A 115343-nucleotide genomic window follows, 5' to 3' on the forward strand; every position below is an offset into this window, starting at 1 on the left:
TATTTCTACGCCGAACAAGCCCATGACGGCCAACGCCGCCGCAGTGGCGAGGCGTATGTCACCCATCCTCTTGCGGTGGCAAACATTCTTGCCGACATGCACATGGACCATCAGAGCCTGATGGCCGCGATGCTGCATGACGTGATCGAAGACACCGGCATCGCCAAGGAAGCGCTCAGCGCGCAATTTGGCGAAACCGTGGCCGAACTGGTCGACGGGGTCAGCAAACTGACCCAGATGAACTTCGAGACCAAGGCCGAAGCCCAGGCGGAAAACTTCCAGAAGATGGCCATGGCCATGGCCCGCGACATCCGGGTGATCCTGGTCAAGCTGGCCGACCGGCTGCACAACATGCGCACGCTGGAAGTGCTGTCCGGCGAAAAACGCCGGCGCATCGCCAAGGAAACCCTGGAAATCTACGCGCCCATCGCCAACCGGCTGGGCATGCACGCCATTCGTATCGAATTCGAAGACCTCGGCTTCAAGGCCATGCACCCGATGCGTTCGGCGCGCATCTACCAGGCGGTCAAACGCGCCCGGGGCAACCGCAAGGAAATCGTCAACAAGATCGAAGAGTCCCTGAGCCATTGCCTGGCGATCGATGAGATCGAGGGCGAAGTCAGCGGCCGGCAGAAACACATCTACGGCATCTACAAGAAGATGCGCGGCAAGCGCCGGGCCTTCAACGAGATCATGGACGTGTATGCGTTCCGGATCATCGTCGACAAGGTCGACACCTGCTACCGCGTGCTGGGCGCTGTACATAATTTGTACAAGCCCCTGCCGGGCCGCTTCAAGGACTACATCGCGATTCCCAAGGCCAACGGCTATCAGTCGCTGCATACCACGCTGTTCGGTATGCATGGCGTGCCGATCGAGATCCAGATCCGCACCCGCGAAATGGAAGAGATGGCCAACAACGGCATTGCCGCCCACTGGCTGTACAAGTCCAGCGGCGACGAGCAGCCGAAGGGCACCCATGCCCGCGCGCGCCAGTGGGTCAAAGGCGTGCTGGAAATGCAGCAACGTGCCGGCAACTCCCTCGAATTCATCGAAAGCGTGAAGATCGACCTGTTCCCGGACGAGGTCTACGTGTTCACGCCCAAAGGCCGGATCATGGAGCTGCCCAAGGGCTCCACGGCGGTCGACTTTGCCTATGCCGTGCACACCGACGTGGGCAACAGCTGCATTGCCTGTCGGATCAATCGTCGTCTCGCACCGCTGTCCGAGCCACTGCAAAGCGGCTCCACGGTCGAGATCGTCAGCGCACCGGGCGCCCGCCCGAACCCGGCCTGGCTCAACTTCGTGGTCACCGGCAAGGCGCGCACCCACATCCGGCACGCCCTCAAGCTGCAACGTCGTTCCGAGTCCATCAGCCTCGGCGAGCGCCTGCTGAACAAGGTGCTCAACGGGTTCGACAGCGCCCTCGACAAGATCCCGGCCGAACGCGTGCAGGCGATGCTCCACGAGTACCGCCAGGAAACCATCGAAGACTTGCTGGAAGACATCGGCCTGGGCAACCGCATGGCCTATGTGGTCGCCCGCCGCCTGCTTGGCGAAGGCGAGCAACTGCCAAGCCCCGAAGGTCCGCTGGCGATTCGCGGCACCGAAGGCCTGGTGCTCAGCTACGCCAAGTGCTGCACGCCGATCCCGGGCGACCCGATTGTCGGGCACCTGTCGGCGGGCAAAGGCATGGTGGTGCACCTGGACAACTGCCGCAACATCACCGAGATCCGCCACAACCCGGAAAAATGCATCCAGCTGTCGTGGGCCAAGGATGTTACCGGCGAATTCAACGTCGAGCTGCGCGTCGAACTGGAACACCAGCGCGGCCTGATCGCCTTGCTGGCCAGCAGCGTCAATGCGGCCGATGGCAATATCGAGAAAATCAGCATGGACGAACGCGATGGTCGCATCAGCGTGGTCCAGCTGGTAGTCAGCGTGCACGACCGTGTGCACCTGGCCCGCGTGATCAAGAAACTGCGCGCCCTGACCGGAGTGATCCGCATCACCCGCATGCGTGCATAACCTGTCTCTTACAAGGAGTCACTCATGACCAAGACTGTTATCACCAGCGACAAGGCCCCAGCCGCCATCGGCACTTACTCCCAGGCCATCAAGGCGGGCAACACCGTCTACATGTCCGGCCAGATCCCGCTGGACCCAAAGACCATGGAACTGGTGGAAGGCTTCGAAGCACAGACCGTGCAGGTCTTCGAAAACCTCAAGTCCGTGGCTGAAGCGGCCGGCGGTTCGTTCAAGGACATCGTCAAGCTGAACATCTTCCTCACCGACCTGAGCCACTTCGCCAAGGTCAACGAGATCATGGGCAAATACTTCGAACAACCCTACCCAGCCCGCGCCGCCATCGGCGTAGCCGCCCTGCCAAAGGGTGCGCAGGTTGAGATGGACGCGATTCTGGTCATCGAGTAAAACACCCGGCGCAGCCTCACGGGCTGCGCCGACTTTGTTTCAGAAGGATTTCGTAATGCGCAAAGCGCTTGTAGCCTCTTCATTGCTCACCCTGCTGCTCGGCGGCTGCGCCAGCAACCCCGCCGACCTCGATGTGAGCGGCACCTGGATCAACCAGGTCGCCATCGATGCAGCGGCCAAGGGCGGCCCTTTGCGTGAAGCCCTGCAAAGCTTTGGCCCGAACCTCGAATGGGAGGTCAACACCAAGGCTGGCCAGGCACGCTACTACAACGGTTTTGAAGTAGCGGAAGGCAAGTTGCTGGGTGAACAATCCGGCATATGGCGCGTGGATTTCTACGGCAGCTCCGCCACCGAACTCAAGCGCAAAGGCAAGCAACTGCTGCAAGCGGCCAACGACAATGAGCCCGAGCAACTGTTCGCCCGCGCCAAAGACCCCGCCCCGGACGGTGCCCCACTGGGCGCCAACTTCGAACGGGCGCTATATGCCGCTTACCTGGGCGGCGACTGGAAGATCACCGACGGCTTCGGCAATGGCGCCATCGTGCAGTTCCAGGCCAACGGCAAGGTGGTCGGCCTGCCGAATGCGGACCAGTACTCGCTGTGCCTGGCGGGTGACTGCGCATCGATGAGCGGCGGCTACGACAGCATCTGGCTGCAACTGAACGGCCAGGGCAACCCGTGGATATTCGTGCGCAAGGGTGGGCAGCTGGAAATCTTCCAGGCGGTGAATACTGCGCAGGCCGATGAAGTGCCTCAGTTCACCCCGGGCCCGCGCCAATGGTTGCTTGAAAAGCAATAGCCAGCCTCACGCTAATATAAATGTGGGAGCGGGCTTGCTCGCGAATGCGGAGTGTCAGTCACTGAATGTGCTTCTGAAACACCCCATTCGCGAGCAAGCCCGCTCCCACATTTTTGACCGCATTTCAGCCCTTGAGAATCGCCGCATAACCTTCGCGATAGCTCGGATAAGTTGGCTTCCAGCCCAGAGCCCTCACCCGCGCATTGCTGCACTGCTTGCTCCCCGCCCGCCGCACGCTCGCATCGTCCGCCCACTCCGTCACACCCAGATACCCGCGCAACCAATCCACCACCTCGGCCAACGGCGCCGGCGCGTCATCGACGCCGATGTACACCTTGTCCAACTGCCCGCCCTGCTCCACATGCCGCAGCAAAAACGCCAGCAAGCCTGCGGCGTCGTCCGCATGAATACGGTTGCCATATAAAGGTGGGTCGATTGCCACGCGATAGCCTTGGCGCACCTGGGTCAGCAACCATTCACGCCCAGGGCCATAGATACCGGTCAGCCGCACGACGCTCGCCGGGATGCCGCTATTGAGCGCGACTTGCTCGGCTTCCAGCATCACCTGACCGGAATAGCCCTTGGCCTGGGTATCGGATGTTTCGTCGACCCACTCACCGTTCTGCTGCCCATACACACTGCTGCTGGATACAAACAGCAGGTGCTTCGGCGCCTGGCCGTAGTCGTCCAGCCACTCCAGCACATGCTTCAAGCCCTGCACGTAAGCCGCGCGATACCCGGCCTCGTCGTGGTCGGTCGCGGCTGCGCAATACACCAGGTAATCCACCCCGCCGATCGGCCAGGTGTCCGGACAGTCCTTGCTGAACAGGTCGCCGGCGATGCCAATGACGCCCTCGGGCAGGCGCGAAATATCGCGACGCAGGCCATGAACCTCCCATCCCGAGGCCAGCAATTGGCTAGCCAGCCGACTACCCACATCGCCGCAACCGGCAATCACAACAGAAGGCGCAGACATCACAAAACTCCGTACTGAAAGGTCTAGATTAGCCCTCGCAGCAGACCGGCGGCCAGAAAAAGCACAAATAAAGTTACTGTATTACTTCTGTTAACAAGAATTACTTGCAATAATAACCGCCCATTTGTCCTCGGCCCCCCCGGGTCTGGAAGGACGATCACCCACTTTTTCTTCTCAGGTCCGGCCAGCATGACACGTAATACAAACCCCGCTTCGCCAACCACGTCCCGCGCCTGGCGCGCGATTGCCGCGCTGATGCTCAGCGTCCTGCTGGCACCGACCGTAGCATTCGCCGATGCCACCGCGCCGGCCGCTCCAGCTGCTGCCGAGCACAGCACTGCGGCGCCTGCCGCCGCGCCGGCCGCCACCGATCCGGCCCTGGCTGCAGCACCTGCACCTGCACCCGCCGACGAAACCGGCGTGGTCCTGGAAGAAGACAACACCCTGGGCATGGCCCACGACCTGTCCCCATGGGGCATGTACCAGAACGCTGACGTAGTGGTGAAAGCCGTGATGATCGGCCTGGCCATCGCCTCGATCATCACCTGGACCATCTGGATCGCCAAAGGCTTCGAGCTGCTGGGCGCCAAGCGTCGTCTGCGCGCTGAAATCGTCCACCTGAAAAAAGCCACCACCCTAAAGGAAGCCAGCGAAAGCGCGACCAAGAAGGGCACCCTGGCCAACACTCTGGTGCACGACGCGCTGGAAGAAATGCGCCTGTCGGCCAACACCCGCGAAAAAGAAGGCATCAAGGAACGTGTGGCTTTCCGCCTCGAGCGCCTGGTTGCGGCCTGCGGCCGTAACATGAGCAGCGGCACCGGCGTGCTGGCAACCATCGGTTCCACCGCACCGTTCGTCGGCCTGTTCGGCACCGTGTGGGGCATCATGAACAGCTTCATCGGCATCGCCAAAACCCAGACCACCAACCTCGCCGTCGTTGCCCCGGGCATCGCCGAAGCCCTGCTGGCCACCGCCCTGGGCCTGGTTGCAGCGATTCCTGCGGTAGTGATCTACAACGTCTTCGCCCGTTCGATTGCCGGCTACAAGGCCCAGGTATCCGACGCGTCGGCAGAAGTCCTGCTGCTGGTCAGCCGCGACCTCGATCACCTGCCTACCGAGCGCAGCTCGCAACCGCACATGGTGAAAGTGGGGTAATCGGCCATGGGCCTGCATTTGAATCAAGGCGACGACGAACTCGTCGAGAACCACGAAATCAACGTCACGCCGTTTATCGACGTGATGCTGGTGCTGCTGATCATCTTCATGGTGGCGGCACCGTTGGCAACTGTGGACATCAAGGTCGACCTGCCCGCCTCCAGCGCCAAACCAGCGCCACGGCCAGAGAAACCGGTGTTCCTCAGCGTCAAGGCGGATCAGCGTCTGTTCCTGGGCGAAGAAGAAGTCAAATCCGAAACCCTCGGCCAGGTGCTCGACGCCAAGACCCAGGGCAAGAAAGACACGACGATCTTCTTCCAGGCCGACAAGGGCGTGGACTACGGCGACCTGATGAGCGTGATGGATGCCCTGCGGGCAGCCGGCTACCTCAAGGTAGGCCTGGTCGGACTTGAGACGGCAGCCAAGAAATGATCACGACGCGCCACAAACTGACGCGGTATGGCACAAGCCTCGCTGTCGTGCTGGGCGTGCATGCCGTCGCGATCATCATCGCGCTTCAATGGTCCGCGCCGCATACGGTCCAGTTGCCGCCGGCTGCCATGGTCATCGACCTGGCGCCGATGCCCGCGCCGCCACCGCCGGCTCCGCCGAAGGTGATCACGCCGCCGCAACCGCCAGCGCCGGTGGAAGAGCTGCCATTGCCGAAACTGGCCGAGGCACCCAAGCCGACAATCCAGGTGCCCAAGCCGGTCAAGCCCAAACCAAAACCGCAGCCGCCCAAGCCGGTGGAGAAAAAGGTCGAGCCGGTCAAGGAGAAGCCTTCCGAAGAGCCGCCGAGCGACGCTCCACCGACCCAGGCACCGGCTGAAAAATCGGCCCAGCCCGTGCCCGGCCCGTCGCCACAACAGATTGCCGCCAAGGCATCCTGGGAAGGCACCCTGCTGGCGCACCTGCAGAAGTACAAGAAGTACCCGCCCGGCGCCCAGGCCCGTGGCAAGGAAGGCCTGAACCGCCTGAAGTTCGTGGTGGATGCAGACGGCAACGTGCTGTCCTACGAGTTGGTAGGCCGCTCCGGCAACGCCGACCTGGACCGTGCGACCCTGGACATGATCCGTCGCGCTCAACCGTTGCCCAAGCCGCCAAGCGACATGCTCAAAGGTGGCACCATCGAGATCGTTGCACCGTTCGTGTACAACATCGAGAAGCGCCGCTAAATACCGCGCGCAAGCGCGGCCTATGTGGGAGCGGGCTTGCTCGCGAAAACGGAGTGTCAGTTGATACATTCATCACTGACACACCGTTTTCGCGAGCAAGCCCGCTCCCACATTTGATTTCATCGCTGCATAAAGTCTCTTTCCCACAAAATCCCCGGCATTCCCCGCTCAATCCCCAGCAAACTTCTGATAACGTGTGTCTATCGATTGCAGCCGGTATGCTTGGCCCGCAACCTCATGGACGCCCGCTATGACTCTTACAGAATTACGCTACATCGTGACCCTCGCCCAAGAGCAGCACTTTGGCCATGCGGCCGAGCGTTGCCATGTCAGCCAGCCGACGCTGTCGGTGGGCGTGAAAAAGCTTGAAGACGAACTCGGTGTGCTGATTTTCGAGCGCAGCAAAAGCGCCGTGCGCCTCACGCCCGTGGGCGAAGGCATCGTGGCCCAGGCGCAAAAAGTCCTGGAGCAGGCGCAAAGCATCCGCGAGCTGGCCCAAGCCGGTAAAAACCAGCTGACCGCCCCGCTCAAAGTCGGCGCCATCTACACCGTCGGCCCGTATCTGTTCCCGCACCTGATCCCGCAACTGCACCGCGTCGCGCCGCAGATGCCGCTGTATATCGAAGAAAATTTCACCCACGTGCTGCGCGACAAACTGCGCAACGGCGAGCTGGACGCGATCATCATCGCCCTGCCATTCAACGAGGCCGACGTGCTGACCCTGCCGCTCTACGACGAGCCATTCCAGGTGTTGATGCCCGCCGACCACCCCTGGACCAAAAAAGACACCATCGACGCCGCCCTGCTCAACGACAAGAGCCTGCTGCTGCTTGGTGAAGGCCACTGTTTCCGCGATCAAGTATTGGAAGCCTGCCCGACCCTGACCAAGGGCAACGACGGCGCCAAACACACCACCGTGGAATCCAGCTCCCTGGAAACCATCCGCCACATGGTCGCCTCCGGCCTGGGCATCTCGATCCTGCCGCTGTCGGCAGTCGACAGCCATCACTACGCCGCCGGCGTGATCGAAGTGCGCCCACTGACGCCGCCGGTGCCATTTCGCACCGTAGCGATTGCCTGGCGCGCCAGCTTCCCACGGCCAAAGGCCATTGAGATCCTCGCCGACTCGATCCGCCTGTGTTCGGTGGCCAAGCCGCCTGTTGCGAGCTAAGTAACCGTATGACTGAGCTGTCGCAGGTATCGGTGACGGCACTCAAGGGTGTCGGTGAAGCCATGGCCGAAAAACTGGCCAAGGTCGGCCTGGAGAATCTCCAGGACGTGCTCTTCCACCTGCCCCTGCGCTACCAGGACCGCACCCGCGTGGTGCCCATCGGCCATTTGCGCCCAGGGCAGGACGCGGTGGTCGAAGGCACCGTCAGCGGCGCCGACGTGGTGATGGGCAAGCGCCGCAGCCTGGTGGTGCGCTTGCAGGATGGCACCGGCGGCCTGAGCCTGCGCTTCTATCATTTCAGCAATGCGCAGAAGGAAGGTCTCAAGCGCGGCACCCGCGTGCGCTGCTACGGTGAAGCGCGGCCCGGTGCATCCGGCCTGGAGATCTACCACCCGGAGTACCGGGCCATCACCGGCGACGAGCCGCCTCCGGTGGACACCACCCTCACCCCGATCTACCCGCTCACCGAAGGCCTGACCCAACAGCGCCTGCGCCAGTTGTGCACGCAGACCCTGACCCTGCTCGGCCCGAAAAGCCTGCCCGACTGGCTGCCGCTGGAGCTGGCCCGCGACTATCAACTGGCGCCGCTGGACGATGCGATCCGCTATCTGCATCACCCGCCCGCCGACGCCGATGTCGATGAGCTGGCCCTTGGTCACCACTGGGCCCAGCACCGCCTGGCCTTCGAAGAACTGCTGACACACCAGCTGTCCCAGCAACGCCTGCGCGAAAGCATGCGCTCGCTGCGCGCACCGGCGATGCCCAAGGCCACCAGGTTGCCTGCGCAATACCTGGCCAACCTCGGCTTCACCCCGACCGGAGCCCAGCAGCGCGTCGGCAATGAAATCGCCTACGACCTCAGCCAGCAAGAACCGATGCTGCGCCTGATCCAGGGCGACGTCGGCGCGGGCAAGACCGTGGTCGCCGCCCTCGCGGCCTTGCAGGCGCTGGAAGCCGGCTACCAGGTCGCGTTGATGGCCCCTACCGAGATCCTCGCCGAGCAGCACTTCATCACCTTCAAGCGCTGGCTTGAACCCCTGGGCCTGGAAGTGGCATGGCTGGCCGGCAAGCTCAAGGGCAAGAACCGCGCCGCGGCGCTGGAGCAGATCGCCGGCGGCGCACCGATGGTGGTCGGCACCCACGCGCTGTTCCAGGACGAAGTGCAGTTCAAGAACCTCGCCCTGGTGATCATCGACGAACAGCACCGCTTCGGCGTGCAGCAACGCCTGGCCCTGCGTCAGAAAGGCGTGGGCGGGCGCATGAATCCGCACCAGTTGATCATGACCGCCACGCCAATCCCACGCACCCTGGCGATGAGCGCCTACGCCGACCTCGACACCTCGATCCTCGACGAACTGCCCCCCGGCCGTACCCCGGTCAACACCGTGCTGGTCACCGACACCCGCCGCGTCGAAGTGATCGAGCGCGTGCGCGGCGCCTGCGCCGAAGGCCGCCAGGCGTACTGGGTGTGCACGCTGATCGAAGAGTCCGAAGAGCTGACCTGCCAGGCCGCCGAAACCACCTATGAAGACCTCACCAGCGCCCTCGGCGAGCTCAAGGTCGGGCTGATCCATGGCCGCATGAAACCCGCGGAAAAAGCCGCGGTGATGGCCGAGTTCAAGGCCGGCAACCTGCAACTGCTGGTCGCCACCACGGTGATCGAAGTCGGGGTGGACGTGCCCAACGCCAGCCTGATGATCATCGAAAACCCCGAGCGCCTGGGCCTGGCCCAACTGCACCAACTGCGCGGCCGCGTCGGCCGGGGCAGCGCCGCCAGCCATTGCGTATTGCTGTACCACCCGCCGCTGTCACAGATCGGCCGCCAGCGCCTGGGCATCATGCGCGAGACCAACGACGGTTTTGTCATCGCCGAAAAAGACCTCGAACTGCGTGGCCCCGGGGAAATGCTCGGCACGCGCCAGACCGGCCTGCTGCAATTCAAGGTCGCCGACCTGATGCGCGACGCCGACCTGCTACCCGCCGTGCGTGATGCGGCGCAAGCCTTGCTGGAGCGTTGGCCGGAACATGTCAGCCCGTTGCTGGACCGCTGGCTCCGACATGGGCAGCAATACGGCCAAGTGTGACGCTGCGCGCACTTATACGACCCCCATGTGTATCAAGCTGGTTATACTCCAACGACTGTAAGAAATTGGATCAGGCCATGTCAGAAGTTGCCCACGCCACAGCCCCACTGACCACTCCGCCGGTCATTCAGGCGCTGCTCGCCAAACTCGCCATCCCCTACACGGAAGTCACCGAACACCTTGGCTTGAACCCTGCGCGCAAGGTCCAGGCGGTGTTGTTGGAAGATGCCGTGGGCGCTCTGATGGTGCTGTTCCCGCAGAACCAACTGCTCGACCTCAACCGCCTCGCCGAACTCACCGGCCGCCGCCTCACGGCCGTGGCGCCGGATCGCGTCGCGCGCATGCTCGGCAAGCACGACCTGAGCCTGTTGCCCGGCCTGCCGGCGCTGACCAGCTCGCCGTGCCTGTACGAAGGCAGCCTGCTCAACGAGCCGAACCTGCTGGTGCATTCGGGTGAAGCCGGGTTGCTGCTGGAGATCGCCAGCGAACACTTCAAGAGCATGCTCACCAAGGCCAGCGCCGCGCAGTTCGGCGAACCCCTGAGCAACATCCGGCCGAACCTCGACCGCCCCAATGATGACCGTGAGGAAATCACCCAGGCGATGCAGGCGTTCACCGCCCGCCGTATCCAGCAGCGCCTGGAAGCGACCCTTGAGATCCCGCCGCTGGCCGACACCGCGCAAAAGATCATCAAGCTGCGCGTCGACCCCAACGCCACCATCGATGACATCACGGGCGTAGTGGAAACCGACCCGGCCCTGGCCGCCCAGGTGGTGAGCTGGGCCGCGTCGCCGTACTACGCTTCGCCGGGCAAGATCCGCTCGGTGGAAGACGCCATCGTGCGCGTGCTGGGCTTCGACCTGGTGATCAACCTGGCACTGGGCCTGGCCCTGGGCAAGACCCTGAGCCTGCCCAAGGACCACCCGCACCAGGCCACGCCGTACTGGCACCAGTCGATCTACACCGCCGCCGTGATCGAAGGCCTGACCCGCGCCATGCCGCGCGCCCAGCGCCCGGAAGCCGGCCTGACCTACCTGGCCGGCTTGCTGCACAACTTCGGTTACCTGCTGCTGGCCCACGTGTTCCCGCCGCACTTCTCGTTGATCTGCCGGCACCTGGAGGTCAACCCGCACCTATGCCACAGCTACGTGGAACAGCACCTGCTGGGCATCAGCCGCGAGCAGATCGGCGCCTGGCTGATGCGCTACTGGGACATGCCGGACGAACTGTCCACCGCCCTGCGCTTCCAGCACGACCCGACCTATGACGGTCAGTACGCCGAGTATCCGAACCTGGTGTGCCTGGCCGTGCGCTTGCTGCGCAGCCGAGGCATCGGTTCCGGGCCGGACGAGGCCATTCCCGACGAACTGCTTGAGCGCCTGGGACTGACCCGGGACAAGGCGGAGGAAGTGGTGGGCAAGGTGTTGGATGCCGAGGTGCTGTTGCGCGAACTGGCCTCACAGTTCAGCCAGCCCTGACTCTGTAGCCTGTCAGACCGCTTTCGCGAGCAAGCCCGCTCCCACAGTTGACCGAGTTCCAACATGAGAATGCGGTCGAATGTGGGAGCGGGCTTGCTCGCGAAGAATCCACCTCGGTCTACCTGAAAACCCTACTTCTTTTTCTTCGGCTTCAGATACTTGGTCAACCCCTGGAACCAGATCACCAGCGCCGGGTTGCCCTTGATCTGGATCGACTTGTCCTGAATCCCCGTCATGAACGCCAATTGCTTGTTCTTCGCCTGCATCGTGGCGAAGCCGTAGGCAGCGTCCTTGAACGCGATGGCAAACGCCGGCGTCGGGTGGACGCCCGAACGGCTGGTGATGCGTTGGTCTTTGACGATGAAGTGACGGGCGACTTTGCCGTCGAGGGTCTGCAACTGGAAGGCCAGGTCTTTATCACCCAGTTGTTGCTGGAAGGCAGGGTTGGTGCGGCTGGCTTTGCCCATCATCAGGCCCAGCACCCACAGGAGAAGACGGAATTTCATAACGACGCAGCCTCGTTGAATTAAACAGCTGGCGCAGTTTAGCCATTCCTATATAGAACACCAACAAGGTTTGCTACACGCAAGAACCAAACGTTACTTGCAGATTTAATGACTAATGAGTCACGCTCAAATAATGGTTTGCCCGAAGGATAACCACCCTGCACGCCTACCCTGCCCAAGGCTTATTCCAAAAAAGAATTGATAACTGTCAACTTTGACAGTTATGAGCGCAGTACACACCCCTCAAACTAATTACACGGACCTTGGCTGAATCAATTTCTGGTTTACGCCATAACCCATGAATGAGGGCTTAACGATGTTAAAAAACCAAACGACACCTTCGTGGTTACGCAAGCCACGTCGGGCTGCACACAGCGAGGGCGAACTAACCATAAAGATTGCTATGGATCCGCTTCCTCCTTTTGACGAATTCCGAGCCACGAAAGAAGTGATGATGAGATTCAACGGCGAGCATCTTGAAGTTATTGCACGCGTCGACAATTACCCGCATTTGATTTTTTGGGTTTATATACATTTTGATGACCTGTACACCCCATCAATACTACCGATAGAGCCAACGGGCGACCCCGGTTCAGCTTATGCGGCATTCTTCGCCGATAAAACATACGCGGGAACTACAGGGCAACTTGAGTTCTCTTTTGATGAAAAATCGGAAACCCTCACCGCCACGCTAGAGTTTTTAGCCCCGCCTTACCGGTTTACCTGTGGCCAACTCCATATCAAAGGCCTGAACCCTCCGGTGAAGTAACTATCTCTGAGGCACAAGGGACACCCGTCATTTCAATTGACGGGTGTCCCTTGTATTAACCAGTCACTGGATTAAACGTTGGGGCAAGGAACCGGCGCCCAGTCGGCCAGGTTCGGATCGCGGCAGCTGCCTTCGAGCTGAGCTTTACCGGCGCTGGCGACCTTCTTGCTTTCATCCTGCTTGGTCTGGGCGGTCTGGAAGGTCTTCTCGGTGCTCACCGCTTCTGTTGGTACGGTTGGGAGCGGCGGCTTTTTCGGCGGTTTGGAGCCTGTGCCTTTCTTCTTGCCCGCGGCTACCACAGGTGTCGTTGTATCGGCCTTGGCCACGGTGACCACGTCGGTACGCTGTACGCCAACCTGTTGCAGGTCTTTCTCGTAGGCCTGGGTGTAGTTGTTCAGGTCTTCGGCCGCTTTACCGTTGACCGCAACGATCAGGTCATTGGATTCCTTCAGGCCCGCGACGATTTCCGCCAGGCGCTTGCGGCCTTCGGTGTCGTTGACGGTCTTGGCTTTGCGATCAGCCACCAGCTTGGTGAACGCGCTCTGGTAGCACTGCTGGGACGCCTTGGCGTACGCGGTGCTGCGGTCGATGTCGGAGGCGCTTTTGTTCACATCAGCCGCATATGAGGCAATACGCTGGTTGTCATCGGCGATCTGCTTCTGGCGCTCGGTGTAGTAACCCGCTGCGCCGCCCGCCAGGGCACCGCCCGCAGCACCGATGGCGGCGTTACGGCCACGTTTTTCCTTGTCGCCGGTCAGGACGCCGAGCAGGGCACCGCCGGCAGCGCCGATGGCCGCGCCGGTGACAACCGACTTGGTCATGTTCGAGTCGGTGGCGCGCAAGTGCTGCACCGGCTCGTAGCAGTTGGGGTAGTACTCGACCTTGGTGCTCGACGCGACCTTGGAGGCCGGCGACGTGGCGCAACCGGTCAGCACGGTGCTGAAGCCGGCTGCGATCAGCAGCAAGTGACGCTTGGAAACCGCCTTACGGGAAAAAAGCATAGGTGTGTTCTCTTTTAAGTTTGACTTGCCCAGCACGGCCACGGCCGCCTGAGTCCCTTCCAAGCTCGCTCTACAGCCAGCGCTCATCGCTGACCGCTCGCTGCGAGCAATTCCTTCAAGATCGTTGCCGGGTCGGCCCGCTGTTGCTTGCGGTAGTTGCCGACATGGCGAACGAACAGTGTCGCGCGCGTCACCAGGCTCTTGCCGAGCACCGGCTTGCGATCCAACTCTTCCTTGATCCGTTGAAACTGCGCCTGGATCACCGCATCGGTATAACGCGTGCCGGTGGCCAGGTTGTCGATATAGATCGCCACTGCGCCGTCGAGGGCACTGCGGCCATTGGCGATGGCCATGTCGAACAGTTGCGCGCTGGCCTCGTCCTTTTTGTCGAGCGCCTGCTGGCGGCTCTTCTGCAGGTTCGCCAGGCGGATGTTGTAGTTGGCGATGGTCTCGGCCACCAGCGCGGCCGACTGAATCAGGTTGCCCGCCGCTTCCTCGCGTTGCTGGGCGATCAGCGAGACGTTGCGCTTGAGCTCTTCGTTGACCAGCCCCAACTCGGCTTGCAGCTTGGGGTCGACGCTGGCGGCGATGATGCTGTCCAGGCGCTTGGTCGGGTCCTGGGCGTCGTCGATGGCGTCGGTCAGCGAGGCCAGGCGGCCCTCTTTCTGCCACTGGGCGAACAGCTCCTTGTAGCGCGAACGCGGTGCCGACAGCGCGCCGATCGCCACGCGGAAACCGGTGGTCTCGTTGCTCTGCTCGGTGCCATCGGCGCCAAACAGCGGGTATTCACGGCGCATGCCGGTGAACAGCGTGCCCTCACCTTCCAGGTAGTTGCCGCCCTTGACCACAAAACCGCCATAGGTGCCCTGGCGACGTCCGGCGTGCACCAGTTGGAAGGATTCCTGGACCATCTCGGCGGCGTTGCCGATCACGTCGAACATCCCAATGGGATTGGGCAGCTTGGTGCCGATGGGCATCAGGCGTGCAGCCTGGCCGGTGCCGCCGGCGACCTGGTTGAACACTGCGTAGTCGCCCAGCGGGCCGTCGCTGTCACTGCCTTCGGCGCGGCGCGGGAACAGGCGCCCTTCCAGGTCCTGACGGCTCACCGCCTGGCCACCGCGTGCAGCGAATTCCCATTCGACTTCGGTAGGCAAACGCACAAAACCGACGCCGCCATCCTCCGCCGACGAACCACGCCCGCTCACCGGCAGCAGGTCGCGGTGGTACTTCATCAGCCACGCGCTGTACACCGCCGAAAAGCGTTCGGCCTCAAAGCGCGACAGTTTCACCTTGGGCAAACGCCCGGCCATCCCGGTCGGCGCATCGCACGCCGGCGCAGGCTCGCCACTGGCCAGGGACTGCGCCTGGGACATGACCTGGGCGTACTGACGCGCAGTCACTTCGTACTTGCCGATGAAGTACAGCATGGGCTTGAGCGGGGTCTTGGCGTCGGTCTTGGGCATCAAGGGCGCGATGACTTTGTTCCAGTCCTTGGGCAGGTCCTTGAGGGTGAACTGGCCGTTGATGAAGTCGCGGCGGTAACCGGAAATAAACGATTGCTGGTAACCCGCCTCGCCTTCGGCAAAGGGGTAGCCGAGGCTGATCTCGCGGTCATCCAGGGTGCCCTGGGCCAACACGTAGGCGTAGCGGAACACCATGTTGCCTTCGCAGGGCAGCGGCAGGCTGACATCCCCTTCCAATGGCTTGGGGTTGTCGAGCTTGTCACTCGCCTCATCGGCCCAGGCCATCGAGGCCAGGGTCAGCGCCACACAGGCGCCCAGTAACTTATACATCTCTGATTCCTTCAGAAGCCTGGATACGCGCCACTCGCCAACCACCACAAGCCGCCGCCACGGCGCTGACGCCGAGGACTGCAACCAGGGCCAGGCCGTAATGGCGCGCCAGCAGGTGGCTGGCGTACTCGCCCGGCACCTGCACGAATAATTCATTCAAACCCGCCTCGGCCAGGCCATACAGACTGGCACTGAGTACGGCGGCAAAACCCGCGCTGTACAGCGCCTGCACCACCACGAACACCAGCAGCCCACCCGTGGAAAACCCCAGCAGGCGCAACACCGACAACTCCCGGCGCTTGCGCGCCACGGCGGCCAAGGCCCCGGCGAAGATCGCCGCAAACGCCCCTGCCAACGCCAACCCGCAGATCACCCAGAACACGATAGACAGGTTGCGGCTCAACGACTGCACCTGGGCGATGGTCTGCGCCTGGGTCGACACCAACAGGTTCTGCCCGGCGAAGTACACGCGCAGCGGTTCCACATCGGTGAGGTTGCGGGCGTACAGGCGGAATGCCGGGTACACACGCTGCTCACTCACACCCACCGCTTCACCGGCCCAACCCAACGCCGGCACTGCGCGGCCATCACGGTAGTCTTCCGCCGCTTCCAGCAAACCCAGGTCGGCAAACAGACCGTCACGGGCAAAGGCCTCCAGCGGCAACACCGCCAGCACCTGTACGCGCGTGCGCTGGGCTTCGACACGCCCGGCCACCTGCCGCGCAAAGCTGGTTTCCAGCCAATCGCCAGGCCGCGCCGCAAGCTTTTCGGCAGCGGTGTGGCTCAGCACGACCTGGTCCAGGCCCCGGGGCACCGGCAAGCCGGCCAGCAGCGGATCACCCGAGGCGCTCGGCAGCATTTCCAACGCCAGGCTGCCCACCTGCACCGTCGCCGCAATCTGCCGCGTACGCGGGATGGCGAAGGCTACCTCACTGCGCTCGCCCAGTTGCTCGATAAACGCACTGCTGAATCGACCACCGCCCAGCGGAATAATTTCACGGGTAGCGGGGTCGGTCTCCAAACGTTCGGTCAAACTGCTAACCAGTCCAAATTTCAGGCCGAATAACACCAACAACGGCGCGATAACCGCGACCAACGCCAGCACCGAACAGGCCGACAGCCACGCATCGTTGCGGTAATCCTGCCAGGCCAGCGACGCCACCAAGCCGATGCGCATCAGCACGCCTCCCCGAGGGTCGCGGTGACGCCGCCGTCGGTGTCGCGACGACAACTGATGCGCCGCACCTGCAAGCCGCTGGCGCGGGCCAGGGGCTCGTCATGGGTGGCGATCACACAGGCTGCCTGGTGCTGGCGAGCCTGCGCGAGCAGCGCCTGCATCACGCGCTCGGCGTTCAGGGGGTCGAGGGACGCCGTGGGTTCGTCCGCCAGCACCAGTTGCGGCGCATGGGCCAGGGCGCGGGCACAGCTGACGCGCTGGCGCTGGCCTACCGACAACGCCGCCGGCTTCTTGGCCAACTGGTCGCCGATCTCCAATTGCTCGGCCAGGCGCGTCACGCTGCCATCGTCCTTCAAGCCCAGCAGTTGCCGGGACAAGGCGATATTCCCACGCACATCGAGAAAGCCCAGCAGGCCGCCGGTTTGCAGCACATAGCCCAAGTGCTGGCTACGCAGCGCGGCCAACGCGGATTGCCGATCAGCGCGCCACAGCCCGGCAATGTCCTGCTGATAAAACTCAAACTGCCCGACCTGATCCGGCGCCAATACCAGCGCCAGCAGGTCCAGCAAAGTGCTTTTGCCGCAACCGCTGGGCCCGACAATCGCCACTTGCTCGCCGGCACGCAGCGCCAGCGCCGGAATCACCAGGCTGTAGCGCTGGCTGCCGACGCCCCGGCTCTTGTGCACCGCGCTCAGGTTCAGCATCACGGCAACGTCGACAACGGCACGCGGTACAACGCGTCGCCCGGCTCGGCATCACCGAAACGGACCCAGTTGGCCAGGTCGTTGTGGAAGGTTTCGTAGAGGCGGATTTTCGAATCCAGCTCGTCGATAAAATCTTCCTGCTCGGCCACGCTCAACGACAACCACAAATCCTGGGTCATGTTCAGCGACTTGCTGCGGTACGGCAGGCCCTCCAGGTATTCGCCGAGAATGCCGCCGTCGGCCAGGTTGCCGCCCTTGCGCAGGGCTTGCGGGTCGCGGCTCATGTAGGCCGAGGCGCTGGCGATTTCCTGGAAGAAATCCTTCGGCGAGGTCTGGGTCTTGCGCGCCGCATCGACGATCAGTTTCAGCGACTGCTGCAAGTCGTTGAGCTGCAACTTGGTCAGCATCACGCACACCTGGAACGCCGGCAGCGCCGGGTTGGTCAGGTCGCGGTCGGCGGTCCAGGCGCTGACCAGTTGCGGCGCCTGGCTCGCGGTTTTGCGCCCAAGGAAATCCATGTGCATGGCGTAGCCGACGGCGGCGGATTTGTCCGCCAGGCTCGGCGCGCTGCTCAGCAACGGCACCGGCTGCGGCGTGTTGCTGCGCACCTGATGCACAAGGTTGGCGAACACCGTGCCGATCTCATCCACCCGCTCGCCGAGCTTGCGCACATCGCCACCGGGCACCGGCGTGTACAGGTCGCCGATCTGCGGGTTGGCGTCGGCGGTAAGGATGCGGTATTGGCTCTCGGCACCGGCGTGGGTTTTTTTGCCAACGTCGGTGCGCAGGTGCAGGGCGTAGATCTTGATCTGCTTGCCCAGCGCGGCCTGGCGCACTTCGGCTTCGTTCATCTGGGTGGCGGCGAACGGGTCGTTCTTGCGCAGCGCACCGGCGTCGGTGACCAGCAGGATGATGCGCCCGCCATAGCCGGACCAGTCCATGCCGTCCACCGCCTGCATCACCCCGGCGAACGCGTCTTCGTTGAAGGAATGGCTGGACACCGTGGACGCCTTGACCTGCCGCGCCATGTCGAGGAAGCGCTGCGGGTCGCGGCCTTGATCCAGGCTGATCAGGGTCTTGGCCACGTATTCCAGGCCCGGCGTCTTCTTCACGCTGCTGCGAAAACCCACCATGCCAAAGCTGACGCTGTCCAACTCGCCACGTTCGGCGATGCGGGTTTGCAGCTCGTGCACCACGTCGCGGATCTGGTCGATATAGGGCTGCATCGACACCGTGGTGTCGACCACCAACACCACGGCGGTGCGAAAGGCGTCGGCGTTGGCGCTGATCACCGGCGTTGCGGGTTTTGCCACCGCGCTGCTGCCGGGATCGATGGACGCCACATTCAGCAACTGCACCGGCTGGCCGTTTTCGTCGAAGCTCTCTTTGGAGTCGAAGATCGGCAACAGGTAGAACTGGTTCTGCGGCACGGCACTGGCTGCGGGCTCCAACGCCAGGATCTGACTGTTGTCTTCGCTGTTTTTCTGCGCCTTGGCCAGCACGCCTTTGGCTGCGGAAGGATCAGCCAGCAGTTTTTCCACTTCGCCGGATTGGCGCAGGAACATCACCGGTGCCCGGCCCGAGCGCTCGGTAAATTTCAGCACCAGGCTTTGTTTCCAGTCGCTGACCTGTGCCGCCGGCAACCAGCCGTCGCTGCGCCCATCGGTGGCCGCACCGACACGTACCCACGGGCTGCCGTCGACGTCTTTGCGTTGGTAAACGTAGAGCACGGAGAACGCCGGCAGGGCCTTGCCTGGCGCGCCGCCGGCATCCGTTGAGAGTTTCGCGCCCGGCTTGCTGAGCACGCGCTGGAACAGGGTCTTCTTGCCCGCCATCAACAGCGGGCGTTGGCCACCATCGACTTCGGCGACCGCTGGCGGCGGTGGCGTGACTTTCGGCACCTCGGCGGCAGGTGGCTTGGCCACCGGCTCGTCGCTGCCGCTCAACCACCAGTAACTCGCGCCACCCATCGCCAGTGCAACCGCCACTGCCACCGCCGCCAGCGCCAACACCGGCCCACGGCGCTGCTCGCTGTGCTGGGTCGGTGGCACCACGGGTTGGCGCACCGGCTGGGGTTTCTCGGTGGGGATCTCGATCGACTCTGGGGTAATGCCCCCCAGGTCAAAACTCATCGGGATCGGCAACGGCCGCACCAGCGTGGCTTCCGGGGAGTCCGCCGGCAGGTTGTCCAAGGCCCGCAACAGCGCCGCCGCGTCCGGGAAACGCTCAGCCGGGTCCTTGGCCAACAGTTTGCGCAGCACGTCCTGATAACGGCCGTGATGCACCGGCAATTCCGGCAGCGGTTCGGTCAGGTGCGCCAGCGCCGTCGACAGCGCGTCGGTGCCGCTGTAGGGCAGCTTGCCGACGAGGATTTCATACAACACCACGCCCAGCGCATACAGGTCGGCACGGCCATCGATCTCCTGGCCCCGCGCCTGTTCCGGGCTCATGTAGCTCGGTGTGCCCACGGCAAAACCGGCCTGGGTGAACTGGGTGCGGTCGTCCAGGGATTTGGCGATGCCAAAATCCGACAACACCGCCGTGCCGTCGGCGCGAAACAGAATGTTCGCCGGCTTCACGTCGCGGTGCACCAGGCCCTGGGCGTGGGCATAGCCCAGCGCCGAGGCGATCTGGCGGATCAGCGTCACCCCCTGCTCCGGCGTCATGCCGGCGGCGATGCGCTCCTTGAGCGTGCCGTTGGGCAGGTACTCCATGGCCATGTAATACAGCTCACCGACGTTGCCGATGTCATGGATGGTCACCGTGTGCGGATGCGACAGGCGCGCCAGGGTCTTGCCCTCGCGCAGGAATCGCTCGCAGAAGGTCGGGTCGGCCGCCAGCGCCGCCGCCATCACCTTCAACGCCACCTTGCGCTCCAGCGAACGTTGGGTCGCCAGGTACACGCTGGCCATGGCGCCTTCGCCGATTTCGCCGTCGATGTCGTAGCCGGGGATCAGGATATTCATGCCAAGACCTTCACGACGATGGTGGTGATGTTGTCCGGCGCCCCCCGGTTGAGACCCAGGTGCACCAGGCTGCGGACGATTTCGTCCGGCGCGTCGTGGCTGAGGACTTCGCGGATTTCGTGGTCTTCGACGGTCTTGTTGAGGCCGTCGCTGCACAGCAGATAGCTGTCGCCGGGGGCGATCAGCAGGTCGACCACCGCCAGCTCCAGCTGCGCTTCGACGCCGATGGCGCGGGTGACAATGTTTGCGCGCGGGTGCACGCGGGCGTCGGCTTCGCTGAGCAGGCCGCTGTCTTGCAGGTCTTGCACGTAGCTGTGGTCGCGGGAAATGCGCTCCAGCACGCCGTCACGCAGGCGGTACAAGCGGCTGTCGCCGGCCCACACGCACACGCCGCGCAAACCGCGTGCGGCGAGCAACACCACGGTGCTGCCCATCAAGGTCACGCCACGGTTGACGGTTTCTTCACGCACAGCGGCGTTGATGCGTACCAGGTCGTTGCGCAGCGCCGCCGAATACTCCTCAAGGGAACGGCCCGGCGCCACACTGCGCAGGCTGTCGACGATCAGGCTGCTGACATAGTCCCCCGCCGCATGCCCGCCCATACCGTCGGCCACCACCCACAGGCGGTTTTCCGGCAGATCCAGGCAGGCGTCTTCGTTGACTTGGCGCACCATGCCCACATGGCTTTTGCTCGCGGATTTGTACGTCGCCCCCATCTACACCACACCTTCTTGTCCGAGCAAAAACTGCGCAAAATCGCCGGCGGCAGGCAGGCCCTGACACCGCAATAAACCGGGTGAAATACGTTGCGAACCTCGGCCCCACCACAGGCTCGCACCTTCGCAGGCCTGTTCGGCGAGCGCGGTCATGCGGCTATGGGGCTCAGTGGCGGACACCCGTTGCAGGCCGGCGAAGCGGCTGTCTACCGCACGCAGCTCAAGGGTCGGGGCGCCCAGTTGGTCGAGGCCAGCGTTGAAGCTTTCAAAGCTTGCACCGCTGTCCAGTGTGCTCAGCAGCAGCTCTTCGGCCTGCTCGAACCAGGTGTCCGGCCCGCCCACCAGGGACGCCGGATTGGTGTCGTGATCCAGCAGCGCAACCACCGCCAACGGGAAATAGCGCCCGACCCGATCAATGCTCGGCATCACCACCCCTGCCGCTGCGTCCGGCCCGCACACACCCGGCGCCAGGACGAAGCGCCACAGCGGGCTGACCAGATACACGTTGAGCCAATCGGCGCCGAGGCTGTTCTGACTGGCGAGCAAACCGGCCGCCAGCCAGCTGTCCCACGGGCCGACAAAGCTCTGGGGCAAGGCGCGGCTGACAAAGTCGCCACGGCTGGCCAACTTGCCGTAGAAACCCAGCGTCGTCATAGCCGCTCCGGCAGGCTGAAGCCACTGAGTACGCGGCTCTTGAACGGGTTGAAGGCGCTGTTGGCGCGCAATTCGTAGGCGATGCTCGCGCCATCCACACGCAGGCGCAGGTTGAAGCGGTCTGGCGAGTTGCCCGGGGTCAGGTCCGATTGCTCCAGCAGACGGAACCAGGCCCATGGCCCATCAAGGGTCACGCCGGAGCGGCCACTGGCGGCAGGGGGCATGATCGAGATGCGCACCACGCCGATGCTGCCGGGGTTCGGCCACTGCATGGCCACCGGGCGGCTCGGGCCGTGGTCGTAGCTCAGTTGCTGGCCGTCGAGGTCGAGCAGGAACTGGGTGATGGTCGGGTCCATCGACACCGGCTTGAGTTCGAAACGCACAATCGGCTGCGTACCGCCTGCGCGGAAGAACGCATCACGGATCGTCGCGGCGCGCTGGAAGGTTTGCAGCACGCCCGGCGCAATCCCGAGCTTCTGCGCCGCGCCCGGCTGCCAGCGCCAGGTCTGGGTGGAAGTGTCCACGTAAGGCTGCAGGTATTTGCGGAAGTAGTTATCCATCACCCCGCCCACGCCGAAGAACATGCCGAAGTCGTCCAGGGTCGCATCCCGCGCACTCCCCGGCGCCAGGGGATAACGCCCGGCCAGGGACTGGCGGTAGACGTTGACCACTTCGCTCATCCAGGCCGCGTTCAGTTGGTTGCGCACCCCGCCCATCATGCTGTTGGTGGTGGAGTTGACCACTGACTTGACCATGCCCTGCACCAACGGCGGCTGGCGTTCGGCATTCAGGCTGACCCGCGTGGCCGCAGCCGCCGCCTGGTTCTTCGCCTCGCCGAGCAACGCATCGCCGCTGGCGCCGACCATGGCGCTGACCTGCACGTACAGCGCGTTCATGTCCGCGAGCAAAGCGTCGATGGCCGCCGGTTCGCCTTCGTTTTTGCTGACGATGCTGTTGAGTTCGGCAAAGTGCGCCGTCACCGGATCATCCGTGGCTTGCGCAGCGTTGGCGCTCGGTTGTTCCTGGCCGAGCAGGCTGCCCAGGCGCTCCTTGAGCTTGTCGACGCCACCTTCCACCGGCACGCCTTTGGCCGCCAGTTGACGCTCCTCGGCTTGCAGATCGGTTTCCTTGGCCACCGCCACCAGCAGTTTTTTCAGCGGCGAGGTCGGGCCGGAAATCACCCGCAGTACGTCGGCGGCCTGGGCCACGCTGGTGATTGGCACAAAGTCGATGTCGGCGAGCAGTGCGTCCCACTGGCGCTGGTAGTCCTGGAAGTACAGGCGGCGCACGTCGGCAGCCAGGCTCACCACGTTTTGCTGGTCGGCCTGTTCATGGCCCAACACCCATTGCTCTTCGGCGAGGGTGCCGGTCTGGTTCAGGCTGCTCAGCAGGAACGCCTGGCGATACCCCTTGGCCGTGAAGAAGCCACTTAACGGCTCGCCCAGCGGCTTGCCGCTCTTGCGGCTGAACACCAGCGCGGCATCGCGGCCGGCGGCTTCGTTGAGGCGGAAATCCGCGATGCCTTCCGGCAGTTTCTGGCGCTTGACCCGGTCGTAGACGCGCTGCGCCACCGGCAGCTGTTGCAGTTGCCGACGCAGATCGTCGATCAAGCGTGGATCAAGACGCGCACTCGGCGGGTGACGATCGAACAGTGCCTGCAAATGCCCGCTCAACGCCTGGCGCTGCTCGGCCGGCAGATCACGCGGCAGGTTGCGGTCCCAGTCCAGGGCAATCCAGGCCTTGATGAAATCGGGATCGTAATGCTCGCTGTCAGCCAGCATCAGGTAGGCCTTGAGGCCTTCGTAGAGGAAGTCGGAATTGCCGCCCGCGTGCAGTTGTTCTTCGATGCGCGTCACCAGGCGCGGCGCGAGCACGGCGATCAACAGCTTGCGGTAGACGCTGGCGGACTCGGCTTCAAGCATGTCGCCCTGGTACAAGCCCAAGCCTTCTGACCAGCTCGGCGAATCCCCGGCAAGGTTCTTCACCGCATTGAGCAACGGCAGTACAGCGAGCACTTCGCGTTGTGCCGGGCTCAGGTTCTGCACGGTCTGGCCCAGCGGCGCGACCTTCTGGTCGACCTGGGCGATATACGCCTGGTTGGCGCGATAGCTCACCCACCACAGGCTGCTGACCACCAGCACCAACGCCACGGTGGCCGCCAGTACACCACGGGCAACCCACTTGCGCCGCCGCTCGACCTTGGGATTCACCCCCACCAGGCCGCGTTCGGCAAACGCCACGGCGGTGAAGAGTTTTTCGATGAAGTAACTGCGTCCGGTGCCGCTCTGGCGCGCCAGGTGCTGGCGGTCCAGGTTCATGCTCTGGGCCATCGCGCCGATCAGGCGGTCAATCGGGCTGCCTTCCTGGGTGCCGCTGGTGAAGTACACGCCGCGCAGCAATACGCGCTCTTCAAAGGCGTTGGGTTTGAACACACCTTCAAGGAAGCTTTGCAGGCAATCCTTCAACGCACCGAACTGCTGCGGGAAGCCGTAGATCAGGTCGCGCCGCCCCGGGTCGCGTTCCTGTTGCAGACGTTCCACCAGGCGTTCGTTGAGGCGCTGTTCGAGACCGGCGAATTCGCTTTGCAGGTGCGCCAGCGGGCTGTCGCTGTTCTTGCCGTCGTCCAGGGCAAAGGTCATGCCCCACACCTGGGCGCGTTCTTCCTTGCTCAGGTTGTCGAAGTACTCCATGAAGCCCGGCACCAGGTCGAGCTTGGTGAGCATCAGGTAGATCGGGAAACGCACGCCCAGCTGGGTGTACAGCTCCTGGATGCGCAGGCGGATCGCCGCAGCGTGGGCGGCGCGCTCGGCGTCGGTGCCGAGCAGCAGGTCCGACAGGCTGATGGCGATAAAGGCGCCATCGATGGGACGGCGCGAGCGCTGCTTCTTCAGCAGGCCGAGGAAGCCCAGCCACGCGGCTTTATCCACTGTGGAGTTGCTGTCCTGGGTGGTGTAGCGGCCAGCGGTGTCGAGCAATACCGCTTGGTCGGTGAACCACCAGTCGCAGTTGCGCGTACCGCCGACGCCACGTACCGCACCGGCGCCCAGTTGGGCGGCCAACGGGAAATGCAGGCCGGAATTGACCAGCGCGGTGGTCTTGCCCGAACCCGGCGGGCCGATGATCACGTACCACGGCAGTTCGTAGAGATTGCGTCGCTCATCGCCGCCGAGCTTGGCTTTCTTCAGCAGCGCCAGGGCTTCGTCCATGCGCTGGCGCAGGGTGCTGAGTTCCTCGGCGGTGGCGACCGAGTTTGGATCGACCGGAGTTTCAGCGGCGAGGCTGCGCATCACTTCGGCGGCCTGACGGCGTGCCTGGATGATGCGCCACACGCGGTAGGCCAGCCACACGCCGAACACCAGGATAATCAGCGCCCAACGACGGCCTTGCGGGACCAACACATCGAGCAATGGCCCGACAAACCAGATGATCAAACTCAGGGCAATCAGCCCGAGCACTGGGATCACCCAGCGAATCATGAAACTGAAAAACGCCTTCACTCGACGCCCTCCGCCAATACGGTGATTTCAACCCGACGATTGCGGGCGCGGCCTTCGGCTGTGTTGTTGGTAGCCACCGGCTCGGTGTCGCTGCGCCCTTCGGCGCTGAAGCGTTCGGCCTGGCCGGTCTTGGCCGCCAGGATCTCCAGCACCGACTTGGCCCGCGCCTCGGACAACGCCCAGTTGGACGGGAAACGCAGCGTGGCGATCGGACGGTTGTCGCTGTGCCCGGTGACACGCACCTGGCCCTTCACTTTGCGGATCGCATCGGCGATGCGCAGCATCAGTGGCTGGTAGTCATCGACAATGCTGGAGCTGGCCGACGCGAACAACTCATCGCCGCGAATGGTCACCACCGAACGGTCCACCGCATCCTCGACGGCGACGCGCCCGGCCTTGATGTCCTCGACCAGGAAGCCGGCCAGACGCGGCCGCTCGATCACTTTCGGCTGCGCCACCGGGCGGTCGATGGCCTGCACCGGGATCTCGCCCAGGGCATGAATATTCTTGAACACCGGCTCGGCATCCGCCGCCAGCTTGAGCCGCAGACCAAACAGCAACGCCAGCAGCAGCGCCACGCCGATGGCCACGGCGATCCACGGCGGCATGAATTGCGCCAGGCGATCACGCGCCACGGTCACCCCACGCCAGTGCGGCGACAGCTCGCGCTCGTGTTCGCCGCGGGCACTGCGGATGGCCGCTGCGGTGCGTTCGCGCAAGGCTTCCAACTGGCTGCGCCCGTCGTTCATCACACGGTAGCGGCCTTCAAAACCCAGGCACATGCACAGGTACAACAGCTCCAGCAGGTACAGGCGTTCCCGTGGGCTTTGCAGGCAATGGTCGAGCAACTGGAAGACTTTCTCGCCGCCCCAGGCTTCGTTGTGCACGGTGATCAGCAGGCTTTGCTTGCCCCAGTCGCTGGCGCTGCCCCACGGCGTGCTCAACACGGCTTCATCGAGGGCGGTGCACAGCGCGTAACGCGCCAGCAGCACCTCGTTGCGGGCAATGCCGGCGGCCTCGGCGCGCTCTTCGAACTGGCGCAGGTACGCCAGCAACTGCGCACGCAGGCTGGCCGGTGCCGGGTGAGCGATGGTGTTGCGCAGGCGCGTCAACAGCGCCAGCAGCGGGCCAGCGGCGCTTTCCAACGGGTTGAGGCCCTGGCTTTTGCCAGTGAGCATCGGCGCGGCCGGCATCGCCAGGGGCGAGGGTTCGGCACGCACAGGCTCCGGCGCACGGCCACCGGGGCGCGGCATGAACTGGGTGCGGTCGTCATCATTGGGGTGCATCGCGGATTATCCTCGGATCGCCCAGAAGGCCAGGTTCAAGCCCGGGAACTGCCCGGCGATGTGGAAGGCAAAACCGCCGGAATTCTGCAGCTGCTGCCAGTGCTCGCTGCCACGGTCCAGCTCGTAATAGGTACTGCCCGCGTGGTACGGCAGTTGACGCGGCGCCACCGGCAGCGGCAGCAGGCCGATGCCCGGCAGTTGCAGGTTGACCATGTCGCGGATGTGCTCCACCGAGCCGACCTTGCTTTGCTGGCCGAAGCGCGCGCGCAGGGTTTCGCCGGGCACATCGGCACGCACCACGAGGATGAAATTGGCGCTGTCGAGCAGGGTCTTGTCGGCCAGCATCGCCACGTGGATGCCGTAGGCTTTCTCGACAATCGGGATCGGCGTGGCCTTGCTGTCGATCAGCATCGACAGCGCTTCACGCAGTGCGGCCATGACCGGGGCGAAGCTCACGGCCAGGTCGTCGTGCTGGTATTGCGGGTATTCCTGGGGACGACGGCCTGAGGTGGAGAAGGTCGAAAACTCACCGGCCAGGCTCACCAGCTCGCTGAAAAACCGCTCCGGGTGCAGCGGGCTGAGTTGGCTGAAATGCTGGATCAGCGGCTGGGCGCGGTTGACCAGTTGCAGCAGCATGAAGTCGGCAATCTCCGACGCGCCACCGGCGCCCGATGCAACCACGCGCCCGGCCAGGGCTTCACCGCGCTGGTGCAGCAGGCCCAGCAGTTCGCTGCGAAAGGCCGCCAGCGGTTTGCTCGCAGCTACATCGAGAACCGGCGGGATGTAGGTGTCATCGAGGACCAAGGCGCGGTCGGCGCGTTTTTCCTTGATGCGCACCAGGCCGATGGCAGCGTAATCGCTGATGCCGTCCTGCGCGGTCAGCAGGCGCAGGGCGCGGGAGCCCACCGCCACCGGCGCACGGTTTTCGAACGGCGCGTTGTCGTCACGCACTTCGCGCACCTGGCTTACGTAACGGGCGGCTTCCAGGGCTTCGCCTTCGTCCACGGTGTCGCGGGCACCGGCACGCTTGAGCGGCAAGGCCAGGTACACCAGGCCGTCGCGCAGGTGGTCGTCGATGTTCAGCGGGCTCGGCGCCAGGTCATCCTGGGGGATGTTGAACGGCGTGCCGTCGGGCAACAGGCCGCGTGCCGAGATGATTGCCAGCTTGCCCTGGGCCAACAGGCCCTGGTCGATCAGCAGTTCGGAAAAGCCCCAGGCCCCTGCGGACAGCGGGCGGCTGCGGGCGTCGATCAGGTTTTCCAGGTAACGGTCATGCTGCTGGAAGTGCTGCGTTCCGATGAACATGCCTTCCGACCAGACCACGCGATTGTTCCAGGACATGGGGGCTCCGATTGCTTTTTATTGGGCAGGGCTGGATGGGGTGACCGCGATGTCGGCGCGCACGGCACGCACATCGAGGCTGATCTGGTATTCGGTGTATTGGCGCGCCGGCACGTTGATCACCGTGCGCCATTGCGCGCGGTCCAACTCGCGGTAACCCACCAGCAGGCCGATCTGGCGCGTGGACGGGTCGAGGTCGCGCTGGATGCTCAATTGCTGGCCGGGCTGCACCACCACTTCGTCCTGGTCCAGCAGGTCGAGGCCGAGGGTGGACTGGGCGCGGTCAGCCAGTGCGAAGTAATCGGAACGGGCGAAGGTAGCGGCGTTTTTCAGTTCGAAGATGCGCACCCGCACCGGGGCGGCCTGGCCGTTGGCGCCGGGGTTAAGGCCTTCGATGGCGTGGAAATGCAGCTCGATGGCCGCCGTGTTTGCCTCATCCTCGACGGGCGCTGCGGGTGCGGCGGCATCTTTGGCACACGCCGTCAGCAGCAGCATCGTGGCGACTGCGAGTAAAAACCTGGGAATCATCCTGCGTCCTCAATGACGTACTTAGCTTTCCGTTAATCCATGTACTGCGATGTTTAGCGACGCTGTCGTGCGCTGTGCTCTTCGTAGGCGCGGCTGAACTCGCGGCCGAACAGGTCCTGGAAATCTTCCTGGGCCTCGCGGGAAATATTGCTGTAGAGCTCGGTGAACTGCTGCCAGTACTGGGCCTGGCGTGAACCGTTGAAAATACTCGAGAGCCCGCCGGGCTTGCCCATACGCTCTTCCAACTGCGTCGGTTCAAAGCGCGTGAGCAGATGTTTGATCGCTGCTTCTACGCCAGCCATCACCGCCAGTTGGTGGGCACGCAGGTCGTTGAAACTGTCGCGCACGGCGGCATCCGGTGCCATAAACGCCTGGTTGCCGTGGCGCAGCAGAAGCAGTAACGCTTCGTCGGCGTTCGGCGCGAATTTCAACGGATTGTTTTCGGCAGGCTGGATCATCGTCTGCTGCATGCGGAACTCGCCCTTGAGGCTGGCGCGGGCGCGCAACACGTCGATCAGGCCGTCGACCATCAGGCGGTAGCTGCGGCCGATGTTTTCCATCTGCGCTTCAGCCTGGGCCTTGTCGAGGTTCAACTGCTCAAGGCCGGCGCCGCGCAGGAAGGCTTGCAGCAGGTCGGGTTGTGCCGGGTTGGCGACCGGCGCTTCGATCACGGGTGGCGGCTGCACGACTGGCGCAGGCGCTGGTGACGGCGGCGGCGGCGGTGGCGCGGGCGCGACCGGGGCGGGGGCGTCGCCAAACAGGTCCCAGTCTTCGGGAATCACCGCACCGGATACCACGGGCTTCTCCACGACAACCGGCGTCGGCGGACGGAAATCATGCTGCTCGGACGGCACATGATCGGCGACGGTCGGCGGCGGCACGGCGGTGGGGCTGAGGAAGTCGAACAGGTCCGGCAGGGTGTCCATCGACGAGGCGCCCTGGAACTGCGGCGCGATCACAGGCGCGGGCATCGGCGCAGGCTTGCTCGCCACCGCGCCCATCAGCGCTTCGAAACTGTTCGAGGAATCGCCGACAAACGGCTGACTGTCGACGGCCTGCACATTGAAGTCGATGCGGGCCTGGATCTCGTAATCGCCGATACGGATCAACTCACCATCTTGCAGCGGCTCGCTATTACCTCTGCGCAGACGGATGCCGGCGTTAACCAACTCCACACCATTTGTACTGTTATCGGTTAAATAATAACGGCCATCTTTGTATTGAATAACGCAATGCTGGGAAGACACCAGGCGCTCGGGGTCAGGCAATACCCAGTCATTATCCGCGCTGCGGCCAATAGCCATCACGCCCTGATGCATGGACTTTTCGGGGCATTGCCCAGGGGTAATCTTGTGATAACTAGTGATAGTCAAACACAGCGCCATCTTGCCTCCTTGCTGATACTTCCGCGCGCGGTCGATTCCCGGGGCAGCGGTTCCCGAGAAATCCCCTTCAGGTCGTGCAATCGACCATCAAAACCAGCCAATGCCAGCATGATCGCTGATCTTAACTGGGCTCCATGACAAAAATCCTATCCCGGTGCGCCGTTCGACCCATCAGTCGCGCAGGTTGTTAAACACCGCACATCTGTCACAGAGGGCGAATAGCTTACCTTGACAAGGCATAAGTACTACACCAAAAATGCACAACTTCTCGAATACCAGTGATGGCACAGTAGTGGCATCTTGCTTATATGACCGAGAAAACATGCAAAGTTCCCCGCGCAACTAATGCATGAATTGCCCGCCATCTAACGGGCTGATAGGGAGATCGAATTCAGTGGATGTGCCGTTGCTGCTCACCGCCGTTTCCGCGACTTCGCCGTGTGGTGAAGACATGGAATATGACGCAGACTTTCTTCAACTTGAGCGTGCCGCCAAGGGCCAACCCGAGCGCAGCATGGGCGACTCCATCCTGCCCGCTGAACCGCCGGAATGGCGCAGCATCCAGCAGCAAAGCCTGGACTTGCTGCAGCGCAGCAAAGACCTGCGCATCACCCATTTCCTGGTGCAAAGCAGCCTCGCCCTCCAGGGTGTGGCCGGGCTTGCCGAAGCCCTGTCGCTGATCAACGCACTGCTGCGTGACTACTGGGCCGACCTGCACCCGCGCCTGGATGCCGACGACGACAACGACCCCACCGTGCGCATCAACGCCCTCACCGGCCTGACCTGCGACACCAACATTCGCCTGCTGCGCGAAAGCATCCTCACGCGCTCGCGCACCTTCGGCCCGGTGAGCCTGCGCGCAGCGCTCAACGCCAGCGGCCTGCAAAACTTCGCCGATGAAACCCTCGGCACCCAGCAGCTCAACGCCGCCTTCCTCGACAGCGACCCCGAGCACCTGCAAGCTACCCGCGACGCCCTGAGTGCAGCGCGGGCGGCCTGCGAAGCCATCGAGCAGCAGGTCAACGAGCAGGTCGGTTCCGCCCAGGGCGTGGACCTCAGCGCCTTGAAGCAGCCGCTCAAGCAGGCGCTGCAAATACTCAATCAAGCGGTGCCCGGCACCGAAGGCAGCAGCGAGCCCGAGGCCGTCAGTGACGACAGTGCCCCCTCGGTCGAATACGCCGCCCCCGCAGCACCGCGCCCGGTGGGCGACATCGCCAGCCGCGATGATGTGCTGCGCAGCCTCGACAAGATCCTTGCGTACTACACCCGGCACGAGCCTTCGAGCCCGCTGCCGGTGCTGTTGAACCGGGCGAAGAATCTGGTGCACGCCGACTTCGCGGCCATCGTGCGCAATCTGATTCCCGACGGCATGTCCCAATTTGAAAACCTGCGTGGCCCGGACGGCGAGTAAACCGCCCGGCTGTGCAGTAACAACACCGTCGCTCAAGCGACCAGGAGCAGCAACGTGGCGAAGCAAAGTTCTCAGAAATTCATCGCGCGCAACCGCGCGCCTCGAGTGCAGATCGAGTACGACGTCGAGCTCTACGGCGCCGAGAAAAAGGTCCAGCTGCCCTTCGTGATGGGCGTGATGGCCGACCTCGCCGGCAAGCCCGCCGAGCCTCTGGCGCCCGTGGCCGACCGCAAGTTCCTTGAAGTGGACGTCGACAACTTCGACTCGCGCCTCAAGGCCATGCAACCGCGCGTGGCCTTCCACGTGCCGAATGAGCTGACCGGCGAAGGCAACCTGAGTCTGGACATCACCTTCGAAAGCATGGACGACTTCAGCCCGGCCGCCGTGGCCCGCAAGGTCGACTCGCTGAACCAACTGCTCGAAGCCCGCACCCAGCTGGCCAACCTGCTGACCTACATGGACGGCAAGACCGGCGCTGAAGAAATCATCATGAAGGCGATCAAGGACCCGGCACTGCTGCAAGCACTTGCCAGTGCGCCCAAGCCTGCAGGGGACCAGTAATCATGACTGACAATACCGCCCGCGAAGGCTCCCAGATCCTGGGCGCCACCGAAGAAGCCAGCGAGTTCGCGAACCTGCTGCTGCAAGAGTTCAAACCCAAGACCGAGCGTGCCCGCGAAGCCGTGGAAACCGCCGTGCGTACCCTGGCCGAACAGGCCCTGGCGCAGACTGACCTGGTGTCCAACGACGCGATCAAGTCGATTGAATCGATCATCGCCGCCATCGACGCCAAGCTCACCGCCCAGGTCAACCAGATCATCCACCACCAGGATTTCCAGCAGTTGGAAAGCGCCTGGCGTGGCCTGCACTATCTGGTCAACAACACCGAGAGCGATGAGCAGCTCAAGATCCGCGTGCTCAACATCTCCAAGCCGGACCTGCACAAGACCCTGAAGAAATTCAAGGGCACCGCGTGGGACCAGAGCCCGATCTTCAAGAAGATGTACGAAGAAGAATACGGCCAGTTCGGCGGCGAACCGTACGGCTGCCTGGTGGGCGACTACTACTTCGACCAGTCGCCGCCGGATGTCGAGCTGCTGGGCGAGCTGTCGAAAGTCTGCGCCGCCATGCACTCGCCGTTCATCGCTGCGGCTTCGCCGACCGTGATGGGCATGGGCTCGTGGCAGGAACTGTCGAACCCGCGCGACCTGACCAAGATCTTCACCACCCCGGAATACGCCGGCTGGCGCTCCCTGCGTGAATCGGAAGATGCGCGCTACATCGGCCTGACCATGCCGCGCTTCCTGGCGCGCCTGCCATACGGCGCCAAGACCGACCCGGTGGAAGCCTTCGCCTTCGAAGAAAACACCGACGGCGCCGACAGCTCCAAGTACACCTGGGCCAACGCCGCCTACGCGATGGCGGTGAACATCAACCGTTCGTTCAAGCACTACGGCTGGTGCTCGCGCATCCGTGGCGTGGAATCCGGCGGTGAAGTGGAAAACCTGCCAGCCCACACGTTCCCGACCGATGACGGTGGCGTGGACATGAAATGCCCGACCGAAATCGCCATCAGCGACCGCCGCGAAGCGGAACTGGCGAAGAACGGTTTCATGCCGCTGCTGCACAAGAAAAACACCGACTTTGCCGCCTTCATCGGCGCGCAATCGTTGCAGAAACCGGCCGAATACGACGACCCGGACGCCACCGCCAACGCCAACCTGGCCGCGCGCCTGCCGTACCTGTTCGCCACCTGCCGTTTCGCCCATTACTTGAAGTGCATCGTGCGCGACAAGATCGGCTCCTTCAAAGAGAAGGACGAGATGCAGCGTTGGTTGCAGGACTGGATCCTCAACTACGTGGACGGCGACCCGGCGCACTCCACCGAAACCACCAAGGCCCAGCATCCGTTGGCGGCTGCGGAAGTGATCGTGGAAGAAGTCGAAGGCAACCCGGGTTACTACAACTCGAAGTTTTACCTGCGCCCGCACTATCAGCTGGAAGGGCTGACCGTGTCGTTGCGCCTGGTTTCGAAGCTGCCGTCGGCAAAATCCGCCTAAGTAATTCGCTCGTCTGTGGGAGCGGGCTTATGTGGGAGCGGGCTTGCTCGCGAAGACGGTGGGTCAGTCGAAATATCTTTGGCTGATACACCGCTTTCGCGAGCAAGCCCGCTCCCACACAAAGCCACTTCCAAACAAAACAAATTTCGTGGCTTGGGCCACACAGGGAGAAAACATGGCTGTTGATATTTTCATCAAGATCGGCGACATCAAGGGCGAGTCCATGGACAAGGCCCACAAGGACGAAATCGACGTGCTGAACTGGAGCTGGGGCATGGCCCAGTCCGGCAACATGCACGTTGGCGGTGGCGGCGGCGCGGGCAAGGTGAATATCCAGGACCTGTCGCTGACCAAGTACGTCGACAAGGCTTCGCCGAACCTGATGATGCACTGCGCCAGCGGCAAGCACATCGACAAGGTCAAGCTGACCGTGCGCAAGGCCGGTGGTGAAAGCCAGGTCGAGTACATGGTGATCAACCTGGAAGAAGTGCTGGTCACGTCCCTGAGCACTGGCGGTTCGGGCTCCGATGATCGCCTGACCGAGAACGTCACCCTGAACTTCGCCCAAGTGATGGTCGACTACCAGCCGCAGAAAGCCGACGGCACCAAAGACGGCGGCGCGATCAAGTTTGGCTGGAACATCCGTTCCAACACCAAGCGCTGATAGTTCTGGTGGCCGTGGCTTGCCGCCACGGCCCCAGCATTTTTGTTCCTCTCGCAACCCGTCCGTGGAGCTGCTTTGGTGGTAACTGAAATCGCTTCCCGCGACCGTCTGCAACCGTCCCTGCTGGACAGGTTGACCGACGACGACCCAACCAACCCCAAGGAAAGCGCCGACAAACGCGTGCTGTCCCTGACCCAATTGAAAGCCTCGGTTTTGCGTGACCTGGCGTGGCTGCTCAACACCACGTCGTTGCTCGATGCCGATGCCACGCTGCACACCCCGGCCGGTACGTCGGTGGTCAACTACGGCCTGCCGGCATTGGCTGGCAACAGTGTTTCCGGCGTCGACATCAAGGCCCTGGAAGCCTTGATCTACCAGGCGATCGCCACCTTCGAGCCACGCATTCTGCGTCACACCCTGCGCGTCAAAGCCCGCGTCGGCCACGGCGAGATGAACCACAACGCCCTGAGTTTCGAGATCGAAGGCGACCTGTGGGCGCAGCCGGTGCCGTTGCGCCTGTTGCTGCAAACCGACCTCGACCTGGAATCCGGCCACGTGCGCGTGGTGAATGCCGACCAGCGGAGACGCCCATGAACCCGCGCCTGCTGGAGCTGTACAACCAGGAACTGCACCACGTGCGCGAAAGCGCCGCCGAGTTCGCCAAGGAATACCCGAAGATCGCCAGTCGGCTGACCCTGTCCGGCATGGACTGCGCCGACCCGTACGTCGAACGCTTGCTCGAAGGCTTTGCCTACCTGACTGCCCGCGTGCAGCTCAAGCTCGACGCCGAGTACCCGACCTTCACCCACAACCTGCTGGAAATCGCCTACCCGCACTACCTGGCGCCGACGCCGTCGATGACCGTGGTGCAATTGCAGACCGACCCGGACGAAGGCTCGCTGGCCAGCGGCTTCCTGCTGCCGCGCGACACCGTCCTGCGCGCCGCATTGGGCCGCGAAACCCAGACCTGCTGCGAGTACCGCACCGCGCACCCCGTGACGTTGTGGCCGTTGCAGGTGGCCAATGCCGAATACTTCGGCAACCCCGCCGCCGTGCTCGGGCGCCTGGCGGCCAGCGAGCCGAAAGCCAAGGCCGGCCTGCGCCTGACCTTGCGCACCGGCGCCGAATTGCTGTTCAACAGTCTCGACCTCGACACCTTGCCGCTGTACCTCAGTGGCGCCGATGAGCAACCGTTCCGCCTTTACGAGCAACTGCTGGGCAACGCCTGCGCGGTATTTGCGCGCAAGCCCGGCGGCGATTGGGTCGAACGCCTGCCGCAGGACGCGTTGCGCTCCCGGGGCTTTGACGACGCCGACGCCGCCATGCCGGTGGTGGCGCGCGCGTTCCAGGGCTATCGCCTGTTGCAGGAATACTTCGCCCTGCCCCACCGTTTCCTGTTCGTCGAATTCGCCGAGCTGGGCCGTGCGATCAAACGCTGCGACGGCCAGGAGCTGGAGTTGATCGTGCTGTTCGACCGCCACGAGCCGAGCCTGGAAGGCAGCGTCGGCGCGGCGCAGTTCCTGCCGTTCTGCACGCCGGCAATCAACCTGTTTCCCAAGCGCGTGGACCGTATCCACTTGTCCGACCGCGTCAACGAACACCATGTGATCGCCGACCGTACGCGGCCGATGGATTTCGAGATTCACTCGCTCAGCGGCCTGACGGGCCATGGCACCGGGCCGGAACAGCCGTTCTTGCCGTTCTACGCGGTGCGCGATCCGTCGCGTTACGGCCGCGACCAGGCGTATTACACGGTGCGCCGCGAGCCACGGGTGCTGTCCAGCGACCAGCGTCGCAACGGGCCGCGCTCGACCTATGTGGGCAGCGAAACCTTTGTCAGCCTGGTCGACAGCCGCCAAGCGCCGTACGGCCACGACCTGCGCCAACTCGGCGTGACCGCCCTGTGCACCAACCGCGACCTGCCGTTGTTCATGAGCGTGGGCAACGGCAAGACCGACTTCACCCTGGCCGACAGCGCCCCGGTGCTGGCCGTGCGCTGCGTCGCCGGCCCGAGCCGCCCACGGGCCAGCCATGCGCATGATGCCAAGGCCTGGCGCCTGATCAGCCAGCTTTCGCTCAATTACCTTTCCCTGAGCGAACAGGGCCAGGGGGCCGGTGCCTTGCGCGAACTGCTGCGCCTGTACGGCGACAGCAACGACGCCGCGCTGCAATTGCAGATCGAAGGCCTGCGCGAGGTCAGCAGCAAAGCCGTGACCCGGCGCCTGCCGATGCCCGGCCCGATTGTGTTTGGCCGCGGCCTGGAGATCACCCTGGAGTTCGACGAAAACGCGTTTCGCGGCACCGGCGTGTTCCTGCTTGGTGCGGTGCTGGAACGCTTCCTGGCGCGCTACGTGTCGATCAACAGCTTTACCGAGACGGTGATCCGCACCACGGAGCGCGGCGAGATCATGCGCTGGAAAGCCAAGCCCGGGCGGCGGCCAACCCTGTGAAGACCCTGGATGCGATGCATCAGGAACCCTGGGAATACGATTTTTTCCAGGCGCTGCGGCGTATCGAGTGCGAATCGCCAGAGTTGCCGCGCCTGGGCCATTCCCTGCGCCTGGCGGACGACCCGCTGCGCCTTGGCCAACGGGCCGATTGCACCTTCGCCCCGGCCACCCTGGCCTCGGTCGATCCGGGTGGCGACGGCAAACCGGCGCGCCTGGAGCAGTTCTTCTTTGGCCTTGGCGGCCCCAACGGCCCGCTGCCGCTGCACATCACCGAGTACGTGCGCGAGCGCCAGCGCAACAACGCCGACAGCACCAGCAAACAGTTTCTGGACGTGTTCCACCACCGCCTGCTCAGCCTGTTTTACCGGGCCTGGGCCGAGGCGCGGCCGACGGTCAGCCACGACCGCCCGCACGACGATTACTGGTCCGCCCGCCTCGCCGCCCTGAGCGGTCGCGGCATGCCGAGCCTGCTCGATCAGGGCCTGATCCCCGACACGGCGAAGCTGCACTACAGCGGCCACCTGTCGGCGCAAACCCGCTACCCGGACGGTTTGAAGGCGATCCTCGGCGAGTATTTCGGCCTGCCGGTGACGATCGAAGAGTACGTCGGCCAATGGCTGGAACTGCCCGAACGCAGCCGCGTCGGGGTCAGCGCCAACCGCCTGGGCGTGGATTTTTGCCTGGGCAGCCACGTGTGGGACCGCCAGCATAAATTCCGCATCCGCCTCGGCCCGCTCAGCCTCGACGACTACATGGGCATGCTGCCCGGCCAACAGCCGTTCAACGAGCTGGTGGCGTGGGTGGCCGAGTACCTGGGGCATGAATTGGACTGGGACTTGAACCTGGTCCTGCAACAACCCGAAGTCCCGGCGCTGCAACTCAATGGCCGGTTCCGCCTGGGCTTCAACACCTGGCTCGGCAAACCCGAGCAAGACGCCAACGACCTAATCCTGGCCCGGCATTACGCCGATCACGCCACCACCTCAAGGAATCCAGAGCATGGGTGAAATCAGTCGCGCCGCACTGTTCGGCAAACTCAACAGCGTGGCCTACAAGGCCATCGAAGCCGCCACGGTGTTCTGCAAATTACGCGGTAACCCGTATGTGGAACTGGCCCACTGGTTCCACCAGTTGCTGCAACTGCAGGACTCGGACCTGCACCGCATCATCCGCCAATTCAACGTCGAGCCGGCGCGCCTGGCCCGTGACCTCACCGAAGCGCTGGACCGCCTGCCCCGTGGCTCGACGTCGATCACCGACCTGTCGTCCCATGTGGAGGAAGCCGTTGAGCGCGGCTGGGTCTACGGCAGCCTGATGTTCGGCGAAAGCCAGGTGCGCACCGGCTACCTGGTGCTGGGCATCTTGAAGACGCCGAGCCTGCGCCATGCACTGCTGGGCCTGTCGTCGGAGTTCGACAAGATCAAGGCCGAAGCCCTGAGCGAACGTTTTGACGAATACGTCGGCGACTCGCCGGAAAATGCCTTGAGCGCCAGCGACGGTTTCAACGCCGGGGTTCCGGGCGAAGCAAGCGGCGCCATGGCGCCGAGTGCCATGGGCAAGCAGGAAGCCCTCAAGCGCTTCACCGTCGACCTCACCGAACAGGCGCGCAGCGGCAAGCTCGACCCGATCGTGGGTCGCGATGAAGAGATCCGCCAACTGGTGGACATCCTCATGCGTCGCCGCCAGAACAACCCGATCCTCACCGGCGAAGCGGGCGTGGGCAAGACCGCCGTGGTCGAAGGCTTCGCCCTGCGCATCGTCGCCGGTGACGTGCCGCCAGCGCTGAAAGACGTGGAACTGCGCAGCCTCGACGTCGGCCTGTTGCAAGCCGGTGCGAGCATGAAAGGTGAGTTCGAACAGCGCCTGCGCCAAGTCATCGAAGATGTGCAGGCGTCGCCCAAGCCGATCATCCTGTTTATCGACGAAGCCCACACCCTGGTGGGTGCCGGTGGCGCCGCCGGCACGGGTGACGCGGCCAACCTGCTCAAGCCAGCGCTGGCCCGTGGCACCTTGCGCACCGTGGCCGCGACCACCTGGGCCGAGTACAAAAAACACATCGAGAAAGACCCGGCCCTGACCCGTCGCTTCCAGGTGGTGCAAGTTGCCGAACCTTCGGAAGACAAGGCCCTGCTGATGATGCGCGGCGTGGCCTCGACCATGGAGAAGCACCATCAGGTGCAGATCCTCGACGAGGCGTTGGAAGCTTCGGTGAAGCTGTCCCACCGCTACATCCCCGCGCGCCAACTGCCGGACAAATCCGTCAGCCTGCTGGACACCGCCTGCGCCCGCGTCGCCATCAGCCTGCATGCGGTGCCAGCGGAAGTGGACGACAGCCGCCGGCGTATCGAAGCGCTGGAAACCGAGCTGCAGATCATCGCCCGCGAGCATGCCATCGGCATTGCGATTGGCGCGCGCCAGAGCAATACCGAAGCCCTGTTAAGCGCCGAGCGTGAGCGTCTCGCCACCCTGGAAAGCCGCTGGGCCGAAGAAAAGGCCCTGGTGGACGAACTGCTCGCCACCCGCGCGACCCTGCGCGAGACCGTCGGCGCGGTGGACAGCGGCAACGATGCGTTGCGCGCTCAACTGGTCGACCTGCAACAGCGCCTCAGCGCCCTGCAAGGCGAAACCCCGCTGATCCTGCCGACCGTGGATTACCAGGCCGTGGCCTCGGTGGTCGCTGACTGGACCGGCATCCCGGTGGGCCGCATGGCACGCAACGAACTGGAGACGGTGCTCAACCTCGACCAGCACCTGAAAAAACGCATCATCGGCCAGGACCATGCCTTGCAGATGATCGCCAAGCGCATCCAGACCTCCCGCGCCGGCCTCGACAACCCGAGCAAGCCGATTGGCGTGTTCATGCTGGCGGGCACCTCCGGCGTGGGCAAGACCGAAACCGCCCTGGCCCTGGCCGAAGCCATGTACGGCGGCGAGCAGAACGTGATCACCATCAACATGAGCGAGTTCCAGGAAGCCCACACGGTGTCGACCCTCAAGGGCGCACCGCCGGGTTACATCGGCTATGGCGAAGGCGGCGTGCTGACCGAAGCCGTGCGGCGCAAGCCCTACAGCGTGGTGCTGTTGGACGAGGTGGAAAAAGCCCACCCGGACGTGCATGAAATCTTCTTCCAGGTGTTCGACAAGGGCGTGATGGAAGACGGCGAAGGCCGCGTGATCGACTTCAAGAACACCCTGATCCTGCTCACCACCAACGCCGGCACCGAGCTGATTTCCCACGTGTGCAAAGACCCGGCGAACCTGCCGGAGCCGGAAGAGATCGCCAAAGCCCTGCGCCAGCCACTGCTGGAGATTTTCCCGCCGGCGCTGCTGGGGCGCCTGGTGACGATTCCGTACTACCCGCTCAGCGACGAGATGCTCAAGGCGATCACCCGCCTGCAACTGGGCCGCATCAAGAAGCGTGTGGAGAGTACGCACAAGGTGGCGTTCGATTACGACGACGCGGTGGTCGATCTGATCGTCTCGCGTTGCACCGAGACCGAAAGCGGCGGGCGCATGATCGATACGATCCTGACCAACAGCCTGCTGCCGGACATGAGCCGTGAATTCCTCACGCGCATGCTCGAAGGCAAGGCGTTGGCGGGTGTGCGGATCAGCAGCCGGGATAACGAATTGCACTACCAGTTCAACGATTGACCTGAAGAAATGCGGGAAAAACTGTGGGAGCGGGCTTGCTCGCGAAAGCGGTGTGTCAGTTGACACAACCGGCGACTGATTCACTGCCTTCGCGAGCAAGCCCGCTCCCACATTTTGATGCGGTTTCGTCAGACATAACGACATTTACGGGTTAACCGATGCTTTTTAACCAAGCCTCACGCCTGGCCAAAATCACCAGCCCCCTCGGGCCGGATGTGCTGCTGCTCAACGGAATGGGCGGCGGTGAGGAGTTGGGCCGGCTGTTCAACTATGAGCTGCAACTGACGTCCCTGGACGCCAACATCGACCTCAACCAGCTGCTCGGCAAGCCCATGAGCGTGGGCGTGCAATTGGCGGACGGCGGTGAGCGGCATTTCCACGGCATCGTTGCGCGGTGCAGCCAGGACATCGACCAGGGCCAGTTCGCCAGTTACCAAGTGGTGTTGCGCCCATGGTTCTGGCTGCTGACCCGCACCTCGGACTGCCGGATTTTCCAGAACCTGAGCATCCCGCAGATCATCAAGCAGGTGTTTCGCGACCTGGGTTTTTCCGATTTCGAAGACGCCCTGAGCCGGCCGTATCGCGAGTGGGAATACTGCGTGCAGTACCGCGAGACCAGCTTCGATTTCGTCAGCCGCCTGATGGAACAGGAAGGCATCTACTACTTCTTCCGCCACGAGCAGGACCGTCACGTGCTCGTGCTGGCCGACGCCTATGGCGCGCACACCACGGTGCCGGGCTACGCGTCGATTCCGTATTACCCCAAGGACGAGCAGCAGCGCGAACGCGACCATATGTACAACTGGCACCTGGCGCAGGAGGTGCAGCCCGGTTCGCTGGAGCTCAACGACTACGACTTCCAGCGCCCCAGCGCGAGCATCGAGGTGCGCTCGGCGATGCCGCGTCCGCACACTGCCGGTGATTACCCGCTGTACGACTACCCCGGCACCTACGTGCAAAGCCAGGACGGCGAACACTATGCGCGCACCCGCATCGAAGCCCTGCAAACCCTGCACGAGCAGATCGAATTCAGCGGCAATGCGCGGGGCCTGGGCTCCGGGCATTTGTTCAGCCTCACCGGCTTCAGCCGCCAGGACCAGAACCGCGAATACCTGATCGTCGGCGTCCGCTACCACATCACCCAGGAGAGCCTGGAAAGTGGCGGCGGCTCGGGCGAGGCGCAGTTCAGCAGCAGCCTGACCTGCATCGATGCCCAGCAAAGCTTCCGCCCACTGGCGAGCACCTACCGGCCCATCGTCAAAGGCCCGCAGACCGCGTTGGTGGTCGGGCCCAAGGGCGAAGAAATCTGGACCGACCAGTACGGCCGGGTGAAGGTGCACTTCTACTGGGACCGTCACGACCAATCCAACGAGAACAGCTCGTGCTGGATTCGCGTGTCGCAATCCTGGGCCGGCAAGAACTGGGGTTCGATGCAGATCCCGCGGATCGGCCAGGAAGTGATTGTGAGTTTTCTGGAAGGTGATCCCGACCGGCCGATCATCACCGGGCGGGTGTACAACGCTGAGCAGACGGTGCCTTACGACTTGCCGCAGAACGCCACGCAAAGCGGCATGAAAAGCCGCTCCAGCAAGGGTGGCACGCCGGCCAACTTCAATGAAATCCGCATGGAGGACAAGAAGGGGCTGGAGCAGTTGTACATCCACGCCGAGCGCAATCAGGACATCGTGGTGGAGGTGGATGAGAGCCACTCGGTGGGGCATGACCGTAACAAGAGCATCGGCCACAACGAGACGGTGACCATCGGCAACAACCGCCTGCGTATCGTCAAGCAGGAAGACATCCTCTCGGTGGGCCAGCGCAAGACCGACAGCATCAGCCAGAGCTACGTCATTGAAGTGGGCGAAAACCTGCGCCTGGTGTGCGGTGAAAGCATCCTGGAGTTGAACGCCAGCGGGCAGATCAACCTCACGGGCGTGCAGATCAGCTTCTACGCCAGCGGCGATGCCGAGTTCAACACCGGCGGCGTGCTGCACCTGAACAACGGCGGCGGCCCCGGCGCAACACCCGATGGCCAGGGCGTGAAAGCCAGCATCGACGCCAATATCAAAGCCGCGTTCCCAACGCCCAAAAGCTCCTGACGAGGCCTGTTTGCGATGACGTACCGAATCAACGAATTCCAGTTCCAACTACCGGCCGCCGAGTTGCAGGACGCCACGATCAATATCCTCAAGTTCCCTGAACTGGGCACTTCCCTGATCATCAGTCGCAGCCTCTTGGCCGAGGACGAAACCCTGCACAGCAACTTCGCCGACCAGCTCAAGCGCCTGGAACAACAGGTGCAGGATTTGCGCTGCCAGCCGAGCACAGTCGTGCGTTTGGGCGCGGCTCAAGAGATCGAAGGCATCGAGTTGCGCAGCCAGTTCAACAAGGGCAATGACAAGGTGTTCCAGTACCAATTGGCGCTGGTGTTGCCGGGCACGCGCAAGATGCTCGCGTTGAGCTATGTGAAAGCCGAAAAGCTCGGCGATGCCGAGGCCGCGCATTGGGCCTTGATCAAGCAATCGCTGTCGTTCGAGGCCCATTGATGAGCCGCCTGCATGGCTGACGCGCTATGGGCGGCCCGCATGGGCGACGCGCTTGCCCACACGTCGATGATGGCCGACATCCTCGGCGGTGTGCTGGAGGTGGCGGCCAATATTGCGATCACCGCCGTGGCGACCGCAGCGGTGGTGGCCGCCACCGGCATCACCGTGGCCACTGGCGGGCTTGGCTGCTTCCTGCTGGGCGCGGTGGTGGGCACGATTGTCGGGCTGGCCATGAGCAAGACGGGGGCGGACAAAGGCCTGTCGAATTTATGCGAGAGCTTTAGCAACGCCCTGTTTCCGCCCACGGTGCAGGCGAACATTCTCACCGGTTCCACCAACACCCTGACCAATAACATCCCCGCCGCCCGCGCTGCCGGGGCGATCAGCTCCCACGTCGCGCCGGCCGGTACCGAGCTGGAAGAACCCGCACCAGAGCCCGGTTACCTGGACATGGCCGAGAGTTTCTTCTCACAGATGTGGCGCCCGACGGTCGCTACGCCAGCGCCAGGCGCGGTGCCCAAACCGCTGGACCTGGTGGTGTGCATGAAGCACCCGCCGATGCCGCCGCAGTTTCTGGCCGAGGGCTCGGACAAGGTCACGGTCAACGGTCAGCCGGCGGTGCGCAGCGGTGATCGCAGTACGTGCGATGCGACGGTGGTGGGTTCGGGGCTGATCTCGTCCAACGTGACCATTGGCGGCGGTTCGGTGGTGGTGCGCGAGATTCGCAGCGGCAAGACGCCGGGCGTCGGGCTGGCGGTGACGGCGTTGTTGATGCTCAAAGGTGGCAAGGGCAAGTTCTTCAGCAAGCTGCCGTGCATGCTGATCAGCGGCGCGACGTCGATGGCCGTCAGCAGCGCGATGGGGGCGATGGCGAATGCGGCGATGGGTTCGTCGAACCCGGTGCATGCTGCCACGGGCGCGAAAGTGCTGGGTGATGTCGAGGAGCTGGATTTTGTGCTGCCCGGCATCCTGCCGATTGCCTGGCAACGGTTCTACAACAGCCGCGATGAACGCTCGGGCAGCTTGTTGGGTGCTGGCTGGAGCGTGGCTTACGAAGTGTGCGTCGACATTCGCCCCCATCCTGAGGGTGGCGAAACGCTGATCTACACCGACGAGCAGGGCCGAGCAATCGACATGGGCTCGATTGCTTTGGGCGGCGCGGTATTCAGCGCCGGTGAAGGGCTCGCGGTGCGCCGCCACCTCAATGGGCAGTTGCTGATTGAAAGCGACGATGGTTTGTACCGCTTGTTCGAGCCTACGGCCAACCCGTCGCGGCTGCGCCTGAGCCAACTGGGTGATCGTAACGACAACCGTATCTACATCGACTACGACGAAGCCGGGCGCTTGGTGCGGCTGCGCGATACGTTCGATCTGGTGCAGGTTGAGCTGGTTCGCGAGCAGGGCCAATTGGCGCGCATCGAGCGCTTGTATCCCGATCAGCGTCGTGAAGTGCTGGTCAGCTACGGCTATGACATGGCCGGGAGCCTGGCGCAAGTAAGCGACGCGACCGGCCAGGTGCAACGGCGTTTTGCCTACGACAACGGCCGCCGGATGGTCGAGCATCAACTGCCGACCGGGTTACGGTGTTTTTACGAATGGGCGTTGGTTGAAAACCTGGAATGGCGTGTGGTCCGGCATTGGACCGATGAAGGCGACACTTACCAGTTCGACTATGACTTGCAGGCCGGCCTCACGCGCATCACCGACGGTTTGCAGCGGGTCAGCACCCGCCTGTGGAACACGCAGCACCAGATCATCCAGTACAGCGACAACCTCGGCCAGACCTGGCTGTTCGAGTGGAACGACGAACGCCAATTGCTCAGCGCCACCGACCCGCAGGGCGGGCGTTATGAATACAGCTATGACGAAGCCGGTAATCTGATCGGCGAGAGTGACCCGTTGGGGCGCAGCGATTCGACGTTGTGGCTGGAGCATTGGGCCTTGCCGGTATCGGTGACCGACTGCGAGGGCAACACCTGGCGTTCACGTTACGACGCACGGGGTAACTGTACCGTCGAGACCGACCCGCTAGGGCATGTCACGAGGTATCGCTACGATAGTCACGGGCAACCGGTAGAGATCATCGACGCCACCGGCAAAAGCAAACGGCTACGCTGGAATCCGTTCGGCCAGCTCATTGAACACATTGACTGCTCCGGTTACCCGACGCGCTTCAGCTACGACGAGAGAGGTTATTTACAGGTCATCATTGATGCACTGGGTGAGCGCACCTCGTTTGTACACGACGCCCAAGGCCGAGTGCTGAGTACTCAACTTCCAGATGGGCGTACTGAATATTTCCAACGCGACGGCAGCGGCCAACTGGTTGCACATACCGACTTTGCCGGCCACTCCACACACTATCAGCGCAACCGTAAGGGGCAGGTCCGCGAGCGCGTCGATGCGCACGGCCGACAGGTCAGTTTTGCCTATGACAGCTATGGCCGCCTGCGTACGTTGACCAACGAAAACGGTGAACAATACCGTTTCGAATGGGACGCCAATGATCGTGTCTCCGAGCAACAGGATCTGGATGGCAGTATCCGCCGCTATGACTACGACGCACTGAACAACATTTCACGCATGGAGGCGGTTGCAGCACCAGTCGGCAGTGGCCTGGCAGTAGTAACGGCGGTGCCCGAACCATCCATCGTGCATGACTTTGAACGCGACGCGGCGGGACGAATGGTGGTCAAAGTCACCGATGACGGGCGTACGGAATACAGTTACGACTTACTGGACCAGCTCAAAGCTGTCACGTTTACCCATAAGACAGGCCAACAACACACCGTCAGCTTCACTTATGACGCCCTTGGGCAGACCGTCGAAGAAAAAACCAGGGCAGGTGTTTTACAACATTGCTACGACGAGTTGGGAAACCTCAACCAGACTCGCTTACCCGACGGGCGCTGGCTCAATCGGTTGTACTACGGCAGCGGTCACCTCCATCAGATAAACCTCGATGGACGGGTTATCAGCGACTTTGAGCGCGACCGCTTACACCGCGAAGTCCTGCGTACTCAGGGGCACCTGAGTACACGCCAGCGTTATGATCGCTGCGGCCGATTGCGCTCGCGCGAACGCGGCCATATCAGCCGGGCATCGGTACTCCCTGACGCAGTACTCAAACAGTTCGAGTATGACCCCGCCGATAACTTGGTGGGCAAGCTTGAGCAACGGCCCGGCGGTCAGCACAGCCAGTTGCTGCATTACGATGCAACCGACCGAATAATCGCCAGCCAGGACAATGTTGCAGCACGACACGAAACCTATTCCTATGACGCCGCTGCCAACCTGCTCGATGGCCCACAGGCTGGCGCCGGACTGGTTGTACACAACAAGCTCCTGACATACCAAGACAAACGCTATCGCTACGACGGTTTCGGCCGCATGGTCGAGAAGCGAAGTGCCCAACGCGGCGTCCAGCGATTCGCCTATGACGCTGAACATCGCTTGATTGAGGTACGAAATGAACAGGGCACGCAGCGATCAGTCGTCCGCATGTCCTACGACCCTCTTGGCCGACGAACATCCAAAACAACCCACGACGCAAATGGCCATTTACTGAGTGAAACTCGCTTCACATGGGATGGGCTGCGGTTGGTGCAAGAGCACAAACATGCGCAGACCAGTCTTTATATCTACGGTGACGAAGGTCACGAACCCCTGGCCAGGGTTGACGGGACAGGCGCCCAGCAAAAAGTGCGCTATTACCACAATGACATGAACGGGCTGCCCGAGTTGCTTTCGGAAGCAGAAGGCCAGACAGTCTGGCAAGCCAGCTATCAGGTCTGGGGAAACACCGTTCGAGAAACGCGTGAGCCTTACTACATTGAAGAGCAGAACCTGCGGTTCCAGGGGCAGTATCTGGATCGGGAAACTGGCCTGCATCACAACATTTTCCGCTTCTACGATCCGGATATCGGCCGCTTCACTACGCCTGACCCCATTGGCCTCGCCGGGGGGCTGAATCTTTATCTGTATTCAACGAATCCGCTGACGTGGATCGACCCCTACGGCCTGAACCCGAAGGATTTGGTACGGTACAAGCCCAAAGATTCCGTGACACCCAAGGCTGGTGGTCGTGGCACAGCCATCAATCGGGCTTGGGGAGAAGAGCGGGAGCTTGTGACCCGCGGTGGCGGCTCAAGAGACTGGGCGGACCATGAGCGTGAGTTGATCAAAAATACCAAGAGCAACGCACGCTTGAATTCTTTGATGTCCAAAGCAGGCTACACCGGCCACCACATCAACAGCGTCGAAGGTAACGGTGCATTGGGCAAAGCCTGGAAAGGTGACCCAAGGAACATTGTGTTCTTGCAAAACGCGAACCATCCAAGTGGCATTGACGAACACTTGAACAGCCCGCAAGGGCACAGGAAGAATTACGCCAACGCAGGCAAAGGCCGATTGATCGACCGAGCCAGAACACCCGCTACAAAACCCGGCTGCGGTAAATAGGTTTCCATTGGAGAAGAACATGAGCGCCCTCGATAACGCCTTTAAAGAATTGCGCCGCATCCACAAGAAATTTGACATCGAAGGGAGCTTCGAAAAAAACGGCCAGGCAAACGGCAAATGGCCACAAACCCTGCCTCGCTCCTCTGAGACGGACTACTTTTACGACTTTTGCGAGCCTGTCGATGTAGAAATCGAAACAGGTTTGACCCCCATCCGCTTTTTCAGCTTGGACGCATTGGAAGATGGTCAGGTCGGTTACAAGTGGGCAGGCGAATCCAGCAAGACTGAGTTGAATGGAAATTGGCCGGCACAACATCTGGTTTTCATGGATGACATCGGTGGTGGCAAGCCGGTTATCGCAGTTACCGATATTCCAGGCACACCCGTATTGGCGAGTTACGATGCCATGGCGCCTTTCAAGATTGCCGACTCTCTTGCGGATTTTCTGCTGGCCTTCGCCAAGACTGTCGAGATCGTCCATGGAAAATTCGACATTTTTGATATCTACAACGACGACGATGAGCTCTCCAGCAAATTCGTTAAGCTACTCAACAAGGAAGTCGGCCCGTTACTGGGCGAGGAAAATTACCAACGCTTTTTTGACTACTTCTACGGCTGAGTCAGGTCAGACCCCACAAAAAAGGCACAGCCCAGTCGGCGTGGGACAAGCGTCCTGACCGTCCATGGTCATTCGCGACATCAGATGTTGGCGGGGACGAAGTCGGGCCCACCCAGTTTGTCCCGAACCACCAGCGCAGTACGCATCAACGGCCCCCACAGGCCGTTCTGGCTATTCCAGCCAGCGCCCGCCCAGCGGGTATCGCCGACAAGGGCAGCCTTGTTGCGTTCCAGCTGCTTCTGCAGGGCCACTGCCACGGCACCCATGTCGACCTCGAACAGGTCGGCATACAGACCATCGGGGTTCGTGCGCTTTTTGCTCAGGCAAAAACGGTAGTACCACACCCACACTGCCGCCGCGTAAATCGCCCGATTTCGATCAGGGTAAGTCGCGAGGATTTTAAGCAAGGCCGCGACGAAGCCGCCTGGGAATTGCGGGTCGCGGGTCTCTTGCCAATAGCGCACCACCAACAGATCGAACGCTGCGACCACATTCTGTGGCTCGTCGTTGTCGCTCTTGGCTTCTTGAAAGTAGAACGGTTCGCCCACCAGGAACTTATCCAGGTCGTTATTCGCCAGGGCAAGCAGCAGCACATTATCTAAATTGGCACTCATTGGATTCTCACTACATCGGGGTTCGCGAGCAGGAAATTGATGTCGTTGCCGTGTGGAATGCCCACATTGTCCAGCACCGCCTCACGCATCCCGCCAGGATGGGTCACGCCACCGGGGCGCCAGAGTGAGTTGGCTCCGCGTTCATTACCGGTTGGCATGACGACCTTGGGATTGTTCAGGTCCATCATATAAATTTCTTTGCCGGTAAAGGTGCCAGGGTCATAACCCAGGGCCTTTTCCAGGACCGCAAGGTCGCCGGTCTTTTTGAATTCGCCGACAACGCCGTGCAGGTCCGACTTCGCCATGACGTACTTGGACGGACTGAATGTTGTGTACATCGGGTTGGCGATATCATCCGGCGTGAAGAGGAACGCCCCCCCTTCATCCTGAAACACCTTGAGGTGCTTGGAGATATAAGAACCCTCAAGATAGTCGGCAGGATTCGGTCGACTGTACTGGGGAATCGCCATGATGTCGTCTTGGGTATAACCCGGCTTGAACCGCACCTTGGGGGTCGTGCCGATTTTTGCCATTTTCGGCCCAAGCCCCAGAAGCGCCATGCCGGCAACCCCTTGCAGCAAGTCCCGATAGCCTGGGCCCAAACGATCCCCCAGGTCGCCCAGCAACGCCATACCGCCCATCACCGCGCCGCCGATTACCACGAACCCGGCCAGGGCAGCCAGCCCGGCCATCGCCGCCAGGATCGCAGCGCCACCCATGGCCAGGATGCCCAAGGCTTCAAACCCGGTATGCATCCAGCCCTCGATATCCAGCACAAAGGCGACCGAGACGGTTGGCCCACCGATAAAGGTATTGGGGCTGCCACTCTTGATATGGGCACCGCACACCATTTTGCTGTGCAGGCGTGCTGCCGGCTTGCCGTTGATAAACACGGTGGCACTGCCTTCGGCGATCAAAACCGGGAAGGGCCAAACCGGGTGATTCATCGGCAGCCCAGTGCAGGAGGAGGCAATATCCTCACCGGCGCGCATCGCATTGAGGCCGTTGATATAGACGTTGAAACTGCCCGCCACCAGTGCCCCTGTCGTGGGCTCGGGCAGGTTGAAAATGGTACTCAAGCCCTTGACGACCTGGAACATCGACAGCCCACCCGCCGCGACTGAGCCGGCCATGATTGCCACTGCCAGTCCACCCGTGGCAACTGTCGCTGCGATCACCGCGGCACCGATCAATGCACCTGCGACTGCGCCCGCCAGCATTGCAGCGACGCCGAATCCGTGGGCTATTTCATCACCCAAGCGGGCTGCTGCTTGCGCATCCATTGCGTGTATCTACCGTATGGGTTAAACCGCTGCCGTGTGCGAATCAGGCGCCAGACACAAGGGGCTTCAGGCTGCTCATGGCGATTTTCCAGGCCGTCTCGTGAGACGCCAGGTCACCCGGCGTGGTCGTCAGTGTGGTAATCAGCACGGCCGGTTTTCGCTCAATAAACATCTGGCGCAACATCAGCTCGCGCCCTTCCCGCTTCCAGGTGTAATCCACCAGTGTGGCGGCATGTCCATGCAGCACCGTGTCCCAGCGCTGGATCAACTTGAACTCCGGCAATTGCTGCTCGGCGCTTTGCACTTGCTTGTCGATGTAATCCGCGAAGGTCGCATCACCTTGGGAGGCATCACGACTGATGACAAAGCTGGCTTCCTTGGCGCTGCCAACAGCTGGCAGCTTGAAGATATTGATACTCTGGTCCTGCCAGGTATCAGGGATTTCGAGGTCTGCTTCTTGAATTCTGTAGAGGGTCACAGTGATCGCTTTCCATGGACATGAGTGACTCGGGAAGGCGCAAATAGTCGAGTAATGCTTCACAACAATCAAGCCGAGGGCGATACCCTGACCCGGTCCCACAAAAAATGGGCACCCAACCCAGTCGGCGTGCCCATCTTTTCTACCACCCCACCTCCCTTCGAGGCGCTACCGCTGTTACGGGTTGACGCTGTCTTTGAGCGACTTGCCCGGCTTGAACGCAACGGTGTTGCTCGCCTTGATCTTCACTGGCTCGCCGGTCTGTGGGTTCTTGCCGGTGCGGGCGCCGCGGTGACGTTGCAGGAAGGTGCCGAAGCCAACCAGGGTGACGCTGTCCTTGCGGTGCAGGGCGCCGGTGATTTCTTCGAGAACGGCGTTGAGGACGCGGTTGGCCTGTTCTTTGGTGAGATCCGCTTTTTCAGCGATGGCGGCTGCGAGTTCTGGTTTACGCATAAATGAAGCCTCTTTGACGGTTTTTTGTTGTTATGTCCGTGCTGCTCTCTAACGGAGCAGCGCCCAAAGCGCCGCAGGCTCTACTCTGCGGCAGACGGGAGTGAGGATGGCATGCCCTAGGACGCCGCGCCAGTCTCGCGGCGACCTTTCTGGGGATAGGAACGTGCTGATTCCGACAGAACGACTGGTATTTACGCCAACAATGGCGGGAGTTCTTTGTTGAGCGCCAGTTTTTCCATCACGGCGCCACCGGTCAGCGCGTAACCCAGCAGGCGACCGCTGGCGTCGCGGCACAGCGCCTTGATGTCGGCGCCCTGGCCTTCGACACTCCATACGCCTTCGCTGCCCCGTGGCGGCGGCGAGACCACCAGCGGGCAGATCGGGGTTTTCACGGTGATCGGCATCGGCCCGTAGCTGACCGCCGTGGCATTGCCGACCAGGGTCTGGGCCAGGGCGCGGGCGCAGCTCATCAGTGGCATCACGTACAGCAGGTTCAGGCCATCGACCTCGGCGCAGTCGCCCAGGGCATAGATATTGGCGTGGGAGGTCTTGAGGTGGCGGTCCACCGTGACGCCACGATTGGTCTGCAAACCGGCGGCAGCGGCCAGGTCTACCCGTGGGCGCAGGCCGATGGCAGAGACCACCAGGTCGCAGTGGATCACTTCACCGTCCGACAGGTGCGCTTCCAGCCCATCAGCACCGCGCTGCAGGCGGTTGAGCACCGGGCCCAGGTGGAAACGCGCACCGAGCCCTTCCAGCCCGGCCTGTACCGCAGCGGCCGCAGCCGGGTGCAGCAGGGTCGGCATGACTTGCTCGCACGGGGCCACCAGTTCGACTTCGTAGCCGCCAAGGATCAGGTCGTTGGCAAACTCACAGCCAATCAGACCTGCGCCAAGCAGCAACACCCGGCGCTTGCCGGCAGCGGCGGCACGAAAGCGTGCGTAGTCTTCAAGGTCGTTGATCGGGAATATCAGCTCGGCGGCGTCGCCTTCCACCGGCACACGCACGGTCTCGGCGCCCCAGGCCAGGATCAGGTCGCGATAGGCCACCGCTTCCTCGCCGATCCACAGGCGCTTGTGGCCCGGGTCGATACCGCTGACGCGGGTGTGGGTGCGCACTTCAGCCTTGAGTTGCTCGGCCATGGCGCCGGGTTCGGCCATGCTCAGGCCATCGGCTTCCTTGTTCTTGCCAAAGCCGGTGGAGAGCATGGGCTTGGAGTAGGAACGCCCGTCATCGGCGGTGATCAGCAGCAATGGGGTCTCGCTGTCGAGCTTGCGAAACTCCCGGGCCAGGTTGTAACCGGCCAACCCTGTGCCGATGATCACGACAGGTGCGTTCATTCCTTTCTCCTTGTAGTACGTTTCTTTGCTTAAAAATTAACCGATTTCGATCATTTCGAAATCCATCTTGCCCACGCCGCAGTCAGGGCACAGCCAGTCTTCCGGGACGTCTTGCCACAGGGTGCCCGGCGCGATGCCGTCATCCGGCCAGCCGTCCTTTTCGTCGTAGATCAGGCCGCAGACTACACATTGCCACTTCTTCATTACTTGCTTCCTCAGGGTCCAGGCATCTTGGCCGACGGTCGATAGATCCAGCATTGCCGCACGGCTCAGGGCGTTTTGTACTGATCGGGGCGTGCAGATGCAAGCATGATCGACGCAAACGGCAGGGCCGGCCCGGCAAAATCCCGGGATGCCATGGTAAGCTCGCCGCCTCTTTGGCTGCCAATACTGACTCACCGTGCCGCACTCAATCGCCCTGCCCGATGCTTGCCAATGGCTGACCCAGAGCCTTCTGTCCCCCATGCCTGCGCCCCTGACCGTCAACTGGCTGTTCAACGAAGACTCGCTGACGCGCCGGCTGACGTGGCTGTCCAACGACGGTTTCAGCGTGACACCGCTGTTCGAGGGCTGGCAGCCGCTGCGTGACGACGAATGCGCCGCCCTTGAACTGGCCCCTGCCAGCGTCGGCTGGGTGCGCGAAGTGTATTTACGCGGGCACGGCCAGCCGTGGGTGTTTGCCCGCAGCGTGGCGTCGCGCAGCGCATTGCAGGGCGACGGTTTGCACATGGATGAACTGGGCAGCCGCTCGCTGGGCGAATTGCTGTTTTGCGACCAGGCGTTCACCCGCCAAGCCATCGAGGTGTGCCACTACCCGCGCCAATGGCTGCCCACCGCGGATCAGGCCGACGGGCTGTGGGGCCGTCGCTCGCGCTTCGATCGCGGCGCGCTGAGCATTCTGGTCGCGGAAATCTTCCTGCCGAACTTCTGGCACGCGTTGCACGCCCATCCGGAGAACTGCTGATGTATCAACGCCTGCTCAAGTCCCTGAACCGCTTGAACCCCAGGGCCTGGGATTTCATTCAACTGACCCGCATGGACAAGCCCATCGGCATCTACCTGCTGCTGTGGCCGACGCTGTGGGCGTTGTGGATTGCCGGCAAGGGTTCGCCGTCCTTCATCAATATCGTGATTTTCGTACTCGGCGTGGTGCTGACCCGCGCCGGCGGTTGCGTGATCAATGACTGGGCCGACCGCAAGGTCGACGGCCATGTGAAACGCACCGAGCAACGCCCGCTGGTGAGCGGCAAGATCAGTTCGAAAGAGGCGCTGGTGTTTTTCGCGGTGCTGATGGGCATCAGTTTCCTGCTGGTGTTGCTGACCAACGCCACCACCATCCTGCTGTCCCTGGGCGGCCTGGCCCTGGCGGCGAGCTACCCGTTCATGAAGCGCTATACCTATTACCCGCAGGTGGTGCTGGGCGCGGCGTTTTCCTGGGGCATGCCGATGGCGTTCACCGCCGAGACCGGCAGCCTGCCTGCCACTGCCTGGCTGCTCTACATCGCGAACCTGCTGTGGACGGTGGGTTACGACACGTATTACGCAATGACCGACCGCGATGACGACTTGAAGATCGGCGTGAAATCCACCGCCATTCTGTTCGGCGATGCCGATCGCGTGATTATCCTGACCCTGCAAGGGCTGGCGCTGGCGTGCCTGTTGCTGGCCGGGGCGCGGTTTGAGCTGGGGGGCTGGTTCCACCTGGGGCTGCTGGCCGCGGCGGGCTGTTTTGCGTGGGAGTTCTGGTACACGCGGGACAGGGATCGGATGAAGTGCTTCAAGGCGTTTTTGCACAACCACTGGGCGGGGTTGGCGATTTTTGTCGGGATTGTGTTGGATTACGGGTTTCGCTAAGTGCCATTTTTTGTAGTGACTGAGCGATCGCCTTCGCGGGCAAGCCCGCTCCCACATTTTGATCGGTGAATACATTCAAAGTGTGGGAGCGGGCTTGCCCGCGATGCTTTTAGTGGCTCCGCTGGCTCAAGGCTTGATCACATGCCACGCCCCACCCTTGCCATCACCGGTCTTGTCCCCGGCCTTCTTGTCATCCTTGTAGGTGTACACCGGCTTGCCTTTGTAAGCCCACTGACTGGTCTGGTCATCACGGGTGATCACCGTCCAGTCGCCCATCGACTTGTCAGTGGATTCAGCCATCAGTGGCGGCCAGTTCATCGCGCATTGGTCCTTGCACACTGACTTGCCGTCGGCATCCTTGTCGAAGGTGTAGAGCGTCATCCCTTTGTGATCCACCAACATCCCGTCTTTAGTCATCGCCGGGTCCATCGCGAAGGCCAGGCTCGGCAGCGCCAACGCCGCCGTTACCAACAGGGCCTTCCAGGAAACAGTACTGTAAGTCATCGGAACCTTCCTTTTGTGGTTGTCAGGATTCGGACTCAAAGCGTAGCCCACAGAGACGCAGATTGCCCAAGCGACTAAATTACTGTCACACGACTGCAATAATTCCGTTATCTAATGCGGCGCAAGACAGTTAAATGACAAGAGGATTTAGGCATGGTTGGCAGGAGCATTCTGATCGTTGACGACGAAGCGCCCATCCGCGAGATGATCGCCGTTGCGTTGGAAATGGCCGGCTACGACTGCCTGGAGGCGGAAAACTCCCAGCAGGCCCATGCCATTATCGTCGACCGCAAGCCCGACCTGATCCTGCTCGACTGGATGCTGCCCGGCACCTCCGGCATCGAATTGGCCCGCCGTCTCAAGCGTGACGAACTGACCGGGGACATCCCGATCATCATGCTCACCGCCAAGGGCGAAGAGGACAACAAGATCCAGGGCCTGGAAGTCGGCGCCGATGACTACATCACCAAGCCGTTTTCCCCACGCGAGCTGGTAGCGCGCCTGAAAGCCGTCCTGCGTCGCGCCGGGCCTACCGATGGCGAAGCGCCGATTGAAGTAGGCGGCCTGATCCTCGACCCCATCAGCCACCGCGTGACCATCGATGGCACGCCGGCCGAGATGGGCCCCACCGAATACCGCCTGCTGCAATTCTTCATGACCCACCAGGAACGCGCCTACACCCGCGGCCAGCTGCTCGATCAGGTCTGGGGCGGCAACGTGTACGTGGAGGAACGCACCGTGGACGTGCATATCCGTCGCCTGCGCAAAGCCTTGGGCGATGCCTACGAGAATCTGGTACAAACCGTGCGCGGCACGGGCTACCGGTTTTCAACCAAAGGTTGAAAGCGGCTGCAAGCTGTCAGCTGCAAGCGGCAAGTGGAAGCTAATCTGCTCTGACTTGAAGCTTGCAGCTTGAAACTTTTCACTGTCCGAAGGACCGATCGTGAACCAAAACTGGCACGGCACCCTGATCCGCCACATGCTCCTGTTGGTCACCGGCTGCCTGCTGGTCGGCCTGATCAGCGGTTATTACGGCTGGAGCCTGGCCATCGGCATCGGCCTGTACCTGGGCTGGACGCTCAAGCAATTGCTGCGCTTGCATGAATGGCTGCGCCAGCACAAACCCGACGAAGCACCGCCCGACGGCTACGGCCTGTGGGGCGAGGTGTTCGACAGCATCTACCACCTGCAACGCCGCGACCAACGGGTGCGCGGGCGCCTGCAAGCGGTGATCGACCGGGTGCAGGAGTCCACCGCCGCGCTGAAAGACGCGGTGATCATGCTCGACAGCGACGGCAACCTGGAGTGGTGGAACCGCGCCGCCGAAACCCTGCTGGGCCTCAAGACGCCCCAGGACAGCGGCCAGCCGGTGACCAACCTGGTACGCCATCCGCGCTTCAAGGAATACTTCGAGCAGGACAACTACGAAGAAGCCCTGGAAATCCCCTCGCCCACCAATGACCGCGTGCGCATCCAGCTGTACCTGACGCGCTATGGCAACAATGAACACCTGATGCTGGTCCGCGACGTGACCCGCATCCACCAGCTCGAACAGATGCGCAAGGACTTCGTCGCCAACGTCTCCCACGAACTGCGCACACCGTTGACGGTGATCTGTGGCTACCTGGAGACGCTGCTGGACAATGTCGACGAGATCAACCCGCGCTGGAGCCGGGCGCTGCAACAGATGCAGCAGCAAGGCTCACGTATGCAGACCCTGCTCAATGACCTGTTGCTGTTGGCCAAGCTGGAGGCGACCGACTACCCGTCGGACAACCAGCCGGTGGCCGTACAAACCCTGTTGCAGACCATCAAGCACGACGCCCAGGCCCTCTCCGGCCAACGCGGCCAGCAGATCACCCTGGAAGCCGACCCGTCGGTGCTGCTCAAAGGCAGCGAAGGTGAGTTGCGCAGCGCGTTTTCCAACCTGGTGTTCAACGCCGTCAAGTACACCCAGGACAAGGGCACCATCCGCATCCGCTGGTGGGCCGATGAACAAGGCGCCCACTTGAGCGTGCAGGATTCCGGCATCGGCATCGACGCCAAGCACCTGCCGCGCCTGACCGAGCGTTTCTACCGCGTCGACTCCAGCCGCAACTCCAACACCGGCGGCACCGGGCTTGGCCTGGCAATCGTCAAGCATGTGCTGCTGCGCCACCGTGCGCGCCTGGAAATCAGCAGTGTACTGGGCCATGGCAGCACGTTTACCTGCCACTTTCCGCCGGCACAGGTGACCCGCTCGCGCGTCCTCGGCACCGACGAATAACCCGAATACGCCACTGGGCTGAATGTGGGAGCGGGCTTGCTCGCGAAAGCGGTGTATCAGTCAGCACATCCTTTTCTGACAAACCGCCTTCGCGAGCAAGCCCGCTCCCACACAAGCCAGCTCCCACAGTGGATTCGCATCGCTTTCAAAGACGCATTCCAGGCCCCACCTGGCAGCAGCCACTAGGCAAGCGCCCCTCCAGCCGCTACATTGGCCGACTTGCGTCCGCGTTTGCGGGCCACCTGTTAACCCTTATTGAACACACGGAACCTGCAAAACCCCATCATGGACCCTTCCCCTGGTATCACCCTCGCTACACTCTTCGCCGACTTCGGCATGATTCTTTTTGCACTGATCCTGGTACTGCTCAACGGTTTTTTCGTTGCGGCGGAATTTGCCATGGTCAAACTGCGCTCGACCCGCGTCGAGGCCATCGCCCACACCAACGGCTGGCGCGGGCAGATCCTGCGCACCGTGCATAGCCAGCTCGACGCCTACCTGTCGGCCTGCCAGCTGGGTATCACCCTCGCCTCCCTGGGCCTGGGCTGGGTCGGCGAACCGGCGTTTGCGCATATCCTCGAGCCGCTGCTGGGCGCCGTGGGCGTCGAGTCGCCGGAAGTGATCAAGGGCGTATCGTTCTTCGCCGCGTTCTTCGTGATTTCCTACCTGCACATCGTGGTCGGCGAACTGGCGCCCAAGTCCTGGGCGATCCGCAAACCGGAGTTGTTGTCGCTGTGGACGGCGGTGCCGCTGTACCTGTTCTATTGGGCGATGTACCCGGCGATCTACCTGCTCAACGCCAGTGCCAACGCGATCCTGCGTATCGCCGGCCAAGGCGAGCCCGGCCCGCACCATGAACACCATTACAGCCGCGAAGAACTCAAGCTGATCCTGCACTCCAGCCGTGGCCAGGACCCCAGCGACCAAGGCATGCGCGTACTGGCCTCCGCGGTGGAAATGGGCGAACTGGAAGTGGTGGACTGGGCCAACTCCCGGGAAGACCTGGTGACCCTGGACTTCAATGCCCCGCTCAAGGAAATCCTCGCGCTGTTCCGTCGCCACAAATTCAGCCGCTACCCGGTGTATGACGCGGTGCGCAACGAATTCGTGGGCCTGCTGCACATCAAGGATTTGCTGCTGGAGCTGGCAGCTTTGGACCACATCCCCGAGTCGTTCAACCTGGCCGAGCTGACCCGCCCGCTGGAGCGCGTGTCGCGGCATATGCCGTTGTCGCAGCTGCTGGAGCAGTTCCGCAAAGGCGGCGCGCATTTTGCCCTGGTGGAAGAAGCCGACGGCAAGATCATCGGCTACCTGACCATGGAAGACGTGCTGGAAGTGCTGGTGGGCGACATCCAGGATGAACACCGCAAGGCCGAGCGCGGCATCCTGGCCTATCAGCCGGGCAAGCTGTTGGTGCGTGGCGACACGCCGCTGTTCAAGATTGAGCGCCTGCTGGGCATCGATCTGGACCACATCGAAGCCGAAACCCTGGCCGGCCTGATCTACGAAACCCTCAAACGGGTGCCGGAAGAAGAAGAAGTGCTGGAAGTCGAAGGCTTGCGGATCATCATCAAGAAGATGAAAGGGCCAAAGATCGTATTGGCCAAGGTCCTGCTACTGGATTGAGCCTCAGTTGCCCAACGCAAAGTTGGGCAATGCGCCCACCGGCTGGTTGAACTCATACGGGATCGACACCAGCCCCGCCTCACTGGCGCGCTGCACCACAAAATGCAGATGCGGCCCGCTGCTGTTGCCGGTATTGCCCGACAGCGCCAGCGGGCTGCCCACCGCGACCCGTTGCCCCACCCGAACGCTGACCGAACCTTGCTTGAGGTGCAGGTACACGCCCTCGGTGCCGTCATCATGGCGCACCCGCACAAAATTCCCCGACGCATCGTTGCCACGTCCGGCCTGCTGGTTCTCGGTTTTCACCACCACGCCGCTGCGCGCCGCGATGATCGGCGTGCCTTCGGGCATGGCGATGTCCATGGCGTAGCGGCTTTTGGCGTCGGTATGGCTGAAGCTGCCGTTGGGCCCTTGGCTCAGACGGAACGGCCCACCGCGCCAGGGCAGCGGGTAGCGGTAGGCTTGCGACGAGTAAGTGGGCTTGGGTCTATCGAGCACGGGCCGCTCGGGCTTGCGCTCCTGGATCACGAACGCCTGCGCCCCGGGGGTTTGCCGGTCGCTGTAAACCACGTTGCCGTTGGCATCGACGGATTTGTAGACGGTCATGGCCTGGGCCGACATGGCAACCGTGGCCAGCCCGCAGCACAACAAGCAGCGCTTGAGCATGGAGTGAACCTGCCGAGATGAAACGGCAGGCTAGCAAGGGATCATGACAACTCTGTATGCGGCAAAGCAGATCAACCGTGGGTGCGGGCTTGGTGGGAGCGGGCTTGCTCGCGAATGCGGTGGGTCAGTCGGCACATGCATCAACTGGTACACCGCATTCGCGAGCAAGCCCGCTCCCACACAAGCCCGCTCCCACAATGTTCAGGTGTCGTGCCTAAGGTTACGCACCCGGCACAAAATGCTTCTGCGCGGTGCCGCGGGCGATCAGGCGGGAGATGTAATCGAGCTTCTGCGCGTCCTGGTCGATAAACCGGAAGGTCAGTTGCAGCCAGTCGCTGTCGGGCTTGGGCTCGTGAGCGACGATGGCGTGCAGGTAGCCGTTGAGGCGTGCGACTTCGGCGTTGTCGCCTTGCTCAAGGTCGAGCACGGCGCTTTCCAATACCTGGGGCAGGACCTCACCGCGACGCACCACCAACAGCGCCTCCTTGATGCTCAGGCCCTTGATCACGCATTGCTGGGTGCCACTGGACAGGCGCAACTGGCCCTGGCCGCGCCCAGCCGCCGGCGCGGCGGCCGCGGCAGGTGCCTGCACCGGCTGGCTGTTGAGCAGGCCTCGGTTCGCCGCAGGCGCGGGGGCGGCAGCCGCAACCGGCGCCGTGCGAGCGGCTTCGGGTTTGCCGCCGGTCAGGGCGCTCAGGGAGTCGTTGCCGAAAGCCGAGTTCATCTTGGTCGGTGCGCTGGCAACCAGGGCGTCGAGGCGGCCGACCTTGTGCAGGGCCTGCTTGACCTTGTTCAGCAACTGCTCGTTGGTGAACGGCTTGCTGACATAGCCGGAAACCCCGGCCTGGATCGCCTGGACCACGTTTTCCTTGTCGCCACGGCTGGTCACCATCACGAACGGCATGGCTTTGAGATGAGGCTGTTCGCGGCACCAGGTCAACAGCTCAAGGCCGGACATCTCGGGCATTTCCCAGTCGCACAGCACCAGGTCGAACGTCTCGCGCATCAGGATGGTCTGGGCCTTCTTGCCGTTCACCGCATCTTCAAGCTTGATCCCAGGGAAGTAGTTGCGCAGGCACTTCTTCACCAGATCGCGGATAAACGAGGCGTCATCCACCACCAATACACTGACTTTACTCATCGACCCTTCATCCTATAAAAACTTCGGCACGCAAGACGCCTGACTGGTGGCATTTTGCCAAAACTCGTTAGTCACAGCAGGACTTTATTACGCCTGCCGCGCAAAAAATTCAGAAGCCACAAACGAAAACGCCCGGCCAATGGCCGGGCGTTAATTTCTCGGGCAACCTTACTTATCGTCAGATTCGCCGGGAACATTAGGGATTTGATCGGTCGAGCCTTCAACTTCAGCCTTCATGCGCTTGAGCCCCATGTGCCGTACGTCGGTGCCGCGCACCAGGTAGATCACCAGCTCCGAAATGTTGCGTGCGTGGTCGCCGATCCGCTCCAGCGAACGCAATACCCAGATAATGCTCAAGACCCGCGAGATAGAGCGCGGGTCTTCCATCATGTAGGTCGCCAGTTCACGCAGGGCGGTCTTGTATTCGCGGTCGATGATCTTGTCGTACTGGGCGACAGACAGCGCCAGCTCGGCGTCGAAACGGGCGAACGCGTCCAGTGCATCACGCACCATGTTGCGTACTTGGTCGCCAATGTGGCGCACTTCCACATAACCACGCGGCGCTTCGCCTTCTTCGCACAGCTGGATGGCACGACGGGCAATCTTGGTGGCTTCGTCGCCGATGCGCTCCAGGTCGATCACCGACTTGGAGATGCTGATGATCAAACGCAGGTCGGACGCCGCCGGCTGGCGACGGGCCAGAATGCGCAGGCATTCTTCGTCGATATTGCGTTCCATCTGGTTGATCTGGTCGTCGATCTCACGCACTTGCTGGGCCAGGCCCGAGTCGGCCTCGATCAGCGCGGTCACGGCGTCGTTGACTTGCTTCTCCACCAGACCGCCCATCGCCAGGAGGTGGCTGCGCACTTCCTCAAGCTCGGCGTTGAACTGCGCGGAGATGTGGTGGGTAAGGCCTTCCTTCGAAATCATGGTTTTGCTCCGCAAAAGCTGTAAGCCGCAAGCTACAAGCTGCAAGCTGATGTGTGTCGTTAATCAAACTGCTTTTACTTGCCGCTTGAAACTTGCGGCTTGCAGCTGCCCCAACTAGCCGTAGCGACCGGTGATGTAGTCTTCGGTCTGCTTCTTCGCCGGATTGGTGAACAGGGTATCGGTATCGCCGAATTCCACCAACTTGCCCATGTACATGAATGCGGTGTAGTCGGAAACCCGCGCCGCCTGTTGCATGTTGTGGGTCACGATGACGATGGTGAACTTGGATTTGAGCTCGTAGATCAGCTCTTCGACTTTCAGCGTCGAGATCGGGTCGAGTGCCGAGCACGGTTCGTCGAGCAGCAGCACTTCCGGCTCCACGGCGATGGTCCGTGCGATCACCAGACGTTGCTGCTGGCCGCCAGACAGGCCGAGTGCCGAATCGTGCAGGCGGTCCTTGACCTCATCCCACAGCGCAGCGCCCTTGAGGGCCCACTCAACCGCTTCGTCGAGGATGCGTTTTTTGTTGATGCCCTGGATACGCAGGCCGTAGACCACGTTTTCGTAGATGGTCTTGGGGAACGGGTTGGGCTTCTGGAACACCATGCCCACGCGACGACGCAGCTCGGCCACATCCTCGCCCTTGCGATAGATGTTGCTGCCGTAGAGGTTGATGGCGCCGTCGACGCGGCAACCGTCCACCAGGTCGTTCATGCGGTTGAAGGTGCGCAGCAGCGTGGACTTGCCGCAGCCCGACGGGCCGATGAAGGCGGTCACGCGCTGCTTGGGGATGTTCATGCTGACGTCGAACAGCGCCTGCTTCTCACCGTAGTACAGGCTCAGGCCCGGTACTTCGATGGCCACGGTTTCCTGGGCCAGGCTCAGGCTCTGCTTGTCGCGACCCAGGGCAGACATGTTGATGCCGTGGGAATGGGTTTCGTGTTGCATGGGATGCTCCCTGTGCTACCAATTCGTTGTGTTGAGCCACCTGTGGCGGCCTACTCAAAAATCTGTGTGCTACGCGGTCCAGTGTGGGAGCGGGCTTGCTCGCGAATGCGGTGTGTCAGCCAGCACATGTGTTTCTGATACACCGCATTCGCGAGCAAGCCCGCTCCCACATTGGGTCCGCGTTCACTCCAATTAGCTATCCAACGCTTTGTATTTTTCGCGCAGGTGGTTACGAATCCACACCGCCGACAAGTTCAGCGTGGCGATCACCAGCACCAGCAGCAAGGCGGTGGCGTACACCAGTGGCCGTGCCGCTTCGACGTTGGGGCTCTGGAAGCCGACGTCGTAGATATGGAAACCCAGGTGCATGATCTTCTGGTCCAGGTGCAGGTACGGGTAGTTGCCATCCAGCGGCAGCGACGGCGCCAGTTTCACTACCCCTACCAGCATCAGCGGCGCCACTTCACCGGCGGCGCGGGCCACGGCGAGGATCATGCCGGTCATCATCGCCGGGCTGGCCATCGGCAGTACGATCTTCCACAGCGTTTCCGCCTTGGTCGCGCCGAGTGCCAGGGAACCTTCACGCACGGTGCGGGGAATCCGCGCCAGGCCTTCTTCGGTGGCCACGATCACCACCGGCACCGCCAGCAGTGCCAGGGTCAGCGAGGCCCACAACAGGCCCGGCGTACCAAAGGTCGGGGCCGGCAGGGCTTCGGCGAAGAACAGGCGGTCTACCGAACCACCCAGTACATACACGAAGAAGCCCAGGCCGAACACGCCGTAGACGATGGCCGGTACGCCGGCCAGGTTGTTCACGGCGATGCGGATGATGCGGGTCAGCGCGTTCTGCTTGGCGTATTCACGCAGGTAAACCGCCGCCAGTACGCCGAACGGCGTCACGATCATCGCCATGATCAGGGTCATCATCACGGTGCCGAAGATCGCCGGGAAGATCCCGCCTTCGGTGTTGGCTTCCCGCGGGTCATCGCTGAGGAATTCCCAGACCTTGCTGAAGTAGAAGCCGATCTTGGTAAAGGTGCCCATGGCGTTCGGCTGATAGGCATGCACCACTTTGCCGATGCCGATCTCGACTTCCTTGCCGTTGCCATCACGGGCGGTCAGCGCGTCACGGTTGAACTGGGTATGCAGGTCGGCCAGGCGCGCTTCGATGTCTTGGTAGCGGGCATTCAGCTCGGCGCGGTCGGCAGCCATGTCGGCCTGGGCGGCAGCATCAAGCTTGCCTTCCAGTTCCAGCTTGCGACCGTGCAGGCGGATGCGTTCCAGACCGGCGTTGATCGCGCCGATGTCGGTTTTTTCCAGGCTCTTGAGCTGGGCAGCCAACTTGTTCACGCGGTCAACGCGGGCTTGCAACTCCGGCCACGCAGCCTCGCCTTCGGCGATGATCTTGCCATCTTGCTTGACGTTGACCAGGGTGCCGTAGAAGTTACCCCACTCACGGCGCTCGATGGCCATCAGCTCGACCGGCTTGGTCTGGTCCTTGAGCCACTCGCCGACGATCCAGGTGAAGTCGTTGCCGTTCAAGTCCCGGTTGCCGACCTTGATCAGCTCGCGGGTCATGAATTCCGGGCCTTGTTCCGGCACGGGCAGGCCAGCGCTTTTGAGGCGCTCGCGCGGCACTTCTTCTTTCTGCACCACTTCGCCGATGACGATGTGGTTTGCCTGGCCCGGTACGCTGTAGTTGGCCTGGATCAGGTCAGCCGGCCAGAAGTGGCCCAAACCACGCACCGCAATCACAGCCAGCAAACCAATGGTCATGATGACCGCGATGGACACCGCGCCACCGCTGATCCAGACGCCTGGGGCGCCGCTCTTGAACCATCCATTCAGGGAGTTCTGTTTCACAGACTTCTACCTTTCTTAAAGCGACGAGTATTTCTTGCGCAGACGCTGACGGATCAGCTCGGCGAGGGTGTTCATGATGAAGGTGAATAGCAGCAGCACCAGCGCCGAGAGGAACAGCACGCGGTAGTGACTGCCGCCCACTTCCGACTCGGGCATTTCCACCGCGACGTTCGCCGCCAGCGTGCGCAGGCCTTCGAACAGGTTCATCTCCATCACCGGGGTGTTCCCGGTGGCCATCAGCACGATCATGGTCTCGCCGACGGCGCGGCCCATGCCGATCATCAGGGCCGAGAAGATGCCCGGGCTGGCGGTCAGGATCACTACGCGGGTCATGGTCTGCCACGGCGTGGCACCCAGGGCCAGCGAGCCCAGGGTCAGGCCACGCGGTACGCTGAACACGGCGTCTTCGGCGATGGAATAGATGTTCGGGATCACCGCGAAACCCATGGCCAGGCCGACTACCAGGGCGTTGCGCTGGTCGTAGGTGATGCCCAGGTCGTGGGAGATCCACATGCGCATGTCGCCGCCGAAGAACCAGGTTTCCAGGTACGGGCTCATGTACAGCGAGAGCCAGCCCACGAACAGGATCACCGGGATCAGGATCGCGCTTTCCCAGCCATCGGGAACGCGCAGGCGGATCGACTCAGGCAAGCGGCTGAAGATGAAGCCGGCCACCAGGATGCCAATCGGCAGCAGCATCAACAGGCTGAAAATCCCCGGCAGATGCCCTTCGACATACGGCGCCAGGAACAGGCCGGCGAAGAAGCCGAGGATCACCGTCGGCATCGCTTCCATCAGTTCGATCACCGGCTTGACCTTGCGGCGCAGGCTCGGGGCCATGAAGTAAGCGGTGTAGATCGCCGCGGCGACAGCCAGTGGCGCGGCCAGCAACATGGCGTAGAACGCCGCCTTCAGCGTACCGAAGGTCAGTGGCGCCAGGCTCATCTTGGGTTCGAAGTCGGTGTTGGCGGCGGTCGATTGCCAGACGTATTTAGGCTCGTCGTAGTTCTCGTACCAGACTTTGCTCCACAACGCGCTCCACGAAACTTCCGGGTGCGGGTTGTCCAGCGCCAGCGGTTGCAGCTTGCCACCGGCTTCCACGATCACGCGGTTGGCCCGTGGCGACAAGCCGAACACGCCCTGGGCGTCGACCACTTGATCCACCAGCAAGGTGCGGTGAGCGGTGCTGTGGAACACACCGAACTTGCCGGAAGCATCCAGGGCGGTGAAGCCTTTGCGACGTTCTTCGGCGGTGATTTCAACAACCGGCGCCGTGCCCATCTGGAAGGTGCGGATCTGCTTCAGACGCTGCTCGCCATCCGGGTCGCGGGCCATGAACCACTGGGCCAGGCCGCCCTTTGAGTTACCGACGATCAGCGAGATACCGCCAACCAGCTGGGTGCTGGCGGTGATTTCGGCGGTGCCATCTTCCAACAATTTGTAGCGACCGTTGAGGCTCTTGTCGCGCAGGCTGAACACATCGGCCAGGGCGCGACCGTTGATCACGTACAGCCACTGTTGCCGTGGGTCGATGAAGATCGCCTTCACCGGCTCGGTCATTTGCGGCAGCTCGATACGCTTCTGCTCGCTGGTGACTTCGCCGGTCATCATGTTTTCTTCGCGGCTCAGGGACAGCACGTTCAGGTGCGAACCGGCGGAACCGGCGACCACCAGGGACGAATCCGTAGCGTTGAGCGCAACGTGCTCCAGTGGGCGACCGGCGTCATCCAGGACGATCGGCGTTTCACCGTAGGGGTATTCAATCGCAGGCGTAATCGTCTTCTTGCCGTCCGGGTAGGACACCTTATAGGTGTGGCGGAATACCAGGGACTGGCCATTGGACAAACCAAGGATCACCAGTGGGCTGCCCGGTTGGTCTTCACCAATGGAAGCAACGCTTGTACCGGCTGGCAGCGGCAGGTCGACACGCTTGAGTTCGGCGCCGTTTTCGACATTGAAGAACAGTGCCTGGCCCTTGTCGGAAACCCGCATGGCGACCTGGTTCTGCTCTTCGAGGGAGATCATCAACGGTTTGCCGGCGTCCTGCATCCAGGCGGGCGTCAAGGCGTCTTCCTTGGTCAGCGAGGCGCCCTGGAACAACGGCGCGACCACGTAGGCGAGGAAGAAGAAGATCAGGGTGATAGCGCCGAGGACGGCGAGGCCGCCGATCAACACGTACCAACGGGTCAGGCGATCTTTGAGCGCGCGAATGCGGCGCTTGCGTTGCAGCTCAGGCGTATTGAAATCAATGCGCTTGGGAGGAGAAGTCGTCGTCATGGTGGAATTGGCCAGATCATTCATGCGCACACCCTAGCGATCCTGTATGACAGAAAGATGACAATGCAGTGACGCAAGAAATCCGCCGCGTAGCAGAGCTGGCAGCGGACTGAAAATTAGGAGGTGTAGACCGGTTTGCTTCTGTGGGAGCGGGCTTGCTCGCGAAGGCGGCGTGTCATTCAACACAGTGGCGACTGATACACCGCCTTCGCGAGCAAGCCCGCTCCCACAGGGCCCGCTGCTACACCAGGTATTGCAGGCTTACTTGGCGCCTTCTTTCAAACCCAGGTCAGCCAGGGCCTTGGCGGCAACTTTGGCTGGCAGTGGGATGTAGCCGTCTTTCACGACAACTTCCTGGCCCTGTTTGGACAGCACCAGTTTCACGAACTCGGCTTCCAGCGGAGCCAGAGGCTTGTTCGGGGCTTTGTTGACGTAAACGTAGAGGAAACGCGACAGCGGGTATTTGCCGTTCAGGGCGTTTTCTTCGCTGTCTTCGATGAAGTCAGTGCTGCCTTTTTTAGCCAGGGCAACGGTCTTCACGCTTGCAGTCTTGTAGCCGATGCCCGAGTAACCGATGCCGTTCAGCGAGGAGCTGATCGACTGCACGACCGAAGCCGAGCCTGGTTGTTCGTTCACGTTTGGCTTGTAGTCGCCTTTGCACAGGGCTTCTTCTTTGAAGTAGCCGTAAGTGCCGGATACCGAGTTACGACCGAACAGTTGCACTGGCTTGTTGGCCAGGTCGCCAGTCACACCCAGGTCGCCCCAGGTTTTTACGTCAGCTTTGCCGCCGCACAGACGAGTCGAGGAGAAGATCGCGTCGACTTGTTCCATGGTCAGGTGCTGAATCGGGTTGTCCTTGTGTACGAATACAGCCAGGGCGTCCACGGCAACCGGAATAGCGGTTGGCTTGTAGCCGTACTTCTGCTCGAAGGCAGCCAGTTCGGTGTCCTTCATCTTGCGGCTCATCGGGCCCAGGTTGGAGGTGCCTTCAGTCAACGCAGGTGGCGCGGTGGCGGAGCCAGCGGCCTGAATCTGGATGTTTACGTTCGGGTATTCTTTTTTGTAGGACTCAGCCCACAGGGTCATCAGGTTGGCCAGGGTGTCAGAACCAACGCTGGACAAGTTGCCCGACACACCGGTGGTCTTGGTGTAGCTCGGGATAGCTGGGTCAACAGCGGCGAATGCGTTAGCAGTCGCAACGCCAGCAGCGACAAATGTCATAGCCGCCATCAAACGCTTCAGTTTCATGCCTTACTCCTAGCAGATAGGGATAGTTGGATCGGGGCCAAGTATCGGTAGGCCGTGTGAACACTCTATGTCTGGAATATGACAATTAGATGAAAGGCCAGTATTGGCTTTAAACGCGGCTAAACGGGGAAAGGTCGAGAATACGGGGGGTTGGGCAACAACGGGGGTGGTTCAGAAATACTCTGTAATGTGATCGTTCCTACATTGCATAGGAACGATCACTCTCAAGCGCTTAGCGGGAACGCTTCCACAGATACCCACCCACCAACATCCCCATCACACACAGCACGGCGACATAGTAGGCAGGGCCCATCGGGCTTTCCTTCATCAGCAACGACACCGCCAGCGGCGTCAGGCCGCCAAAGATGGCGTAGGCGACGTTGTAGGAAAACGACAAGCCGCTGAAGCGCACCACGGGTGGGAAGGCTTTCACCATCACGTAAGGCACTACGCCGATGGTGCCGACGAACAAACCGGTCAGGGCGTACAGCGGGAACAGCCAGTCCGGATGCTGGAAGAGGCTGTGGTACAGGGTCCACGAGCTGCCCAGCAACAACAGGCAACCGGCGACCAGCACACGGCCAGCGCCGAAACGGTCGGCCAGGGCACCGGAGAGGATGCAGCCCAGGCTCAAGGTGACGATGGCCAGGCTGTTGGCTTGCAGGGCGACGGTCGGCGCGAAGTGGTAGACGGTCTGCAGCACGGTCGGGGTCATCAGGATGACCACGACGATACCGGCCGACAGCAGCCAGGTCAGCAGCATCGACAGCACGATGGCACCACGATGGTCACGCAAAACCGCCCGCAGCGGCAGTTCGGCGGCCAGGGTCTTGCGTTGCTGCATCTCGGCGAAGATCGGCGTTTCATGCAGCCAGCGACGCAGGTACACCGACAACAGGCCGAACACACCGCCAAGCAGGAACGGGATGCGCCAGGCGAAATCCGAAACCTCTACCGGGGTGTACAGGGTGTTGATGGCTGTCGCCACCAGCGAACCCAGCAGAATGCCGGCGGTGAGGCCGCTGGTCAGGGTGCCGCAGGCATAACCGACGTGGCGCGGCGGTACATGTTCGGAGACGAACACCCAGGCGCCCGGTACTTCGCCGCCAATCGCCGCGCCCTGGATCACGCGCATCAGCAGCAACAGGATCGGCGCCCACAGGCCGATCTGCGCGTAGGTCGGCAGCAGGCCCATGATCAGGGTCGGCACGGCCATCATGAAGATACTCAGGGTGAACATCTTCTTGCGACCCAGCAGGTCGCCGAAGTGCGCCATGATGATGCCGCCCAGTGGGCGTGCCAGGTAGCCGGCGGCAAAGATGCCGAAGGTCTGCATCATGCGCAGCCATTCAGGCATATCGACGGGGAAAAAGAGTTTTCCGACCACGGTGGCGAAAAACACGAAAATAATGAAATCATAAAATTCCAGCGCCCCGCCCAAGGCAGACAGCGACAGGGTTTTATAGTCGTTGCGGGTCAGCGGGCGCGAAGGTTGCGCACTGCTTGCGGGCACGGAGGACATGGCAAGGCTTCTCTTATTAGTCAGAACGGCAGATCCGAGGTGCTGGCTGAGCCAGGACGGTTGGGCACGATAGCAAATCGCTTGCAAAAGCACACCAGAAGCACAGTTGTCGGAAAAAGCCGCAATACAGCGGCGAATTGCCGACCAAATCAGCCATAGACGGTCGTCGCGGCGCGAGGCTCCCGATATACTCGGCCCTTGCACGCGCCAGACCCGCAGTCTTGAGAGGCATCCTCGGCATGATCGAACTCGAACAAGAAGACCCCATCCCGCAAGGCGATCTCGCCCTGCAAATCACCGCGCTTCCCCGTGAAACCAACGGCTTTGGCGATATTTTCGGCGGCTGGCTGGTCGCGCAGATGGACCTCGCCGGCACGGCGATGGCCAGCAAGGTCGCAGGTGGCCGTGTCGCCACCGTGGCCATCGACCGCATGGCGTTCCTGGTGCCGGTCGCCGTGGGCGCACAACTGTCCTTTTATACCCAGGCCCTGGAAATCGGTCGCAGCTCGATCCAGATGATGGTCGAAGTGTGGAGCGACGACCCGCTGTCCAGCGAATGGCGCAAGGTCACCGAGGCGGTATTCGTGTTCGTCGCCATCGACGGCAGTGGCCGCACGCGCTCGGTTCCATCGCGCGCCCGTTAAACCTCGCGGGGTTTTGACGGTCAATTGCCCCATTGCCTGCCATTTGAGAGCGCTGTTATGCCTACGCCCCACGTTGAAACCGTGAAACTGGATGAGCTGGACTGCTGGCGCATCCGCCACAACGGCGCTGAATTGATGGTGGCCCAACAGGGCGCGCATATCTTCAGTTACAAGCGTGATGGCGAGCAGCCGCTGATCTGGCCGAACCCGCAAGCGGTGTTCAAGCAAGGCAAAGGCATCCGCACCGGCGTGCCGGTGTGCTGGCCGTGGTTTGGCGTGTTTGAGCGCAACCCGCAGAGCGTCAAGGCGATGCGCCAGAGCGAGCAGCCGGCCGGCGCCCATGGTTTTGCGCGCACTGCGTTGTGGGAATTGGCCACGACCGAGCTTGAAGGCGACGCCCTGCGTATCGACCTGGTCTTGCCTGTGCCGGCGGGCGGCTTCCCCGGCTGGCCCCACCAGGTCGAGCTGACCTTGAGCCTGCTGCTGGACGAACAACTGCATATCCGCATGACCAGCCACAACCGTGGTACCGACACCGTGACCCTGAGCCAGGCGCTGCACACTTATTTCGCCGTGAGCGATGTGCGTAACGTGCACGTCGAAGGGTTGGACGCAACGGCCTATATCGACACCGCCGACGGCTGGACGACCAAACGACAGAGCGGGCTGCTGCACTTCAACGCCGAGACCGATCGCATCTATCTGGATACGCCGGCGCAGTTGAACATTGTCGACCAGGATTGGCAGCGCCGCATCCAGCTCACCAGCCAGGGCTCGAAATCCACCGTGATCTGGAACCCGTGGACCGAACGCGCCAAGGCGTTTGATGACATGGCCGATGACGGCTGGACGGGCATGTTGTGCATCGAGACGGCGAATGTGCTGGATGATGTGATTGAGTTGGCACCCGGCCAGAGCCACACCCTGGGCGTGAGCATCACAGGTCTCGACCTGTAAGCGCTGATCAAAATGTGGGAGCGGGCTTGTGTGGGAGCGGGCTTGCTCGCGAAGACGGTGTATCAGACACAAATATTTCGACTGAACCACCGCATTCGCGAGCAAGCCCGCTCCCACATTAGATCTTCGCCAGGCGTTAGAGATCCGACTCCTTTACCACCCTCACCTTGCCAGCATCCAGCGCATACGCTGCATCCGCCAGGTCATTGTTGACCTTCTCCACCTTCAACGTGCCCGTCACCCACAGCGGCGTGTAGATGTCATCCAGCTTCAGCCCCTTGGGATAACGCACCAGCACCAGTTGGTTCGGCGGCGGTGGCGGCACGTGGATGCAGGCGCCCGGGTACGGCACCAGGAAGAACAGCGTGCTGCGGCCCTTGGCGTCGGTTTCCAGCGGCACCGGGTAGCCGCCGATGCGGATGTTCTTGCCGTTCATGGCGGCCACGGTCTTGGTCGAATACATCACCGCCGGCAAGCCTTTGCTCTGCTTCAAGCCACCTTTGTCGGTAAAGGTGCCCTGGGCTTCGGGGGAGTTGTGGTCGATCTCGGGCATGGCTTCGAGGGCTTTCTGGTCCGACAGCGGCATCAGGTCGAGCCAATCGGTTTCCGGCAGTTCACCGGCGTGGGCCAGGCCGGAGCCGAGCAAGAGGAGAGTCAACAAAAGACGGCGCATGGAGAGGCTCGACAAGTACAGGTGGCGAGCATTCTAGCCCTCTGCGCCTGCGCAGCGCAGAGGGCTTTGTCGCTTAGATCATTTCTTTTTGATCAGACCGTAGATCACCAGCAGGATGATCGCGCCAACCAGTGCACCAATGAAGCCCGCGCCCTGGCCTGCCTGGTAGATACCCAGCGCCTGGCCACCATAGGTCGCGGCAAGGGAGCCGGCGATACCCAGCAGGATGGTCATGATCCAGCCCATGCTGTCGTCGCCAGGCTTGAGGAAACGCGCGAGCAGACCGACGATCAAGCCGATAAAGATGGTTCCGATGATACCCATGGCATTTCCCTCTGAATGTAGGTGAGCTATGCCAAAGCCTAGACAGGCTTTGGCATCCTGCAATCAGAGAGACGACGGTCAACAATGGTTCCCGTCGGACTTGGCTTATTGCTCGGCGATCAGCGCTTCAACCTTGAGGATCTGCGCTTCCAGCGTCGCGCGGTCCTTGCAGCGCAGGTTGGCATGGCCGACCTTGCGCCCGGCCTTGAAGGCCTTGCCGTAGTGATGCAAGTGGCAGTCGTCGATAGCGATGACTTTTTCCACCGGCGGTACCACGCCGATGAAGTTGAGCATTGCGCTCTCGCCAACCTTGGCCGTGGAACCCAACGGCAAGCCCGCCACCGCCCGCAGGTGGTTTTCGAACTGGCTGCACTCGGCGCCTTCGGTGGTCCAGTGCCCGGAGTTGTGCACCCGCGGCGCGATTTCGTTGGCCTTGAGGCCACCGTCGACTTCAAAGAACTCGAACGCCATCACCCCAACGTAATCCAGCTGCTTGAGCACGCGGCTGGAATAGTCTTCGGCCAGGGCCTGCAACGGGTGATCGGTGCTGGCCACGGACAGCTTGAGGATGCCGCTGTCGTGGGTGTTGTGCACCAACGGGTAGAAGCGGGTTTCGCCATCACGGGCACGCACGGCGATCAGCGAGACTTCGCCGGTGAACGGCACGAAGCCTTCCAGCAGGCAGGCGACGCTGCCCAGTTCGGCGAAGGTGTCGACCACATCAGCGGCAGTGCGCAGGACTTTCTGGCCCTTGCCGTCGTAACCCAGGGTGCGGGTTTTCAGCACGGCCGGCAGGCCGATGCTGGCGACGGCGGCGTCCAGGTCCGCCTGGGACTGGATGTCGGCGAAGGCCGGGGTCGGAATGCCCAGGTCCTTGAACATGCTTTTTTCGAACCAGCGGTCGCGAGCGATGCGCAAGGCTTCGGCGCTCGGGTACACCGGCACGAACTGCGACAGGAAGGCCACGGTCTCGGCCGGGACGCTTTCGAACTCGAAGGTCACCAGGTCGACTTCGTCGGCCAGTTGACGCAGGTGGTCCGGGTCGCTGTAGTCAGCGCGCAGGTGTTCACCCAGGGCCGCCGCACAAGCGTCCGGCGCCGGGTCCAGGAAAGCGAAGTTCATCCCCAGCGGGGTTCCCGCCAGGGCCAGCATGCGACCCAGTTGGCCGCCACCGATTACACCGATTTTCATCGTCAACAACCTCAGGCGATGCGTGGGTCTGGATTGTCCAGCACGCTGTCTGTCTGCTCAGCACGGAATTTTTTCAGCACCGCGTGGAACTGCGGGTGCTTGGCGCCCAGGATGCTGGCGGACAGCAACGCGGCGTTGATCGCACCGGCCTTGCCGATCGCCAGGGTCGCCACCGGGATGCCGGCCGGCATCTGCACGATGGACAACAGCGAATCCACGCCCGAGAGCATCGCCGACTGCACCGGCACGCCAAGAACCGGCAGGTGGGTCTTGGCCGCACACATGCCTGGCAGGTGCGCTGCACCGCCGGCACCGGCGATGATCACCTCGATGCCACGGGATTCTGCTTCATCGGCATACTGGAACAGCAAATCCGGGGTGCGGTGGGCAGAGACCACTTTCACTTCATACGGAATGCCGAGTTTTTCCAGCATATCGGCGGTGTGGCTAAGGGTGGACCAATCGGACTTGGAGCCCATGATCACGCCAACCAATGCACTCATCGTCGTGCCTCTTCTCTCTGGGCGCCCGCAGGCGCGTCAAAAAACAACAAGCCACGCGGGAAATCCGGCGTGGCTTGGTGTGCGAATTAAGGCCGGTTGGACCGGCCGAAGGCCGCGCAGTATACCGTAATAATCCAGATAAACAGCCCCTTGGATGACCATCTGTCTAGCGGGGCAAAGCGGCGGTTTTATTGACTTTCAGGTCAGCGAACACAACACACATTCCCCATGGGAACTGGGTCAATGTGGGAGCTGGCTTGCCTGCGATAGCAATGGTGAATTCACTACAGCTATCGCAGGCAAGCCAGCTCCCACATTGATCTTCAGCGCACTCAAGCGCCCTGCGCCGCCCCACCCTCCAACTTGCGCCACAACAACCGCACGTTGGCCTTGCGTACCAATGCACAGCGATACAAACGAATCTCCAGCGGCACATGCCATTGCGGGCCACCGCACACCACCAGCTCACCGCGCGCCAATTCGGCACGCACGCTCAGTTGCGGCACCCAGGCGATGCCCAGCCCTTCCAGCGCCATGCTCTTGAGGCTGTCGGCCATCGCCGTTTCGTACACCGTGGTAAAGCGCAACGCGCGCTGACGCAGCAGCAGATGTACCGAACGGCCAAGGAACGCACCGGCGCTGTAGGCCAGGAGCGGCACGCTGCCCTCACCTTCCAGGTCGAACAACGGCTTGCCATCGGCATCGGCCGCGCACACCGGGAGCATTTCGGTGTTGCCCAGGTGCAGTGAGGGGAAAATTTCCGCGTCCATCTGCATCGCCGCGTCCGGATCGTAGAACGCCAGCATCAAGTCGCAACCGCCTTCGCGCAGGGCGTGTACGGCATCGCCGACGTTGGTGGCGACCAGCCGCGTGGCGATGTTCAGGCCTTCGTTACGCAGCTGTGCGATCCAGCGCGGGAAAAAGCCCAGTGCCAGGGAGTGGGCTGCCGCCACTTGCATGACCTCGCCCTGCCCGCCTTCCAGGTGGTGCAAATGGCGCAGTACTTCACCGAGCTGTTCGACCACGGTGCGCGCGGTCACCAGGAACAACTGCCCCGCCGCCGTCAGTTCGACTGGCGTACGCGAGCGATTGACCAGGGTCAGGCCCAACGCCGCCTCAAGGCTGCGGATGCGTCGGCTGAACGCTGGCTGGGTAACAAAGCGCCGCTCCGCCGCCTGGGAAAAGCTGCGGGTGGCGGCCAGGGCGCTGAAGTCTTCCAGCCATTTGCTCTCAAGGTTCATCACTTACTCCCACGGGTACGCACCATTTTGGTACACACGCCCGCCATGATAGCCGGGTCACACCTGCATTATGCCGTTTATGCATAGCCCAGTGCTGAACAGCATTGGCCCAAAAACACACACAAGCCTAGCATTCGCAGCGTTCCGGCCAGTTCCGGGTCCATATCGAGATGATTTCCGTCATGTCCTCCGCTGCATCTTTCCGTACCGAAAAAGACCTGCTTGGCGTACTTGAAGTACCGGCTCAAGCGTATTACGGCATCCAGACCCTGCGAGCGGTGAACAACTTCCGCCTCTCGGGCGTTCCGATTTCGCATTACCCGAAATTGGTGGTCGGTCTGGCAATGGTCAAGCAAGCGGCGGCAGACGCCAACCGCGAGCTGGGTCAGCTCAGTGAAGCCAAGCACGCTGCCATCAGCGAAGCCTGTGCCCGTCTGATCCGCGGCGATTTCCACGAAGAGTTCGTGGTGGACATGATTCAAGGCGGCGCTGGCACTTCAACCAACATGAATGCCAACGAAGTCATCGCCAACATCGCGCTGGAGGCCATGGGTCACCAGAAGGGCGAATATCAATACCTGCACCCCAACAACGACGTGAACATGGCGCAGTCGACCAACGACGCCTACCCGACCGCGATCCGCCTGGGTCTGCTGCTGGGCCATGACGCGCTGCTGGCCAGCCTCGACAGCCTGATCCAGGCGTTCGCCGCCAAGGGCGTCGAATTCAGCCACGTGCTGAAAATGGGCCGCACCCAATTGCAAGACGCCGTGCCGATGACCCTCGGCCAGGAATTCCGCGCCTTCGCCACCACCCTCGGTGAAGACCTGGCCCGCCTGAAAACCCTGGCGCCAGAGCTGTTGACCGAAGTGAACCTGGGCGGCACCGCCATCGGTACCGGCATCAACGCCGACCCGCGCTATCAGGCCCTGGCCGTACAACGCCTGGCCGTGATCAGCGGCCAGCCGGTGGTACCGGCCGCCGACCTGATCGAAGCCACCTCCGACATGGGCGCTTTCGTGCTGTTCTCCGGCATGCTCAAGCGTACCGCGGTGAAACTGTCGAAGATCTGCAACGACCTGCGCCTGCTGTCCAGCGGCCCACGCACCGGGATCAACGAGATCAACCTGCCAGCGCGCCAGCCAGGCAGCTCGATCATGCCAGGCAAGGTCAACCCGGTAATTCCGGAAGCCGTCAACCAGGTGGCGTTCCAAGTGATCGGCAACGACCTGGCGCTGACCATGGCAGCCGAAGGCGGCCAACTGCAGCTGAACGTGATGGAGCCGCTGATCGCCTTCAAGATCTTCGACTCGATCCGCCTGCTGCAACGCGCCATGGACATGCTGCGCGAGCACTGCATCACCGGCATCACTGCCAACGAAGCCCGCTGCCGCGAACTGGTGGAGCACTCCATCGGCCTGGTTACCGCGCTGAACCCGTACATCGGCTATGAAAACGCCACCCGTATCGCCCGTATCGCCCTCGAAAGCGGCCGTGGCGTGCTGGAACTGGTGCGCGAAGAAGGCTTGCTCGACGACGCCATGCTCGACGACATCCTGCGCCCCGAAAACATGATTGCCCCACGCTTGGTCCCGCTGAAGGCCTAAGCGTTTGTTGCACCGCTCACCAGGTTGAGGGACTAGACACCTCTCACCTTTTGAGGGCCTGAAGGCTCGTTCTTCAGGCCCTTTTTTTTGCCTCAAGGTTGTGAAATGACGCCCATAAAAACTCCAATATCGCCCTGTAAGCCCACCGCCCCTGCAACAGCTTGGCTGAAACCTTTAATCAGCCCAAGCAGACGGATCACGTTCGCCTAGGTATAGTGCCGCCCCTCTCGCGTCTGCGGCCGTCGGTAACGAGGCCCTGAACACAGCGCGAAACCGCATGAATAACAACCCGCAAAAGGATTGGGGTCGAACTGTCGCGCACTGCCTGGTGCCAAGCGACGGCATCGAACCGTCCTGCGTTTGCCATTAGAAAAATCAGCGAGGAACACTCCATGCTCGAAGTCATCAACGACTTCCTCTCAGGGAAAGTACTGATCGTGCTCATTGTCGGGCTCGGCGGTTATTTCACGATCCGCTCGCGTTTCGTACAACTGCGTCACTTTTTCCACATGTTCTCGGTGTTTAAAGACAGCCTGAAGAACAGCTCCGACCAACTCAGCTCGTTCCAGGCGCTGATGCTCAGCCTGGCCGGCCGCGTGGGTGCCGGCAACATTGCCGGTGTCGGCATTGCGGTGACCCTGGGTGGCCCGGGGGCCGTGTTCTGGATGTGGGTCACCGCATTGGTGGGCATGTCTTCGAGCTTTATCGAATGTTCCCTCGGCCAGCTGTACAAGCGCACCGACGCAGAAGGCACCTACCGTGGCGGCCCGGCGTATTACATCCAGCACGGCCTGCAGAAGCGCTGGTTGGGCATGGTCATGGCGTTCCTGCTGCTGGTGACCTTCGGCTTCGCCTTCAACGGCCTGCAAGCCCACGCCGTGACCCACTCGCTGAACAACGCCTTCGGCCTCGACACCACCTACACCGGCCTGGCCCTGGCGGCCTTGTTGGGCCTGGTGTTCATCGGCGGGATCAAGCGCATCGCCTCGATCGCCGACCTGCTGGTGCCGGTCAAGACCCTGGTCTACATCGCCGTGACCCTGTACGTGATCGTGCTGCAGTTCGACCACGTACCGGCCATGCTGATGACCATCGTCAAGAGCGCCTTCGGTCTGGACCAAGCCTTCGGTGGCCTGGTCGGTAGCGCGATCATCATGGGTGTGAAGCGCGGCGTGTTCGCCAACGAAGCCGGTCTGGGCAGTGCGCCGAACGTGGCAGCCGTGGCCTCTGTAGAGCACCCGATTGCCCAGGGCGTGGTCCAGGCATTCAGTGTGTTCCTCGATACCTTCGTGATCTGCACCTGCACCGCCTTGCTGATCCTGCTCTCCGGTTTCTACACCCCGGGCTTTGAAGGCGACGGCATTGCCCTGACCCAGAACTCCCTGGCTGCCGTGGTCGGTGACTGGGGCCGCATGTTCATCTCCGTGGCCCTGGCGTTGTTCGTGTTCACCTCGATCATGTACAACTACTACCTCGGCGAGAGCAACCTGCGCTTTTTGGTGGGCAACAACCGCAAGGTACTGATGGGCTATCGCGCCCTGGTGCTGGTGCTGATCTTCTGGGGCTCCATCGAGAACCTGAGCACCGTGTTCGCGTTTGCCGACATCACCATGACCATGCTCGCCTTCGTCAACCTGTTCGCCCTGGCGTTCCTGTTCAAGATCGCCATGCGTATCCTGAACGACTACGACAACCAGCGCGCGGCAGGCATCAAGACCCCGGTGTTCGACTCCAGCCAGTTCCCTGACCTGGACCTGGACCGCAGCGCCTGGCCGGCCAACCCGGTAAAACCCGAGGCCGCTCCATCGGCTGAACTGAACGCCCAAGCCCAGCGCTGAGCGTAGAGAGATGACACGCCGTACGACCTTGGGCATGCTCGGGGCCGTGCGGCGTTTTTCGTTCAGGAGATTTTTCGATGCAACCAGCTAACAACGTCATGGTGCTCTATACCGGCGGCACCATCGGCATGCAGGCCAGTGCCAACGGCCTGGCCCCCGCTTCCGGCTTCGAAGCGCGCATGCGCGAACAGCTCGCCAACCAGCCTGTGCCCGCCTGGCGCTTCGAGGAAATGGCCCCGCTGATCGACAGCGCCAATATGACCCCCGCCTACTGGCAGCGCCTGCGCACCGCGGTGATCGATGCCGTGGACCAGGGCTGCGACGGCGTGCTGGTCCTGCATGGCACCGACACTCTGGCCTACAGTGCAGCAGCCATGGCTTTCCAACTGCTGGGCCTGCCGGTGCCGGTGGTGTTCACGGGTTCGATGCTGCCCGCCGGCGTACCCGACAGTGATGCCTGGGAAAACGTCAGCGGCGCGCTGCAAGCGCTGGGCGCGGGCGTGGTGCCGGGCGTGCACCTGCACTTTCACGGCGCGATGATGGCGCCGACCGCCTGCGCGAAGGTGCGCAGCTTTGGCCGCAACCCGTTCGCGGCGTTGAATCGCCAGGGCGGCGTGGCCCGTGCCGCGACCATTCCTCAAGCCCTAGACTATCGCCAGCCGAAGGCCTTGGCCAACGTCGGCGTACTGCCGCTGGTGCCGGGTATCGGCGCGGCACAGTTGGACGCCCTGATTGGCAGCGGCATTCAAGCCCTGATCCTGGAGTGCTTCGGCAGCGGCACCGGGCCCAGCGACAACCCCGAGTTCCTGGCCAGCCTCCAGCGTGCACAGGAGCGAGGCGTGGTCGTGGTCGCAGTCACGCAGTGCCATGAAGGTGGCGTGGAACTGGACGTCTACGAAGCCGGCAGCCGCCTGCGTGGGGTAGGCGTGCTGTCGGGTGGCGGCATGACCCGAGAAGCGGCATTCGGCAAGCTCAACGCGCTGCTCGGCGCAGGGCTGGACAACGCGCAGGTCCGTGGCCTGGTGGAAACCAACCTGTGCGGCGAACTGGGCTGAGCCCACCCCTTACATAATCACCCCCCTCCTGGCTGAGCGATTCCTAGCATGGCAACACCCGAGGCAAGCCCTCGGGTCGTTTCCATTCTCAGGCACGCCAGGAGTACGCAATGACCTCTACGCTCCCCCCCCGCCCCAACCTCAACCACACCTTGATCGCTCAATTGTCTGCCGGCCCGGCTTTTCGCGAAGTGGCTGCCGTGCTGCTGCGCCAGCAGTTGCAAGAGCGTTATCCGACGCTGGATATCGACCCCGAAACCACGATGGTCGGCACCCCCGTGTGGGAAATCGTTGAAGACCAGGTGGTCGCCGGCGCCCCGCACTATCAACCGCTGACCGAAGTACTGGCCAAGCAGGCCGTACTCGCCGTGCCGACGATCTACCTCGAAGGCGAACACTTCCTCACCCGTCAGCCCATCGCCAAACCCGCCGTCCATTTGCCGGTACGTATCGACGAAATCGCCGGGATCATCAACGTGCTGGCTCCGGCGATGATTCGCGGCTATCAGGACCAGCAAGTCGCCTACTGGAATGCCTCCAATGGCAGTAGCGACCCGCACTGGCAGCAGCTGTCGCGCACCCTGCGCGAGTTCTGGAATGTCGACCAGGTCCGCGGCTGGACAGAACAGGACTGCCTCATGGCCCGCCAACTGTTCCGCGCCCCGGACCTGAAGACGTTGCGCGCAGACGATGCCTACGCCACCCGCGCCTACCTGATCGACGTCGAAGAGATCGATGCCCAAGGCAAGGCCCGCCACCTCAACGAGCATCTGGTCACGGTATTGATCGGCCGCCAGCAGGGCCACGAGGTGATTCTCACCCACTCGCTGCTGCAGGGTTACGACAAATACAGCAGCCTGGACCAACTGGGCCACGCACTGCCCACCCTCGTCGACACGTCGATTGCCCACGGCAACCTGCAATGGCGGCTGGTGGAACCCGAGGGAAATTATTTTGATTACCTGGCGTGCGCATTGATCGCGGTGCAGATCCAAGCCATCGGCGAGATCGACTTTTCCGATCTCAGAGGCAGCGAAACCCAGCAGGCTGTGCTCGCAGTGCCACCGACGGCGTCGATGGCAGGCAAGCACGCTGACTGGCAGTGGTACGAGCAAGCACTGCCAGACTGGTTGAGCCAGGCCTCCACGTCCGACCTGAACGCCTGCTCACGCCATCTCAAAGACCTGGCCGCCGTGCACCGACTCAATGAGGGCAAGACCTACCTGGACGAGATAGAGCCCATCCAGGCCTACGCCCTGAGCCAGCTCAAGGCCCAGATGCTCAAGGACCACCCCGACGCCAGCCAGCTCATGCCGGAAAAGATCGAACTGGTGATCAAGAGCCTCGTGATCTGGGGCACGTTCGTCGTACCTGGCCAGATCGACACGACAACCTTCAACCTCGTCGACCTGGCCTTGGCAAACCTGATCGCCGTGCCCTTCGGTGACAAGACCCTGCGCTCTGCCAATGACCGCGACCTGCCGGCCTGGCTGACCGTCAGTTATGTCGAAAGCCTGGTCAGCCGCATCAATATCGGCGCCCGCTACCCGGCACTCATCCAGAGCAAACTGTTGCAGGACCCGCGCGAGTCGGCGCGGCGGCAGACGCTGTATACCCAGCACTTGCAGGTGCAACTGCCGCTACTGGCCCTGCAATACAAGATTCGCCGGCAATACGGTATCAACGAGCTCGGCTACCGCTACGTGGCCGCGCTGATGCAAGCCGATGCGGCTGACCGCCTGGTGGATGGCCAGCGTATTGTCATTCGGCCGCTGGCCTTTGTGCCTCAGCGTCGTACGGACGCTACCCGGGATGAAGTGGCCAACATGTATGTGATCGGCCCTCAAGAACCGGATGCCGGTCCATGCCTGCTGTACCGTCCCTTGCTCGACCCGCCGCTGGTGCAATACCCGTCACCGACGAACGTGCTGTATGCCATCCAGCAGTCTTCGCGGCTTCGCGAGTCGGTGCTCGCCTGGCTGCCTGACGACGTACGCGAGGACTACGCCCGCTACGTGTTCCCCAGCGCGCTGCCGTCACCTTGGGCCGCGGCCGATTTCCTCGTGGACCCGACCAAACTGTGGACCCTGAGCGGGCCAATGAGCTTGAGCAACCAAACACTGAACGGCGAGCTCTTTGCCACGCTGTTCAAGGCCAACGCGAACGCCCTGGTGTCACTGGCCGATCGCCAATCGGTATCAAATGCCGAATCTCGCTGGGAGACCTTCAAGCGGGCCGGCTGGCTGATCTTCAATGCCACATTGCCGTTCCTGGGCCGCACCGTTGGCGCAGCCGCGTGGGTCTGGCAGATCATGGACCAGCTTCAAGACGTGGTCGACGCCGAGTCGCACCCCGAGCGCCAATCGCCGTGGGTCGCGCTCAGTGACCTGCTGCTCAACCTCGGCATGGCCATCGCATTGCATGGTGTCGCCCGGACGGCTCCCCGGCCGCGGGCCCCAGAAGCCTCCAAGCCGCCGTCCCCCGCGCACCGACCTTCCAAGCCCAAGCCCCTCGAGATCAAGAAGCTACCGGACATCCGCGCCGATGAGCTGCCCACCACTCGCGCCCAGCCACTGAATACCAGCGGCGCAATCAGCCGTGGCCCCACCGAACTGGGCACGCTGCTGGACTCTTTCAAAGTCACCAAGCCCGAGCGCCTGGAAGGCCCCGTCAGCGCCCCGGGCGACTATCAACACCTTTACACCAGCGCGGGGAAATTCTACGTCCCGGTCGGCACGCGCTGGTTCGAGGTGGAATTGGATGAGAACGACACCGTGCAAATTATCGATCCGACCAACCCAGAACGCACAGGCCCACCGCTGATTCACAACCGACAAGGCCAATGGTTCATCGACCTGCGCCTGCGCCTGCGCGGCGGCGGGCCCAAAATAGCGATCCGCAAGGCCAAGACCCTGGCGCAAAAGCGCGCAGAGGAGCTACGCAAGGAGCTCAGCGATTTCGAAGGCGACAAGAAAAATGCCCAGAGTGCCCTGCAACAGGCCCAGGCGGCGATGGCGGCTGGGCCATCGACCTCCGTCGAAGCGCGTCGCGAGACCTACCTGCGCACCCTGGAGTCCCAGCGCGACGATTACGAAACAGCCTTGCAAAAACTCAAGGAGCTGAACGTACACGCCCCGACGCCGGACTATTCGCAAAAGGCGCTCAATTACATCAAGGCCCAGACCGAGTTCGCCAGCGCGGACATCCGCGAGGCCCTGCCCCAATTCACCCCGAAACTGCGCACCGTGCTCGATCAGATCGAACGCCAGGCCTCGATGCCACTGGAGCGCAACATCAAGGATGCACGCGAACTGAGCATCCTGAACCAGCAGATGATCCAGCGGCTGGACTACATGCAAGGGCGCTTCCAAGAGCTGCGCAAACTGCAGCGCGACGGCATGCGGCTGATCACCACCATCAAGGCCACATTGCCGGCCTACAGTAGCGAAGACCTCACCGCGCTGCAGGTCACGCTAAGCCGTAACCTGTGCCTGGAAGAAGCAAGCCAGGCCAGTGCACCTGAAGCCTGGAAAGACATCGACTCCATAGTCGACAACGCCGACATCGCAATCCAGTGCTTGCGCGACACCCTGAGCGAGCTCAGCGAAAGCCGCCTGGATGAACGCATCGACACGCTGAGCAGCCTGATTGAACAGTTCCGCTTGTTGGACGAACGCTTGGGTGATCTGCACACGCAGTATCCACAGCACGTCATCACCGAGCCGTTTCAACACCTGCGGCGCATCCTGGGGGATTTCAATAACCGCGCCATCAGCAACCTGGCGCTGCTGAGTGCAGAAAGGGACACCTTCCGCAGCCGCCCAAGCCCACCGCCAACGCCACCGCGCCCGCAGAAAAAATTCATCCGTACTCGCTACAACGGCCAGTTGATTGGTGAGCCGCGCTTGACCCCATTGGGCCTGGAAACCGGCTTGGTAGACATCCACTCACCACTCACCCGCAACGTGGTTGCCACCTATCATGAAAAAACCCCGGGAGTCTGGGTCGAACGGATCAAGACGCCACCTCGCACCCCAAGCCCGGTGGAGCCGGTGGACCTGCAAACCAGCCTTCTCGCCGGGCAGGCCTTGCTCGATAAATTGCCTGGGTTTGTCCAGCACGCTGCGACCTTGGCCGATCAGACCGAACGCAACCCCATCGGCATCGAGTACTTGTTCCATCGCCAGGCCCGACGCCTGGAACAGGCGATCGGCGCAATCGAAACCGCGCTCATCCAAAGCAATACCAGCGAAGGTGAAAAGCTGCCGGCCAGCTGGGTCAAAAAGGCTCTTACCGTGGCCGTGGAGGACCTGTACCGCCGTAGCAACGAACATGTGCTCAAGATGATCAAACAACACCCCCCGACGATACCGAACCTGGAGTGGCTCAAACTCCACAACGCGATCACCATCAAAAAAACCATCAGCCGACGCCGCCTGAAAAGCCCGACGCCCGACTTCCTGGACGAGTACACCATCACTGACCGCAGCAACCACCAGGCCTTGTGGTACGCGCATTTTCACTACAGCACGAACTGGACGCCGGCCCGCACTTACCTCTCGGCACGCTTGAAAACCGTAGAAGAACACCGCCTGGGGGCTGCCGCCGATACCACCAAGGGGTTGAGCGATTCACAAAAGATCGCGTTCTTTCGCAGTGAGATCAGCCTCGAACAGGCCCGCCGCCTGTTTTTCGAGTGACGGCACATAACTTGCTCCCTCAAGGGCAGACCCCTTGGGCAGAGCGACCATGCTGCACTCACACCTGACGACTCTCAACGCCGTCTCCCTGCTGCTGGCCACCTTCGAGGGCCAGGCTACCGAGGCCCTGTTGGCCGGCAGCGGCATCTGCGTCGCAGACCTGAGCCACGCCGACACCTGCATCACCACCCACCAGGAGATGCAGGTGTGCGCCAATGCCGTGGCCCTGCGCCGGGACATTGGCCTGGATGTGGGCCAGCGCATGCATGTGTCGTCCTACGGGTTGCTCGGCTACGCGCTGCTCACCAGTGCCACTTTCGGTGACGCTTTACGCCTGGCACTGCGCTACCCGGCGCTGCTGGGAACACTCTTCGAGTTGAGCCTTGAAGAAGACGAAGAGCGCATCTGGTTCACCGCCAGCGATTACCGGGAAGCCCCGGCGCTGGCACAGTTCAATATCGAGTTCTGCCTGGTATCGCTGAAAGTGATCTGCGATGACTTGCTCGGCAAGCCGCTGCCCTTGCTGGGCGCGCGATTTGCCTACCCGGCGCCGGACTACCAGGCGCGCTATGCCGCACGCTTCGATTGCCCGCTGCAGTTTGCGGCGCCCTCCAATGCGTTCGCGTTCGACAAACACTGGCTGCAACAACCGTTGCCCCTGGCCGATGCCGTCACCCACCGAGCCATGGCCGAGCGCTGCCGCAAACAGAACACCGAGTTCACCGGGCGCCAGGCCTGGCTCAACCGCGTGCGCCAGCTGCTCGCCGTGCAGTTGCACGCAGCCCCCGGGCTCGACTGCCTGGCGGAGCAGATGAACTGCTCGCCACGCACCCTGCGCCGCCACTTGCACGGGCTGGGCAGCAGCTACCAGGAATTGCTCGACGAACTGCGCTTCGAGCAGGCCAAGCAATGGCTGGTGCAGGATCGGGTGCCGATCCACCGCATTGCCGAACAATTGGGATTCAGCGAAACCGCGAGTTTCCGCCACGCCTTTGTGCGCTGGAGTGGGGTGGCGCCCAGTCAGTTTCGGCCCTGATGCTCCATCAAGGGGCGAATAGCGGTCAGATTCTTTGGCCATATCTATCCCCTTTTGGCCGCTCCTGCCGTTCTCTTGCAACGCCTGCGACGCAACACTGGTGGGCACTACAAGACGCCTGGAGAACAACAAAATGCTGACGATCTATTCGGACGATCACCATCTGCACCACGGCCGCTGCGAGTTGATGGACGGGCAACTGATGCCCTGTTTCGAAATGCCCTCCCGCGCCGACCACGTGCTGCAACGGGTCAAGGACCGCGAGCTGGGCCCGGTACTGGCGCCGCATGACTTTGGCCTGGCGCCCCTGCAACGCATACACAGCCGCGACTACCTGGATTTTTTCAAAGGTGCCTGGGCACGCTGGAGCGAATCTGGCCAGGACGGCGACCTGCTGCCCTACACCTGGCCCGCCCGCACCCTGCGCCGGGTGTTGCCCACCAGCCTGCATGGGCAACTGGGGTATTACAGCTTCGACGGCGGCGCCCCCATCACCGTCGGCACCTGGCAAGCGGCCTATAGCGCGGCCCAGGTCGCGTTGACCGCGCAACAGGCGATCCAGCAAGGCGCCCACAGCGCCTTCGCCCTTTGCCGACCACCGGGGCACCACGCCGCCAGTGACTTGATGGGGGGTTATTGCTACCTGAACAATGCCGCGATTGCCGCCCAGGCATTTCTCGACCAGGGCCGGCAGAAGGTCGCGATCCTGGATGTGGATTACCACCACGGCAACGGTACCCAGTCGATTTTCTATGAGCGCAGCGATGTGCTCTTCACCTCGATCCATGGCCACCCCGAGGCGGAGTTTCCGTTTTTCCTGGGGTATGCCGATGAGCGGGGAGAGGGTGCCGGTGAAGGCTTCAACTTCAATTACCCGTTGCCGGCCGGCTCGGGCTGGGACACCTGGAGCGCGGCACTGGACGCGGCCTGCGATGAGATCGAGGGCTACAGCGCCGACATCATCGTGGTGTCTCTGGGCGTCGACACGTTCAAGCACGACCCCATCTCCCAATTCAAGCTCGACAGCCCGGACTACCTGGCCATGGGCCGCCGCATCGCACGCCTGGGCAAGCCCACGCTGTTCGTGATGGAAGGTGGCTACGCAGTGGCAGAAATCGGCATCAACGCCGTCAACGTCCTCGAAGGTTTCGAACAACAAGGAGCTACCCGATGAAGATGCTCACCTCCCTGGCCCTGTGCATCGCCGTGTTGAGCGGCACGGTGCATGGCGAAGAAAAAACCCTCAAGGTCTACAACTGGTTCGACTACATCACCCCCAAGGCGCTGGAAGACTTCAAGGCGCAGAACACCGGCGTCAAGCTGGTGTATGACATCTTCGACACCAACGAAGCCCTGGAGGCCAAGCTGCTCACCGGCAACTCCGGCTATGACGTGGTGGTGCCGTCCAACGTGTTCCTGGCCAAGCAGATCGAGGCCGGCGTGTTCCAGCCCCTGGACCGCAGCCAACTGCCCAACTGGAACCACCTGGACCCCAAACTGATGAAGTTGATCGAGGCCAACGACCCCGGCAACAAGTTCGCCGTGCCCTACATGTACGGCACCATCCTGATCGGCTTCAACCCGGCCAAGGTCAAGGCCGCGCTGGGGGATAACGCGCCGGTGGACAGCTGGGACCTGATCTTCAAGCAAGAGAACATCAGCAAGCTCAAGCAGTGCGGCGTGGCCCTGCTGGACTCGCCGTCGGAGATCCTGCCCCTGGCCCTGCAACACCTGGGCCTGGACCCCAACAGCAACAACCCCAAGGACTATGAAAAAGCCGAGGCGCTGTTGCTGAAGATCCGCCCCTACATCACCTACTTCCATTCCTCCAAGTACATGGCCGACATCGCCAACGGCGACATCTGCGTGGCCGTGGGTTACTCGGGCAGCTTCTCCCAAGCCGCCAACCGTGCCAAGGACGCCAAGAACGGCGTGACCGTGGACATGCGCCTGCCTAAAGAAGGCGCGCCGATCTGGTTCGACATGCTCGCCATCCCCAAAGGCGCTCAGAACCCGCAGGACGCCTACACCTTCATCAACTACTTGTTGCAGCCCCAAGTCATTGCGCCCATCAGTTATTTTGTCGGCTACCCCAACCCCAACAAGGACGCCACCCTGCAAGTCGACCCAGCGATCCGCAACAACCCCAACCTGTACCCCACCGATGCGGCCATGGCCACGCTCTATACCTTGAAGCCACTGGACAGCAAAGCCGAGCGGGCAAGGACGCGGGCCTGGACCAGGATCAAGTCCGGTACCTGATCTCAACGCCCGCTCCCGCCGGGGAGCGGGCCCCGGTACTTATCTACCGACTGCGCAGCACCCTCAGCGATTACTTTGCGGCTCCACAGCCCGAACAGGCTGGTGACCGACAAGGAACTGAAAGTGCCCAACGACGCCTCCAACCACAGCAATAACAACCGCCCCTCAACCGCCTATGGCCTGCTGACCCAGTTGACCACTGGTCCGACCACCCGAGAGGTCGCCAGCACCCTGTTGAAGACGGCGCTCAGCGAGCAATACCCGACGCTCAACCTCAACCCAGACCTGGCGATGCTCGTAACGCCACGCTGGCGAGTCGACAAGGAGGTGATCGAGCCGCTTGAACCGCTGGTCGAATCCCTCACCAGCATCCTGGCCCGCCAGGCGCTCGGACGTGAACCGGTGACCTACCTGGAGGGCGAGCACTTCCTGACCCTACAGCCCGACGCCACACCCTCCATACACCTGCCCGTAAAGATCGACACCATTGGCCGCCTGATCAACGAGCTCGCGTTACTGTTGTACAGCGCGTTCCAGGAGCAACAACTGGATTACTGGAACGCGTCCTACAACAGCGCCGGCCTTCGCTGGCAAGTGTTTTCCAGTGCCTTGCGCAAAATCTGGAACGTGACCCACGTGCAAGGCTGGGATGAAGATGACTGCGCCATGGCCCGCACGCTGTACCACGCCCCCGACCTGGCCATGCGGGCGGACAAAGACCCCTATCAGAGCCACGCCTACCTGATGGATGTAGACGTGCAAAGGCCAACCCACCAGGAACACGTCGGCCTGCTGGATACGGCCATATTGGTGGGCACCCATAAGCAGCGCACGATCATCCTCACCTACTCGCTGATCGCCGGATACGAGCGCTTCGACTCCATGGAGCAACTGTCGGACAACCTGCTCTACAAGCTGAGCAACGTGCACCCGGGTGCCGAGGTGAAGTGGCGGCTGTACGAGCCGCGCGGCAACTTCTTCGACAGCCAGGCGTGCGCCCTGATCGCCCTGCAAATCGACGCCATCGGCGCGCTGGGCAAGGACGCAGCCGACAACCGGGCCGAACTGGCTCGACGTCGCCCGACTGTCGCCCGGATCATGCCCAGTATCGAAGACCTGAGCGACCATCGGTTGTCGAACATCCGGGAGATCCACCAACGCTTGCCTGCCTGGATGATCGCTGCCTCGGACCTGGAGATGGCCGCCTACGGCCGCCTCATGATCGACCTGGCCCAATTACATACCCATTATCGCGGGCGCTCCTTCAACGACGACATTGCACCGATCCGCGATTACGCTCGTGAGCAACTGCAGGGCCGGATCAAGACGCACCCTCAGGGCGCGAAGCTGAATGTGGAAAAGATCCAGATCGTGATTCAGAGCCCAGTGATCTGGGGCACCTTCGTCGTCCCCGGAGGCAAGGACATCACTCGTCGCGGCCTGATAGACCTGGCCCTGGAAAACCTCACAGGCCTACCGACCGGCGTGTCGAGCGTGGTCTACAACGATAACGACGCTCCCGACTGGCTGACGTTCGACTACTTGAAAGGCGTGATCGAAAGCCTGGATATCGGTGCAAGCTACCCAGCCCTGATCCGCCAGAAACTGCTGGATGACCCCCTGGAGTCCAAGCGCCGCCAGACGCTGTACACCTCGCACCTGCGCCTGCAGCTCCCCTTGTTGGCGCTGCAAATGAAAATGCAGCATCGCAACGGGCTGGATGAGCGCGGTTTTTTGTATGTCGCTGCGGCAGTGCAGGCCGAAGCGTATGAGCGCCACGTCGACGGGCAACCCGCCGTGATCCGTCCCCTCGCCTTCTCCCCCGCCCTGCGACCCGGCCACCGCCAGGACGTAGTCGCCAATATGTTCGTCATCGGCCCCCGGGACCACACCGTGGGTCCCTGCGTGCTCTATCGACCTTTGCTGCAGCCGATGCTGATGCAGTTCCCCTCCCGGCAAAACCTGCTCTATGCCATCAAGCATGATCGTGCCTTGCGTGAGTCCGTGCTGGCCTGGCTCCCCGAAGCGGACCGTTTCAATTATGGCCAGTACGTGTTCCCCGATACCCTGCCATCGCCATGGACCGCCGTGCGCGCACTGGTCGAACCGGTGACCCTGGTGTACATGAGCGGGCCGATTGACCTCGGTGACGAAGCCCTGCTCGGCGATCCATTGGCTACATTGTTCACCAGCAATGCCAACGCGCTGATCGAACTGGCGACCCGGCAATCGGTGTCCAACGTGCAAAAGCGCTGGGACACCCTTCGCCACGCCGGCTGGCAGATTTTCAATGGGGCCCTGCCATTCCTCGGGCGCACTGCCGGTATCGCCGTGTGGATCTGGCAGATCATGGACGACCTCCAGGAAGCCGAGGTGCTGGTCGACACCCCCGAAGCCCCTGCACCCTGGGCAGCACTGGTGGATATGTTCCTCAACCTGGGCATGGCGCTGGCACTGCATGTCGCGTTGCGTCATCCCACCCGCGAAGTCATTGTCGAGTCCCTTGAGCCGCTGGCAGAGCCCGAGCTCGACCTGAGTGAGGTGACCAAGGAAACACCGATTGCGCCGATCAAGGAGATTTCAATCACCCGCCAACCCGACGTTGCGGATCGCGAACTACCGCCCGCGCATCAAGGACCGTTGCATGTCAGTGGTGCCCTCAAGCGTGCGCCGAGCAGCCTGGGTGAGTTATTGGACACCTTCGCCGTTGCCAAACCCGAGGGGCTGGGTGACCCCATCAAGACGGCCAACGAGTACCAGCATCTGCGTTTCCAGGCCGATAAATGGTACGTAGCCGTTGGGCAGCGCTGGTTCGAGGTCATAGTGGATGAAAATGACAGTGTGTTGATCGTCGACCCGAAAAACCCCTCCCGCACTGGCCCATTGCTCATCCACAACATGGCCGGGCAGTGGTTCGTCGATACTCGCCTGCGCCTGCGCGGCGGCGGGTTCAGGAACCGTCGGCGCGCCGCCCAGGAGCAGAAGCCCTCGCGCATCCAGGCGTTGCGCCGCGAACTCACTGCCTTCAACGCCGACGAAAAGCGGGCCCAGGCGCAACTGTCCTCCGCACTGTCATCGATAGGCACCGAGCCGGGCCCCTCCACGGAGCTGCGCCGCGAAGCGTTCATTACCCAGGTGGATCAACGCCTGGAAGCCTATGACGTACCGATCCGCCAGCTCAGGGCCCTGAGCGTCATCGATAGCGTGCCCAATTACCAGAGCGTGATGGTGGACTACCTGAACAAGCAACTGGTGCTGACACGTACGGCGGTAGAGGAGCGACTTGGCCCGTTTCGCGACCTGCTGACCACAACCGTGGACACACTGGAGTCCGAACCACCCGCCGACCCGCAAACCCAGGCCGGCCATGCACAAACCATGTCGGACATGAATGTGGAGATGATGCGCCGCATGGAATACGTCGAATCGCGCTTTCGCGAGCTCGACGGCCTGGGGGCGGCAGGAGCCCGCGTGATTCAGGAGACGATGCGCGTCTTGCCGAACATCCGCGTGACTGACCTCAAGGCGTTGCAGATCACCATTGCGCGCTATCTGTGCAGCGCCACCACCGAGGGCGGGGGGCAAGACACCGCTCGTGGCCGGCTTCACGACATCGTCGACGCCGTGGACCTCAGCGTACAGAGCTTCATCGAGGTGCTCGACAAGATCAACGGCAGCCCGCTGGACCAGCGCATTGAAGTCTTGAACAGCCTGGTCGAGCAGTTCACGCTCGGCGACCAGCGCCTGCTCGATCTGCATGCCGACTACCCGCAGCACCTGCTGCGCGAGCCACTGGAAACCCTGCGCCAGCATATCGACGACTTCCATCAGCGGGCCATCCAAGACCTGGTAAAACTGCTGCGCGAAAGAAGGTCCCAGGAGCCCAAGCCCGGGCCATCCAAGCCGCCAACCACGCCACAGCGCAAAATCATCAAGACCCGCTTCCAAGGTGTCGTGGTGGGCCAACCCCGCGAATCCGACAGTAGCCTGGTGGACGTCAAGGCGCCGATGACCGGGAAGATCATCGCCACCTTCCACGAGAAAACGCCAGGGGTGTGGGTTGAACGCGAAGCCCCGGTCGAGCACGCGCCAACGCCGAAAAAGGTCGACCTGGACACCAGCGTCAACGCCGGCCAGAGCCTGTTGGACGAAGAGGCTACGACGACCCGGCGCATCCTTGGGCACTCCCGCAAAGCCGGACGGCTGCCGGTGGAAATCGAAGAAATGTTCAGCCAGTACGCCACGCGCCTGGCACGCGCCGCCAGCGAAATTGAAACGGCACTGACCCAACTCAACCTGACCGGGATCGACCGCCCCCTTGCCGCCACCCTCAACAAAAACCTCACCGACGCATCAACACGGGTGTTTGAACTCGGCAAAGACACCCGCATCAGCATGATCAAGCAGCAACCCCCTACCGCTACACGCCTGGAGTGGCTGCACAACGACGGACAGGTGACCATCAAACAAGTCGGCGCCCGTCGCCGCCTCAAGGGCCCGGGCAAGGACTACCTCGACGAATACGAGATACGCGATACCCAGGACAATGCAGTGCTGTGGTACGCACACTTTCACTACCCTTCGCCCCAGGCAGCCGTTGAAGCGTTCAGCGCCGCGCACCTCAAGACCCGGGACCAACAGAAACTCGGCGGCGCCTTTGAGCGCAAGGGAGCCAGTGACCGTGAACAGATTGCGATTTATCGCAGTGAGATCAGCCCGGCATTGGCCAGGTCACTGTTTTTCCGAGGTTGAAGCCTGCCAGGCCAGCGTCAGGCGCGCCAAGGCCTGGGCGATGGCTGGCTCGGGCACGGCAGCAAACCCCAACACCAGGCCTGCGCGCTGGTCCACGGGGGTCGTGGATTGCGCCAGCCAGTAAGTGCTCAAGCCGTTGACTTCGACCTCTACGGCCCGGGCCTGCTCCAGCAATTGCTGCTCGCGCGCCAGGCTGTCCACCCGCACCGTCAGGTGCAGCCCGGCCGCGACACCCGGTAACTGACCGACACCCGCCAGGCCGCTCGGCCAACCGGCGAGCAAGGCGTTGCGTCGGCTCAAGGCCGCACGCCGCATGCGCCGGATATGCCGCTGGAAATGCCCGGCGGCCATGAATTCGGCCATCACTGCCTGGGTACTCACCTCTGAGTGACGCATATCCACCGCACGGCGGCGGGAGAAGGCATCCACCAGCCCCGGCGGCAATACCAGATAGCCCAGGCGCAACGCGGGGAACGCGACTTTGCCGAAGGTGCCGACATAAAGCACGCGGCCGCTGCGGTCCAGGGCCGCCAAGGGTGACAGGGGCGCACCGCTGTAGCGGTACTCACCGTCGTAGTCGTCTTCGATGATCCAGCCTCCCGCGCGCTCGGCCCAGGCCAGCAACTCCAGGCGTCGCGCCAGGCTCATGACCACGCCCAGCGGGTATTGGTGGGACGGCGTGACATACGCCACACGGCAGTCATCCAGGCTATTGAGTACCTGGCAGTCGATCCCCTCAGCGTCGACCTGCACGCCGTGCAAGCGCCCGCCCGCCAGCGCGAACGCATGGCCTGCGGCGCGGTAACCAGGGTTTTCCACCGCAACCCCGTCGCCGGGCTCCACCAGCAACTGTGCACAAAGGCTAATCGCCTGCTGCGCACCACTGGTGATCACAATTTGTTCAGCACTGCACTGCATACCGCGGGAGCTGAGCAGGTAAGCGGCGATCAAACCACGCAGGCGTGCATCACCCGCCGGGTCGCCGTAGCACAGTTGCTCCAGGTCCGGTTTGCGCCAGAAAGCCCCATTCAGCTTGGCCCATACGTCAAACGGAAACAGATCGAACGCCGGTACACCCACGCGAAAAGCCCGTGGCGGACCCACCGGAGGTTGCGGCAAATGGTTGTTTTCCACGCGCCCCAGCGCAGCTCTGTGGATAACTTCCGTGGAAGAATTGACCGGAAGATCCAGCCAATTTGTGGATAAGGCTGGGGATAAGCCTGTGCGTAACCCTGTGGATACTTTTGTGGATAATTTTCCCGCGCCTGGCAGTTGCGCCACATAAGTGCCATCGCCGACCCGGCTTTCGATAAACCCTTCGGCGTACAGCTGATCGTAGGCACGCACCACGCTGTTGCGCGAGATCGACAGCGCCGCCGCCAAATCACGACTGGCGGGCAAGCGTGTGCCACTGACCAGACGCCCGTCCAACACCCGCTGGCGCAGGGTTTCGTAGAGTTGGCGGGCCAGCCCCTGGCGACGATCCAGTTCGATACCGGCGGGATTGAACGACATTGGCGGCATATTGGACCTATGAAATTGGCCTTAGATGGCTCTTACAACGAACCATTAGCCTGCCTAGGATGGGCGCATTCGCCAAGGAAATTTTCCATGTACACACCCCGCGCCTTTGCCCTCGACGATTTGCCCGAACTGCATCAGTTGATCCAGCACACACGCCTGGCGCAGTTGGTGACGTTTGGCGAACAAGGCCTGCTGGCCAGCCATTTACCGCTGCTGCTCAACCCCGATGAAGGCCCGAACGGCACGCTCTACGGGCACTTGGCCAAGGCCAATCCCCAGTGGCGGGACTTGCAGAACGGCCGCCAAGCGTTGCTGATCTTTGCCGGCGCCGAGGCCTATGTCAGCCCGGCGTTTTACCCGTCCAAGGCCGAGCACGGCAAAGTCGTGCCCACCTGGAACTACATCGCCGTGCACGCCTACGGTACAGCCGACGTGTTCAGCGATGCCGAGCGGCTGCTTGGGGTGGTCAGTGCGCTGACTGATCGCCATGAAGCCGGTCGCACCCAGCCGTGGAAAGTCAGCGATGCCCCGGCCGACTACATTGACGGCATGCTCAAGGCCATCGTCGGCTTCGCCCTGCCCATCGAGCGCCTGATCGGCAAGCGCAAACTCAGCCAGAACCGCAGCCCGGCCGACGTCGCCGGGGTCCGCGAAGGCCTGGCTGCCAGCACCGATGTGCGCGACCAGAGCCTCGCCCGCTATATTCCCCAAGGAGTTGCAGAATGAGTTCGATCGAGATCCGCCAGGTGACCGCCGCCGACCACACCGCCTGGCTGCCGCTGTGGCAGGCGTACCTGAAGTTCTACAACACCGAACTGCCGGACGCCGTCAGCCAAAGTACCTGGCAACGCCTGATCGACCCAAGCGAGCCGACCCATTCGGCGCTGGCCTGGCAGGATGGCAAGGCGGTGGGCATGGTCAATTTCATCTACCACCGTTCCAACTGGAGCATCGAGAACGCCTGCTACCTGCAAGACCTGCTGGTGGACCCGGCCCAACGCGGCACCGGTGTCGGCCGCAAGCTGATCGAATTCGTCTACACCACCGCCAGGGCCGATGGCTGTTGCAAGGTGCACTGGCTGACTCACGAGACCAACGCCACGGCGATCCAGTTGTACGAACGCATCGCCGAACGCCCCGGTTTCATCCAATTTCGCAAAGGTCTTTAAGGAGCGCAGCATGTCCACTTCCCTCGCCGACTGGAAAGGCGCCCCCGCCCCCACCGTGCAACTGCTTGAAGGGCGCTTTATCCGCCTGGAAAAACTCAACCCGGCGCGCCATGCCGAGCAATTGTGGCAAGCCCTCGAAGGCCCCGGCGCCGATCCCAAGCTGTGGGACTACCTGCCTTACGGCCCTTTCCCGGAGCGCAGCGCGTTCAACGCCTGGCTCAACAACCACGCGACCCACAGCGACCCGTACTTTTTCAGCGTGGTCGACCGCGCGACCGGCCAGGTGCAAGGGATTCTCAGCCTGATGTCCATCGTGCCGGCCCAGGGCCGCATCGAGATCGGCCACGTCACCTTTGGCGCGCCGATGCAGCGCTCGCCAAAAAGCACCGAGGCGGTGTATTTGCTGGCCAAATATGCGTTCGAGCAGGGTTATCGTCGCTTGGAGTGGAAGTGCAACAACGGCAATGCCCGCTCCAAATATGCGGCTGAGCGCTTGGGCTTCAGCTTTGAGGGGGTGTTCCGCCAGCATATGGTGGTCAAGGGGCAGAACCGGGACACGGCGTGGTATTCGATCATTGACTCGGAATGGCCGCAGATTAGGGCGGGGTTCGAGCAGTGGTTGTCGGAAGAAAACCAGTCAGGCTCGGGCCAACTGAAGTCCCTGGCTGAATGCCGACGCCCAGGCAGCGCATAACCCCTGTAGGAGATTCTATGGTTGAGGGGCAGCATATCCGCCAGCAGTGCCGCCGCCTTCGAAGCCTCGCTAAAGCTCGACAACTCCCACAAGGGATTGGCAGTGCCTGGGCGATCTCCAGCCAAACACTGACAGCCCAGCAACCCCAATCAACTGTGGGAGCGGGCTTGCCCGCGAAAGCGGTAGTTCAGCCAACTCCTCTACCAGCAGTGCCACCGCCTTCGCAGCCTCGCTAAAGCTCGACAGCTCCCACAAGGGATTGGCAGTGCCTGGGCAATCTCCAGCCAAACACTGACAGCCCAGCAACCCCAATCAACTGTGGGAGCGGGCTTGCCCGCGAAAGCGGTAGTTCAGCCAACACCTCTACCAGCAGTACCGCCGCCTTCGCAGCCTCGCTAGGGCTCGACAGCTCCCACAAGGGATTGGCAGTGCCTGGGCAATCTCCAGCCAAACACTGACAGCCCAGCAACCCCAATCACCTGTGGGAGCGGGCTTGCCCGCGAAAGCGGTAGTTCAGCCAACACCTCTACCAGCAGTACCGCCGCCTTCGCAGCCTCGCTAGGGCTCGACAGCTCCCACAGGGGATGGGCAGTGCCTGGGCGATCTCCAGCCGAGCACTGACAGCCCAGCAACCCCAATCAACTGTGGGAGCGGGCTTGCCCGCGAAAGCGGTAGTTCAGCCAACACCTCTACCAGCAGTACCGCCGCCTTCGCAGCCTCGCTAGGGCTCGACAGCTCCCACAGGGGATTGGCAGTGTCTGGTCTATCTCCAGCCAAACACTGACAGCCCAGCAACCCCAATCAACTGTGGGAGCGGGCTTGCCCGCGAAAGCGGTAGTTCAGCCAACTCCTCTACCAGCAGTGCCACCGCCTTCGCAGCCTCGCTAAAGCTCGACAACTCCCACAGGGGATTGGCAGTGCCCGGGCGATCTCCAGCCGAACGCCTACTGCCCATCAACATCGCTCCCACACAAGCCTGCTCCCACCGGTTGACGTGTGTGGGTTCTATTACCCCAGCTTCTGCGCCAACACCGCAATATGCTCCGGCCCAATCCCGCAGCAACCACCCAGGTGGCTGGCACCGCGGGCCTGCCAATCGGTCGCCCAGTGCAAGTAACCCGGTGGATCAAGGTCTTCGCGCAGCGGGTCCAGGCCATCATTGGCCGTGGCCTCTTTCGGCTGCGGCGGAAAGGCGTTGGCGTAGGCCCCCACCTGAATCTGCACGCCCAGGCGTGCGAAAGTCTGGCGAGCGGCGTCGATGGCGTCGCCAATCACTTCCGGCTGGCTGCAGTTGAACAGCAGCACCTCAACCCCCAACTGCGCAGCGGCCTCTGCGGCTTGCGTCACCGGCTCGCCGGAGCGCAGGCGCGGCACGTCGTCGGTGTCTTCATCCTTCAAGGTAAACGACAGCCAGAACGGTTTGCCGTCCTTTGGCAGCCCGGCCTGGATGGCGCGTGCTTCGGCGATCGAGCTTTGGGTTTCCGCCAGCCACAGGTCGACAAACGGCGCGAGGCCCTGCACCAGTGGCGTCAGCAATTCAGACACGCGCTGCGGTTCGAACAGGTCGGGACGATATGAACCAAACAGCGGCGGCAGCGAGCCGGCCACACGCACAGCCTTGCCGGATGCCTCCACGGCACGTCGTGCCAATTCACCCGCCAGCGCCGCCAGGGCCTGGCCCTCGGCGGCGAAGCGCGCCTCGCCGATATGGAACGGCACCACCGCGTAGCTGTTGCTGGTGATGACGTTGGCGCCGCTCTGGATATAAGCCGCATGCACCGCCTCAACCGCTTGTGGCGCCTCGCTCAAGGCCAAGGCTGACCACTCCGGCTGCCGGAACGGCGCGCCACGGCGTTGCAGTTCACGGCCCATGCCGCCATCGAGTATTACTGTTGTTGTGGCCATATGCTTTTTACTCATAAGCTTATGAAAATAACTCACTATGAGAGTCGTTCTTATAACTATTTAATACGTTCAATTCCGCTCATAACAACTCTTTTTTACTCAGGTGTCCTCCGTGAAACTAAAACCGCTGCTGGCCTTGGGCCTGACGATTCTGGCTGCTTCCACCCAAGCCTTCGGCGGCGTCACGCTGGATCGGGTCGAGAAAAACAAAGAGCTGGTCGGCGTGCTGATGGAAAGCTACCCGCCGTTCTCGTTTCTGAACGAGCAAAACCAGCTCGATGGCTTCGACGTCGACGTCGCCAAAGCCGTGGCACAAAAGCTCGGCGTGAAGCTGCGCCTGGAAACTCCGTCCTGGGACGTGATCGCCGCCGGCCGCTGGAGCGGGCGCTACGACATCTGCATCTGCTCCATGACCCCGAGCAAGGCCCGCGCCGAAGTGTTCGACTTCCCGGTGGAGTACTACGCGTCGCCAGCGGTGATCGTGGTCAACGCCACGGATAATCGCATCCACAGCGCCAAGGACTTGAGCGGCAAGAAAGTCGGCCTCACCAGCGCCTCCAGCTACGAGAGCTACCTGAACAAGAACCTGGTGATCGAAGGGGCCGAGGATACCCAGTTGCAGTACCCGTTCGACAACGTCGAAATCGCCCCCTACGACACCGACAACGTGGCCTTCCAGGACCTCGGCCTGGGCGCCGGCAAGCGTCTGGATGCGATCCTCACCAACCTGGTCACCGCCCAGCCGCGCCTGACCGAAGACAAGCGCTTCAAGCTGGCCGGCGAGCCGCTGTATTCGGAGCCCAACTCGGTGGCCATCGAAAAAGGCGACCCGCAGTGGGACAGCAAGGTGCGTGAGGTCTTCGCCCAGTTGAAACAGGACGGCACCCTGAGCAAGCTCTCGCAAAAATGGATCGGCGCCGATATCAGCCAATGACTGCGTTCCCGACACCTCCCAAGCCACCGGTGAGTGCATCGCGGGTGCAGCGGCTGCTGGGCTTTCGCACGCGGCTGTACCTGACCTGGGCTGCGCTGCTGTGCCTGTTTGCCAGCTTCTTCCTGAGCTTTGATCTGAAGTTCTCGATCATCCTCGACAAGCTGCCCAACCTTGTCGGTGTGCACCTGGCGCCCAACGGCTTCCTGCAAGGTGCGGCGTTGACGCTGTTTTTATGCCTGTGCTCGATCGGAATTTCGTCGGTGCTGGGCTTTGTCACCGCACTGGGGCGCTTGTCGAAAAGCGCCGTGGCCTTCGGTATCGCGAGCTTCTACGCCTCGTTTTTTCGCGGCACGCCGCTGCTGATCCAGATCCTGCTGATCTACCTCGGCCTGCCCCAACTGGGCCTGGTGCCAGGCGCGATCGTCGCCGGGATCATCGCGTTGTCGCTGAACTACGGCGCTTACCTGAGCGAAATCTTCCGCGCCGGCATCCTCGGCGTCGCCCACGGCCAACGCGAAGCCGCCCTGGCCCTGGGCATGCGCGACAGTGCGATCTTCTGGCACGTGACCCTGCCCCAGGCCATGCGCACCATCATCCCGCCGGCGACCAACCAGTTCATCTCGATGCTCAAGGACTCGTCGCTGATCTCGGTGATGGGTGTATGGGAAGTGATGTTCCTGGCGCAATCCTACGGCCGTTCGAGCTACCGCTATATCGAGATGCTGACCACCGCGGCGATCATTTACTGGGTGCTGTCCCTGGGCCTGGAACTGATCCAGGCGCGGCTGGAGCGGCATTACGGCAAAGGGTATGTGCGCCGCAGTTGAAGCTCAACGCAACTCGCGGCGCAGCTTGACCACACCCATTTGCAGGCCGAACGGCCTGAACACGGCGTTCAACGACTTGAGGGTTTGATTGCCCTCACCGTGTTCGATATGCACCAGGGTGCGCACGGAGATTTTGCACATCCTGGCGAACTGGCTCTGGTGCAGCCCCGTGACTTCGGTGCGCAGGCGGCGTACGGCGTCGCCTATCTGAAGCGAGCCATCCGCCAAACCGTGCTCAATGCTTTCGATCAGCAGCGCACGGGTATCAATGCTGACAGTCATCTCAGCCCCCACTCTTGCAGCCGCAGGTCAAGTTTCCCCAACGGAATGTGAGCGTGATTCATCGTGACCGACGGTATGCCGCCAGCAACCAAAATGTCTGGCAGCGCACGCAGGTGATCGGCGTCATTGCGTAACCGTTCGAAGGCCTCCTGCGGGTCGACAATCCCGGCAAGGGCATCACACACTCCGCGCCAATCGATTTTGCCGCCGTGTTCCAGCAGGCCGGGCCAGCGTGTTGTCCGCACAATGCCTTCGGCGTCCATCACCATGGGCGCCAAATCATAGATTGGCGCAAGACGCAAAGCGGCGTGCTCGCGGATCACTGAAGTATTGCGACCGTGGTTATCCGAATTACCCAAGACCTTGTTGAGCAAATCGCGGCGTAAATACTCGGCAACGAGGTCGGCGAGCTGGTCCTTCTGGCCCACACGGGTCCATTGGTCGACTAACAGTCGGACCACGTCCATGTGCGACATTTCAGCCCCCGAAATGACTACGTTGGCCAGGGAGTAGATGGACTCGACAGCCAATCGCTCGACACCTTGCGCCGTCACCCGGCGGTCAAACCGGTGCATCCACAGGCTGGGCTTTTCGGCTTCTTCCAGCGCGAGCCCTTCGGCAGCAACCGTGTCGACCCCGAGGTACTGGAGCGCCTTGTAGTAGTGGAACTCACTTCTCAGGATGTCTTGATCGGTCTGCGTTGCCTTGTTGCGAGCAAACTTGATGAACCAATGCCGGGCAACGCTGGCGTCATCCAATATGGCATCCGGATACAGCAGTCCGGCGGCATCTTCAGCCATCAACAACTTCGGCGCCTCGCCTCCGGCGCCCGTTGCCCCACCGATTGCGGCACCTTGCTCGTAGGCATAGTCCAGGAATGCATGGTCCCGAATGACCACTTCCTGACGCGGAAAACCTATGGGGGCTCCCTCGCTCAACCTCTCAACCGACTCTTTGATGCGCAGGTTGCCTATAGGTGCTGGCGTGCTGTGCCCGAGTAAAAACAGATCGGTGTCGACATCATCCGGCTTTTTGCGCCCAATGCGCGCCATAAGAAAACGCTTCGCTGCACCGGCGGGGGCGATATCGTGCAAGAAAGCCGGTGCGGCCTTGAGCACATTGACGTCCCAATCCAGCGGGTAGCGTGCACTCACCGCGCTGGCAAAAGGCAATTGGATATCGTCGAGGTGTTCAACGAGATACTCGCTTTTGTAGGCAAACCTGCAAGCCCCCTTGAGCCCCTCTTGCGGCTCAGGAAACTCCAGACGCATAGCGTCCTGCCAGTGCCCATCGACGAAAATCTGAAGCGTGATTCGATAGGTTGTATTCATCTGCAATTTAATGCACCTGGGTGAGTGTTTTTTCGATCATATACGCAATATAGTGCATCCAAGGGCCCGTCAGCGAGCAAACTTATGCATTAAAATGCATTTCAACCCGTATATAAGCCGAAACCCACGGCGACCGAACAAGACCGACACGCTTTTAACCTCACCCCAGTAAAGACAACTCCCGCAAGACAGGGGGCGACGACCTGACATTCCTGCGCCAGCCACCCCGCTAAATTCCCGGCCTCATCCATAAGAGGTTGGGAATTCATGCCCTTTACACACCCGCAATTCGTCGCCGTCATCGCCCTCGTCATGGGTGCGCTAAGTCTTCAGTACGCCCATGCGCAGGGCCCATCGCACGGCTCGGCAGCGCCCATCGACACCTACCTCACCCGGCAAGCCGCCACCCACAATGGAATGCAGGTGGCGAAGGTATTGGAGCCGTATCTCTCGCACCTGCTGGCGTCCGGCCAACTGACCGCGGAGCAGATCAAGGCAATGGAAAAATTCGGCTACGCACTCTCGCAGCAACCGGGTGCGTTCGGCGCGGCCCTTGAACAACTGGCCGGTAGCCAGAATGCCAACCTGGCGGCTGCAACGCAGAGCACCACCCAGCAGCTCAGCAACCGCGTGCTCTCGTCCCTGCGCGAACTGCCCACCGACACCGACGGTCACTTCTGGGTCAAGAACCTCGGTAGTGAAGGCGGCCTCGATAGCCAGCGCGGCAGTGCCGGTCTGAACACGGCCAACGGGGGCGTACTCATGGGCGCAGACTGGGCAGTCGATCATGCATGGCGAGTCGGGGTGCTGGGGGCCAAGTCCAGTAGTCGCTTTGACACCCAACGCTTCACCGCCGATCTGGACAGCTGGCACCTGGGCGGCTACGCCGTGCGCCAGGACGGCCCATTGGCGCTGCGCCTGGGGGCGATCTACAGCAGCCATAACGGGCAGAACCGGCGCGGCGTCGAGATCCTCAGCTACAAGGACACACTCAAGGGCAACTACAACGCCACCAGCCAAAATGTGTTCGGTGAAGTGGGTTACCAACTGGGCACTGGCAGCCTGAGCATCGAGCCGTTTGCCGGGCTTGGTTACCAGCGCTACAGCCGTGACAGTTTCAGGGAGCAAGGCGGGCCGGCCGCGCTGAACGTCGATGCGCAAACCCAGCAAAACCTGAGCAGCACCTTTGGCCTACGCCTGACCAAGCAGATTCGGTTCGATAACCAGATGAGCCTCACACCCCACCTGAGTGCAGGCTGGAAACACCTCTACGGTGACGTTGATAGCCAAGTGCGCCAATCCTTTCGCCAGAGCGGCATTGATGCGTTCACCATTCAGGGCTCCTCCCTGGATCGCAACAGCCTCAGCCTGCAAGCCGGCCTGGACCTGGCACTGTCGAAAAACCACACCGTCGGCCTGGCCTACGTCGGCGAAAACGGCACCCATAGCAGCAACCAGGGTTTGATGGGCCAGTGGCGCATGCGTTTCTAAGCAAATTTCAGGCGAAAAAAAAGGGGGGCACCTGCCCCCCCGAGGATTAAGCGGTCGTGTCGAAGGCTGGATCAGCCTTCGATTTCAATCAGGATTTCGCCAGGGTTGACCCGGTCGCCCTTGGCCACGTGAACGGCAGTCACCTTGCCGGCAATCGCTGCCTGCACTTCGGTTTCCATCTTCATCGCTTCGGTGATCAGCACGGCCTGGCCGGCCTTGACCACGTCGCCGGCCTTGACCAGTACGTCGACGATATTGCCCGGCATCGCGGTGCTGACATGGCCCGGCTCGGTGGCTTGCTTGCGCTTGCTGCTGCCGCCGCCGACAAACTCGTTGAGCGGTTCGAACACCACTTCTTCCGGCATGCCGTCGATGGACAGGTAGAAGTGCCGCTTGCCTTCGGCCTTCACGCCGACACCGGTGATGTCCACGCGGTAGCTCTCGCCGTGGACGTCGATGACGAACTCGGTCGGCACCCCTTCGCCACCGGCACGCGCCACGCCGCCGGCTTCAGGGATTGGCAGCAACACTTCTGGAACCAGGGTACCGGCGTCGCGTTCTTCGAGGAACTTGCGGCCAATGTCCGGGAACATGGCGTAGGTCAGCACGTCTTCTTCAGACTTGGCCAACGCACCGATTTCGCCGCGCAGCTTGGTCATTTCCGGCTTGAGCAGGTCGGCCGGGCGTACGTCGATCACTTCTTCGCTGCCGATGGCCTGGCGCCGCAGTTGTTCGTTCACGGTGCCCGGCGCCTTGCCATAGCCGCCTTGCAGGTACAGCTTCACTTCGTTGGTGATGGTCTTGTAGCGCTCGCCGGCCAGCACGTTGAAGAACGCCTGGGTGCCGACGATCTGCGAGGTCGGCGTGACCAGCGGCGGGAAGCCGAGGTCTTCACGCACGCGCGGGATTTCGGCCAGCACTTCGCCCATGCGATTGAGGGCGCCCTGCTCTTTCAACTGGTTGGCGAGGTTGGAAATCATCCCGCCCGGCACTTGGTTGACCTGCACACGCGTGTCGACGGCGGTGAATTCGCTTTCGAACTGGTGATACTTCTTACGCACGGCATAGAAGTACAGGCCGATCTCTTGCAGCAGCTCCAGGTCGAGGCCGGTGTCGAATTCGCTGCCTTTGAGGGCGGCGACCATCGACTCGGTGCCCGGGTGACTGGTGCCCCAGGCGAAGCTGGAGATGGCGGTGTCGATGTGATCGGCACCGTTTTCGATGGCCTTGAGTTGGCACATCGCGGCCAGACCCGCAGTGTCATGGGAATGGATAAAGATCGGCAGGGTCTGCTCGGCTTTCAGCGCCTTGACCAGTTCGCCGGTGGCGTACGGGGTCAGCAGGCCAGCCATGTCCTTGATCGCGATGGAGTCGCAACCCATGGCTTCCAACTGCTTGGCCTGGGCCACGAATGCCTCGACGGTGTGCACCGGGCTGGTGGTGTAGGCGATGGTGCCCTGGGCGTGTTTGCCGGCGGCTTTCACGGCCTCGATGGCAACGCGCAGGTTACGCACGTCGTTCATCGCGTCGAAGATGCGGAACACGTCGATGCCATTCACGGCGGCCTTGGCGACGAAGGCTTTGACCACGTCGTCGCTGTAGTGGCGGTAGCCCAGCAGGTTCTGGCCACGCAGCAGCATTTGCAGGCGCGTGTTGGGCAGTGCGGCGCGCAGTTTGCGCAGGCGCTCCCACGGGTCTTCCTTGAGGAAGCGCACGCATGCATCGAAGGTCGCGCCGCCCCAGACTTCCAGGGACCAGTAGCCGACTTTGTCGAGCTTGTCGCAGATCGGCAGCATGTCGTCGGTGCGCATGCGGGTGGCCAGCAACGATTGATGGGCGTCGCGCAGGATGGTGTCGGTAACGAAGATCTTTTTAGTCATTGGTATCTCCTCATAGCGACAAGTTTCAAGCTACAAGCTGCAAGAAAAAGCCAATCCGCTTTTACTTGTAGCTTGCCGCTGACAACTTGCAGCTGCTTATTTATAAGCCTGCGTGGGCGGCGATGGCGGCGGCGATGGCCAGGGCCAGCTCTTCGGGTTTGCGCTTGATCGAGTAGTTGGTCAGCTCAGGGTGGCTTTCAACGAAACTGGTGTTGAACTGGCCGCTGCGGAATTCCGGATTGCGCAGGATTTCCTGGTAGTAGGCGGCGGTGGTCTTCACGCCTTGCAGGCGCATGTCATCCAGGGCACGCAGGCCGCGGTCCATGGCTTCTTCCCAGGTCAACGCCCACACCACCAGTTTCAGGCACATGGAGTCGTAGAACGGCGGGATGGTGTAGCCGGTGTAGATCGCCGTGTCGGTGCGCACGCCGGGGCCGCCGGGGGCGTAGTAACGGGTGATCTTGCCGAAACTGGGCAGGAAGTTGTTTTTCGGGTCTTCGGCGTTGATCCGGAACTGCAACGCGAAACCACGGTGCTGGATGTCTTCCTGTTTCACCGACAGCGGCAGGCCCGAGGCGATGCGGATCTGCTCACGGACGATGTCGATCCCGGTGATTTCTTCGGTGATGGTGTGTTCCACCTGCACCCGGGTGTTCATCTCCATGAAGTACACCTCGCCCTCGGCGAGCAGGAACTCCACGGTACCGGCGTTCTCGTAGCCCACGGCCTTGGCGGCACGCACCGACAGGTCGCCGATGTAGGCACGCTGTTCCGGAGTCAGCTGAGGGCTGGGGGCGATTTCGATGAGCTTCTGGTTACGACGCTGGATCGAGCAATCGCGCTCGAACAAATGCACCACGTTGCCAAAGCTATCACCCAGGATCTGCGCCTCGATGTGCTTGGGATTGACGATGCATTTTTCCAGGAACACTTCCGCCGAACCGAACGCCTTGGTGGCTTCGGAAATCACGCGGGGGAAGGCTTGTTCGAGTTCTTCGCGGCTGTTGCAGCGACGGATACCGCGACCGCCACCACCGGAGGTGGCCTTGAGCATCACCGGGTAACCAATGCGGTCGCCTTCGGTGAGTGCCTCAGCGATGTCGGCGACGTTGCCTTCGGTACCGGGAGTGACCGGCACACCGGCCTTGATCATGCTGCGGCGCGCTTCAGTCTTGTCGCCCATGCGGCGGATCACTTCAGCGGCCGGGCCGATGAACTTGATTCCACGTTCGGCGCAGATGTCCGCCAGTTCGGCGTTTTCCGACAGGAAGCCATAGCCGGGGTGCAGCGCGTCACAACCGGTTTCCACAGCCAGGTTCACCAGCTTGCGCGGGTTCAGGTAACCGGCCAGGGGCTCGGCACCGATGCTGTGGGCTTCATCCGCACGTTTGACGTGCAACGCGTGGCGGTCGGCGTCGGAGTAGACCGCGACCGAGCGAATGCCCATCTCGGCGCAGGCACGCACGATTCGTACGGCAATTTCACCACGGTTGGCGATCAGGATCTTTTTTATCACTTGGAAATTCCCTTGAGCCGATTGCTGCGTTCTTCGACCCGCTAGACCCGGGTCGACGCGTGACCAAATGTTTCATGACAGTCGCGAGACACACACTAAGCCCGCGGAGGGATTAACAAAAATCAATAATTATTGGGTCGTGCATAAGTAAAGACTTATAGTTGGCCGGACGGCCTCGGGCGAAAGGACTATAAAAATGCGTAAGTCATTGATGCGTATGACATTGCGTCAATTGCAGATCTTCAATGAGGTGTGCGATTTGCGCTCCTATAGCCGCGCTGCCGAGGAAATGTCCCTCACGCAACCGGCCGTCAGCCTGCAAATTCGTCAGCTGGAAGAGCTGATCGGCCAGCCGTTGTTTGATTACGTCGGCAAAAAACTCTACATGACCGAGGCCGCCGAAGCCTTGCAGCGCGCCAGCCGGGATATTTTCGGGCGCCTGGAAAACCTCGATATGCAGCTCTCGGACATGCAGGGTTCGCTGCAAGGCCAGTTGAAGCTGGCGATTGAGTCCAGCGCCAAATACTTCGTGCCGCACCTGTTTGCCGCGTTCAAGCGCCAGCATCCCGAAGTGCAACTGCACCTCACGGTGGTCAACCGCGCCCAGGTGATCCGCAGGCTGTCGGATAACCGGGACGATCTGGTGATCATGTCCATGGTGCCCCAGGACATGGGCCTGGAATTCCTGCCGTTCCTGAACAACCCGATTGTCGCCGTGGCGCGCCTTGACCATCCCTTGAGCCTGCAAGGTCCGCTGCGCCTGCAGGATCTGGAGCCGTACACGCTGCTGGTACGCGAGCAGGGTTCCGGCACGCGGATGGCTTGCGAGGAGTACTTCAAGGAGAAGCGCGTGCACTTCACCCAGACGGTGGAAGTGTCGTCCGCCGAGGCCCAGCGCGAATGTGTGAGCGCAGGTTTGGGCGTGGCCTTGCTGACGCGCCACGCGGTCAACCTGGAACTGGCCACCGGCGGGCTCAAGGAGCTGCCGGTGGAAGAACTGCCGCTGTACCGCAGCTGGTGCCTGGTGCAGGCCAAGGCCAAGCGCCTGTCACCCGTGGCCCACGCGTTCCTGGGCTTTATCCGCAGCGAACGGGTGCAGATCAGCGCGCTGGCTGAGCGTTTCGCTGGGCAGCTACGGGTACCTGCCAATGCAGTTCCGGGTAGTCACTGATGCTTTTGAGCAATTGGCGTTCTTCACAACGGTCTTCGATTGCACGACGGAACGCCATGCGGCGTTGGTCTTCCTGCTGACGGCGGGTTTTTACGGCGCTGTTGCTGTCTTCGTAGGGACGGGCCATTTCGAGTCTCCCAATGCGAGTACGGGAGTTCAGGATGGGCTCTGGCGGTTACGGTTTGGCGGCGGGGGGATGACAGGACGATGAATCTGCTGGAAATACAGGAGATCAAAATGTGGGAGCGGGCTTGCTCGCGAAGGCGGTGGATCAGTTAAAACATCTTTGACTGACACGCCGCCTTCGCGAGCAAGCCCGCTCCCACACAAGCCCAACCCCACATGGCTCCGCGTCCGACCTATCAGTCGTCGAGGGCTTTGACGGACTTGGGCGACAACCGCAGGCTGCGCAAGCTGCGCTTCACGCTCTTGAGGTGGTTGACCAGGCTTGGCCCGCGCGCCATGGCCACGCCCATCGCCAGCACGTCGATCACCACCAGGTGGGCAATCCGCGAGGTCAGCGGCGTATAGATCTCGGTGTCTTCGTGCACATCGATCGCCAGGTTGACCGTGGACAGCTCCGCCAATGGCGTCTGGCTCGGGCACAGGGTGATCAGGGTCGCGCCGCTTTCACGCACCAGGTTGGCGGTGATCAGCAGGTCTTTGGAACGGCCGGACTGGGAAATGCAGATCGCCACGTCGGTGGGCTTCAACGTCACCGCCGACATCGCCTGCATGTGCGGATCGCTGTAGGCCGCCGCCGTCAGCAGCAGTCGGAAGAATTTGTGCTGAGCGTCAGCCGCCACCGCGCCCGAAGCGCCGAAACCATAGAACTCGACACGCTGGGCCTGGGACATGGCCGTCACGGCTTTTTGCAGCTCGATCGGGTCGAGTTTCTCGCGCACTTCCATAAGGGTGTGCAGCGTGGTGTCGAAGATTTTCAGGCTGTAGTCGGCGACGGAATCGTCTTCGTGAATCGCAAACTGCCCGAAGCTCGCACCGGCGGCCAGGCTCTGGGCCAGCTTGAGTTTCAAGTCCTGGAAACCCGAGCAACCGATGGCGCGGCAGAAGCGCACGATGGTCGGCTCGCTGATGCCCACGCTGTGGGCGAGGTCGGCCATGGAACTGTGCATCACGGCCGCAGGATCAAGCAGCACGTGGTCGGCAACCTTGAGTTCCGATTTGCGTAACAGGTGGCGCGACTGGGCGATATGTTGCAACAGGTTCAAAGGGCAGGACTCTTGTTATTGGCAGGTGCCAGGGATGTAGCAAGCTTGTAGTTATACTACAAGAATTGTCGTTTTGCCCGTCTGATGCATCACTAAATCGCCCTGCTGCCCTCTGATTCAAAGGGCAGGCGCTTTGTAGCCCGCAGGGCGGCCTTGGTGCGATCAGGGAAAACCTGCATTTTTCCGTAACAAATCTGCCAGCCCTTGTGCCTGCATCGGCCGGCTGATCAGGTAGCCCTGCACTTCGTCACAACGCTCCAGCCGCAGGAAGTCCAACTGCTGCTGATCTTCCACGCCTTCGGCCACCACTTTCAGCGCCAGGCCATGGGCCATGGCAATGATTGCGCGGGTGATCGCCGCATCTTCGCGGCCCTGGCCGAGGCCACGGATGAAGGTCTGGTCGATCTTCACGTAGTCCACCGGGATGCGCTTGAGGTAGCTGAGGGAGGAATAACCAGTGCCGAAATCGTCGATGGCCAGCTTCACGCCCAGGTCGCGCAACTGCTGGAAGGTCGAGATGATGTGTTCGACGCTGTCGAGCAACTGGCTTTCCGTCAACTCCAGCTCAAGGTATTGCGGGTCCAGCCCGGTTTCTTCGAGGACCTGGCGCACCAGGCTGACCAGCTTGCCCTGGCGCAACTGATGCACCGACAGGTTCACCGACACGCGAATCGGCGCCAGCCCCTGGCGTTGCCACTCACACGCCTGCCAGCAGGCCTGGCGCAGCACGAACTCGCCCAACGGTGCGATCAGGCCGGTCTCTTCGGCCAGGCCGATAAACTCGCCCGGCGGCACCATGCCCCACTGCGGATGCTCCCATCGCACCAGCGCCTCGGCGGCATTCAGCTTGCCGCTGGCCAGGCACAGCTTGGGTTGGTAGAACACCGTGAGCTGGCGCTCGTCGATGGCCTTGCGCAGCTGGTTTTCCAGCTGCAAACGCTCCAGCGTGCTGGCTTGCAGGCTGTCGGTGTAGAACTGGAAGTTATTGCCGCCCAGGTGTTTGGCATGCTGCATGGCCATGTTCGATTGGCTGACCAACGCGGAAATTTCACGCGCATTATCCGGCAGCAGGCTGACGCCCATCGAGGCGCTGACCACCAACTCATGCCCGTCCACCGTCACCGGCACCCGCAGCTTGGCCAGCAGCCGGGTGGCCACGCGTGCCAGGCTCGACAGGCTGCCGTATGCGTCGAACAGCACGGCGAATTCATCGCCGGACAAGCGCGCAATGGTGTCCGCCTCGGGCAAGGCGTTGATCAGGCGCCGTGACATTTTTTGCAGCAATTGGTCGGCGACTTCATGGCCGAGGCTGTCATTGAGCAGCTTGAAACGGTCCAGGTTGATGTGCAGCAACGCCAGGCTACGCCCGCCCAGACGCACCCGTGAGTGAGCTTCGCGCAGGCGTTCGCGGAACAGCGAGCGGTTGGCCAGGCCGGTCAGCTCGTCATAGTGGGTGAGGTAGCGCATGCGCTCTTCGGACTCGCGGCGCGCGGATAGATCGGCGAAAAAGCCCACGATATGGCTGACTTTTCCCCGAACATCGCGCACCACATTCAATTGCAGCCACTGCGGGTACAGCTCGCCATTCTTGCGCGTTTCCACCAGCTCGCCCTGCCAGGTGCCGTGGCTGAGCAACGCCTGGCGGATCACCGGGAAGTGCCGGCGCGCATCGCGGCTGCTGGGCAGCTCGACGACGTTGCGCCCGAGCATGTCGTCGATCTCAAACCCGGTGACGCGGCTGAACGCCTGGTTGACCGCGATCAACTTGTAGTCCGGGTCCAGAATCACGATGCCTTCGCTGGCCGCCTCGAATACCGTCGACGCAAGCCGCTGCTGTTCTTCCAGGACCTTGCCGGCACTGATGTCGCGGCGTGTACCGAGCATGCGCGTGACCCGGCCACTGGGCGCACGCTCGACGGCGCGGCCACGGTCTTCGATCCAGACCCAGTGGCCGGCACCGTGACGCACGCGGTACTCGACTTGATAGTCCTCGCTGCGGCCCTTGAGGTGCTCGACCAGCGCGCGCTTGAGCAACGGCAAGTCATCGGGGTGCAGGCGCGGCTTGAGGTGGCTGAGCATCGCCGTGACGTACTCGGGCTCCAGGCCAAACAGTTCCTTGAGTTGAGTGTGGTGGACTTCGTCGGTTTGCAGATTCCAGTCCCACAGGCCCAGTTCGCTGGCTTGCAACGCCATGGCCAGGCGCGCTTCGCTTTTATTCAGGGCGAGGCTGGCGGCGTCGAGTTCCTGGCTGCGTTGCGCCACCCGGTCTTGCAGGCCGGTCTGGGCGTTGCGCAGTTCCTGTTCGATCTGGCGACGCTGTTCGACTTCGCGCACCAGGTCTTGATTCAACTGCTCGCTGCGCTGCTGCGCCTGCTGCAGATGTTCGATCAGCGCCTGGTTCTGGAAGCGCCGCAGCAGCCCGCGCTGGATCAGGCGGTTGACTTGCCACGCCACCACGCTCAAGGAGGCCAGCAGGATCAGGCCGAGCACGCCCCAGCCTTGCTGCTGCGGGGCGCCGTTCCAGAACAGATAGACAATCGCCGGCACCAGGCACGGCACGGCAAACGACAAGAACGCCGGCAGGCTCACGGCGTAGGCCACGCTGGCCGACAGCGTTGCGGCGCCGATCAGGCCGAATACCCACGCCTGCTGCATAAAGCTGTCCGCTGGCACCAGGGCGATGGCGGCGATGGCCAGGGTCAGGCCGCTGACCGCCGAGCCGAGCATGAACATGCGTCGCCACACCGGCTGCGCCTGGCGGCTGGGCATCGCCGAATCAAACGCCGCCACCTGGATCACCCGCATCGCGACCAGCGCCAGCAGCCAGACCAGCCAGATGCTGTCCAGCAGGTATTGCTTGGGGTTCCACAGCAACCAGGCGCAGACCAGGCCATTGATCAGCATCAACAAGGTGGGCAGCAACGAGCCCTGATACAGCAGGCGCGTGCGTTCGACCGCCATCTCGGTGGCGTACTGCTTGCGGATAACCTGCGCCGGCGCCACCGAGGGGCTGAGCAGGTCGGTACTGAGGGTCATAGGCAGTGTTCTTATAATGGTGAGCCCGAAACGTCGACGGAGCATACACAAGCAAAGGTCTGCGCCAAACTGCTCCACGTCATAAAATCCCCCAGGATTTACCTGCAAACCATGGGGCCAGACCCCTCGAGCGAGGCGTGGCGGGGCCTGGACCCTATGACCGACCGGTCATCCGCCCCGGCAGAATTATCGACCATCCGGCATTGGGGTTTGCCCCACTCCGCCGAGGGCCATAGAATGCGCCGATGCGCGATGATCTCTCCCTTTTGCTGAACTCCCTCAACGATGCCCAACGCCAGGCCGTAGCGGCCCCCGTTGGCCGTCAGTTGGTCCTGGCCGGTGCCGGCTCCGGTAAAACCCGAGTGCTGGTGCACCGTATCGCCTGGTTGATCCAGGTCGAAAACGCGTCGCCCCATTCGATCCTGTCGGTGACCTTCACCAACAAGGCCGCTGCCGAGATGCGCCATCGCATCGAGCAGTTGATGGGCATCAGCCCGGCCGGCATGTGGGTCGGCACCTTCCACGGCCTGGCACACCGCCTGTTGCGGGCGCACTGGCAGGAAGCGGGCCTGGCCCAGACCTTCCAGATCCTGGACAGCGATGACCAGCAACGCCTGGTCAAGCGGGTGATCCGCGAGCTGGGCCTCGACGAACAGCGCTGGCCGGCGCGCCAGGCACAGTGGTTCATCAACGGCCAGAAAGACGAAGGCCTGCGCCCGCAGCACATCCAGGCCAGCGGCGACATGTTCCTGGCCACCATGCGCAGCATCTATGAAGCATACGAAGCGGCCTGCGCGCGCGCCGGGGTGATCGACTTCTCCGAGCTGCTGCTGCGCGCCCTCGACCTGTGGCGCGACAACCCGGGCTTGCTGGCCCATTACCAGAAGCGCTTCCGGCACATCCTGGTGGACGAGTTCCAGGACACCAACGCCGTGCAATACGCCTGGTTGCGCCTGCTGGCCAAGGGCGGCGACAGCCTGATGGTGGTGGGCGACGACGACCAGTCGATCTACGGCTGGCGTGGCGCGAAAATCGAGAACATCTACCAGTATTCCGAAGATTTCCCGGACGCCGTCACCATCCGCCTGGAGCAGAACTACCGCTCCACCGCCGGTATCCTCAAGGCCGCCAACGCCTTGATCGCCAACAACACCGGGCGCCTGGGCAAAGAGCTGTGGACCGACGGCGGCGAAGGCGAGGCGATCAACCTGTACGCCGCATTCAACGAGCACGATGAAGCACGCTATGTGGTGGAAACCATCGAGAGCGCACTGAAAACCGGCCTCGCCCGCAGCGACATCGCCATCCTTTACCGCTCCAACGCCCAATCGCGGGTGCTGGAAGAAGCCTTGCTGCGCGAACGCATCCCGTACCGCATCTATGGCGGCCAGCGCTTCTTCGAGCGCGCCGAAATCAAGAACGCCATGGCCTACCTGCGCTTGCTGGAAGGGCGTGGCAACGATGCGGCGCTGGAGCGGGTGATCAATATCCCGGCGCGTGGCATCGGCGAGAAAACCGTCGAAGCGATCCGCGACCACGCGCGCCACGCCGATGTGTCGATGTGGGAAGCCATGCGCTTGCTCATCGCCAATAAAGGCCTGACCGGGCGCGCAGCCGGAGCGCTGGGGGTGTTTGTCGAGCTGATCGAGAACCTCGCCGCCAAATGCGCCGAAATGCCGCTGCATTTAATGACGCAGACGGTGATCGAACAGTCCGGGCTGATCGCCTATCACGAAGCGGAAAAAGGCGAGAAAGGCCAGGCTCGGGTAGAAAACCTTGAGGAACTGGTCAGCGCCGCCCGTGCGTTCGAAAACACCGAGAATGAAGAAGACCTCACGCCGCTCGCCGCCTTCCTTGGCCATGCTTCGCTTGAAGCCGGGGATGCTCAGGCCGACGAGCATGAGGACAGCATCCAGCTGATGACCTTGCACAGCGCCAAGGGCCTGGAATTCCCGTATGTGTTCCTGGTGGGCATGGAAGAAGGCCTGTTCCCCCACAAGATGAGCCTGGAAGAACCCGGCCGCCTTGAGGAAGAGCGCCGCCTGGCCTACGTGGGCATTACCCGGGCGATGCAGAACCTGGTGATGACCTACGCCGAGACACGACGCCTGTACGGCAGCGAGACCTACAACAAGGTGTCACGCTTCGTACGCGAGGTGCCGAAGGGGCTGATCCAGGAAGTACGCCTGTCCAACAGCGTCAGCCGCCCGTTCGGTGGCGGCCAGCAGCAGAGCGCAAGCAGCTTGTTCGCCGGTTCCGCGATCCCGGAAACCGCGTTCAGCCTGGGCCAGCAGGTCAAGCATGCGATCTTTGGCGAAGGCGTGATCCTCAACTTCGAAGGCGCCGGTGCGCAGGCACGGGTGCAGGTCAACTTCGCCGAAGGCAGCAAGTGGCTGATGATGGGCTACGCGAAGCTCGAAGCAATCTGACACATATCCCTAGGATGAAGGTTATTGGCCCGCCCTTGTAATTCACGAGCGCGGGCCAATATCTGTAATAAGTCCTACGGACACTTCCGAATCCGTCCTACGCAAAAGCCCGAAACATTATGTCGCTAGCCACTGTCACGACACCTGTGCAACATGGCGCGCGTGCAATCCACAAATGGGAATTCCCTTTATGAAACGTTTTCTTAGCATCGCCATGGCGTTGTGCATCGGCCTGACGATGAGCCTCGACGCCAACGCCAAGCGCTTCGGTGGCGGCAAAAGTTCGGGCGCAGCACCGACTCACCAGACCAGCCAAATGGCTCCATCCGCCGGTGGCATGGGCGGTGCAGCCGCGACCGCAGGCGCAGCCGGTGCCGCTGGCGCCGCTGCCAAGGCTGGCGGTGCTTCGCGCTGGCTGGGCCCTCTGGCCGGCATCGCGGCCGGTGGCCTGCTCGCTTCCATGTTCATGGGCGGCGGCTTCCAGGGCATGCAGATCTTCGACATTCTGATCCTGGCGGTCATCGCCTTTGTGATCTTCCGCTTTATCGCCGCCCGTCGCCGCAAGCAGCAGGAGCACATGGCTCCAGCCGGTGCGCCGATGCAGCGTGAAGTGTTCGAGCAAAAGCCTGCCATGGGCTCGATCTTCGGCGGCGGTTCGCCAGCCGCTGCTGCCCGTCCGGTGATCAACGCACCGGCGTGGTTCAACGAAGAGCGTTTCGTCGAAGCAGCCCGCAGTCACTTCCAGTCCCTGCAACAGCACTGGGACGCCAACGAAATGGACAAGATCGCCGAGTTCGTGACCCCGCAATTGCTGGAGTTCCTCAAGCGCGAACGCGCTGAGCTGGGCGATGCGTTCCAGTCGACCTACATCGACGACCTGCGCGTGCAACTGGACGGTGTGGATGACCGCGCCGACAAGACCATCGCCACCCTGACATTCAGCGGCGTGTCGAAAAACTCGCGCTTTGACCAGGGCGAAGTGTTCAGCGAAAGCTGGAACATGGAACGCCCACAAGGTGAAAACCAGCCTTGGCTGGTCGCCGGTATCCGCCAGAACGGCTGATCACCTGGCGCCTTGAGCGCGCAGTAAACGACCCCGGCGGTGTATGCAAATACACCGCCGGGGTCTTTTTTTGCCGGGCGGAAATGCGTTGCGGTTTTTACTGGATTAATGAGAAACATTCTCATTATACTCGTGCCCTCTCCCGGTTCTGCCCGAGCATAGGAACGTGCCGCCGTGCTGGAAAAACTCTTCAATCAACACGCATCCGCGCTGCATCGCTACCTGTTGCGCAAAAAATGCACACCCAGCCTGGCCTCGGACCTGGTGCAGGACACCTTCCTGCGCATCGCCCAGCTGGAGAACGTGGAACGCATCCTGTGTGCGCCGTCCTACCTGTTTCGCGTCGCGCACAACCTCATGATCGACCACCATCGCCGCTACGGTGAAAAGCGCTTCGACAACGATGCCGCCGCCTATTTCGATACGTTGGTGGATGAGGCCAGCGGCCCGGAAGAACAGGCCCTCGACGCCCTTGCCCTGGAACAACTGGAAAGCCTGCTGGAGCGCATGCCAGAACGTACCCGTGACATCTTCCTGCTGTGCCGGGTCGAGGGCATGACGCACAAAGAGACCGCCCGCTATTTACGGATTTCCACAAGCTCTGTACAAAAACACATGGCGATGGCGCTGGCCAGGATTGGCAAGGCGCTTGACCCAGACCAGGAGGGCTAAGCCTTGGGTCTCTTGCAAAGCGATAAGGTAAACAGTCAGAACCGTGAATGCTTCCCCACAAACGACCGACCCGTTGGAGCGCAAAGCTGCCGATTGGGTGATGCGTCATCGACAAGGCCAGCTGTCGGCGCGTGAGCTAGAAGCTTTTCAGCGTTGGCAGGAAGCCGACCCCAGGCATGCCGCCGCTGCCGGTCGGGCGGATCGCGCCTGGCGCGCCACCGCCGCGCTCAAACGCCGCCCAGGCTATGTCAAACCGCAGCGCCCGCCACGCAGCCTCTGGACACGCGGGACAGCCACCAGTGCTGTCGGCGCCCTCGCGCTGGGGTGCTGGATGCTGCTTGCACCGCCCTTCTGGCTGCAAGCGTTGAACAGCGACTATCACACCGGTTTCGGCGAGGTTCGCCACATCACCCTGGCGGATGGCAGCCAGGTTGAACTGGGCAGCCACAGCATCCTGAACATCGCCTATGACGATCAGACCCGCCTGGTGAACCTGAGCCAGGGCGAAGCGGTGTTCACCCCATCGCCAATCAATGATCAGGAACGCCGCCCGTTTACCGTGCGCGCCCCCGGCGCCGACATCACCGCACGCGGCACGCGCTATCTGGTCGGTATCGGCCAGGAGCGTGAAGGCTGGGTTGGGGTGTTGCAGCATAAGGTCGAGGTCAATCTCACCCCTGCCCAGCGCGATGACGTGGCCGGGTCCGCGCTGCTGGAGCAAGGCAACAGCCTGCGCTTCAGCCCGAAAGCCGGGTTGGTGCCGCTCACCACGCACCCGGATGAACTGGCCAGCTGGCAGGAAGGTCGCCTGGTGTTCCAGCGCGAAGCGTTGGGCGATGCCGTGGCGCGCATCAACCGCTATCGGCCGGGGCTGATCGTAGTCAAAGGCGACACATTGCGCGCCGTGCCAATCAGTGCGGTGATGCGCCTGGACA

The 115343-nt window shown here is 62.2% G+C and carries 91 protein-coding genes (2 of these 91 only partly in view); 48 read left to right on the plus strand and 43 right to left on the minus strand.

Translation table 11 applies throughout. The annotated features are described in order from the left end of the window. The 3 genes in view from spoT to IB241_RS08660 are tightly spaced (at most 55 nt apart) and all read left to right on the plus strand, a layout consistent with a single transcriptional unit that may run on beyond the window. A protein-coding gene (gene spoT / locus IB241_RS08650; RefSeq protein ID WP_056860838.1) for a bifunctional GTP diphosphokinase/guanosine-3',5'-bis pyrophosphate 3'-pyrophosphohydrolase crosses the window boundary here: on the plus strand, positions 1-2028 show its 3' portion. Its footprint begins 78 nt before the window's first position; 2028 of the gene's 2106 nt are visible here — the last part of the coding sequence; its start codon lies beyond the left edge, outside the window; the stop codon is at positions 2026-2028. 24 nt (positions 2029-2052) lie between these two features. Further along, entirely contained in the window at positions 2053-2433 is a 381-nt protein-coding gene (locus tag IB241_RS08655) for a RidA family protein (RefSeq protein ID WP_003176922.1), read from the plus strand. 55 nt (positions 2434-2488) lie between these two features. Next, entirely contained in the window at positions 2489-3232 is a 744-nt protein-coding gene (locus IB241_RS08660) for a hypothetical protein (protein WP_192298014.1), read from the plus strand. Between the two features lie 124 nt (positions 3233-3356). Here IB241_RS08660 and IB241_RS08665 read toward each other — a convergent pair whose 3' ends face one another. Beyond that, the gene (locus IB241_RS08665; RefSeq protein WP_192298015.1) at positions 3357-4208 is read right to left on the minus strand and encodes an SDR family oxidoreductase; all 852 of its coding nucleotides are present in this window, start codon (positions 4206-4208) and stop codon (positions 3357-3359) included. A gap of 189 nt (positions 4209-4397) precedes the next feature. Here IB241_RS08665 and exbB point away from each other — a divergent pair, with 189 nt between their 5' ends. From exbB to IB241_RS08695, 6 genes are all read left to right on the plus strand, one after another. Then, on the plus strand, positions 4398-5363 hold the full coding sequence (gene exbB / locus IB241_RS08670; RefSeq protein WP_192298016.1) for a tonB-system energizer ExbB: 966 nt from the start codon (positions 4398-4400) through the stop codon (positions 5361-5363). A 6-nt stretch (positions 5364-5369) separates the two neighbouring features. Continuing rightward, positions 5370-5795, plus strand: coding sequence for a TonB system transport protein ExbD (gene exbD, locus IB241_RS08675; protein ID WP_017735752.1), 426 nt, complete (start codon positions 5370-5372; stop codon positions 5793-5795). Then, positions 5792-6538 (plus strand): TonB family protein, encoded by a 747-nt coding sequence (locus tag IB241_RS08680; protein ID WP_192298017.1) that lies wholly within the window; start codon positions 5792-5794, stop codon positions 6536-6538. Before exbD ends, IB241_RS08680 begins: the two co-directional genes overlap by 4 nt. 250 nt (positions 6539-6788) lie before the next feature. Continuing rightward, a complete protein-coding gene (locus IB241_RS08685) occupies positions 6789-7709 on the plus strand; it encodes a hydrogen peroxide-inducible genes activator (RefSeq protein ID WP_192298018.1) in 921 nt (306 codons plus the stop codon). Positions 7710-7717: 8 nt separating this feature from the next. After that, the gene (gene recG, locus IB241_RS08690) at positions 7718-9793 is read left to right on the plus strand and encodes an ATP-dependent DNA helicase RecG (protein ID WP_192298019.1); all 2076 of its coding nucleotides are present in this window, start codon (positions 7718-7720) and stop codon (positions 9791-9793) included. 77 nt (positions 9794-9870) lie between these two features. After that, on the plus strand, positions 9871-11271 hold the full coding sequence (locus tag IB241_RS08695) for an aminoacyl-tRNA deacylase and HDOD domain-containing protein (protein WP_192298020.1): 1401 nt from the start codon (positions 9871-9873) through the stop codon (positions 11269-11271). A gap of 131 nt (positions 11272-11402) precedes the next feature. On the opposite strand, the gene IB241_RS08700 is transcribed toward IB241_RS08695, so the two are convergent. Next, a complete protein-coding gene (locus IB241_RS08700) occupies positions 11403-11777 on the minus strand; it encodes a hypothetical protein (protein ID WP_058424462.1) in 375 nt (124 codons plus the stop codon). A gap of 316 nt (positions 11778-12093) precedes the next feature. Here IB241_RS08700 and IB241_RS08705 point away from each other — a divergent pair, with 316 nt between their 5' ends. After that, positions 12094-12546, plus strand: coding sequence for a hypothetical protein (locus IB241_RS08705; RefSeq protein ID WP_192298021.1), 453 nt, complete (start codon positions 12094-12096; stop codon positions 12544-12546). Positions 12547-12617: 71 nt separating this feature from the next. On the opposite strand, the gene tagQ is transcribed toward IB241_RS08705, so the two are convergent. The 12 genes from tagQ to tagH form a co-directional block, all read right to left on the minus strand. Beyond that, positions 12618-13547: a type VI secretion system-associated lipoprotein TagQ gene (gene tagQ, locus IB241_RS08710; RefSeq protein WP_192298022.1), complete on the minus strand. Its 930-nt coding sequence runs from the start codon at positions 13545-13547 to the stop codon at positions 12618-12620. Between the two features lie 83 nt (positions 13548-13630). After that, positions 13631-15340 carry a formylglycine-generating enzyme family protein gene (locus IB241_RS08715; RefSeq protein ID WP_192298023.1) on the minus strand — a complete coding sequence of 570 codons (1710 nt, stop codon included), beginning with the start codon at positions 15338-15340 and terminating at the stop codon, positions 13631-13633. Then, entirely contained in the window at positions 15333-16517 is a 1185-nt protein-coding gene (locus tag IB241_RS08720) for an ABC transporter permease (RefSeq protein WP_192298024.1), read from the minus strand. The genes IB241_RS08715 and IB241_RS08720 overlap by 8 nt, the downstream gene beginning before the upstream one ends. Next, a complete protein-coding gene (locus IB241_RS08725; RefSeq protein WP_192298245.1) occupies positions 16517-17221 on the minus strand; it encodes an ABC transporter ATP-binding protein in 705 nt (234 codons plus the stop codon). The genes IB241_RS08720 and IB241_RS08725 overlap by 1 nt, the downstream gene beginning before the upstream one ends. After that, positions 17221-20187, minus strand: a complete 2967-nt coding sequence (locus IB241_RS08730) for a serine/threonine-protein kinase (RefSeq protein WP_192298025.1) — start codon at positions 20185-20187, stop codon at positions 17221-17223. Before IB241_RS08730 ends, IB241_RS08725 begins: the two co-directional genes overlap by 1 nt. Next, the gene (locus IB241_RS08735) at positions 20184-20903 is read right to left on the minus strand and encodes a PP2C family protein-serine/threonine phosphatase (RefSeq protein ID WP_192298026.1); all 720 of its coding nucleotides are present in this window, start codon (positions 20901-20903) and stop codon (positions 20184-20186) included. Before IB241_RS08735 ends, IB241_RS08730 begins: the two co-directional genes overlap by 4 nt. Then, entirely contained in the window at positions 20904-21557 is a 654-nt protein-coding gene (gene tagF / locus IB241_RS08740; RefSeq protein ID WP_192298027.1) for a type VI secretion system-associated protein TagF, read from the minus strand. Next, a complete protein-coding gene (tssM, locus tag IB241_RS08745; protein ID WP_192298028.1) occupies positions 21554-25054 on the minus strand; it encodes a type VI secretion system membrane subunit TssM in 3501 nt (1166 codons plus the stop codon). Before tssM ends, tagF begins: the two co-directional genes overlap by 4 nt. Next, a complete protein-coding gene (locus tag IB241_RS08750) occupies positions 25051-26340 on the minus strand; it encodes a DotU family type VI secretion system protein (RefSeq protein WP_192298029.1) in 1290 nt (429 codons plus the stop codon). Before IB241_RS08750 ends, tssM begins: the two co-directional genes overlap by 4 nt. Positions 26341-26346: 6 nt before the next feature. Beyond that, positions 26347-27681 carry a type VI secretion system baseplate subunit TssK gene (gene tssK, locus IB241_RS08755; RefSeq protein ID WP_192298030.1) on the minus strand — a complete coding sequence of 445 codons (1335 nt, stop codon included), beginning with the start codon at positions 27679-27681 and terminating at the stop codon, positions 26347-26349. A gap of 18 nt (positions 27682-27699) precedes the next feature. Further along, positions 27700-28209, minus strand: coding sequence for a type VI secretion system lipoprotein TssJ (tssJ, locus tag IB241_RS08760; RefSeq protein WP_192298031.1), 510 nt, complete (start codon positions 28207-28209; stop codon positions 27700-27702). 53 nt (positions 28210-28262) lie between these two features. Then, entirely contained in the window at positions 28263-29594 is a 1332-nt protein-coding gene (gene tagH, locus IB241_RS08765; protein WP_192298032.1) for a type VI secretion system-associated FHA domain protein TagH, read from the minus strand. Positions 29595-29988: 394 nt separating this feature from the next. Here tagH and tssA point away from each other — a divergent pair, with 394 nt between their 5' ends. The 12 genes from tssA to IB241_RS08825 all read left to right on the plus strand — a co-directional run bounded on the left by tssA (position 29989) and on the right by IB241_RS08825 (position 47459). After that, positions 29989-31005, plus strand: a complete 1017-nt coding sequence (gene tssA / locus IB241_RS08770; RefSeq protein ID WP_192298033.1) for a type VI secretion system protein TssA — start codon at positions 29989-29991, stop codon at positions 31003-31005. Between the two features lie 54 nt (positions 31006-31059). Then, the gene (tssB, locus tag IB241_RS08775) at positions 31060-31566 is read left to right on the plus strand and encodes a type VI secretion system contractile sheath small subunit (RefSeq protein WP_010207547.1); all 507 of its coding nucleotides are present in this window, start codon (positions 31060-31062) and stop codon (positions 31564-31566) included. Between the two features lie 2 nt (positions 31567-31568). Then, positions 31569-33065, plus strand: coding sequence for a type VI secretion system contractile sheath large subunit (gene tssC, locus IB241_RS08780; RefSeq protein ID WP_122485224.1), 1497 nt, complete (start codon positions 31569-31571; stop codon positions 33063-33065). 175 nt (positions 33066-33240) lie between these two features. After that, the gene (locus IB241_RS08785; RefSeq protein ID WP_017735732.1) at positions 33241-33729 is read left to right on the plus strand and encodes an Hcp family type VI secretion system effector; all 489 of its coding nucleotides are present in this window, start codon (positions 33241-33243) and stop codon (positions 33727-33729) included. Between the two features lie 78 nt (positions 33730-33807). Beyond that, positions 33808-34323: a type VI secretion system baseplate subunit TssE gene (tssE, locus tag IB241_RS08790; RefSeq protein ID WP_192298034.1), complete on the plus strand. Its 516-nt coding sequence runs from the start codon at positions 33808-33810 to the stop codon at positions 34321-34323. Continuing rightward, on the plus strand, positions 34320-36179 hold the full coding sequence (tssF, locus tag IB241_RS08795) for a type VI secretion system baseplate subunit TssF (RefSeq protein WP_192298035.1): 1860 nt from the start codon (positions 34320-34322) through the stop codon (positions 36177-36179). The genes tssE and tssF overlap by 4 nt, the downstream gene beginning before the upstream one ends. Further along, positions 36143-37186 (plus strand): type VI secretion system baseplate subunit TssG, encoded by a 1044-nt coding sequence (gene tssG, locus IB241_RS08800; protein ID WP_192298246.1) that lies wholly within the window; start codon positions 36143-36145, stop codon positions 37184-37186. The genes tssF and tssG overlap by 37 nt, the downstream gene beginning before the upstream one ends. Further along, on the plus strand, positions 37179-39833 hold the full coding sequence (tssH, locus tag IB241_RS08805; RefSeq protein WP_192298036.1) for a type VI secretion system ATPase TssH: 2655 nt from the start codon (positions 37179-37181) through the stop codon (positions 39831-39833). The genes tssG and tssH overlap by 8 nt, the downstream gene beginning before the upstream one ends. A gap of 158 nt (positions 39834-39991) precedes the next feature. Next, on the plus strand, positions 39992-41932 hold the full coding sequence (locus IB241_RS08810) for a type VI secretion system Vgr family protein (RefSeq protein ID WP_192298037.1): 1941 nt from the start codon (positions 39992-39994) through the stop codon (positions 41930-41932). Between the two features lie 15 nt (positions 41933-41947). Then, positions 41948-42379, plus strand: a complete 432-nt coding sequence (locus tag IB241_RS08815) for a DcrB-related protein (RefSeq protein ID WP_192298038.1) — start codon at positions 41948-41950, stop codon at positions 42377-42379. Positions 42380-42391: 12 nt separating this feature from the next. Next, on the plus strand, positions 42392-46840 hold the full coding sequence (locus IB241_RS08820) for an RHS repeat-associated core domain-containing protein (protein ID WP_225595363.1): 4449 nt from the start codon (positions 42392-42394) through the stop codon (positions 46838-46840). Positions 46841-46859: 19 nt separating this feature from the next. Continuing rightward, positions 46860-47459, plus strand: coding sequence for a hypothetical protein (locus IB241_RS08825; protein WP_192298039.1), 600 nt, complete (start codon positions 46860-46862; stop codon positions 47457-47459). 80 nt (positions 47460-47539) lie between these two features. Here IB241_RS08825 and IB241_RS08830 read toward each other — a convergent pair whose 3' ends face one another. From IB241_RS08830 to IB241_RS08855, 6 genes are all read right to left on the minus strand, one after another. Further along, a complete protein-coding gene (locus IB241_RS08830; protein WP_192298040.1) occupies positions 47540-48073 on the minus strand; it encodes a hypothetical protein in 534 nt (177 codons plus the stop codon). Next, a complete protein-coding gene (locus tag IB241_RS08835; protein WP_192298041.1) occupies positions 48070-49356 on the minus strand; it encodes a PAAR domain-containing protein in 1287 nt (428 codons plus the stop codon). Before IB241_RS08835 ends, IB241_RS08830 begins: the two co-directional genes overlap by 4 nt. Before the next feature lie 43 nt (positions 49357-49399). Beyond that, positions 49400-49834, minus strand: a complete 435-nt coding sequence (locus IB241_RS08840; RefSeq protein WP_192298042.1) for a DUF1795 domain-containing protein — start codon at positions 49832-49834, stop codon at positions 49400-49402. Between the two features lie 177 nt (positions 49835-50011). Further along, positions 50012-50287 (minus strand): HU family DNA-binding protein, encoded by a 276-nt coding sequence (locus IB241_RS08845; RefSeq protein WP_003213368.1) that lies wholly within the window; start codon positions 50285-50287, stop codon positions 50012-50014. A gap of 191 nt (positions 50288-50478) precedes the next feature. Further along, on the minus strand, positions 50479-51627 hold the full coding sequence (locus tag IB241_RS08850) for an NAD(P)/FAD-dependent oxidoreductase (protein ID WP_192298043.1): 1149 nt from the start codon (positions 51625-51627) through the stop codon (positions 50479-50481). A gap of 36 nt (positions 51628-51663) precedes the next feature. Next, positions 51664-51831, minus strand: coding sequence for a rubredoxin (locus IB241_RS08855; RefSeq protein ID WP_003213373.1), 168 nt, complete (start codon positions 51829-51831; stop codon positions 51664-51666). Between the two features lie 196 nt (positions 51832-52027). Between IB241_RS08855 and IB241_RS08860 the strand changes: the two genes are divergently transcribed. Beyond that, positions 52028-52591, plus strand: a complete 564-nt coding sequence (locus tag IB241_RS08860) for a chorismate--pyruvate lyase family protein (protein ID WP_192298044.1) — start codon at positions 52028-52030, stop codon at positions 52589-52591. Then, a complete protein-coding gene (gene ubiA / locus IB241_RS08865) occupies positions 52591-53481 on the plus strand; it encodes a 4-hydroxybenzoate octaprenyltransferase (RefSeq protein WP_192298045.1) in 891 nt (296 codons plus the stop codon). Before IB241_RS08860 ends, ubiA begins: the two co-directional genes overlap by 1 nt. Positions 53482-53607: 126 nt before the next feature. Here the strand turns inward: ubiA and IB241_RS08870 are convergent, their stop codons facing one another. After that, on the minus strand, positions 53608-53985 hold the full coding sequence (locus tag IB241_RS08870; RefSeq protein WP_192298046.1) for a hypothetical protein: 378 nt from the start codon (positions 53983-53985) through the stop codon (positions 53608-53610). Between the two features lie 153 nt (positions 53986-54138). On the opposite strand from IB241_RS08870, the gene phoB reads away from it, so the two are divergent. The 3 genes from phoB to IB241_RS08885 all read left to right on the plus strand — a co-directional run bounded on the left by phoB (position 54139) and on the right by IB241_RS08885 (position 57877). Beyond that, positions 54139-54828, plus strand: coding sequence for a phosphate regulon transcriptional regulator PhoB (gene phoB, locus IB241_RS08875; RefSeq protein ID WP_003231714.1), 690 nt, complete (start codon positions 54139-54141; stop codon positions 54826-54828). Positions 54829-54964: 136 nt separating this feature from the next. Beyond that, complete coding sequence (phoR, locus tag IB241_RS08880; RefSeq protein WP_263864814.1) at positions 54965-56251, plus strand: phosphate regulon sensor histidine kinase PhoR; 1287 nt, start codon at positions 54965-54967, stop codon at positions 56249-56251. A 285-nt stretch (positions 56252-56536) separates the two neighbouring features. Beyond that, complete coding sequence (locus IB241_RS08885; RefSeq protein ID WP_192298048.1) at positions 56537-57877, plus strand: hemolysin family protein; 1341 nt, start codon at positions 56537-56539, stop codon at positions 57875-57877. Between the two features lie 3 nt (positions 57878-57880). Here IB241_RS08885 and IB241_RS08890 read toward each other — a convergent pair whose 3' ends face one another. From IB241_RS08890 to IB241_RS08925, 8 genes are all read right to left on the minus strand, one after another. Continuing rightward, positions 57881-58543: a M23 family metallopeptidase gene (locus IB241_RS08890; RefSeq protein ID WP_192298049.1), complete on the minus strand. Its 663-nt coding sequence runs from the start codon at positions 58541-58543 to the stop codon at positions 57881-57883. A gap of 220 nt (positions 58544-58763) precedes the next feature. Next, entirely contained in the window at positions 58764-59684 is a 921-nt protein-coding gene (locus IB241_RS08895; RefSeq protein WP_192298050.1) for a response regulator, read from the minus strand. Positions 59685-59852: 168 nt separating this feature from the next. Next, positions 59853-60614 (minus strand): phosphate signaling complex protein PhoU, encoded by a 762-nt coding sequence (gene phoU, locus IB241_RS08900; protein WP_192298051.1) that lies wholly within the window; start codon positions 60612-60614, stop codon positions 59853-59855. A gap of 114 nt (positions 60615-60728) precedes the next feature. Next, positions 60729-61562, minus strand: a complete 834-nt coding sequence (gene pstB / locus IB241_RS08905; protein WP_192298052.1) for a phosphate ABC transporter ATP-binding protein PstB — start codon at positions 61560-61562, stop codon at positions 60729-60731. Positions 61563-61754: 192 nt separating this feature from the next. Continuing rightward, on the minus strand, positions 61755-63425 hold the full coding sequence (gene pstA, locus IB241_RS08910; RefSeq protein WP_192298053.1) for a phosphate ABC transporter permease PstA: 1671 nt from the start codon (positions 63423-63425) through the stop codon (positions 61755-61757). A 15-nt stretch (positions 63426-63440) separates the two neighbouring features. After that, on the minus strand, positions 63441-65474 hold the full coding sequence (locus tag IB241_RS08915) for an ABC transporter permease subunit (protein WP_192298247.1): 2034 nt from the start codon (positions 65472-65474) through the stop codon (positions 63441-63443). Between the two features lie 489 nt (positions 65475-65963). Further along, a complete protein-coding gene (locus IB241_RS08920; RefSeq protein WP_192298054.1) occupies positions 65964-66950 on the minus strand; it encodes a phosphate ABC transporter substrate-binding protein PstS in 987 nt (328 codons plus the stop codon). A 232-nt stretch (positions 66951-67182) separates the two neighbouring features. Beyond that, entirely contained in the window at positions 67183-68472 is a 1290-nt protein-coding gene (locus tag IB241_RS08925) for an MFS transporter (RefSeq protein ID WP_192298055.1), read from the minus strand. A 239-nt stretch (positions 68473-68711) separates the two neighbouring features. Between IB241_RS08925 and IB241_RS08930 the strand changes: the two genes are divergently transcribed. Together IB241_RS08930 and IB241_RS08935 are read left to right on the plus strand one after the other, a co-directional pair. Next, positions 68712-69116: an acyl-CoA thioesterase gene (locus IB241_RS08930; RefSeq protein WP_003176975.1), complete on the plus strand. Its 405-nt coding sequence runs from the start codon at positions 68712-68714 to the stop codon at positions 69114-69116. A gap of 57 nt (positions 69117-69173) precedes the next feature. Next, positions 69174-70073: a D-hexose-6-phosphate mutarotase gene (locus IB241_RS08935; protein WP_192298056.1), complete on the plus strand. Its 900-nt coding sequence runs from the start codon at positions 69174-69176 to the stop codon at positions 70071-70073. Positions 70074-70209: 136 nt separating this feature from the next. Here IB241_RS08935 and IB241_RS08940 read toward each other — a convergent pair whose 3' ends face one another. From IB241_RS08940 to IB241_RS08960, 5 genes are all read right to left on the minus strand, one after another. Then, a complete protein-coding gene (locus IB241_RS08940; protein WP_050784921.1) occupies positions 70210-70746 on the minus strand; it encodes a DUF3299 domain-containing protein in 537 nt (178 codons plus the stop codon). 78 nt (positions 70747-70824) lie between these two features. Beyond that, positions 70825-71070, minus strand: coding sequence for a GlsB/YeaQ/YmgE family stress response membrane protein (locus tag IB241_RS08945; protein WP_016978642.1), 246 nt, complete (start codon positions 71068-71070; stop codon positions 70825-70827). A gap of 105 nt (positions 71071-71175) precedes the next feature. Then, positions 71176-72261, minus strand: coding sequence for a 5-(carboxyamino)imidazole ribonucleotide synthase (locus tag IB241_RS08950; protein ID WP_192298057.1), 1086 nt, complete (start codon positions 72259-72261; stop codon positions 71176-71178). A gap of 11 nt (positions 72262-72272) precedes the next feature. Beyond that, positions 72273-72764 (minus strand): 5-(carboxyamino)imidazole ribonucleotide mutase, encoded by a 492-nt coding sequence (purE, locus tag IB241_RS08955; RefSeq protein ID WP_003176980.1) that lies wholly within the window; start codon positions 72762-72764, stop codon positions 72273-72275. 332 nt (positions 72765-73096) lie between these two features. Further along, on the minus strand, positions 73097-74005 hold the full coding sequence (locus IB241_RS08960; protein WP_192298058.1) for a LysR substrate-binding domain-containing protein: 909 nt from the start codon (positions 74003-74005) through the stop codon (positions 73097-73099). Positions 74006-74187: 182 nt separating this feature from the next. On the opposite strand from IB241_RS08960, the gene aspA reads away from it, so the two are divergent. The 8 genes from aspA (at position 74188) to IB241_RS09000 (ending at position 91255) form a co-directional block, all read left to right on the plus strand. Beyond that, entirely contained in the window at positions 74188-75612 is a 1425-nt protein-coding gene (aspA, locus tag IB241_RS08965) for an aspartate ammonia-lyase (protein ID WP_192298059.1), read from the plus strand. A gap of 392 nt (positions 75613-76004) precedes the next feature. After that, positions 76005-77450 carry an alanine/glycine:cation symporter family protein gene (locus tag IB241_RS08970; protein WP_192298060.1) on the plus strand — a complete coding sequence of 482 codons (1446 nt, stop codon included), beginning with the start codon at positions 76005-76007 and terminating at the stop codon, positions 77448-77450. 77 nt (positions 77451-77527) lie between these two features. Further along, complete coding sequence (locus IB241_RS08975; RefSeq protein WP_192298061.1) at positions 77528-78505, plus strand: asparaginase; 978 nt, start codon at positions 77528-77530, stop codon at positions 78503-78505. A gap of 110 nt (positions 78506-78615) precedes the next feature. Next, positions 78616-83205, plus strand: coding sequence for a hypothetical protein (locus IB241_RS08980; RefSeq protein ID WP_192298062.1), 4590 nt, complete (start codon positions 78616-78618; stop codon positions 83203-83205). Positions 83206-83254: 49 nt separating this feature from the next. After that, a complete protein-coding gene (locus tag IB241_RS08985) occupies positions 83255-84241 on the plus strand; it encodes an AraC family transcriptional regulator (protein ID WP_192298063.1) in 987 nt (328 codons plus the stop codon). A gap of 133 nt (positions 84242-84374) precedes the next feature. Next, positions 84375-85415, plus strand: a complete 1041-nt coding sequence (locus tag IB241_RS08990) for a histone deacetylase family protein (RefSeq protein ID WP_192298064.1) — start codon at positions 84375-84377, stop codon at positions 85413-85415. Continuing rightward, positions 85412-86503: a polyamine ABC transporter substrate-binding protein gene (locus IB241_RS08995; protein WP_192298065.1), complete on the plus strand. Its 1092-nt coding sequence runs from the start codon at positions 85412-85414 to the stop codon at positions 86501-86503. Before IB241_RS08990 ends, IB241_RS08995 begins: the two co-directional genes overlap by 4 nt. A gap of 102 nt (positions 86504-86605) precedes the next feature. Further along, positions 86606-91255, plus strand: coding sequence for a dermonecrotic toxin domain-containing protein (locus IB241_RS09000; RefSeq protein WP_318652590.1), 4650 nt, complete (start codon positions 86606-86608; stop codon positions 91253-91255). Here IB241_RS09000 and IB241_RS09005 read toward each other — a convergent pair. Next, positions 91235-92779 (minus strand): PLP-dependent aminotransferase family protein, encoded by a 1545-nt coding sequence (locus IB241_RS09005; RefSeq protein ID WP_192298066.1) that lies wholly within the window; start codon positions 92777-92779, stop codon positions 91235-91237. The genes IB241_RS09000 and IB241_RS09005 overlap by 21 nt on opposite strands. An 87-nt stretch (positions 92780-92866) precedes the next feature. On the opposite strand from IB241_RS09005, the gene IB241_RS09010 reads away from it, so the two are divergent. From IB241_RS09010 to IB241_RS09020, 3 genes are read left to right on the plus strand one after another with little or no spacing between them, the layout of a single operon-like run. Beyond that, positions 92867-93505, plus strand: a complete 639-nt coding sequence (locus tag IB241_RS09010; RefSeq protein WP_192298067.1) for an FMN-binding negative transcriptional regulator — start codon at positions 92867-92869, stop codon at positions 93503-93505. Next, positions 93502-93948, plus strand: coding sequence for a GNAT family N-acetyltransferase (locus tag IB241_RS09015; RefSeq protein ID WP_192298068.1), 447 nt, complete (start codon positions 93502-93504; stop codon positions 93946-93948). The genes IB241_RS09010 and IB241_RS09015 overlap by 4 nt, the downstream gene beginning before the upstream one ends. Before the next feature lie 10 nt (positions 93949-93958). Further along, positions 93959-94642, plus strand: coding sequence for a GNAT family N-acetyltransferase (locus tag IB241_RS09020; protein ID WP_192298069.1), 684 nt, complete (start codon positions 93959-93961; stop codon positions 94640-94642). A 1008-nt stretch (positions 94643-95650) separates the two neighbouring features. On the opposite strand, the gene IB241_RS09025 is transcribed toward IB241_RS09020, so the two are convergent. Beyond that, on the minus strand, positions 95651-96547 hold the full coding sequence (locus IB241_RS09025; RefSeq protein WP_192298070.1) for a homocysteine S-methyltransferase family protein: 897 nt from the start codon (positions 96545-96547) through the stop codon (positions 95651-95653). 112 nt (positions 96548-96659) lie between these two features. On the opposite strand from IB241_RS09025, the gene IB241_RS09030 reads away from it, so the two are divergent. After that, entirely contained in the window at positions 96660-97481 is an 822-nt protein-coding gene (locus IB241_RS09030) for an ABC transporter substrate-binding protein (RefSeq protein ID WP_192298071.1), read from the plus strand. Next, on the plus strand, positions 97478-98308 hold the full coding sequence (locus tag IB241_RS09035) for an amino acid ABC transporter permease (RefSeq protein ID WP_192298072.1): 831 nt from the start codon (positions 97478-97480) through the stop codon (positions 98306-98308). The genes IB241_RS09030 and IB241_RS09035 overlap by 4 nt, the downstream gene beginning before the upstream one ends. Before the next feature lie 3 nt (positions 98309-98311). On the opposite strand, the gene IB241_RS09040 is transcribed toward IB241_RS09035, so the two are convergent. Beyond that, the gene (locus IB241_RS09040) at positions 98312-98590 is read right to left on the minus strand and encodes a helix-turn-helix domain-containing protein (protein ID WP_192298073.1); all 279 of its coding nucleotides are present in this window, start codon (positions 98588-98590) and stop codon (positions 98312-98314) included. After that, positions 98587-99921 (minus strand): HipA domain-containing protein, encoded by a 1335-nt coding sequence (locus IB241_RS09045; protein ID WP_225595365.1) that lies wholly within the window; start codon positions 99919-99921, stop codon positions 98587-98589. Before IB241_RS09045 ends, IB241_RS09040 begins: the two co-directional genes overlap by 4 nt. 267 nt (positions 99922-100188) lie before the next feature. On the opposite strand from IB241_RS09045, the gene IB241_RS09050 reads away from it, so the two are divergent. Then, a complete protein-coding gene (locus IB241_RS09050) occupies positions 100189-101412 on the plus strand; it encodes an autotransporter domain-containing protein (protein WP_192298074.1) in 1224 nt (407 codons plus the stop codon). 71 nt (positions 101413-101483) lie between these two features. Here the strand turns inward: IB241_RS09050 and oadA are convergent, their stop codons facing one another. Beyond that, a complete protein-coding gene (oadA, locus tag IB241_RS09055; RefSeq protein WP_192298075.1) occupies positions 101484-103292 on the minus strand; it encodes a sodium-extruding oxaloacetate decarboxylase subunit alpha in 1809 nt (602 codons plus the stop codon). 100 nt (positions 103293-103392) lie between these two features. Then, positions 103393-104808, minus strand: coding sequence for an acetyl-CoA carboxylase biotin carboxylase subunit (locus IB241_RS09060; protein ID WP_010565910.1), 1416 nt, complete (start codon positions 104806-104808; stop codon positions 103393-103395). A gap of 196 nt (positions 104809-105004) precedes the next feature. Here IB241_RS09060 and IB241_RS09065 point away from each other — a divergent pair, with 196 nt between their 5' ends. Next, positions 105005-105979 (plus strand): LysR family transcriptional regulator, encoded by a 975-nt coding sequence (locus IB241_RS09065; protein WP_192298076.1) that lies wholly within the window; start codon positions 105005-105007, stop codon positions 105977-105979. Here IB241_RS09065 and IB241_RS09070 read toward each other — a convergent pair. The 3 genes from IB241_RS09070 to IB241_RS09080 all read right to left on the minus strand — a co-directional run bounded on the left by IB241_RS09070 (position 105909) and on the right by IB241_RS09080 (position 110244). Beyond that, positions 105909-106106 (minus strand): PA3496 family putative envelope integrity protein, encoded by a 198-nt coding sequence (locus IB241_RS09070; RefSeq protein WP_192298077.1) that lies wholly within the window; start codon positions 106104-106106, stop codon positions 105909-105911. The genes IB241_RS09065 and IB241_RS09070 overlap by 71 nt on opposite strands. Before the next feature lie 235 nt (positions 106107-106341). Beyond that, on the minus strand, positions 106342-107208 hold the full coding sequence (hexR, locus tag IB241_RS09075; RefSeq protein WP_017739023.1) for a transcriptional regulator HexR: 867 nt from the start codon (positions 107206-107208) through the stop codon (positions 106342-106344). A 162-nt stretch (positions 107209-107370) separates the two neighbouring features. Beyond that, positions 107371-110244 (minus strand): EAL domain-containing protein, encoded by a 2874-nt coding sequence (locus tag IB241_RS09080; protein ID WP_192298078.1) that lies wholly within the window; start codon positions 110242-110244, stop codon positions 107371-107373. A 245-nt stretch (positions 110245-110489) separates the two neighbouring features. Between IB241_RS09080 and uvrD the strand changes: the two genes are divergently transcribed. The 4 genes from uvrD to IB241_RS09100 all read left to right on the plus strand — a co-directional run. Continuing rightward, on the plus strand, positions 110490-112673 hold the full coding sequence (uvrD, locus tag IB241_RS09085) for a DNA helicase II (RefSeq protein ID WP_192298079.1): 2184 nt from the start codon (positions 110490-110492) through the stop codon (positions 112671-112673). A gap of 190 nt (positions 112674-112863) precedes the next feature. Further along, positions 112864-113736, plus strand: coding sequence for a Tim44 domain-containing protein (locus IB241_RS09090; RefSeq protein WP_192298080.1), 873 nt, complete (start codon positions 112864-112866; stop codon positions 113734-113736). A gap of 174 nt (positions 113737-113910) precedes the next feature. Further along, positions 113911-114408, plus strand: a complete 498-nt coding sequence (locus IB241_RS09095) for an RNA polymerase sigma factor (protein WP_192298081.1) — start codon at positions 113911-113913, stop codon at positions 114406-114408. 43 nt (positions 114409-114451) lie between these two features. Beyond that, positions 114452-115343, plus strand: the 5' portion of a protein-coding gene (locus tag IB241_RS09100; RefSeq protein ID WP_318652591.1) for a FecR family protein. The gene runs 83 nt beyond the window's last position; 892 of the gene's 975 nt are visible here — the first part of the coding sequence; the start codon lies at positions 114452-114454; its stop codon lies beyond the right edge, outside the window.

This window comes from Pseudomonas sp. PDM05 (assembly GCF_014851685.1).
GTDB lineage: Bacteria > Pseudomonadota > Gammaproteobacteria > Pseudomonadales > Pseudomonadaceae > Aquipseudomonas.

Excerpts from the sequence above, each read along its gene's own strand:
- IB241_RS08655 (WP_003176922.1), top strand. The coding sequence starts at position 2,053 with ATGACCAAGACTGTTATCACCAGCGACAAGGCCCCAGCCGCCATCGGC.
- IB241_RS08660 (WP_192298014.1), top strand. The coding sequence starts at position 2,489 with ATGCGCAAAGCGCTTGTAGCCTCTTCATTGCTCACCCTGCTGCTCGGC.
- IB241_RS08665 (WP_192298015.1), bottom strand. The coding sequence starts at position 4,208 with ATGTCTGCGCCTTCTGTTGTGATTGCCGGTTGCGGCGATGTGGGTAGT.
- exbB (WP_192298016.1), top strand. The coding sequence starts at position 4,398 with ATGACACGTAATACAAACCCCGCTTCGCCAACCACGTCCCGCGCCTGG.
- exbD (WP_017735752.1), top strand. The coding sequence starts at position 5,370 with ATGGGCCTGCATTTGAATCAAGGCGACGACGAACTCGTCGAGAACCAC.
- IB241_RS08680 (WP_192298017.1), top strand. The coding sequence starts at position 5,792 with ATGATCACGACGCGCCACAAACTGACGCGGTATGGCACAAGCCTCGCT.
- IB241_RS08685 (WP_192298018.1), top strand. The coding sequence starts at position 6,789 with ATGACTCTTACAGAATTACGCTACATCGTGACCCTCGCCCAAGAGCAG.
- recG (WP_192298019.1), top strand. The coding sequence starts at position 7,718 with ATGACTGAGCTGTCGCAGGTATCGGTGACGGCACTCAAGGGTGTCGGT.
- IB241_RS08695 (WP_192298020.1), top strand. The coding sequence starts at position 9,871 with ATGTCAGAAGTTGCCCACGCCACAGCCCCACTGACCACTCCGCCGGTC.
- IB241_RS08700 (WP_058424462.1), bottom strand. The coding sequence starts at position 11,777 with ATGAAATTCCGTCTTCTCCTGTGGGTGCTGGGCCTGATGATGGGCAAA.
- IB241_RS08705 (WP_192298021.1), top strand. The coding sequence starts at position 12,094 with ATGTTAAAAAACCAAACGACACCTTCGTGGTTACGCAAGCCACGTCGG.
- tagQ (WP_192298022.1), bottom strand. The coding sequence starts at position 13,547 with ATGCTTTTTTCCCGTAAGGCGGTTTCCAAGCGTCACTTGCTGCTGATC.
- IB241_RS08715 (WP_192298023.1), bottom strand. The coding sequence starts at position 15,340 with ATGTATAAGTTACTGGGCGCCTGTGTGGCGCTGACCCTGGCCTCGATG.
- IB241_RS08720 (WP_192298024.1), bottom strand. The coding sequence starts at position 16,517 with ATGCGCATCGGCTTGGTGGCGTCGCTGGCCTGGCAGGATTACCGCAAC.
- IB241_RS08725 (WP_192298245.1), bottom strand. The coding sequence starts at position 17,221 with ATGCTGAACCTGAGCGCGGTGCACAAGAGCCGGGGCGTCGGCAGCCAG.
- IB241_RS08730 (WP_192298025.1), bottom strand. The coding sequence starts at position 20,187 with ATGAATATCCTGATCCCCGGCTACGACATCGACGGCGAAATCGGCGAA.
- IB241_RS08735 (WP_192298026.1), bottom strand. The coding sequence starts at position 20,903 with ATGGGGGCGACGTACAAATCCGCGAGCAAAAGCCATGTGGGCATGGTG.
- tagF (WP_192298027.1), bottom strand. The coding sequence starts at position 21,557 with ATGACGACGCTGGGTTTCTACGGCAAGTTGGCCAGCCGTGGCGACTTT.
- IB241_RS08750 (WP_192298029.1), bottom strand. The coding sequence starts at position 26,340 with ATGCACCCCAATGATGACGACCGCACCCAGTTCATGCCGCGCCCCGGT.
- tssK (WP_192298030.1), bottom strand. The coding sequence starts at position 27,681 with ATGTCCTGGAACAATCGCGTGGTCTGGTCGGAAGGCATGTTCATCGGA.
- tssJ (WP_192298031.1), bottom strand. The coding sequence starts at position 28,209 with ATGATTCCCAGGTTTTTACTCGCAGTCGCCACGATGCTGCTGCTGACG.
- tagH (WP_192298032.1), bottom strand. The coding sequence starts at position 29,594 with ATGGCGCTGTGTTTGACTATCACTAGTTATCACAAGATTACCCCTGGG.
- tssC (WP_122485224.1), top strand. The coding sequence starts at position 31,569 with ATGACTGACAATACCGCCCGCGAAGGCTCCCAGATCCTGGGCGCCACC.
- IB241_RS08785 (WP_017735732.1), top strand. The coding sequence starts at position 33,241 with ATGGCTGTTGATATTTTCATCAAGATCGGCGACATCAAGGGCGAGTCC.
- tssF (WP_192298035.1), top strand. The coding sequence starts at position 34,320 with ATGAACCCGCGCCTGCTGGAGCTGTACAACCAGGAACTGCACCACGTG.
- tssH (WP_192298036.1), top strand. The coding sequence starts at position 37,179 with ATGGGTGAAATCAGTCGCGCCGCACTGTTCGGCAAACTCAACAGCGTG.
- IB241_RS08810 (WP_192298037.1), top strand. The coding sequence starts at position 39,992 with ATGCTTTTTAACCAAGCCTCACGCCTGGCCAAAATCACCAGCCCCCTC.
- IB241_RS08815 (WP_192298038.1), top strand. The coding sequence starts at position 41,948 with ATGACGTACCGAATCAACGAATTCCAGTTCCAACTACCGGCCGCCGAG.
- IB241_RS08820 (WP_225595363.1), top strand. The coding sequence starts at position 42,392 with ATGGCTGACGCGCTATGGGCGGCCCGCATGGGCGACGCGCTTGCCCAC.
- IB241_RS08825 (WP_192298039.1), top strand. The coding sequence starts at position 46,860 with ATGAGCGCCCTCGATAACGCCTTTAAAGAATTGCGCCGCATCCACAAG.
- IB241_RS08830 (WP_192298040.1), bottom strand. The coding sequence starts at position 48,073 with ATGAGTGCCAATTTAGATAATGTGCTGCTGCTTGCCCTGGCGAATAAC.
- IB241_RS08835 (WP_192298041.1), bottom strand. The coding sequence starts at position 49,356 with ATGGATGCGCAAGCAGCAGCCCGCTTGGGTGATGAAATAGCCCACGGA.
- IB241_RS08845 (WP_003213368.1), bottom strand. The coding sequence starts at position 50,287 with ATGCGTAAACCAGAACTCGCAGCCGCCATCGCTGAAAAAGCGGATCTC.
- IB241_RS08850 (WP_192298043.1), bottom strand. The coding sequence starts at position 51,627 with ATGAACGCACCTGTCGTGATCATCGGCACAGGGTTGGCCGGTTACAAC.
- IB241_RS08855 (WP_003213373.1), bottom strand. The coding sequence starts at position 51,831 with ATGAAGAAGTGGCAATGTGTAGTCTGCGGCCTGATCTACGACGAAAAG.
- ubiA (WP_192298045.1), top strand. The coding sequence starts at position 52,591 with ATGTATCAACGCCTGCTCAAGTCCCTGAACCGCTTGAACCCCAGGGCC.
- IB241_RS08870 (WP_192298046.1), bottom strand. The coding sequence starts at position 53,985 with ATGACTTACAGTACTGTTTCCTGGAAGGCCCTGTTGGTAACGGCGGCG.
- phoB (WP_003231714.1), top strand. The coding sequence starts at position 54,139 with ATGGTTGGCAGGAGCATTCTGATCGTTGACGACGAAGCGCCCATCCGC.
- phoR (WP_263864814.1), top strand. The coding sequence starts at position 54,965 with ATGCTCCTGTTGGTCACCGGCTGCCTGCTGGTCGGCCTGATCAGCGGT.
- IB241_RS08885 (WP_192298048.1), top strand. The coding sequence starts at position 56,537 with ATGGACCCTTCCCCTGGTATCACCCTCGCTACACTCTTCGCCGACTTC.
- IB241_RS08890 (WP_192298049.1), bottom strand. The coding sequence starts at position 58,543 with ATGCTCAAGCGCTGCTTGTTGTGCTGCGGGCTGGCCACGGTTGCCATG.
- IB241_RS08895 (WP_192298050.1), bottom strand. The coding sequence starts at position 59,684 with ATGAGTAAAGTCAGTGTATTGGTGGTGGATGACGCCTCGTTTATCCGC.
- phoU (WP_192298051.1), bottom strand. The coding sequence starts at position 60,614 with ATGATTTCGAAGGAAGGCCTTACCCACCACATCTCCGCGCAGTTCAAC.
- pstB (WP_192298052.1), bottom strand. The coding sequence starts at position 61,562 with ATGCAACACGAAACCCATTCCCACGGCATCAACATGTCTGCCCTGGGT.
- IB241_RS08915 (WP_192298247.1), bottom strand. The coding sequence starts at position 65,474 with ATGCAGGACGCCGGCAAACCGTTGATGATCTCCCTCGAAGAGCAGAAC.
- IB241_RS08920 (WP_192298054.1), bottom strand. The coding sequence starts at position 66,950 with ATGAAACTGAAGCGTTTGATGGCGGCTATGACATTTGTCGCTGCTGGC.
- IB241_RS08925 (WP_192298055.1), bottom strand. The coding sequence starts at position 68,472 with ATGTCCTCCGTGCCCGCAAGCAGTGCGCAACCTTCGCGCCCGCTGACC.
- IB241_RS08930 (WP_003176975.1), top strand. The coding sequence starts at position 68,712 with ATGATCGAACTCGAACAAGAAGACCCCATCCCGCAAGGCGATCTCGCC.
- IB241_RS08935 (WP_192298056.1), top strand. The coding sequence starts at position 69,174 with ATGCCTACGCCCCACGTTGAAACCGTGAAACTGGATGAGCTGGACTGC.
- IB241_RS08940 (WP_050784921.1), bottom strand. The coding sequence starts at position 70,746 with ATGCGCCGTCTTTTGTTGACTCTCCTCTTGCTCGGCTCCGGCCTGGCC.
- IB241_RS08945 (WP_016978642.1), bottom strand. The coding sequence starts at position 71,070 with ATGGGTATCATCGGAACCATCTTTATCGGCTTGATCGTCGGTCTGCTC.
- IB241_RS08950 (WP_192298057.1), bottom strand. The coding sequence starts at position 72,261 with ATGAAAATCGGTGTAATCGGTGGCGGCCAACTGGGTCGCATGCTGGCC.
- purE (WP_003176980.1), bottom strand. The coding sequence starts at position 72,764 with ATGAGTGCATTGGTTGGCGTGATCATGGGCTCCAAGTCCGATTGGTCC.
- IB241_RS08960 (WP_192298058.1), bottom strand. The coding sequence starts at position 74,005 with ATGAACCTTGAGAGCAAATGGCTGGAAGACTTCAGCGCCCTGGCCGCC.
- aspA (WP_192298059.1), top strand. The coding sequence starts at position 74,188 with ATGTCCTCCGCTGCATCTTTCCGTACCGAAAAAGACCTGCTTGGCGTA.
- IB241_RS08970 (WP_192298060.1), top strand. The coding sequence starts at position 76,005 with ATGCTCGAAGTCATCAACGACTTCCTCTCAGGGAAAGTACTGATCGTG.
- IB241_RS08975 (WP_192298061.1), top strand. The coding sequence starts at position 77,528 with ATGCAACCAGCTAACAACGTCATGGTGCTCTATACCGGCGGCACCATC.
- IB241_RS08980 (WP_192298062.1), top strand. The coding sequence starts at position 78,616 with ATGACCTCTACGCTCCCCCCCCGCCCCAACCTCAACCACACCTTGATC.
- IB241_RS08985 (WP_192298063.1), top strand. The coding sequence starts at position 83,255 with ATGCTGCACTCACACCTGACGACTCTCAACGCCGTCTCCCTGCTGCTG.
- IB241_RS08990 (WP_192298064.1), top strand. The coding sequence starts at position 84,375 with ATGCTGACGATCTATTCGGACGATCACCATCTGCACCACGGCCGCTGC.
- IB241_RS08995 (WP_192298065.1), top strand. The coding sequence starts at position 85,412 with ATGAAGATGCTCACCTCCCTGGCCCTGTGCATCGCCGTGTTGAGCGGC.
- IB241_RS09005 (WP_192298066.1), bottom strand. The coding sequence starts at position 92,779 with ATGCCGCCAATGTCGTTCAATCCCGCCGGTATCGAACTGGATCGTCGC.
- IB241_RS09010 (WP_192298067.1), top strand. The coding sequence starts at position 92,867 with ATGTACACACCCCGCGCCTTTGCCCTCGACGATTTGCCCGAACTGCAT.
- IB241_RS09015 (WP_192298068.1), top strand. The coding sequence starts at position 93,502 with ATGAGTTCGATCGAGATCCGCCAGGTGACCGCCGCCGACCACACCGCC.
- IB241_RS09020 (WP_192298069.1), top strand. The coding sequence starts at position 93,959 with ATGTCCACTTCCCTCGCCGACTGGAAAGGCGCCCCCGCCCCCACCGTG.
- IB241_RS09025 (WP_192298070.1), bottom strand. The coding sequence starts at position 96,547 with ATGGCCACAACAACAGTAATACTCGATGGCGGCATGGGCCGTGAACTG.
- IB241_RS09035 (WP_192298072.1), top strand. The coding sequence starts at position 97,478 with ATGACTGCGTTCCCGACACCTCCCAAGCCACCGGTGAGTGCATCGCGG.
- IB241_RS09040 (WP_192298073.1), bottom strand. The coding sequence starts at position 98,590 with ATGACTGTCAGCATTGATACCCGTGCGCTGCTGATCGAAAGCATTGAG.
- IB241_RS09045 (WP_225595365.1), bottom strand. The coding sequence starts at position 99,921 with ATGAATACAACCTATCGAATCACGCTTCAGATTTTCGTCGATGGGCAC.
- IB241_RS09050 (WP_192298074.1), top strand. The coding sequence starts at position 100,189 with ATGCCCTTTACACACCCGCAATTCGTCGCCGTCATCGCCCTCGTCATG.
- oadA (WP_192298075.1), bottom strand. The coding sequence starts at position 103,292 with ATGACTAAAAAGATCTTCGTTACCGACACCATCCTGCGCGACGCCCAT.
- IB241_RS09065 (WP_192298076.1), top strand. The coding sequence starts at position 105,005 with ATGCGTAAGTCATTGATGCGTATGACATTGCGTCAATTGCAGATCTTC.
- IB241_RS09070 (WP_192298077.1), bottom strand. The coding sequence starts at position 106,106 with ATGGCCCGTCCCTACGAAGACAGCAACAGCGCCGTAAAAACCCGCCGT.
- IB241_RS09080 (WP_192298078.1), bottom strand. The coding sequence starts at position 110,244 with ATGACCCTCAGTACCGACCTGCTCAGCCCCTCGGTGGCGCCGGCGCAG.
- uvrD (WP_192298079.1), top strand. The coding sequence starts at position 110,490 with ATGCGCGATGATCTCTCCCTTTTGCTGAACTCCCTCAACGATGCCCAA.
- IB241_RS09090 (WP_192298080.1), top strand. The coding sequence starts at position 112,864 with ATGAAACGTTTTCTTAGCATCGCCATGGCGTTGTGCATCGGCCTGACG.